General features: G+C 60.8%; 114 protein-coding genes, 2 tRNA genes and 1 riboswitch (2 of these 117 cut by a window edge). Of the genes, 67 read left to right on the top strand and 49 right to left on the bottom strand.

What is annotated here, in order from left to right:
- The 5 genes in view from RA29_RS03235 to RA29_RS03215 are tightly spaced (at most 11 nt apart) and all read left to right on the top strand, a layout consistent with a single transcriptional unit that may run on beyond the window.
- Positions 1–131, top strand: the 3' portion of a protein-coding gene (locus RA29_RS03235) for a cupin domain-containing protein (protein ID WP_039682874.1). The gene continues 835 nt to the left of window position 1, outside the view; only the last 131 of its 966 coding nucleotides appear in the window; the start codon falls outside the window, past its left edge; the stop codon is at positions 129–131.
- Positions 119–730 carry a class I SAM-dependent methyltransferase gene (locus RA29_RS03230; protein ID WP_052249442.1) on the top strand — a complete coding sequence of 204 codons (612 nt, stop codon included), beginning with the start codon at positions 119–121 and terminating at the stop codon, positions 728–730. Before RA29_RS03235 ends, RA29_RS03230 begins: the two co-directional genes overlap by 13 nt.
- An 11-nt stretch (positions 731–741) precedes the next feature.
- Entirely contained in the window at positions 742–1,866 is a 1,125-nt protein-coding gene (locus RA29_RS03225) for a cobalamin-independent methionine synthase II family protein (RefSeq protein ID WP_039682870.1), read from the top strand.
- 3 nt (positions 1,867–1,869) lie between these two features.
- Positions 1,870–2,562, top strand: coding sequence for an RraA family protein (locus RA29_RS03220; protein ID WP_039682868.1), 693 nt, complete (start codon positions 1,870–1,872; stop codon positions 2,560–2,562).
- Positions 2,559–3,083, top strand: a complete 525-nt coding sequence (locus RA29_RS03215) for a CIA30 family protein (RefSeq protein ID WP_342666378.1) — start codon at positions 2,559–2,561, stop codon at positions 3,081–3,083. Before RA29_RS03220 ends, RA29_RS03215 begins: the two co-directional genes overlap by 4 nt.
- Here RA29_RS03215 and RA29_RS03210 read toward each other — a convergent pair.
- The 9 genes from RA29_RS03210 to RA29_RS03170 all read right to left on the bottom strand — a co-directional run bounded on the left by RA29_RS03210 (position 3,080) and on the right by RA29_RS03170 (position 12,553).
- A complete protein-coding gene (locus RA29_RS03210; RefSeq protein WP_039682867.1) occupies positions 3,080–4,312 on the bottom strand; it encodes a mandelate racemase/muconate lactonizing enzyme family protein in 1,233 nt (410 codons plus the stop codon). The two genes, RA29_RS03215 and RA29_RS03210, sit on opposite strands and share 4 nt — an antisense overlap.
- Positions 4,313–4,384: 72 nt before the next feature.
- Entirely contained in the window at positions 4,385–5,476 is a 1,092-nt protein-coding gene (locus RA29_RS03205; protein WP_039683883.1) for a Zn-dependent alcohol dehydrogenase, read from the bottom strand.
- Between the two features lie 74 nt (positions 5,477–5,550).
- Positions 5,551–6,780, bottom strand: coding sequence for a tetracycline resistance MFS efflux pump (locus RA29_RS03200; protein ID WP_039682866.1), 1,230 nt, complete (start codon positions 6,778–6,780; stop codon positions 5,551–5,553).
- The gene (locus RA29_RS03195) at positions 6,777–8,099 is read right to left on the bottom strand and encodes a lyase family protein (protein WP_039682864.1); all 1,323 of its coding nucleotides are present in this window, start codon (positions 8,097–8,099) and stop codon (positions 6,777–6,779) included. Before RA29_RS03195 ends, RA29_RS03200 begins: the two co-directional genes overlap by 4 nt.
- 3 nt (positions 8,100–8,102) lie before the next feature.
- A complete protein-coding gene (pcaD, locus tag RA29_RS03190) occupies positions 8,103–8,891 on the bottom strand; it encodes a 3-oxoadipate enol-lactonase (protein ID WP_039682862.1) in 789 nt (262 codons plus the stop codon).
- Between the two features lie 5 nt (positions 8,892–8,896).
- Positions 8,897–10,087 carry an endonuclease/exonuclease/phosphatase family protein gene (locus tag RA29_RS03185; RefSeq protein WP_039682860.1) on the bottom strand — a complete coding sequence of 397 codons (1,191 nt, stop codon included), beginning with the start codon at positions 10,085–10,087 and terminating at the stop codon, positions 8,897–8,899.
- A complete protein-coding gene (locus RA29_RS03180) occupies positions 10,084–11,055 on the bottom strand; it encodes a threonine/serine dehydratase (RefSeq protein ID WP_039682858.1) in 972 nt (323 codons plus the stop codon). The genes RA29_RS03185 and RA29_RS03180 overlap by 4 nt, the downstream gene beginning before the upstream one ends.
- Complete coding sequence (locus RA29_RS03175) at positions 11,052–11,870, bottom strand: alpha/beta hydrolase (protein ID WP_039682856.1); 819 nt, start codon at positions 11,868–11,870, stop codon at positions 11,052–11,054. Before RA29_RS03175 ends, RA29_RS03180 begins: the two co-directional genes overlap by 4 nt.
- A complete protein-coding gene (locus RA29_RS03170; protein WP_039682855.1) occupies positions 11,867–12,553 on the bottom strand; it encodes a haloacid dehalogenase type II in 687 nt (228 codons plus the stop codon). The genes RA29_RS03175 and RA29_RS03170 overlap by 4 nt, the downstream gene beginning before the upstream one ends.
- A gap of 133 nt (positions 12,554–12,686) precedes the next feature.
- Here RA29_RS03170 and RA29_RS03165 point away from each other — a divergent pair, with 133 nt between their 5' ends.
- The gene (locus RA29_RS03165) at positions 12,687–13,121 is read left to right on the top strand and encodes a peptidylprolyl isomerase (RefSeq protein WP_039682853.1); all 435 of its coding nucleotides are present in this window, start codon (positions 12,687–12,689) and stop codon (positions 13,119–13,121) included.
- A 45-nt stretch (positions 13,122–13,166) separates the two neighbouring features.
- Here the strand turns inward: RA29_RS03165 and RA29_RS03160 are convergent, their stop codons facing one another.
- The 4 genes from RA29_RS03160 to fabA all read right to left on the bottom strand — a co-directional run bounded on the left by RA29_RS03160 (position 13,167) and on the right by fabA (position 16,322).
- Positions 13,167–13,538 (bottom strand): hypothetical protein, encoded by a 372-nt coding sequence (locus tag RA29_RS03160; RefSeq protein WP_039682850.1) that lies wholly within the window; start codon positions 13,536–13,538, stop codon positions 13,167–13,169.
- Between the two features lie 210 nt (positions 13,539–13,748).
- Positions 13,749–14,540, bottom strand: a complete 792-nt coding sequence (locus RA29_RS03155) for an enoyl-ACP reductase (protein WP_039682848.1) — start codon at positions 14,538–14,540, stop codon at positions 13,749–13,751.
- A 9-nt stretch (positions 14,541–14,549) separates the two neighbouring features.
- Positions 14,550–15,779 carry a beta-ketoacyl-ACP synthase I gene (gene fabB / locus RA29_RS03150; RefSeq protein ID WP_039682847.1) on the bottom strand — a complete coding sequence of 410 codons (1,230 nt, stop codon included), beginning with the start codon at positions 15,777–15,779 and terminating at the stop codon, positions 14,550–14,552.
- 33 nt (positions 15,780–15,812) lie between these two features.
- A complete protein-coding gene (gene fabA / locus RA29_RS03145) occupies positions 15,813–16,322 on the bottom strand; it encodes a bifunctional 3-hydroxydecanoyl-ACP dehydratase/trans-2-decenoyl-ACP isomerase (protein WP_039682846.1) in 510 nt (169 codons plus the stop codon).
- Between the two features lie 131 nt (positions 16,323–16,453).
- On the opposite strand from fabA, the gene RA29_RS03140 reads away from it, so the two are divergent.
- The 3 genes from RA29_RS03140 (at position 16,454) to RA29_RS03130 (ending at position 18,560) form a co-directional block, all read left to right on the top strand.
- The gene (locus RA29_RS03140; RefSeq protein WP_039682844.1) at positions 16,454–17,239 is read left to right on the top strand and encodes a 2OG-Fe(II) oxygenase; all 786 of its coding nucleotides are present in this window, start codon (positions 16,454–16,456) and stop codon (positions 17,237–17,239) included.
- 83 nt (positions 17,240–17,322) lie between these two features.
- A complete protein-coding gene (irrA, locus tag RA29_RS03135) occupies positions 17,323–17,742 on the top strand; it encodes an iron response transcriptional regulator IrrA (RefSeq protein WP_039682842.1) in 420 nt (139 codons plus the stop codon).
- An 80-nt stretch (positions 17,743–17,822) separates the two neighbouring features.
- Positions 17,823–18,560, top strand: a complete 738-nt coding sequence (locus RA29_RS03130; protein WP_152612910.1) for a methyl-accepting chemotaxis protein — start codon at positions 17,823–17,825, stop codon at positions 18,558–18,560.
- 45 nt (positions 18,561–18,605) lie between these two features.
- Here the strand turns inward: RA29_RS03130 and RA29_RS03125 are convergent, their stop codons facing one another.
- Entirely contained in the window at positions 18,606–19,472 is an 867-nt protein-coding gene (locus tag RA29_RS03125; protein WP_039682838.1) for a glycosyltransferase family 2 protein, read from the bottom strand.
- Between the two features lie 117 nt (positions 19,473–19,589).
- Between RA29_RS03125 and miaB the strand changes: the two genes are divergently transcribed.
- From miaB to RA29_RS03080, 9 genes are all read left to right on the top strand, one after another.
- Positions 19,590–20,912 carry a tRNA (N6-isopentenyl adenosine(37)-C2)-methylthiotransferase MiaB gene (gene miaB / locus RA29_RS03120; protein ID WP_039682836.1) on the top strand — a complete coding sequence of 441 codons (1,323 nt, stop codon included), beginning with the start codon at positions 19,590–19,592 and terminating at the stop codon, positions 20,910–20,912.
- A 278-nt stretch (positions 20,913–21,190) separates the two neighbouring features.
- Complete coding sequence (locus RA29_RS03115) at positions 21,191–21,712, top strand: OmpA family protein (protein WP_052249493.1); 522 nt, start codon at positions 21,191–21,193, stop codon at positions 21,710–21,712.
- A gap of 10 nt (positions 21,713–21,722) precedes the next feature.
- On the top strand, positions 21,723–22,025 hold the full coding sequence (locus RA29_RS03110) for a hypothetical protein (RefSeq protein WP_052249441.1): 303 nt from the start codon (positions 21,723–21,725) through the stop codon (positions 22,023–22,025).
- A 145-nt stretch (positions 22,026–22,170) separates the two neighbouring features.
- The gene (locus RA29_RS03105) at positions 22,171–23,163 is read left to right on the top strand and encodes a PhoH family protein (RefSeq protein ID WP_039682835.1); all 993 of its coding nucleotides are present in this window, start codon (positions 22,171–22,173) and stop codon (positions 23,161–23,163) included.
- 60 nt (positions 23,164–23,223) lie between these two features.
- Positions 23,224–23,718: an rRNA maturation RNase YbeY gene (ybeY, locus tag RA29_RS03100; RefSeq protein WP_193743478.1), complete on the top strand. Its 495-nt coding sequence runs from the start codon at positions 23,224–23,226 to the stop codon at positions 23,716–23,718.
- Positions 23,719–23,764: 46 nt separating this feature from the next.
- Positions 23,765–24,652, top strand: coding sequence for a hemolysin family protein (locus tag RA29_RS03095; RefSeq protein WP_039682831.1), 888 nt, complete (start codon positions 23,765–23,767; stop codon positions 24,650–24,652).
- Positions 24,649–26,166: an apolipoprotein N-acyltransferase gene (lnt, locus tag RA29_RS03090; protein ID WP_052249440.1), complete on the top strand. Its 1,518-nt coding sequence runs from the start codon at positions 24,649–24,651 to the stop codon at positions 26,164–26,166. The genes RA29_RS03095 and lnt overlap by 4 nt, the downstream gene beginning before the upstream one ends.
- Before the next feature lie 9 nt (positions 26,167–26,175).
- A riboswitch (SAM-SAH riboswitch) is annotated at positions 26,176–26,225 on the top strand.
- A 3-nt stretch (positions 26,226–26,228) separates the two neighbouring features.
- Positions 26,229–27,410, top strand: coding sequence for a methionine adenosyltransferase (metK, locus tag RA29_RS03085; RefSeq protein WP_039682829.1), 1,182 nt, complete (start codon positions 26,229–26,231; stop codon positions 27,408–27,410).
- Positions 27,411–27,528: 118 nt separating this feature from the next.
- Positions 27,529–28,125, top strand: coding sequence for a hypothetical protein (locus tag RA29_RS03080; protein ID WP_342666376.1), 597 nt, complete (start codon positions 27,529–27,531; stop codon positions 28,123–28,125).
- Positions 28,126–28,136: 11 nt separating this feature from the next.
- Here the strand turns inward: RA29_RS03080 and RA29_RS03075 are convergent, their stop codons facing one another.
- The 3 genes from RA29_RS03075 to RA29_RS03065 form a co-directional block, all read right to left on the bottom strand.
- Positions 28,137–28,670: a hypothetical protein gene (locus RA29_RS03075; protein ID WP_152612909.1), complete on the bottom strand. Its 534-nt coding sequence runs from the start codon at positions 28,668–28,670 to the stop codon at positions 28,137–28,139.
- A gap of 92 nt (positions 28,671–28,762) precedes the next feature.
- Entirely contained in the window at positions 28,763–29,083 is a 321-nt protein-coding gene (locus tag RA29_RS21715) for a MarR family transcriptional regulator (RefSeq protein WP_152612908.1), read from the bottom strand.
- Between the two features lie 144 nt (positions 29,084–29,227).
- Positions 29,228–29,845: a hypothetical protein gene (locus RA29_RS03065; protein WP_039682825.1), complete on the bottom strand. Its 618-nt coding sequence runs from the start codon at positions 29,843–29,845 to the stop codon at positions 29,228–29,230.
- A 417-nt stretch (positions 29,846–30,262) separates the two neighbouring features.
- Between RA29_RS03065 and rpsA the strand changes: the two genes are divergently transcribed.
- From rpsA to RA29_RS03020, 9 genes are all read left to right on the top strand, one after another.
- Complete coding sequence (gene rpsA / locus RA29_RS03060; protein ID WP_039682823.1) at positions 30,263–31,939, top strand: 30S ribosomal protein S1; 1,677 nt, start codon at positions 30,263–30,265, stop codon at positions 31,937–31,939.
- Between the two features lie 273 nt (positions 31,940–32,212).
- Entirely contained in the window at positions 32,213–32,497 is a 285-nt protein-coding gene (gene ihfB, locus RA29_RS03055) for an integration host factor subunit beta (RefSeq protein ID WP_039682822.1), read from the top strand.
- On the top strand, positions 32,497–32,847 hold the full coding sequence (locus tag RA29_RS03050) for a LapA family protein (protein WP_039682820.1): 351 nt from the start codon (positions 32,497–32,499) through the stop codon (positions 32,845–32,847). Before ihfB ends, RA29_RS03050 begins: the two co-directional genes overlap by 1 nt.
- A gap of 9 nt (positions 32,848–32,856) precedes the next feature.
- A complete protein-coding gene (locus RA29_RS03045) occupies positions 32,857–33,501 on the top strand; it encodes a phosphoribosylanthranilate isomerase (RefSeq protein WP_039682818.1) in 645 nt (214 codons plus the stop codon).
- Entirely contained in the window at positions 33,498–33,947 is a 450-nt protein-coding gene (locus RA29_RS03040) for a GNAT family N-acetyltransferase (protein WP_039682816.1), read from the top strand. Before RA29_RS03045 ends, RA29_RS03040 begins: the two co-directional genes overlap by 4 nt.
- Before the next feature lie 15 nt (positions 33,948–33,962).
- Positions 33,963–35,210, top strand: a complete 1,248-nt coding sequence (gene trpB / locus RA29_RS03035; RefSeq protein ID WP_039682815.1) for a tryptophan synthase subunit beta — start codon at positions 33,963–33,965, stop codon at positions 35,208–35,210.
- A gap of 227 nt (positions 35,211–35,437) precedes the next feature.
- Positions 35,438–35,677 carry a hypothetical protein gene (locus RA29_RS03030; protein WP_152612907.1) on the top strand — a complete coding sequence of 80 codons (240 nt, stop codon included), beginning with the start codon at positions 35,438–35,440 and terminating at the stop codon, positions 35,675–35,677.
- A 77-nt stretch (positions 35,678–35,754) separates the two neighbouring features.
- Positions 35,755–36,213: a hypothetical protein gene (locus tag RA29_RS03025; protein ID WP_193743451.1), complete on the top strand. Its 459-nt coding sequence runs from the start codon at positions 35,755–35,757 to the stop codon at positions 36,211–36,213.
- Positions 36,095–36,727, top strand: coding sequence for a helix-turn-helix transcriptional regulator (locus tag RA29_RS03020; protein WP_342666387.1), 633 nt, complete (start codon positions 36,095–36,097; stop codon positions 36,725–36,727). Before RA29_RS03025 ends, RA29_RS03020 begins: the two co-directional genes overlap by 119 nt.
- Here RA29_RS03020 and RA29_RS03015 read toward each other — a convergent pair.
- The 5 genes from RA29_RS03015 to RA29_RS02995 form a co-directional block, all read right to left on the bottom strand.
- Positions 36,724–37,092, bottom strand: a complete 369-nt coding sequence (locus RA29_RS03015) for a DUF2237 domain-containing protein (RefSeq protein ID WP_039682809.1) — start codon at positions 37,090–37,092, stop codon at positions 36,724–36,726. The two genes, RA29_RS03020 and RA29_RS03015, sit on opposite strands and share 4 nt — an antisense overlap.
- Before the next feature lie 3 nt (positions 37,093–37,095).
- Positions 37,096–38,262, bottom strand: a complete 1,167-nt coding sequence (locus tag RA29_RS03010) for a serine hydrolase (protein WP_039683870.1) — start codon at positions 38,260–38,262, stop codon at positions 37,096–37,098.
- Positions 38,263–38,316: 54 nt separating this feature from the next.
- Positions 38,317–39,351: a DUF2332 family protein gene (locus tag RA29_RS03005; protein WP_039682807.1), complete on the bottom strand. Its 1,035-nt coding sequence runs from the start codon at positions 39,349–39,351 to the stop codon at positions 38,317–38,319.
- Entirely contained in the window at positions 39,348–40,031 is a 684-nt protein-coding gene (gene pth, locus RA29_RS03000; protein ID WP_039682805.1) for an aminoacyl-tRNA hydrolase, read from the bottom strand. The genes RA29_RS03005 and pth overlap by 4 nt, the downstream gene beginning before the upstream one ends.
- A gap of 365 nt (positions 40,032–40,396) precedes the next feature.
- The gene (locus tag RA29_RS02995; RefSeq protein WP_039682803.1) at positions 40,397–41,038 is read right to left on the bottom strand and encodes a 50S ribosomal protein L25/general stress protein Ctc; all 642 of its coding nucleotides are present in this window, start codon (positions 41,036–41,038) and stop codon (positions 40,397–40,399) included.
- 148 nt (positions 41,039–41,186) lie between these two features.
- Between RA29_RS02995 and RA29_RS02990 the strand changes: the two genes are divergently transcribed.
- Entirely contained in the window at positions 41,187–42,359 is a 1,173-nt protein-coding gene (locus RA29_RS02990; RefSeq protein ID WP_039682801.1) for an MFS transporter, read from the top strand.
- 62 nt (positions 42,360–42,421) lie between these two features.
- On the opposite strand, the gene RA29_RS02985 is transcribed toward RA29_RS02990, so the two are convergent.
- Positions 42,422–43,585 (bottom strand): alpha-hydroxy acid oxidase, encoded by a 1,164-nt coding sequence (locus RA29_RS02985; RefSeq protein WP_039682800.1) that lies wholly within the window; start codon positions 43,583–43,585, stop codon positions 42,422–42,424.
- 158 nt (positions 43,586–43,743) lie between these two features.
- On the opposite strand from RA29_RS02985, the gene RA29_RS02980 reads away from it, so the two are divergent.
- The 5 genes from RA29_RS02980 (at position 43,744) to RA29_RS02960 (ending at position 48,223) form a co-directional block, all read left to right on the top strand.
- A complete protein-coding gene (locus RA29_RS02980; protein ID WP_039683868.1) occupies positions 43,744–44,889 on the top strand; it encodes a twin-arginine translocation pathway signal protein in 1,146 nt (381 codons plus the stop codon).
- Positions 44,882–45,328 (top strand): MarR family transcriptional regulator, encoded by a 447-nt coding sequence (locus RA29_RS02975; RefSeq protein WP_039682798.1) that lies wholly within the window; start codon positions 44,882–44,884, stop codon positions 45,326–45,328. Before RA29_RS02980 ends, RA29_RS02975 begins: the two co-directional genes overlap by 8 nt.
- 81 nt (positions 45,329–45,409) lie before the next feature.
- Complete coding sequence (gene trmB / locus RA29_RS02970; protein ID WP_082029410.1) at positions 45,410–46,108, top strand: tRNA (guanosine(46)-N7)-methyltransferase TrmB; 699 nt, start codon at positions 45,410–45,412, stop codon at positions 46,106–46,108.
- A gap of 136 nt (positions 46,109–46,244) precedes the next feature.
- Positions 46,245–47,594, top strand: a complete 1,350-nt coding sequence (gene aroA, locus RA29_RS02965; protein ID WP_052249437.1) for a 3-phosphoshikimate 1-carboxyvinyltransferase — start codon at positions 46,245–46,247, stop codon at positions 47,592–47,594.
- A gap of 8 nt (positions 47,595–47,602) precedes the next feature.
- Complete coding sequence (locus RA29_RS02960; RefSeq protein WP_039683866.1) at positions 47,603–48,223, top strand: d(CMP) kinase; 621 nt, start codon at positions 47,603–47,605, stop codon at positions 48,221–48,223.
- Here the strand turns inward: RA29_RS02960 and RA29_RS02955 are convergent.
- The 3 genes from RA29_RS02955 to RA29_RS02945 form a co-directional block, all read right to left on the bottom strand.
- Positions 48,220–48,654, bottom strand: coding sequence for a hypothetical protein (locus tag RA29_RS02955; protein ID WP_039682792.1), 435 nt, complete (start codon positions 48,652–48,654; stop codon positions 48,220–48,222). The two genes, RA29_RS02960 and RA29_RS02955, sit on opposite strands and share 4 nt — an antisense overlap.
- A 109-nt stretch (positions 48,655–48,763) precedes the next feature.
- The gene (gene trpA, locus RA29_RS02950) at positions 48,764–49,558 is read right to left on the bottom strand and encodes a tryptophan synthase subunit alpha (protein WP_039682791.1); all 795 of its coding nucleotides are present in this window, start codon (positions 49,556–49,558) and stop codon (positions 48,764–48,766) included.
- 61 nt (positions 49,559–49,619) lie between these two features.
- The gene (locus RA29_RS02945) at positions 49,620–50,105 is read right to left on the bottom strand and encodes an acyloxyacyl hydrolase (RefSeq protein ID WP_039682789.1); all 486 of its coding nucleotides are present in this window, start codon (positions 50,103–50,105) and stop codon (positions 49,620–49,622) included.
- Between the two features lie 192 nt (positions 50,106–50,297).
- Between RA29_RS02945 and ychF the strand changes: the two genes are divergently transcribed.
- The 9 genes from ychF (at position 50,298) to RA29_RS02895 (ending at position 61,657) form a co-directional block, all read left to right on the top strand.
- Positions 50,298–51,395 carry a redox-regulated ATPase YchF gene (gene ychF / locus RA29_RS02940; RefSeq protein ID WP_039683864.1) on the top strand — a complete coding sequence of 366 codons (1,098 nt, stop codon included), beginning with the start codon at positions 50,298–50,300 and terminating at the stop codon, positions 51,393–51,395.
- Between the two features lie 147 nt (positions 51,396–51,542).
- Positions 51,543–51,632, top strand: a tRNA-Ser gene (locus tag RA29_RS02935).
- A gap of 146 nt (positions 51,633–51,778) precedes the next feature.
- The gene (locus RA29_RS02930) at positions 51,779–52,945 is read left to right on the top strand and encodes a site-specific integrase (protein WP_039682787.1); all 1,167 of its coding nucleotides are present in this window, start codon (positions 51,779–51,781) and stop codon (positions 52,943–52,945) included.
- Positions 52,946–53,000: 55 nt separating this feature from the next.
- Positions 53,001–53,333, top strand: coding sequence for a hypothetical protein (locus RA29_RS02925; RefSeq protein ID WP_039682785.1), 333 nt, complete (start codon positions 53,001–53,003; stop codon positions 53,331–53,333).
- Between the two features lie 335 nt (positions 53,334–53,668).
- Positions 53,669–53,890 (top strand): helix-turn-helix transcriptional regulator, encoded by a 222-nt coding sequence (locus RA29_RS02920; RefSeq protein WP_039682783.1) that lies wholly within the window; start codon positions 53,669–53,671, stop codon positions 53,888–53,890.
- A 491-nt stretch (positions 53,891–54,381) separates the two neighbouring features.
- The gene (locus RA29_RS02910; protein ID WP_241462538.1) at positions 54,382–56,592 is read left to right on the top strand and encodes a DEAD/DEAH box helicase family protein; all 2,211 of its coding nucleotides are present in this window, start codon (positions 54,382–54,384) and stop codon (positions 56,590–56,592) included.
- Positions 56,592–58,070 carry a class I SAM-dependent DNA methyltransferase gene (locus tag RA29_RS02905; protein WP_039682779.1) on the top strand — a complete coding sequence of 493 codons (1,479 nt, stop codon included), beginning with the start codon at positions 56,592–56,594 and terminating at the stop codon, positions 58,068–58,070. The genes RA29_RS02910 and RA29_RS02905 overlap by 1 nt, the downstream gene beginning before the upstream one ends.
- Entirely contained in the window at positions 58,067–59,785 is a 1,719-nt protein-coding gene (locus RA29_RS02900; RefSeq protein WP_039682777.1) for a restriction endonuclease subunit S, read from the top strand. Before RA29_RS02905 ends, RA29_RS02900 begins: the two co-directional genes overlap by 4 nt.
- Positions 59,786–59,791: 6 nt before the next feature.
- Positions 59,792–61,657, top strand: coding sequence for an AAA family ATPase (locus RA29_RS02895; protein WP_039682775.1), 1,866 nt, complete (start codon positions 59,792–59,794; stop codon positions 61,655–61,657).
- Between the two features lie 257 nt (positions 61,658–61,914).
- Here the strand turns inward: RA29_RS02895 and RA29_RS02890 are convergent, their stop codons facing one another.
- Positions 61,915–64,935, bottom strand: a complete 3,021-nt coding sequence (locus RA29_RS02890) for a hypothetical protein (protein WP_052249436.1) — start codon at positions 64,933–64,935, stop codon at positions 61,915–61,917.
- Between the two features lie 318 nt (positions 64,936–65,253).
- Between RA29_RS02890 and RA29_RS02885 the strand changes: the two genes are divergently transcribed.
- Positions 65,254–65,751 carry a DNA starvation/stationary phase protection protein gene (locus RA29_RS02885; protein WP_039682773.1) on the top strand — a complete coding sequence of 166 codons (498 nt, stop codon included), beginning with the start codon at positions 65,254–65,256 and terminating at the stop codon, positions 65,749–65,751.
- 45 nt (positions 65,752–65,796) lie between these two features.
- On the opposite strand, the gene RA29_RS02880 is transcribed toward RA29_RS02885, so the two are convergent.
- Positions 65,797–66,612 (bottom strand): response regulator, encoded by an 816-nt coding sequence (locus RA29_RS02880; protein WP_039682771.1) that lies wholly within the window; start codon positions 66,610–66,612, stop codon positions 65,797–65,799.
- Positions 66,613–66,711: 99 nt separating this feature from the next.
- Between RA29_RS02880 and RA29_RS23130 the strand changes: the two genes are divergently transcribed.
- From RA29_RS23130 to RA29_RS02870, 3 genes are read left to right on the top strand one after another with little or no spacing between them, the layout of a single operon-like run.
- Positions 66,712–66,888 (top strand): NepR family anti-sigma factor, encoded by a 177-nt coding sequence (locus tag RA29_RS23130; protein WP_193743450.1) that lies wholly within the window; start codon positions 66,712–66,714, stop codon positions 66,886–66,888.
- Positions 66,878–67,426, top strand: coding sequence for an RNA polymerase sigma factor (locus tag RA29_RS02875; RefSeq protein WP_039682769.1), 549 nt, complete (start codon positions 66,878–66,880; stop codon positions 67,424–67,426). Before RA29_RS23130 ends, RA29_RS02875 begins: the two co-directional genes overlap by 11 nt.
- 3 nt (positions 67,427–67,429) lie before the next feature.
- Complete coding sequence (locus RA29_RS02870; RefSeq protein ID WP_052249435.1) at positions 67,430–69,190, top strand: sensor histidine kinase; 1,761 nt, start codon at positions 67,430–67,432, stop codon at positions 69,188–69,190.
- A gap of 11 nt (positions 69,191–69,201) precedes the next feature.
- On the opposite strand, the gene RA29_RS02865 is transcribed toward RA29_RS02870, so the two are convergent.
- Complete coding sequence (locus RA29_RS02865) at positions 69,202–69,852, bottom strand: Crp/Fnr family transcriptional regulator (protein WP_082029452.1); 651 nt, start codon at positions 69,850–69,852, stop codon at positions 69,202–69,204.
- 167 nt (positions 69,853–70,019) lie between these two features.
- On the opposite strand from RA29_RS02865, the gene RA29_RS02860 reads away from it, so the two are divergent.
- Positions 70,020–70,418, top strand: a complete 399-nt coding sequence (locus RA29_RS02860; protein ID WP_039682767.1) for a hypothetical protein — start codon at positions 70,020–70,022, stop codon at positions 70,416–70,418.
- 37 nt (positions 70,419–70,455) lie between these two features.
- On the opposite strand, the gene RA29_RS02855 is transcribed toward RA29_RS02860, so the two are convergent.
- Complete coding sequence (locus RA29_RS02855) at positions 70,456–70,638, bottom strand: hypothetical protein (protein ID WP_039682766.1); 183 nt, start codon at positions 70,636–70,638, stop codon at positions 70,456–70,458.
- Positions 70,639–70,846: 208 nt separating this feature from the next.
- On the opposite strand from RA29_RS02855, the gene RA29_RS02850 reads away from it, so the two are divergent.
- Positions 70,847–71,683 carry a formate/nitrite transporter family protein gene (locus RA29_RS02850; protein ID WP_039682764.1) on the top strand — a complete coding sequence of 279 codons (837 nt, stop codon included), beginning with the start codon at positions 70,847–70,849 and terminating at the stop codon, positions 71,681–71,683.
- 30 nt (positions 71,684–71,713) lie between these two features.
- Here RA29_RS02850 and RA29_RS23125 read toward each other — a convergent pair whose 3' ends face one another.
- Positions 71,714–71,857 carry a hypothetical protein gene (locus RA29_RS23125; RefSeq protein WP_193743449.1) on the bottom strand — a complete coding sequence of 48 codons (144 nt, stop codon included), beginning with the start codon at positions 71,855–71,857 and terminating at the stop codon, positions 71,714–71,716.
- A gap of 69 nt (positions 71,858–71,926) precedes the next feature.
- On the opposite strand from RA29_RS23125, the gene RA29_RS23380 reads away from it, so the two are divergent.
- The 15 genes from RA29_RS23380 to RA29_RS23120 all read left to right on the top strand — a co-directional run bounded on the left by RA29_RS23380 (position 71,927) and on the right by RA29_RS23120 (position 87,928).
- Positions 71,927–72,121, top strand: coding sequence for a hypothetical protein (locus RA29_RS23380; RefSeq protein WP_152612905.1), 195 nt, complete (start codon positions 71,927–71,929; stop codon positions 72,119–72,121).
- A gap of 109 nt (positions 72,122–72,230) precedes the next feature.
- The gene (locus RA29_RS02840) at positions 72,231–73,511 is read left to right on the top strand and encodes an extracellular solute-binding protein (protein WP_241462554.1); all 1,281 of its coding nucleotides are present in this window, start codon (positions 72,231–72,233) and stop codon (positions 73,509–73,511) included.
- A 102-nt stretch (positions 73,512–73,613) separates the two neighbouring features.
- Complete coding sequence (locus RA29_RS02835) at positions 73,614–74,561, top strand: sugar ABC transporter permease (RefSeq protein WP_039682758.1); 948 nt, start codon at positions 73,614–73,616, stop codon at positions 74,559–74,561.
- Between the two features lie 130 nt (positions 74,562–74,691).
- Positions 74,692–75,630 carry a carbohydrate ABC transporter permease gene (locus tag RA29_RS02830; RefSeq protein WP_039682756.1) on the top strand — a complete coding sequence of 313 codons (939 nt, stop codon included), beginning with the start codon at positions 74,692–74,694 and terminating at the stop codon, positions 75,628–75,630.
- 121 nt (positions 75,631–75,751) lie between these two features.
- Positions 75,752–75,946, top strand: coding sequence for a hypothetical protein (locus tag RA29_RS02825; protein ID WP_039682754.1), 195 nt, complete (start codon positions 75,752–75,754; stop codon positions 75,944–75,946).
- Positions 75,946–77,043: an ABC transporter ATP-binding protein gene (locus tag RA29_RS02820; protein WP_039682752.1), complete on the top strand. Its 1,098-nt coding sequence runs from the start codon at positions 75,946–75,948 to the stop codon at positions 77,041–77,043. Before RA29_RS02825 ends, RA29_RS02820 begins: the two co-directional genes overlap by 1 nt.
- Complete coding sequence (locus RA29_RS02815) at positions 77,036–78,034, top strand: ABC transporter ATP-binding protein (protein ID WP_039682750.1); 999 nt, start codon at positions 77,036–77,038, stop codon at positions 78,032–78,034. The genes RA29_RS02820 and RA29_RS02815 overlap by 8 nt, the downstream gene beginning before the upstream one ends.
- A 14-nt stretch (positions 78,035–78,048) precedes the next feature.
- Positions 78,049–79,671, top strand: a complete 1,623-nt coding sequence (locus RA29_RS02810; RefSeq protein WP_039682748.1) for a dihydroxyacetone kinase subunit DhaK — start codon at positions 78,049–78,051, stop codon at positions 79,669–79,671.
- A gap of 6 nt (positions 79,672–79,677) precedes the next feature.
- Positions 79,678–80,730 carry a LacI family DNA-binding transcriptional regulator gene (locus RA29_RS02805; RefSeq protein WP_206540133.1) on the top strand — a complete coding sequence of 351 codons (1,053 nt, stop codon included), beginning with the start codon at positions 79,678–79,680 and terminating at the stop codon, positions 80,728–80,730.
- A gap of 22 nt (positions 80,731–80,752) precedes the next feature.
- Positions 80,753–81,811 (top strand): sugar phosphate isomerase/epimerase, encoded by a 1,059-nt coding sequence (locus RA29_RS02800; RefSeq protein WP_039683854.1) that lies wholly within the window; start codon positions 80,753–80,755, stop codon positions 81,809–81,811.
- Positions 81,812–81,904: 93 nt separating this feature from the next.
- On the top strand, positions 81,905–83,035 hold the full coding sequence (locus RA29_RS02795) for a Gfo/Idh/MocA family oxidoreductase (protein ID WP_039682746.1): 1,131 nt from the start codon (positions 81,905–81,907) through the stop codon (positions 83,033–83,035).
- A gap of 63 nt (positions 83,036–83,098) precedes the next feature.
- Positions 83,099–83,172 (top strand) — tRNA-Gly (locus RA29_RS02790).
- A gap of 85 nt (positions 83,173–83,257) precedes the next feature.
- Positions 83,258–85,069, top strand: coding sequence for an ABC transporter transmembrane domain-containing protein (locus RA29_RS02785; protein WP_039682744.1), 1,812 nt, complete (start codon positions 83,258–83,260; stop codon positions 85,067–85,069).
- 163 nt (positions 85,070–85,232) lie between these two features.
- On the top strand, positions 85,233–87,131 hold the full coding sequence (locus RA29_RS02780; RefSeq protein WP_039682742.1) for an acyl-CoA synthetase: 1,899 nt from the start codon (positions 85,233–85,235) through the stop codon (positions 87,129–87,131).
- Positions 87,132–87,454: 323 nt separating this feature from the next.
- Positions 87,455–87,928 carry a thioredoxin family protein gene (locus RA29_RS23120; protein WP_039682740.1) on the top strand — a complete coding sequence of 158 codons (474 nt, stop codon included), beginning with the start codon at positions 87,455–87,457 and terminating at the stop codon, positions 87,926–87,928.
- 180 nt (positions 87,929–88,108) lie between these two features.
- On the opposite strand, the gene RA29_RS02770 is transcribed toward RA29_RS23120, so the two are convergent.
- The 8 genes from RA29_RS02770 to RA29_RS02735 form a co-directional block, all read right to left on the bottom strand.
- Positions 88,109–88,945: an alkaline phosphatase family protein gene (locus RA29_RS02770; RefSeq protein ID WP_039682738.1), complete on the bottom strand. Its 837-nt coding sequence runs from the start codon at positions 88,943–88,945 to the stop codon at positions 88,109–88,111.
- Positions 88,946–89,090: 145 nt separating this feature from the next.
- Positions 89,091–90,725, bottom strand: coding sequence for an ABC transporter ATP-binding protein (locus RA29_RS02765; protein WP_039682736.1), 1,635 nt, complete (start codon positions 90,723–90,725; stop codon positions 89,091–89,093).
- Positions 90,726–90,789: 64 nt separating this feature from the next.
- Positions 90,790–91,608, bottom strand: coding sequence for an ABC transporter permease (locus tag RA29_RS02760; protein ID WP_039682734.1), 819 nt, complete (start codon positions 91,606–91,608; stop codon positions 90,790–90,792).
- Between the two features lie 15 nt (positions 91,609–91,623).
- Positions 91,624–92,067 carry a hypothetical protein gene (locus tag RA29_RS02755; RefSeq protein ID WP_193743448.1) on the bottom strand — a complete coding sequence of 148 codons (444 nt, stop codon included), beginning with the start codon at positions 92,065–92,067 and terminating at the stop codon, positions 91,624–91,626.
- Positions 92,064–93,020 (bottom strand): ABC transporter permease, encoded by a 957-nt coding sequence (locus RA29_RS02750; protein WP_039682731.1) that lies wholly within the window; start codon positions 93,018–93,020, stop codon positions 92,064–92,066. The genes RA29_RS02755 and RA29_RS02750 overlap by 4 nt, the downstream gene beginning before the upstream one ends.
- A 97-nt stretch (positions 93,021–93,117) precedes the next feature.
- On the bottom strand, positions 93,118–94,710 hold the full coding sequence (locus tag RA29_RS02745) for an ABC transporter substrate-binding protein (protein WP_039683852.1): 1,593 nt from the start codon (positions 94,708–94,710) through the stop codon (positions 93,118–93,120).
- 132 nt (positions 94,711–94,842) lie between these two features.
- Positions 94,843–96,795, bottom strand: a complete 1,953-nt coding sequence (locus RA29_RS02740; protein ID WP_039682729.1) for a CocE/NonD family hydrolase — start codon at positions 96,793–96,795, stop codon at positions 94,843–94,845.
- 303 nt (positions 96,796–97,098) lie between these two features.
- Positions 97,099–98,199, bottom strand: coding sequence for a DUF4147 domain-containing protein (locus RA29_RS02735; protein WP_039682727.1), 1,101 nt, complete (start codon positions 98,197–98,199; stop codon positions 97,099–97,101).
- Positions 98,200–98,420: 221 nt separating this feature from the next.
- Between RA29_RS02735 and RA29_RS02730 the strand changes: the two genes are divergently transcribed.
- The 4 genes from RA29_RS02730 (at position 98,421) to RA29_RS02715 (ending at position 106,556) form a co-directional block, all read left to right on the top strand.
- Positions 98,421–101,669: an Ig-like domain-containing protein gene (locus RA29_RS02730; RefSeq protein WP_039682725.1), complete on the top strand. Its 3,249-nt coding sequence runs from the start codon at positions 98,421–98,423 to the stop codon at positions 101,667–101,669.
- A gap of 140 nt (positions 101,670–101,809) precedes the next feature.
- Positions 101,810–103,147: a TolC family protein gene (locus RA29_RS02725; RefSeq protein WP_052249434.1), complete on the top strand. Its 1,338-nt coding sequence runs from the start codon at positions 101,810–101,812 to the stop codon at positions 103,145–103,147.
- Complete coding sequence (locus RA29_RS02720; RefSeq protein WP_052249433.1) at positions 103,144–105,378, top strand: ATP-binding cassette domain-containing protein; 2,235 nt, start codon at positions 103,144–103,146, stop codon at positions 105,376–105,378. Before RA29_RS02725 ends, RA29_RS02720 begins: the two co-directional genes overlap by 4 nt.
- Positions 105,375–106,556, top strand: coding sequence for an HlyD family type I secretion periplasmic adaptor subunit (locus tag RA29_RS02715; protein ID WP_039682722.1), 1,182 nt, complete (start codon positions 105,375–105,377; stop codon positions 106,554–106,556). Before RA29_RS02720 ends, RA29_RS02715 begins: the two co-directional genes overlap by 4 nt.
- Before the next feature lie 26 nt (positions 106,557–106,582).
- Here RA29_RS02715 and RA29_RS02710 read toward each other — a convergent pair whose 3' ends face one another.
- The 10 genes from RA29_RS02710 to RA29_RS02665 form a co-directional block, all read right to left on the bottom strand.
- Entirely contained in the window at positions 106,583–107,107 is a 525-nt protein-coding gene (locus tag RA29_RS02710; RefSeq protein ID WP_039682720.1) for an AAA family ATPase, read from the bottom strand.
- Positions 107,108–107,181: 74 nt separating this feature from the next.
- Positions 107,182–107,628 carry a D-aminoacyl-tRNA deacylase gene (dtd, locus tag RA29_RS02705; RefSeq protein WP_039682718.1) on the bottom strand — a complete coding sequence of 149 codons (447 nt, stop codon included), beginning with the start codon at positions 107,626–107,628 and terminating at the stop codon, positions 107,182–107,184.
- Positions 107,625–108,296 (bottom strand): nitroreductase, encoded by a 672-nt coding sequence (locus RA29_RS02700; protein WP_039682716.1) that lies wholly within the window; start codon positions 108,294–108,296, stop codon positions 107,625–107,627. The genes dtd and RA29_RS02700 overlap by 4 nt, the downstream gene beginning before the upstream one ends.
- The gene (locus RA29_RS02695; protein ID WP_039682714.1) at positions 108,296–109,414 is read right to left on the bottom strand and encodes a TFIIB-type zinc finger domain-containing protein; all 1,119 of its coding nucleotides are present in this window, start codon (positions 109,412–109,414) and stop codon (positions 108,296–108,298) included. Before RA29_RS02695 ends, RA29_RS02700 begins: the two co-directional genes overlap by 1 nt.
- Entirely contained in the window at positions 109,411–109,830 is a 420-nt protein-coding gene (locus tag RA29_RS02690; protein WP_039682712.1) for a hypothetical protein, read from the bottom strand. Before RA29_RS02690 ends, RA29_RS02695 begins: the two co-directional genes overlap by 4 nt.
- Before the next feature lie 326 nt (positions 109,831–110,156).
- Positions 110,157–111,131, bottom strand: a complete 975-nt coding sequence (locus RA29_RS02685) for a DUF4440 domain-containing protein (RefSeq protein WP_206540132.1) — start codon at positions 111,129–111,131, stop codon at positions 110,157–110,159.
- Positions 111,128–111,346 (bottom strand): hypothetical protein, encoded by a 219-nt coding sequence (locus tag RA29_RS02680; protein ID WP_039682710.1) that lies wholly within the window; start codon positions 111,344–111,346, stop codon positions 111,128–111,130. The genes RA29_RS02685 and RA29_RS02680 overlap by 4 nt, the downstream gene beginning before the upstream one ends.
- Positions 111,347–111,540: 194 nt before the next feature.
- A complete protein-coding gene (locus RA29_RS02675; protein ID WP_039682708.1) occupies positions 111,541–112,650 on the bottom strand; it encodes an SPFH domain-containing protein in 1,110 nt (369 codons plus the stop codon).
- A gap of 24 nt (positions 112,651–112,674) precedes the next feature.
- On the bottom strand, positions 112,675–113,610 hold the full coding sequence (locus tag RA29_RS02670) for a DUF2927 domain-containing protein (protein ID WP_039682706.1): 936 nt from the start codon (positions 113,608–113,610) through the stop codon (positions 112,675–112,677).
- Positions 113,611–113,650: 40 nt separating this feature from the next.
- On the bottom strand, positions 113,651–114,183 hold the 3' end of the coding sequence (locus tag RA29_RS02665) for a toxic anion resistance protein (RefSeq protein WP_039682705.1). 664 nt of this gene lie beyond the right edge of the window; 533 of the gene's 1,197 nt are visible here — the last part of the coding sequence; the start codon falls outside the window, past its right edge; it ends in the stop codon at positions 113,651–113,653.

Here is a 114,183-nt window from a genome sequence, read left to right as displayed (position 1 = left end):
TGGCGCCCGGTGACACGATGAGCGTGCCGGAGAACTTGGCCCATAGCGCCGTGCCGTCGATGACGGGCGAGGCGGCGCTCTATCACGTGGTGGGCACGGATGATCCGGCGGGGCCGACGTGGGCAGGGTGAGCGCCGATCCCGAAGACATCCAGGGCGTCTATGACCGGCAGGCGGCGGTTTACGACGCTCGCCGGTCCCGTGCGTTGTTCGAGGCGCGGTGGTTGGCGCGGTTTGCGGTGGCCTTGCCCGGCGGGGCACGGGTGCTGGATCTGGGCTGCGGTACGGGCGATCCGATTGCGCGGTGGTTCATGGCTGAGGGGTTTTCCGTTACCGGTGTCGATTTTTCGGAGCCGATGCTGGCGATTGCGCGGGAACGGTGGCCGGAGGGCGACTGGCGGCAGGCGGATATGCGGGTGCTTGATCTGGGCGAGACCTTTGACGGCATCATTGCCTGGAACAGCTTTTTTCACCTGACGGCAGAGGCGCAGCGCGACTGTATCTCGCGTATGGCCGCGCATCTGGAACCCGGTGGCAGTTTGATGCTGACCGTTGGGCCAAGCGCAGGTGAGGCTGAGGGCACCGTTGGCGATGAGGCGGTCTATCACGCCTCGCTCTCGCCCGCGGGCTATGCCACATGTCTTGAAGAGAATGGCTTGCGCCTGACCGGGTTTCTGGCCGAAGACCCCGATGCGAACCAGCATACCGTGCTGATGGCGCGCAAAGACTGAAGGAGACCACCATGCCTGTCACAACCACCCATGTCGGGTCCTTGCCCCGGACGCAAAAGGTCGTCGATTTCATCTTTGCCCGCGAGCGGGAGGAGCCGTTTGAGCAGGCTGATTTCGATGCGGCGATGGCCGAGGCGGTGGACGACACGGTGGCCAAGCAGGTGGCGGCGGGTGTTGATATCGTCAGCGATGGCGAGACGTCGAAGATCAGTTATGCGACCTATGTCAAGGACCGCTATACCGGGTTTTCCGGCGACAGCCCGCGCAATGCGCCTGCTGATCTGAAGCAGTTTCCCAGCTTTCTCAAGCGCTTGGCCGAGGGTGGCGGCACCCCGCAATACGCCCGGCCCATGTGTACGGGTGAGGTGACGTCCAAGGGGCAGGGCGAGTTGGAGAAGGACATTGCGAACCTCAAGGCAGCGATGGCCAAGCATGGGGTTGAGCGCGGGTTTATGAATGCAGCCTCGCCCGGTGTGATTTCGCTGTTTTTGCAGAATGACTTTTATCCGACGCGCGACGCCTATCTGGCCGCCCTCGCCGATGCGATGAAGGCGGAGTATGAGACGATCGTGGGGGCTGGGCTGGATTTGCAGCTGGATTGCCCCGATTTGGCCCTGTCGCGGCACATGTTGTTCAACGACCTGAGCGATGCGGAGTTTGTAAAGATCGCGGATGCCCATGTGGAGGCGCTGAACCATGCGCTGGCGGATGTGCCTGCGGAGAAGGTACGGGTGCATATCTGCTGGGGCAATTACGAGGGGCCGCATGTGTGTGATGTGCCCATGGACACGGTCTTTCCCACGCTGATGGCGACCAAGGCGCGCTATGTTCTGTTCGAGACGTCGAACCCGCGTCATGCGCATGAGTGGACGGTGTTTCGGAACCGCAAAGCGGAGATACCGGATGACAAGGTGCTGGTGCCGGGCGTGGTCGATACCACCACGAACTTTGTCGAGCATCCGGAGGTCGTGCGGCAGCGGATCGAGCGGTTTACGGAGATTGTGGGTGCGGATCGGGTGATTGCGGGGAGCGATTGTGGGTTTGGCACTTTTGCGGGCTTCGGGTCAGTCGATCCGGAAATTGCCTATGCCAAGCTGAATGCCCTGTCCGAGGGTGCCGCGATGGTGAAGGGCTGAGTTATGGAGGACGCACTGCATGATCTGCTGAGGTCGGTGGATACGCCGACGGTCTGCAATGCCATTGAGGTCGCGCAGGGCAAGCGGGGGTTCAACGCCTTCACCCGTGGCACGATGCTGGCGTCGGACCCGGATGGGGTGATGGTGGGCTATGCGCGCACGGCCCGGATCCGGGCGCTGGCCCCGCCCACGGAGCCGCCCGAGGTGATCAAGGCGCGGCGGATGGCTTACTACAAGTACATGTCCGAAGGCGCGCGTCCGGCGGTCTGCGTGGTGCAGGATCTGGATGTGCCAAATGCTATTGGCGCCTATTGGGGTGAGGTGAACACGAATATTCACAAGGCATTTGGGCTGGCGGGAACGCTGACCGACGGGGTGATGCGCGACCTTGGCGATCTGGCAGAGGGGTACCCGGTGGTTGCTGGCTCTATCGGGCCGAGTCATGGGTTTGTGCATGTGGTGGATTATGACCAGCAGGTGCGTATCCATGGCCTCGACATCCGGCCCGGCGATCTGGTGCATGCGGACCGGCATGGGGCCGTGGTGATCCCGAAGGATGTGGTGGCTGGACTTACCGACGCCATCGCGACGCTGATGCGGTCGGAGAAGATCGTGTTTGATGCGGTCAAGGGCAAGCGGATCGGATTTGAGGAGTTCGAAGCGGTCTGGGCCGTATTCGAGGCGGCGCGGACGTGATCCGCTGGGCAATCGCCTTTGCCCTGCTATGTTCGCCGGTCATGGCGGATGATTTGGAACTTAGCCCCGACTGGGAATACGTGGCTGACACGGTGATGGGTGGTGTGTCTTCGGGGCAGGCCACGTTTGAGGTCGTTAAGGGGCGGGAGGCTGTGCGGCTGACCGGGCTCGTGTCGCTGGAGAACAATGGTGGCTTTGTGCAGATCGCTTTTGATCTGGCGGGCGGCGCTGTGTTCGATGCGAGCGGCTATGCCGGTGTGGCGCTGGATGTGCTGGGCAATGGCGAGACCTATGATCTGCGCCTGCGCACCGATGCGCTTACGCGGCCTTGGCAGTCGTTCCGGTCCGAGTTTGTGGCGCTCGATGAATGGACGACGCTCCGCATTCCCTTCACTGCTTTTGAGGCGCATCGTACCGATGTGTCGTTCGACCCGAGCCGGTTGCGACGGATCGGTATTCTCGCCATCGGGCGCGAGATGCAGGCGGACATTGCCGTGTCCGGTGTGCGGTTCTACCGCTAATCGCGCGGAGCGGGCGCGCCGCCCTCGAAGTTGTTGCCGCGTTCGTAGTCGCAGGGGGCCTCCTGCATCTGCAGGTGCAGGCCGTCGCCGGTATACGGGTGGGCGCGGGCCAGATCTTCGTCAACGTCGATGCCAAGGCCGGGGATCTCGGGGGGCGTGATGAAGCCGCGCTCGACCCGGATGCTGCCCTTGATCAGTTGGTCGTGGAAGGGCGTTTCGATGGTTTCGCACATCAATAGGTTCGGGATAGAGGCGGCGAGGTGGATGTTGGCGGCCCATTCCACGGGGCCTGCATAGAGGTGGGGGGCCATCTGGGCGTTGTAGACCTCGGCCATGGCGGCGACCTTTTTCATCTCCCATATGCCGCCTGCACGACCGAGGGCCGGTTGCAGGATCGTGGCGGCTCCGCTGCGCAGGATGGGGGCGAATTCTGCCTTGGTCGTGAGGCGCTCGCCGGTGGCGATGGGGATGCGCACGGCGCGGGCGACCTTGGCCATTTCCTCGACCGCGTCTGGGGGGATCGGTTCCTCGAACCAGAGCGGGGCATAGGGTTCGAGCGCCTGCCCGAGACGGATGGCGCCTGCGGTGGTGAACTGGCCGTGGGTGCCAAAGAGCAGGTCGGCGCGGTCGGCGACGGCCTCGCGGATGGCCTTGCAGAAGTCCACCGACATGGAGATGTCGCGCATTCCCGGCATGTGCCCGCCGCGCATCGTGTAGGGACCCGCGGGGTCGAATTTGACGGCGGTGTAGCCGCGGTCGACGCAATCGAGTGCTGCCTCAGCCGCCAGAACGGGCGAGGTCCAGAAGGCGTCGAGCCCGTGATGGGGTAGGGGGTAGAGGTAGGTGTAGGCGCGGATGCGGTCGTTCATCTTGCCGCCCAGAAGCGCCCAGACGGGGCGGTTACGCGCCTTGCCAAGGATGTCCCAGCAGGCAATTTCCAGCCCCGAAAAGGCGCCCATGACTGTCAGGTCCGGGCGTTGGGTGAAGCCGGAGGAATAAGCGCGGCGGAACATCAATTCGATGTTTTCGGGGTTTTCGGCAGCCATGTGGCGGGAGAACACATCCTCGATCACGGCCCGCATCGCGTCCGGCCCGACGGAGGAAGCGTAGCATTCGCCCCAACCGGTGATGCCGTCATCTGTCGTCAGCTTCACGAGAATCCAGTAGCGCCCGCCCCAACCTGGTGCCGGGGGGGCCGTAATGATGATATCGAGGTCCTTGAGCTTCATCCTTCAGTCCCTCTTCCCTGTTTCAAAAAAATCCCGGGGGTGAGGCCATAGGCCGAGGGGGCTGGCCCCCTTCTACCTCTCAAACAGGATCACGTTCCGCCGTGCCGTGCCGGACTTGGTGTCCGCGATAGCCTCGTTGATCTGTTCCAGCGACCAGCGGCCTGAAATCAGGCTGTCGAGTTGTAAGCGCCCCTGCTGGTAGAGGTCTACCATCCACGGAATGTCGCGTTGGATCACCACGTCGCCCATCTTTGACCCGAGCATGCCCTGACCAATCGCGGCGAGGATGACCGGTTCGTACTCTGCCGTTGCACCGGAATGTGGCATGCCAACCATGACGACCTTGCCGCCGCGGCCCATATATTTCGGCGCTTGTTCATAGGCGGGGATCGCGCCGACGGTGACGATCACGGCTTCTGCCCCCTTGCCGCCCAATGCCTTGTAGCTGGCACGCCAGGGCGACTTTTGCGTGGCAAGCACGCCGTGGGTTGCGCCAAAGGCCTTGGCGTCTTCCAGCTTTTCCTCGGTCATGTCGACGGCGACGATGCGGCGGGCGCCTGCGATGCGCGCGCCCTGGATGGCGTTCAGCCCCACACCGCCCGCGCCGATGACGACCACATCCTGTCCTGCGCGCAGACCGGCGGCGTTGACCACCGCGCCCACGCCCGTGATGACGCCACAGGCGATCAGGCTCGCGGCCTCTTTTGAGATGTCGCCGGGGATTTTGACAAGCTGCTTCTGGTCCACGACCACTTTCTCGGCGAACGCGCCACAGGCCATGGCCTGATGCAATTTGCCGTCCTCAGCCGTACGGATCGGTCCGGCGTCGCCATCATAGGGCGTTTCGCAGATTGTGGGTTTGCCGCTGGCGCAGGAGGGGCAGGTGCCGCAGGCGCGGATCAGGGTGACGACGACGCTGTCGCCCTCGGCCAGTCCGACGACGCCGGGGCCTACAGCGCTGACCACGCCCGCCGCTTCGTGCCCGTAAACAGCAGGCAGGCTGCCGCCCCAGGCCCCTTCGGCGTAAGAGATGTCGGAGTGACAGACTGCGACCGCATCCAGCGTCACCTCGACCTCGCCCATCTCGGGCGCGCGGATCAGGATGTCTTCGACCACGAGGGGCGCTCCGAAATCGTGGCACACGGCGGCTTTGATGGTTTGCATATCCGTCCCTTCGTCTGTCGTTGCCGTGACGGTGGCGCAGCGGCTCCGCGCAAGCAAGTCGGAAAACGACCTGATCAGGGCGCTGTTGAACCGCGGACGCCGGGTGACGGTCGTGGTCGGGCGCTGCGCATGAACACCATGAGTGCCACCGCAATCAGGACCGCCGCCAGCAAAAAGGGCGCGCCGGGCAGGTAGATCCCGTTTGCCGGTTCCGTGAACCTGTAGAACACGAAGGTCATCAGCATCGGTGACACGATCATGGCAAGGGCGGCGATGGAGACGAGCGCGCCTTGCAACTCGCCCTGTTCGTCATCACCGACTGCTTTGGACATGATCCCCTGGAGTGCCGGTGTGATGACGGCGGGCAGGGCGGCCAGCGGTGTTAGGATCAGGAGCCACGTGCCCGAACTGACGAACCCGATCAGCAGGAATACCGCCACGTCCGCGACATGGCCGTAGATGACGGCCCCCCGTTCGCCCATCAGTCGCAGCATGGGCCGGATCAGCCCACCTTGTACCACGGCCATTGAGATCCCAAACAGGCTGAGCGACAGGCCGACCATGCCGGGCGACCAGTCGAACCGCTCTGCCGTGTAATAGGCCCAGATGGCCGGGTAGACCGTGAAGGCGACCTGGTAGATGAAAAAGACCAGAAGGAGTGGGCCGAGGCCGGGCAGCTTTGCCAGGTGCCGGAAGAGGCCGAACGGGTTGGCACGTCGCCACGCAAAGGGGCGGCGGATGCGGTCATCGACCGTTTCCTTGAGCACGAGGTAGCCGAAGACCGCGTTCGTCGCTGCAAGGCCCGCCGCTGCGTAGAAGGGCGCACGGGTGCCGTATTCGGCCAGAAAGCCGCCCAAGGCGGGGCCTAACACGAAGCCGAGACCAAAGGCCGCGCCGATCAGGCCGAAATTCGCGGCCTTGTCTTCTGGTTTCGAGATGTCGGCCATGTAGGCGTTGGCTGTTGATTGGGTGGCTGCGGTAATCCCGCCCACGACCCGGCCCAGCAGCAGGAGCCAGATGGTGCCTGCGACGGCCATGACGAGGTAGTCAACGGCCAATACGACGAGCGACAGGAGGAGGACGGGGCGGCGCCCGTAACGGTCCGACAGCGCGCCGAGCAGTGGGCCAAAGAGGAACTGCATTGCCGCAAAGGTGGTGGCGAGGACACCACCCCACAGAGCTGCCGTACCGAGACCTGCGCCCTGAACCTCCTGTATCAGGTCGGGCATCACCGGCACGATCAGCCCGATGCCCATGGCGTCGATCATCACCGTTAGCAGGATGAAGACGACCGGCAGCTTCACAGGGAGGACACCCGCGCGGCAAAGCGGCGCGCCTGATCGGGTGCGGCGCCCATCTGCGCCTTTGGATCGAATAGATCTGCCGGCAGGTCGGGATGGGCTGCGCGCGCCACGGCTTCGAGCGATGTGCCTTGTGCGGTGGCGTCGGCGATCAGCGTTTTGGTCGCTGTTTGGGCGTCTGGGCGCGGCATATTTGCAGCGAGCGCAAAGCTCAGCGCTTCGGCGTGGACACTGCCCAGACCGTCGAACTTCGCCGCCATCGCGTCAGTGTCGGGGCGCCACTGCGCCACGAGGTTTTCTGTTATCTGCAGCGCGGCGGCGCAGGACAGGGCGATCTGCGGCAGCACCATCCATTCAGTGAACCACGCAGCACCGTCGCGCTGGTGCTGGTGGCTTGCGGAGGCGTGCAGGCTCGCCGTTAGTCCGGTCATCTGAAGCCCAAGAGCGGCGAGCGCTGATGGTCCCACCGGGTTCTGCTTTTGTGGCATGGTGGACGAGGACCCGGCACCGGACAGCACCAGTTCGGCGCTGTCCGTGGCAGTCAGGGCCACGGCTGTTTGACCCAGACCCGCGAGCGTCGCCACGATGCGCGCCATCCAGTCCGCGACGCGCAGGATGGGTCCGCGGTCGGTGTGCCAACTGCGGCCCGGGTCGCCCAACTTCAAGGCGTCGGCCAGTTTCGCGCGTGTCTCACTGGCGTGTGGTCCCAGTGCAGATGCGGTGCCTGCCGCGCCGCTCAGGGAGACCCAGAGGGCGGCTGTTTTCACTGTTTCGAGGTCATCAAGCGCATCCGCCAGTGGTTGTCCCCATTGGGCCAGAACGGCTCCCCAGCTTGTCGGCGTTGCGTGCTGGCCGTAGGTGCGGGCGACCATGGGGGTGTCTGCATGGGCGTCGGCTTGCGTGCCGAGGTGTTGCAGCAAGCTGCGCAGCATCGCCTCTTGCGCGGCCAGCGTCTGGCGCAGGCGCAGCATCAGCGCAGTGTCGATGATGTCCTGGCTTGTGGCGCCCCAATGGGCGTATTGGGCGTGTTCCGGGGCCTCCATCGCTTTGCGGAACTCGGACACGAGGGCGGGGACACTGACCCCGTTCTGGCCGGTGGCGTCGGCGAGGCCGCCGGGGTCGATCTGTACCTCCAGCGAAGAGCGGTGGATGAAGGCGGCGCTGATTTCGGGGATCACGCCCTGCGCGCCTTGCACCTTGGCAAGCGCCCCTTCGACCAGCAGCATGGCGCGCACTTCGGCGCTGTCGGTCCAGAGGCGGCCCACGTCGCCTGTTGGGAACAGCTTGGCGTAGAGCGCTGATGAAAACACCGAAGCTGCCATGGATCAGATATGTCCTGTTGCACGCATAAAGTCGGTCAGGACGCGGGCGTATTCTTCGGGCTGTTCGACGCAAGGAAGGTGGCCTGCCTTGCGGATTAGGTGGAACTGGCTGCCGGGGATCAGGCCCGCCGTTTCGCGCACGAGGTCGGGCGGGGTTGAGCCATCTTCGGAGCCCGCAATGCCCAGCGTGGGCAGGCGCAGCGTCGCGGTAGTGGAGAAGAAATCGGTGCCTGAGATGGCGGCGGAGCAGCCTGCGTATCCTTCATCTTCTTGCCGGGTGAGCATGTTGCGCCACAGCTCCAACTCGACCCCTTTGTGGAAGTCGCGCGAGAACCAACGGTCCATGACGGCATCCGCCAGTTTTTCGATGCCGCCTGTGTTCACATCTTGGATGCGGTCGGCCCACATCTCTTTCGTGCCGATCTTGGCGCCGGTGTTCGACAGGACCATAGCGCGCATCAGGTCCAGCCGTTTCACGGCAAGGCCCTGGGCGATCATGCCGCCGATGGAGAGGCCGACGAACATCACATCCTTGAAGCCAAGCATGTCCATCAGCGCCTCGCAATCGCTGACGAGCGCGCCCATGGAATAGGGGGCGGGCGGGCAGGTCGACAGGCCATGGCCCCGCTTGTCAAACCGCAGGATGCGCAGGCCGTCGGGCAGCAAAGGCAGGATCGGATCCCAGAGCCGCATGTCGGTGCCGAGCGAGTTGACGAAGACGACAGGCGCACCGTCGTCCGGTCCGTCAATCCGGTAGTGCAGGCGAACGTCGCCCAGGTCGGTCATGTGCATTGTCGTTAATCCTTCAGTCGCATATGCGCGATGATCTGCCCGTGATCCGAGGCCAGCTTGTTGTACGGTGCCTCGGCATGGCTGCCATCGGTGAGATGATCGTTGAGCACGCTGAAATAGTCCATCTGTCCTATGCTTTCCGGTGCGTCAGCCAGGAAGTGGCGGGACATATAGATCTGGTCGATGCTTTCATACACGCCGCCGAACGCGGCCGTATAGACCATGTCGCGGGTGGATTTGCGGATGAACTGCTTTTCTGCCGAATGCAGGCGGACCGCTTCTATGGTTTCGCGGATTTGGGCGTCTTCGTCTTCCGAATAGCGGTCGCGGGGTGTTTCGCCGTCGTGGCGCAGCATCCAGGCGTAGTTTTTGAACGGGACCTCTCCGCTGATGATTTCGGAGCTGACGGCGTGTTCGCCATCGTTGAAGTCGCCCATTGCGATGACCGGGTGGCCCGCCTGTAATTCGGCGACAATCGCGCGGCGCAGAACCCACGCTTCGGCCATGCGGCGTAGAGAGGCCCGCAATCCCCCGAGTGCGCGACCCACGGGATCGTAGCTCGTGAGGTCAACCTCGGGCGGGAAGTCTGCGCCGTCGGGCCGGACGAATTCGCCCAGTTTCGATTTGAGGTGACAGTTGAACACGGTGATCACGTGTCCGCCGATGGGCACGCGCACCTTCAGGATGGGTCGGCTGAGGCGGGTCAGGCGAAAGCTGCCGCCGCCGTCCGGACCCATTGGGCCGAAATCGATGTCGACGGGGGTGGCCAGGTCCTGAATGATCTCGGGTTCTCCCACGAAACCGAAGCGCGACAGGATCGCGACCCCGGGTCGCCTTTGACCCGGCCCGCCGTCGTTCACGTTGGGTGCAACTGCCAGCGCGGCATCGGTATAGGGGCGGTAGGCCAGCTTGCGGAAGATCGCCTTGCGCCGGTAGCGTTTGTTAGGACCGGGAATGTGTTGAGCGTTGTCCGCCATCCCTTCGGCATCCGCGGCGTCGATCACGGCGCGCAGGGCGCCTTCTTCGAAAATCTCCTGAAAACCGACGATGTCGGCGTCCATCGTTTGCATCTGTTCCGACAGCCAGTCGACTTTCCAGGCGTATTCCTCGGGCGTGTAGGATTGGAAGCGGTAGTATTCCTGATCGGGGCCGATCAGGTTTTTGACGTTGAAACTGGCGATGGTGAAGTCGGTCATGCAAGTGTGTCCAATGCGCGTTGGAAAATATCGTGGTCCACGTTGCCGCCCGAAATCGTGACGACCACGTCATCCCCTTCAATCTGATCCTGCCGACATAATGCGGCAGCAAGGGCCACCGCACCGCCGGGTTCGGCCACGAGTTTGAGCCGGAGAAACGCCTGCGCCATGGCGTAAAGCGCTTCGTCTTCGCTGACCACCAGACCGGGGCCGCAGAGCCGGTGCAGGATGGGAAAGGTCAGATCGCCGGGCTGGGGCGTGATGATGGCGTCGCAGATGTTGCCGGAGACTGCGGTGTTGCGTTCGATGGTGCCGGAACGGAGAGAGCGGGTCACGTCGTCGAACCCCTCGGGCTCCGCCGGGCGGACGCGCAGGCCCGGTGCTTCGGCCTCGAGCGCGAGGGCGATGCCGCTGGTGAAGCCGCCCCCGCCACAGCAGACGATGACGTCTGCGGCAACGACGCCTACGGCGGCCGCCTGTTCCGCGATTTCGAGGCCGGTGGTGCCCTGACCGGCGATCACCTGTGGTTCATCAAAGGGTTTGACCAGCGTTAGGCCGCGGTCTTCGGCCAGTTGCGCGCCGATGGCGTCGCGGTCGCCGGAGCCGCGTTCGTATAGGACGACTTCGGCCCCGAGTGCCTTGGTGTTCTCGATCTTCAGGCTGGGTGCGTCGCTGGGCATCACGATGACAGCAGGCACGCCGTGCATTTGTGCGGCCAATGCGACACCTTGAGCGTGATTGCCGCTGGAAAAGGCGATGACGCCTGCGCTGCGTGTGGCGTCGTCCAGTGCCGAGAGGGCCGAGAGCGCGCCGCGGAACTTGAAGCTGCCGGTGTGTTGCAGGCATTCCGGCTTGATCCACACCCGACGGCCCGCGATGTCGTCGAGGAAGGGCGAGTTCAGGAGCGGTGTGGTGCACGTGTGCCCGTTAAGCCGGGTGGCTGCGGCCCGGATCATGTCGATATTCATGTCATCTGCTCCATCCAGGTGCGTGTTGCGCGCAGCGCTTCGGGTTCGTCAAGGAAAGGGACGTGCCCGCGGTCCGGCACCTCGGCATAGATCATATCGGGGCGGCGATCCTGCATCTTTTGGGCGATCCCGGCGCTGAGCAGGTCGGAGCCCGCGCCGCGGATCAGGGCGAGCGGTTTGCCTGCAAGCGCGTCGAAGAAGGGCCATAGGTCTGGAAGCTCACCACCTGCTTCGACCGCGTCACGCAGGTGTGGATCGTAGGTGATGTCGAGGCCGTCATGCGTTTCAATGAAATGAGTCCGCGCCTCTTGCATCCAGCGTTCGGTTGGCACGTCATCGAACCCTTTGAGGACATGGGGTAAGGCAGCCGCGGCTTCGGCGTGGCTGCGTGCAGCGGGGCGTTTGCCGAGATAGGTCATGATTCCGCTCAACCCTGCGGGATCGAGTTCGGGGCCGACGTCGTTCAGCGCCGCGCCAAGAAGTCGGTCGGGTGCCGCAGCGGCGAGGCCCATCGCGTTCAGCCCGCCGCGCGAGGTGCCAAGTATGGCGACCGATGCAAGTGACAGGTGGTCCATCAGCTCCATCACGTCGCGGATTTCGATGGGCAGGGTATAGTTCTGCCAGTTCTGGTCCCATTGCGACTGCCCGCGCCCGCGATAGTCCATCTTGATCAAACGGCAGGGGGGTAGGTGCGGGGTCACGTATTGGAAGTCTTGGGTCGTGCGTGTCAGGCCGGGCAGGCAGAGGAGGGGAAGGCCCTGGCCCTCATCCTCAAAATAGAGGGTGAGGCCATCTGATGTTTGGAAGGTGCTCATGCGGTGGCAAGCTCCGGGATGGATGTGAGGTCGGACAGCATGTGTGAGGGCGTCCAGGGCAGGCGGTCCATGGGCTCGCCTGCGCGGTTAACCCAGGCTGTGGTGAAGCCGTAGCCGGCGGCACCGGCGGCATCCCAGCCGTTGGAGGAGACGAATAGCACCTCGTCCCGTGCGCAGCCAAAGCGCTGGCCGACGAGGTCGTAGACCCGGCTGTCCGGTTTGAAGATGCCGACGCTCTCGACCGATAGGCAGTCGTCCAGAACGTTTCCGATACCGGCAGATTGGACGGCCCCGTTCAGCATATCGGGCGAGCCGTTGGATAGGATGGCCGTGTTCAGGCCTGCGTCCCTTAGGGCGTGTAGCATTGTCGGCACTTCCGGATAGGCTTGCAATTCCCAATAGAGAGCCAAGAGGCGTTCGCGCAGGGCCGCGTTTCCGTCCAGCCCGCTGCGCTCAAGCGCCCAGTCGAGGCCGTCTTGGGTCACCTGCCAGAAATCCGTGTGTGCATTGGTGATGGCGCGCAGCCATGTGTATTGAAGCTGTTTCAGTCGCCAGTGTTCGGCCACCGTGGGCCATGTGTCGGCCAGTTGGGGAAAATCGGGCTCGGACGCGGCAATGCGCGCAGCCGCCGCCACGTCGAAGAGGGTGCCATAGGCATCGAAGATACAGGTGGTGATGGGCATGGCGCTCTCCTTTGCGGGCAGAGTTGCACGCGGCGTCAGGGACGAAAAGGGGCGAGGTGGGGTTTACCCTACTCACGCGGACAGGCAGGGTGTGGCATCTGTCGGGCAGACAAGAACGATTGGGAGACGGATCATGGCGGCAATCAAGGACGGCGACACCGTGCGCATCCACTATACTGGGACTTTGCTGGATGGCACCGTATTTGACAGCTCGGACGGGCGCGATCCTTTGGAGTTCGTCGTGGGCTCGGGCCAGATCATACCCGGTCTCGATGTTGCCTTGCCCGGCATGACCGAGGGCGAGAAGAAAAAGGTAAGCATTCCCTGCGATCAGGCGTATGGCCCTATCAACCCGGCACTGCGTCAAGGTGTGCCGAAGGATGCGATCCCGGATGACATTCAGCTTGAAGTGGGCCTGCAATTGCAGATGCAGACGCCGCAAGGCCAGCCCATGCCGGTGACCGTTGTCGAAGTTGGTGCGGAGGAGGTCACGCTGGACGCGAACCATCCGCTGGCTGGCAAAGACCTGATTTTCGACTTTGAGGTGGTGTCGATCAACGCTGGCTGACGCGCGTTCACGCTGGCGCGGAACGACGCCCCACCCACCGTCCCTTTATCCGCCCGGTGGCAGGGTTCTTAAGGTTTGCGCGACGTCGTTGGCCTGCGCCTGCACGTCAATCTGCTGCGTATTGGTGGGGTATGTTGCACCAAGGCGGCGCACGGGCACGGCGTCAGTCGGCATGCGCCGCACATGAACGTCTTGCGGTGCCTCAAACCCGCTTTGCTGCTGCGTGCGCGGAGGCACGTCGTGGGCCATCGCAACCACATCCTCGACCACGCTGGGGTTCATGCGCAGAAGCAGCAGCAGGCCCATACCCGTAAGGGAAAAGACCAGACGTCGTAGCCAATTCGACCGACGCAGGCGCGCGGCGCGCCGCTCGAGGATGCGGGCATGGTGTGCCGGGTCTTTGGCTTTCGCAAACATGGTAGAAGCCTATGTGATGAAATTGGCAATTTTGGGGCGCGTGCGCGCAGTGTGCATGCGTAAAGGTTGAGCATTGGTTAAGAGCGCCGCGCGGAGGGCGCGCACGGGGATCGTCGGCACGTTGCCGTTACTCATATGGTTTGAACGTGAATGCGCAGATATTCCGTCGCGTAGTGCAAGACACGTGCGCCCGATGAGCCACGTTGATGCCTACAGGTGATCCTGCTGCGGCATGCCCAGCACGTGAAAACCGCCGTCCACGCGGACAACCTCACCCGTGGTGCAGGCACCTGCATCCGAGCAGAGGTAAACCGCCGTGCCGCCAACAGCCTCCAGCGTTGCGTTCGAGCGCATCGGGGCGTTCTGGTCGGTGTGCTTGTACGTCTTGCGTGCGCCTGCGATGGCGGAGCCTGCGAGCGTTTTCATCGGGCCGGGCGAGATGGCGTTCACGCGGATGCCCTCGGGGCCTAGATCGTTGGCGAGGTAGCGGGTGGCTGATTCCAGCGCCGCCTTGGCCACGCCCATGACGTTGTAGTTCGGCACAACGCGGTTTGACCCCAGATAGGTGAGCGTTAGCAGCGTGCCGCCGTTCTCGACCATCATGGGGTGCGCGCGGCGCGCGACCTCGACAAAAGAGTAGGCGGAGATTTCCATCGAGTGCTTGAAGTTCGCCCGGCTAGTGTTCAGGAACCGGCCTGTCAGTTCGGACTTGTCGGAATAGGCGATGGCGTGCACGAGGAAGTCGATGGTGTCCCAGCGGGCCTGCAGCGCCTCAAAGGCCGCATCAAGCGATGCGTCATCGGTCACGTCCACGTCCACCATGAAGTCAGACCCGACGCTGGCGGCCAGAGGCTCCAATCGCTTGCCGAACGCTTCGCCCTGATAGGTGAAGGCCAGCTCGGCCCCCGCCTCGTGCATCGCCTTGGCGATGCCCCAGGCGATCGAGCGGTCGTTGGCAACGCCCATCACAAGGCCGCGTTTTCCTGTCAGCAATCCTGTCATGGCGAAATACTACCCGTGAAATTTCGAAAGGATCATGGATCCGTTGGTGCCGCCGAAGCCGAAGGAGTTTGTCATCACCGAATCGAGACCCGCGTCGGGCCGCATTTCCGTTGCGATCTCGGAAGCGTTCAGACCGGGATCGAGGGTTTCGACGTTGATCGACGGTGTGATGAAATCGTTGTCGAGCATCAGGAGGCTGAAAATCGCTTCAAGCGCACCGGCGGCGCCTTGGGCGTGGCCCGTCATCGACTTGGTGGAGCTGACGGGCGGGGTGCTGCCCTCGCCAAAGACGCGGCGGACGGCTTCGATTTCGCCCACGTCGCCGACGGGGGTCGAGGTGCCGTGTGCGTTGATGTAGTCCACGCTACGCCCGTCGGGCAGGGTTTGCAGGGCCAGCCGCATGGCGCGTTCGCCGCCTTCACCCGAGGGCGCCACCATGTCGTGGCCGTCCGAAGTGGCGGCATATCCTGTCACTTCGGCGTAGATCTTGGCGCCGCGTGCTTTGGCGTGCTCCAGTTCTTCCAGAACGACGATGCCGCCGCCGCCGGAGATCACGAACCCGTCGCGGTCCGCATCAAAGGCCCGGCTGGCCCGCGCGGGGGTGTCGTTGTATTTCGAGGACATCGCGCCCATGGCGTCAAAGAGGCAGGAGAGGGTCCAGTCCAGTTCTTCTCCGCCGCCGGCAAACATCACGTCCTGTTTGCCCAGCATGATTTGTTCTGCCGCATTGCCGATGCAGTGCAGCGATGTCGAGCAGGCGCTGGTGATGGAATAGTTTATACCCTTGATCTTGAACCCGGTGGCGAGGTTGGCGCTGATCGTCGACGACATGCATTTTGGCACCGCGAAGGGGCCGATGCGCTTGGTTGCGCCGGTTTTCAGAACGGTCTGGTGCGCGGTCAGCATGGCGGAGGTTGAGGGTCCACCGGACCCGGCGACGAGGCCGGTGCGCGGGTTCACGATGTCAGCTTCCTCCAGCCCTGCATCCGCGATGGCTTGCGTCATAGCGATATGGGCGTACGCCGCTCCTGGTCCCATGAACCGCAGCGCGCGCTTGTCTACATGTTCTTTGACGTCCAGCTTGAGCGTTCCGGCGATCTGGCTGCGAAAGCCGTGTTCGGCCATCTCTTCGCTGGCGACGATTCCCGAGGTGCCGGATTTGAGGGAGGCGAGCACCTCTTCGGCGTTATTGCCGATGGACGACACGATTCCCAAACCGGTGACAACAACACGGCGCATGATCAGGGTCCTTTCTGGCCTCGGTCCGACAGGTCAGCTTTCTGACAGAGCGACTTTCATGTCCTTGACCTGATAGATCACTTCGCCGTCAGCTTCCACCCGCCCGTCGGCCACACCCATGGTCAGGCGGCGAGTCTGGATCGCTTTGGTGAAATCTACATAGTAGGTCAGCATCTTGCGGTCGGGCCGGACCATGCCGGTCAGCTTCACCTCGCCCACGCCCAGGGCATAACCGCGCCCCTGCCAGCCGCGCCAGCCGAGATTGAAGCCGGTGAGCTGCCACAGACCGTCGAGGCCGAGGCAGCCGGGCATGATCGGGTTGCCGGGGAAGTGGCAGTCGAAGAACCACAGATCCGGGGCGATGTCGAATTCGGCGACCACATGTCCCTTGCCATGTTCACCGCTGTCGCCAGAGATGTCGGTAATCCGGTCCATCATCAGCATGGGCGGTTCGGGCAGTTGCGCGTTGCCGGGCCCAAACAGCTCACCGCGGGCGCATTTCAACAGGTCGTCTTTGTCAAAACGGGTGGGGTAGTCTGCCATTGGGGCCTCGTATTGGTCGCGCGTGTGGTCCCGTTTACAGGGTTTTGCCCCTCTAGCACCGCCTGGGCGAAGGGTGCAAGGGCAGCGGGCGCGGCTTGCCAGGTTGTGATTGCTGGGGCACGGTCGGGCGCATGGACCATATTATCGATCTTGATCGCTATCCCCTTCACATGCCCCACAGTGCCGATTGGGAGGCGTTGGTGGCGCAGTGCAAAGCGGGGCTTGCGCGCGACGGGCTGTTCAACCTGCCGGGGTTCATGCAGCCGACCGCTCTGGCTGACGTGCTGGAGCACGTACATCCACGTATGGAGACGGAGAGCTTTCACCATCGCCGCGCCCACAACATCTATTTCAAGGATGCGGTTGAGGGGTTGGCGCCCGACGATCCCGCGCTGAAGAAAGTCGAAACCGCCAACCACACATTGTGCCACGACCAGATGCGGGGCACGGCGCTGGATCATTTGTATCTGTGGCCTGAGTTCGCGACATTTCTGGCGGCGGTCATGGACAAGCCGCAGCTTTTCACGATGGACGATGCTCTTGCCGGGCTGAACGTCCTGGAGTACCGCCCGGGCGAGGCGTTGAACTGGCATTTCGATCGCTCGATTTTCACCACCACACTGTTGTTGCAGGAGGCGAGCGCGGGTGGGCATTTCGAATATGTCAAGGATTTGCGCAGCGAAGATGACCCCAACCATGCGGGCATTGCAGACCTGCTTGAGGGCCGGATCGCCCCCACCACGCTGATCCAATCCGCGGGGACGTTGAATGTGTTTTTGGGCCTCAATACAGCGCATCGCGTATCAACTGTGGGGCCGGGGACCTCTCGCATTGTCGCGGTTCTGTCACACTACGACTCGCCCGGTCGGGCCTTTACGGCAGAAGAACAAATGGGCTTTTTCGGGCGTGTGGCATAATGCGCACCCCCTCTAGGGGCCGTTTTGCGATTGAATTGCAAAACGATGGCCCTTTATATGTAGAGTAACGCCACGAGGACGGTATGACCCAAACGCAGCAAGAGACAGGTATCAAATGGCTGGCAGGTGCAGGACTGCGCCCGACACGTCAGCGTGTGACACTGGCCACGTTGCTGATCGGCGATGGGCAGCACCGACATGTGACGGCCGAAAGCCTTTTTGAATCGGCAAAGTCACAGGGCGAGGCCGTATCGCTGGCAACGGTCTACAACACGTTGCGCGCGTTCTGCGATGCCGGGCTGATGCAGGAGGTCACGGTGGATGGATCGAAAAGCTATTTCGATACCAACACGCACGACCACCCGCATTTCTTCTGGGAAGACGACGCGAAGCTGACGGATGCGCCGTCTGACGAGTTGGTGATTGCGCAACTGCCAGATGCCCCCGAAGGCGCTGAAATCGCATCTGTGGACGTGGTCATTCGGCTGCGCCGCAAGCCGTAGTGCGGCGCGACGCGGTCCTTTACTGACAGCTAAGACATTTCGGGTATCGCGTAAGGCATCCTGCCTGACGGAGCCCCGTGTTGTTTGATGACGATTGTCACGATCCTGCCGCGTCCGATGCCCCGCTGACGCGCCTTTTGCAGCTGCAGTGTCGCGCGCTGGCCGCCGTACCGGACGAGTTTCGTGCAGTCGGGACGTGGCTGAACTACGATTGCGCGCTGCTGCCACATCTCGACAGCGAAGAGGATCGCGCACGTATCCTGGAGGATATGCAGCTTGCGCGCGTGAACCTGATGCGCGTGATGCAGTATTTCGATGTGTCAGCGGAGATTCCGGGATACCACACTGATGCGCTGACCTGGTTTCGAGACTGCCTGGGCCGGGCGCCACAAAAAAGCGATCCGTTCCGTGTCACGGCCAATATGCTGTTTGAGTTGCATGACAAGGTGCAGAGTGACCCTGTGGCGGCGAAGGCGATGCACCGGGACGTATCTCAATACATTCTCATGCAATTTGCGCCCGAGTTCATGTCTTTGATGAAACTCCTCAAGGCTGAAGAGGAGGCACAGGAACAGGTTCGCATCCAATATGCAGAGAGGATGCGGGCAAAGGCGGATGCTGCCATTGCGGACATCAAGTCGGTCAGTAAGATGGTCCGCCTCATCTCGCTCAACGCATCGGTTGAGGCCGCACGTGCGGGGGAGGCGGGGCGTGCATTCGGTGTGATCGCGTCGGAGGTCAAGGCAATGTCGGAATCCATCCAGACCTCTGCCAGCACGGTGACCGCAACTGTCCGGGATTTGACGGACAGGATTTAGCAGGCTGGGCGCTGCCCTTTCAGGCGAGCCCCTGTGGCGTCTTTGTCAGAACCATTGCCCGGGTTCCATCAGGCCAAGGTCCAACAATTGCCGTGAGTGCCACTCAAAGGCTGCCGAATTGTGCCACTTGAAGGTTTCGATGTCGTAAGTGCTGCCCGGGTTCAGCTTGAGCGCCTTTGCCGTCCTGAACGAACAGACGGCCGCGGTCAGATTGTGGTGCCATTGGCAGGCATAGGTGTTGTATTCTTCGTCGTTAAAGGTGTGATCCTCGCGCAGCTTGAGACCCGGCTTGGTCTTGAACAGCGAGATTCTGTCGATCTTGCGCCGCGTCTCGGGCACATGTTCTTCGAACCGCCAGCGCAGACCACCGAAAAAGTCCAGTTGCCGGTCTTTCGGATGGCCATCCGATCCTTTCCTTGCAAGCGCGTAGTATCCGGACCGATCCAGATGCGCGCGGTCAAGCGACACCGCGTTGGGGCAGTCCCACAGGTCGTCGGCATAGAGGTCGACGACGTAAGTGAGCATGGCATCACGCCGCTCTTCCGTATGAAAGGCGAGCATTTCGCCCACGGTGCGCGTTTCGCAGAAGGGGTGAAACAGGAACTCTGCATTGTAGCAGTAGAACATCCACGTGCCTGCGGGGACCGCCTTGATCATTGCGTTCACCGCTGTTTGCAGCGCACCCGGTGCGGAAGTGTCAAAATCTATCCGCTGCACGGCTTCAGCCAGGTCTCGCGCGAGGGCGAACCGTTTCGGCATGAAAACAACGACATGCTTGAACCCGGCCTGCTGGTGATGCCGCAACGTGGTGTCCAGTTCCACGTCATCCTCGGCCACAATCACGGCCACTGGCCCTTTGCTGGGAACCGCATCCCGGTCGGCGAGAAATCTTTTCAGACTGTCGAACTGCATGGCCTGGTCCTTGTGGCGCCCGTGACGTCAAATTTCCGTTAATCGGCGGCGCATTGCAAGACGCCCGAGGGGCTGGTAAGCGACGCACTCCATCCGCACAATCCGGGATCCAGGCCCATGACGACGCCCAAGAAGCTCTTTATCAAGACCTATGGCTGTCAGATGAACGTCTATGACAGCGAACGCATGGCCGAAGCGCTGGGCGGGCAGGGCTATGTCGAAACGCAGACACCTGATGACGCGGACATGATCCTGCTGAACACCTGTCATATTCGGGAAAAGGCGGCGGAGAAGATCTATTCCGAACTGGGCCGCTACAAGGGGCTGAAGGCCGACAAGCCGGATCTCAAGATCGGCGTGGCCGGGTGCGTGGCGCAGGCCGAGGGTCAAGAGATCATGCGCCGCCAGCCGATGGTTGATCTGGTCGTCGGCCCGCAAAGCTATCACCGCCTGCCCGAGATGGAGGCCAAGACCCGCGCCGGGGAGAAGGCGCTCGACACAGACTTCCCGGAAGAGGACAAGTTCGAGAAGCTAAAGAGCCGTCCCAAGGCGCAGCGCGGGCCTACTGCTTTTTTGACTGTGCAGGAAGGTTGCGACAAATTCTGTGCGTTTTGCGTTGTGCCCTACACACGGGGCGCTGAAGTGAGCCGCCCGGTCGACCGCATCCTGACGGAAGCGCGTGATCTGGTTGAACGTGGCGTGCGGGAAATCACGCTGCTCGGGCAGAACGTGAACGCCTATCATGGTGCCGGACCTGACGGGTCTGAGTATACGCTGGCCAAGCTGATCTGGGACCTAGACAAGGTCGATGGGCTGGAGCGCATCCGCTTCACCACCAGCCACCCCAACGACATGACCGATGATTTGATCGAAGCGCATGGCACCTGTTCGAAGCTGATGCCGTATCTGCACCTGCCGGTACAGTCTGGCAGCGACCGCATCCTCAAGCGTATGAACCGCAGCCACACCGCAGACAGCTACTTGCGCCTGATCGAGCGCATCCGTGCCGCGCGGCCTGACATTCTGATGTCAGGCGACTTTATCGTGGGCTTCCCGGAAGAGACGGAAGAGGATTTTCAGGCTACGCTCGATCTGGTGGAAGAGGTGAACTACGGCTACGCCTACAGCTTCAAGTATTCCACCCGTCCCGGCACCCCGGCGGCAGAGCGGCCGCAGGTCGATCCGGCTCAGGCCGATGACCGGCTGCAACGGCTTCAGGCATTGATCACCCGACAGCAACGCGACATCCAGAACAGTATGGTAGGTCGCACCGTCAGCGTACTGTTTGAAAAGCCGGGGCGCCTGCCCGGTCAAATGGGTGGCAAAAGCGAATACCTGCACGCGGTGCACGTGGCAGATGCCCCGGTCAGCGTTGGCGAGATCGCTCAGGTGAGAATCGTTGACGCTGCGGCAAACTCGCTGGCGGGTGTGATTGACTGAACTCCAAAGGTTGCCGCCATTTTCAACAGAAAAGGCTCGGATCAGTTGTAAGTCTGACCTTTTCCGGCACAATATCTGGTAAAAGCGGGTTCACAGATCGTTAATTTTTTCCTAGGCTTTGCAGCAGTGTAGCAAGGGTCCGTCTGGTTTCAGGCTTGTTGGTGATCCTTGTGGGGGACCAACAAAAAAGGGACAGGGCTGTGGCGAAATTCTTTTCGAAAACAGTTGATAGGCTTCTGACCACCGCGGCTGCCACCGCAGTGGCGTTGACGTCGCTGATGGTTGCGGATGTATCCGCGCAGACCTTCAGCACCGACACGCGATCGCAACAGGGCCGCGACAGAGGACAATACATTCCGACGATCTGGGTCGATCCGGATGGGTGCGAACACTGGGTCATGGACGACGGGGCAGAGGGCTATATGACCCCGCACGTCAACCGCAAAGGCATCCCGGTCTGCCGGCGCGGAAACCTGTGCGGTGTGATGAACACAGACCAATTCTTTAAGACCGACAGCTTCCGCATCCATGCTGCGGGCAAACAGCGCCTGAGCGAATTCTTCAGCAATTCCACTGCGCAGGCTTTTATCATTACGGGCCATACCGACAGCCGCGCGAGCGATGCGTATAACCTGCGCCTGTCGCTGAACCGTGCCAATGCAGTTGCCGCCGTTGCACAGCAATCGGGCGCGCGGATCGCGGATGTGCGTGGGTATGGCGAGCGACTGCCAGCACAACCCAACAACACGGCCAAAGGCATGGCAGCCAACCGCCGTGTCGAAATCATCTGCATTCAGTAAGGGACGTATCATGGCAAATTTGAAATTCGTCCCGCTCGTCATTGCTGGTTTGACACTTGCCGCCTGTGGCGACGGCCTACCACCGGACAAGACCGTGGACCGTGGCACCGACCGCAAGGACCTGAGCCAACTTCAGGCAGGCATCTGGGTCGATCCGAACGGTTGTGACCACTGGATCATCGACGATGGTGTCGAAGGCTATCTGTCGGCACGCCTGGACCCATTCGGCAAGCCGGTCTGTTCCGGTGTGGCCCAACCCACCTACACCGCAGGCGACTTCAAGGGCGGATCGCGGATCAACGATCCCAATTGATGTTTCGCATCACAACGCCAAAGGCCGGAGCGTATCGTGCGCTCCGGCCTTTTTTGTTTCAATTGCATGAAATCCACGGCGCGCCCGTTGCACCCACAGGCCGAACTTGCGACGCTCGGCTTAACAAAGACTCAAGGAGCAGCATTTGACCCTAGACCAACCAGCCCAGGAACTGGTCCTGGAATTTCCCGACAACCGTCTGCTGATCGACCTCTGCGGTCCCTATGACAGCCATCTGACGGCCATCGAATCCGCGCTGGAAGTGCAGATCGTGCGACGAGGAAATGTACTGGCCGTCATGGGAGAGGATGCGGCGCAAAAGCGGGCGGGCGAGGTGTTGAACGCGCTCTACCTGCGGCTTGAAACCGGCAAGGATGTCGAGCCCGCGGATGTGGACCGCGAGTTGCGCATGGGTAATTCGGCCGAAGGCACAGGGAGCCGCCAGGGCGACCAGCTGGAGATGCCTGTTGGAAACCGGATCGAGATCAAGACACGCAAGAAGCTGGTCGAGCCGCGCACCGATGCCCAAAAGGCCTATGTCCAGGCGCTGTTCGACAACGAAATGGCCTTTGGCATCGGACCTGCAGGAACGGGAAAAACCTATCTCGCCGTCGCTGTGGGCGTCTCGATGTTCATTTCGGGCCATGTGGATCGGATCATCCTCTGCCGCCCCGCGGTTGAGGCAGGCGAAAGGCTGGGTTTCCTGCCCGGCACGCAGGAGGAAAAGGTCGATCCCTACATGCAGCCGCTCTATGACGCGCTGAACGACTTTCTGCCGGGCAAGCAACTGGCCAAGCTGAAAGAGGAAAAGACGATCGAGATCGCGCCGCTTGCCTTTATGCGCGGCCGCACGCTGAGCCGTGCTTTCGTGGTGCTGGACGAAGCGCAGAACGCGACCACCATGCAGATGAAGATGTTTCTGACCCGGCTTGGAGAAGGCTCGCGCATGGTCATCACCGGTGACCGCACCCAGATCGACCTGCCGCGCGGCGTTGCCTCTGGTCTTTGGGATGCAGAACGGCTGCTCAAGTCAATCCCCAACATCAGCTTCAATTATTTCACGTCCAAGGATGTGGTGCGCCACCCGCTTGTGGCTGCAATCATCGAAGCCTATGAGGCGGATGCGGAGAGCGCTTAGTCTCTTCCCTGTTTCAAAAAAATCCCGGGGGTCCGGGGGCTGGCCCCCGGTTTGTGACGCCTGCAACACGACATAGACATCCTGATCGAAGATGCGCGCTGGCAAGAGGCCGGTCTCGACACGCTGGCCCACCGTACCATTGCTGCCACATTGGAAGATCGCGGCATTCCTGCCGCATCTGTGTCGCTGCTTGCCTGCGATGATGCACGGATCGCGGTGCTCAATGCGGACTTCCGTGACAAACCAATGCCGACCAACGTGTTAAGCTGGCCCGAAGAGGATTTGTCGCCCGAAGATGCCGGGCACCCACCGGACGCGCCGCAACCCGGACCGGATGGCACAATCAGTCTTGGCGACATTGCCATCGCTTACGATACATGCGCGCGGGAAGCGGTCGATCAGGGCAAGCCGTTTGAGGCACATGTGACCCATTTGCTTGTTCACGGAACGTTACACTTGCTGGGCTATGACCATATTCGTGACCCTGACGCCACGCGGATGGAGGCGTTGGAAATCGAAATACTTGGCAAACTGGGCCTGCCTGACCCATATTAGGCGCTGTTATGGGGCTTTGCCCCAATTGTGACTTGGATAGGAGCCAATGGGCGATACCGACGGATCGTCTGACGCGGCGCAGCGCGCGCAGTCAGACACTGACATGACCGAACCTTCGAAAAGCGGTGGTTTTCTCGCGCGCGTGATTGGCGCGCTCAGCCCCAATGACAGCGATGAGGCGTCATCTGACGCACCGCCCGTTCGCCCACAGTCTCATGGCATGATCAACCTGCGCCGGTTGCGGGTAGAGGACGTCGCTGTACCCAAGGCGGACATCACTGCCGTGGCCGATACTATGTCGCTCGACGAATTGGTGCAGGTGTTCAAGGACAGCGGCTATACCCGCTTGCCTGTCTTTGAGGGCACGCTTGATACGCCCATCGGCTTTGCCCACCTCAAGGACGTGGCACTGCAGCACGGTTTCAACGGTGGGGCGGCCAACTACGACCTGCGCGCGCGCCTGCGTCCGCTGCTCTTTGTGCCGCCATCAATGACCATCGGTGTTTTGCTGACCAAGATGCAGACGGAACGTCGGCACATGGCGCTGGTGATTGACGAATATGGCGGTGTTGACGGCCTTGTCACCATCGAGGACCTGATCGAACAGGTCATTGGTGAGATCGAGGATGAGCACGATGTCGACGAAGGTGTGCTTTTCACTCGTGAAAAGACCGGCTGCTATCTCGCCCTCGCCAAGACCCCGCTCAAGGAATTCGAGGCCGAGATCGGTGTCTCTCTGACCACCCACGACGATGTGGATGAAGAAGAGATCGACACGCTTGGCGGGCTGGTCTTCATGCTGGCCGGGCGCGTGCCCGCGCGGGGTGAGGTCGTCCTGCACCCTGATGGCCCGCAATTTGAGGTGATTGACGCCGACCCCCGTCGCATCAAGCGGATGCGCGTCCGGTTGAGCGGGCCGGAACCCGCAGAATGAGACATCCGGGTGCCCGGATCGCGCAGGGTCCGCTTTGGGCACAGGCCGTGTTGGCGGTGCTGGCAGGCGCGTCAGGCGCATTGGCACATGCGCCATTCGACAACGCAATTGCCATTTTGATCCCACTCATTGCTGCGTTTGGCCTGTTGTCTATTGCGCGCTCAACAGCCGCGGCCGGATTGCTGGGCGTCGCTCTCGGCACCGGATACTTCGGGGCGACCCTCACCTGGATCCTCGAACCCTTTCAGGTCGATGCAGCGACAACGGGATGGATGGCGCCCTTCGCGCTTGTGCTTTTGTCCGTTGGGCTTGGTCTGTTTTGGGGCGCCGCGCTCGCCTTTGCCCGATGGGCCGGGGCGCGTGCTTGGGTTCTGGCCCTTGCGCTGACAGGCACCGAGATGCTGCGCGCCTATGTGCTGACCGGTTTTCCATGGGCCACACCGCCTCAGGCGCTTGTGGGCGGGCTTGCAGGGCAGGTGCTGGCGTGGGGTGGTCCACATGGGACGATGCTGCTGCTCATGGGGGCGGCAGCCCTCGCGTGGACGATGTCACGGCAGTGGGCCAAGGCTGCCCTTATTGTCGCGCTTGCCATGCTGTTGGATGTGATCCCATTGCCGATGTCCGACAGCCCGTTGACGGATAAAACGGTGCGGCTGGTGCAGCCCAACGCGCCCCAGCATGAAAAGTGGGATCCCGCACGCATTCCGGTCTTTATCGACCGCCAGATCGAGTACACTGCGGACGGTGCCGTGCCGGACCTCGTCGTCTGGCCGGAGACGGCGCTGCCCTATCTCTTGGAGCACGCGCAACCGGCCTTTGACGTGATTGCGGATGCCGCCCGCGGCGCGCCCGTTGTACTGGGCATCCAGCGCAGCGAGGCGGGCCGGTACTTCAACAGCCTTGTTGTACTGGACGCGACCGGGCAGGTGGCACAGACCTATGACAAGCACCATCTGGTGCCATTCGGTGAGTATATGCCCTTGCCCGGGCTCTTTCGCAGCCTGGGCATTCAGTCGCTCGCGGACCGTGTAGATGGCGGGTACACAGCCGGGCCTGGACCGCTTCTTCTGGACATGGGGCCCCTTGGCTCTGCTTTGCCGCTCATCTGCTATGAGGCCGTCTTTGCGCATGGTGTCGGGGCAACGTCCGAGCGTCCTGATTTCCTGATGCAACTGACAAATGATGCGTGGTTCGGGATGCGCTCAGGGCCGCAACAACACCTTGCGCAGGCGCAGATGCGAGCCATTGAACAGGGGCTGCCTCTGATCCGGTCCGCCAACACCGGGATCTCGGCTGTCATTGATCCAAAGGGGCGGATCACTGCGGCACTCGCCCTGAATGAGGCAGGATATGTGGATGCACAGCTGCCTGCCCCCGGTGCACCAACACTCTACAGCCAGACCGGAGATCTGCCGTGGGTTCTGTTTGTTTTGCTGGGTCTGATCGGCGCCGTGTTGCACCGCGCACGGACACGCCGCGCGCAGGCCATTGACGCCCCCGCGCCCGAAGCGTAAGCGGTTCCCGACGCGCCACAACGGCTTCCTGACGTGGCGCGGATAAACCTAATGGAGCGCTCATGTCCCGCAAGAACTACACTTTCACCTCGGAATCCGTTTCCGAGGGCCACCCGGATAAAGTCTGCGACCGCATCTCCGATGCGGTGCTTGATGCGTTGATCGCGGAAGAGCCCGAAGCCCGCGTCGCCTGCGAGACATTTGCCACCACAAATCGCGTCGTCATCGGCGGTGAGGTGGGCCTGAGCGATCAGGACAAGTTGCAGGACTACATGGGCAAGATCGACGAGATCACGCGCGCCTGCATCAAGGACATCGGATACGAGCAGGACAAGTTCCACCACGCCACCTGCGAGATCACGAACCTGCTGCATGAACAGTCCGCCCACATCGCGCAGGGCGTTGACGCAGCCGGGGACAAGGATGAAGGGGCAGGGGATCAGGGCATCATGTTTGGTTTTGCGACCAACGAGACGCCTGAACTGATGCCTGCACCCATTCACTATGCGCATGCCATCCTGCGCCGTCTGGCAGAAGTGCGCAAAGATGGGACAGAGCCCACGCTTGGCCCTGACGCCAAGTCGCAGCTTTCGGTGATCTACCGCGACGGCAAGCCGGTGGGTGTCAGCTCGCTCGTGCTGTCGACACAACATCTGGACGAGACGCTGAGCAGCGAAGACATCCGCGCCATCGTTGCCCCCTACATCGAAGAGGTTCTGCCGGAGGGCTGGCTGACCGCCGACACGGAATGGCACGTGAACCCGACGGGCAAGTTCGTGATCGGTGGACCTGACGGGGATGCCGGTCTGACCGGGCGCAAGATCATTGTCGATACTTATGGCGGCGCAGCCCCGCACGGGGGCGGCGCGTTCTCAGGCAAAGACCCGACCAAGGTGGACCGGTCGGCGGCCTATGCGGCTCGCTATCTGGCCAAAAACGTCGTGGCTGCCGGGCTCGCGGACAAGTGCACCATTCAGTTGTCCTACGCCATTGGTGTGTCAAAGCCGCTGTCGATCTATTGCGACACCTTTGGCACAGGTCAGGTTCAGGACGCGGCGATCGAGAATGCCGTGGCAGAGGCCATGGATCTGACGCCCCGCGGCATTCGCGAGCATCTGGCCCTGAACAAGCCAATCTATCAGCGCACCGCAGCCTATGGCCACTTTGGCCGCGCGCCCGATGCTGACGGCGGGTTCAGCTGGGAGCGCACGGACCTGGCGGACGCATTGAAGTCTGCCGTCTGACACACCGTTGCAGGTGCGTCTTTGGACGCGCCTGTTTCAATCGATCACCAAACGGTGCTTGGTATTTGAGCCATTGCTGGCCTAGCCTTTGTCTATCCAAAGATGAAAGGCGTCCGACGTGGCTGTTTTCCGTACGACATGTGTTGCATCCGTTCTCTTCGCTCTGGCCGCTCTTGGCCCTGTCCACGCCCAGACATCTGGCAACGGTTCAGAGGCCGAGGTTCTGCCTGAGGCCGATGCATTGCCCGAGGCGCCGCTCGAGCCGCCTATGACGCTTTTGCGGATGGCTGAAATCATCCGCGCGATTGACCCCGCAGCGCAACCTGCTGGAAACGCGATTCAGTTCACCATCGAAGACATCCCGATCATCGTAATTGCGGACCCGGTTGCGGACCGTATGAGAGCGATGGTGCCGATCCGCTCTGCCGACGGCCTGGATACTTCGGAACTGATGCGGCTGATGCAGGCCAATTTCGACAGTGCCTTGGATGCGCGCTATGCCGTGGCGCAAGGACGGCTCTGGGGTGTGTTCATTCATCCGCTCAGCTCGCTTGAAAAGGATCAGCTTCTGTCGGCTTTCGTGCAGACCATCAACGTGGCGCGCACTTATGGCCAAAGCTATTCCGGCGGCGCCACCGTCTTTGGCGGCGGCGACAGCAACGGGATCTATCAGGAGCTGCTGAAAGAGCTTCAGGAACTCGGCGAAGAAATCTGATACTTTGGCTGCTAGCGCGTCGTGCGCATGTACCGGAACAGTCCCATCAGAAGCGCGAGGACAAGCAACAGGCCCAGCATGTCACCGATCATGTACTTGAACATGCTCAGGATGAAGTCGTCATGCGGGATATTGCGATGACGTATGACGTGGACCAGCACCGAGATCATGACTGACGCCGCAGCGCCGCCCGCAATCATTGTGCGCCAGGCCCGGCCTGCCGTTACATTGCGGCGATCTTCGCGGGTTGCCCAGTCGAGCGTTGCAAAGATTGCTGGCGCGGTTCCGTAACTTGCCAACCAGGTGATGTAGGTCACAATAGTGTCGAACGGCATCCCAACCCAAAAGATGTTTCCGACGACGATGCCGGGCGCTAAGTAAATCAGACAGCGCCATCCTTCGAAAAAGGCAGAGATAACTTTGATGCCAAAGGGCAGATAGAACAGCGTTGCTAGGGTGGGCAGCATCGGCATGAACAGCCGCTGCCCCTCCATGATCAGTTCCCACGTGACGAAATAGGCGACGATGATAGCGCCGCTGTGCAAACCAATCTTTAAAAATACATCACTGTTCAGCCGAGCTGATGTGTTCAGGGATTTTGACAAGCGAAATGCTTTTTTGTTTGGGCGTCAGCTCCTTAAAACTGACCTGACGCGCGATCCGAGAGCCGGTAAAGCCCCATGGGAAACCCTTCGCATCGTTCGATCAATCCCCGTTTGATCAATTGTTTGAGAGTTCTGTGAAAAGTCGGTTGTGAGATTTCCTTGACGATCGGGTTGGCGCGCACGACGTCGGTCGAACACATTCCATCGTCGGACTTGCTGTCCTTGATACATGCACAAAAAGCTAAGACGATGTCGCGTTCGTTGCGCGACAGCTCGTGCATGCCGAAGTCTTTCTCCATCTCTTCGAGCAAAGCGCGAAGTTGTGCGATCTGCCCTAACAGTTTTGTATCCACGGTACACCCAACCTGCAGTGCTTTTGGCGCACCGCTTTTCACTGTTACTACTGTTTTTCAGTCATTCTGACAACATAAGCTCGGCGGAAAAGCGCTTTTGCTTACGTCTGGTAGTCAAATTTCATGCACAGCGTTGCATCTGCGCTATGATGCGCGGAAGAAGGCGTTCGTAACCGCAAAGTGCAGCGCAACAGACATTTCATACTCGGACGCGGGCAGTCGTACGCTCGCATCTGAAAAGTCGGGGTTTTCCCGGTGCATAACACATGTTCGCGAGAACGACTGTGACATGGTCAAAACGGCAAGCCCGCGGCTGGTCTGCCGCAGTTCGGAGAGCTGAATGAAAGTGTTCGCGACATTCGGGATTGCGTCGAGATCCAGCGCCAGCATGATGTCGGCGCCGTCGCAGCACCCAGCCAGTTGGAATGCCGATGCGACGTCGTTCAGCTGCGTGAGGGAGTTCATGCGGTCTGCCAGCGCATTCATCGTCGGCCGGGCAGTCGATTCGTCGTCGCAGATAAGAAACACATCACGCGCCCAGAGGTCACCGCTTTCTATGAGCGTACTGGCCCCGTCAGCGGTTTCGGGATGTTGGGTGCCGGAATTAAGAGTGCCGTCGATCCGCGTTGGAAAGGCGACAACATTATTTGAGCGTGCTCTGGTTTTAAGTCGACCAACGGTCTGGTTGGCGGGCACAATCTCGGCATCGCTCACGTGCAGTTCTGAAGCACGTGCTTCGTAGTCAGCGTCGTAATGATCCATCTTCTTCCCCAAGACAGTCTAAATGAAAACCCCAGATCGCAGATGTTTAAAATTTGCGTTTATTTGTAGAACTTCTTGTGGGGCTTATACTCTAAGGTATAGTCATAATGACTATGTTTCCGGATTGTCAATCAATCCGTAGGGCTTCTGCTGTCACAATTTCGATCAAAACCAAGGTTCAATGTTCCTGCACATTCACTAAGGCGATGGCGCCCAGCTTGCGACATTGGTGAAGCTGGACTATACCGCGCGCGTTGCTGCGTCGTGATGATTCACGGCCATTGAAGGGTCCCGACTGGTCGGTGACCCTTGATGTGTTGGGAAACGGCGCTGCGACCAAAGGCTCAAACCCAGCAAGACCGGCGGAGACAACCGCTCGGCCCGAAAAACTGAACATAGTTAGGAAACCGACGCCACATGGCTGATAAAATGATGGAGGAATTCGAAGCCCTCCTGCAAGAAAGCTTCGAAATGGACACACCCGAAGAAGGGTCAGTTGTCAAAGGTAAGGTCCTCGCCATCGAGGCAGGCCAAGCCATCATCGACGTAGGCTACAAGATGGAAGGCCGCGTCGAGCTCAAAGAATTCGCAAATCCCGGTGAAGCGCCCGAAATCTCTGTCGGAGACGAGGTCGAAGTGTACCTGCGCGCGGCCGAGAACGCCCGTGGCGAAGCCGTCATCTCGCGCGAGATGGCCCGCCGTGAAGAAGCCTGGGATCGCCTGGAAAAAGCATATGCCGACGACGCCCGCGTCGAAGGCGCCATATTTGGCCGCGTTAAGGGTGGTTTCACCGTCGACCTCGGCGGTGCCGTGGCCTTCCTGCCCGGTAGCCAAGTTGACGTCCGCCCCGTGCGTGACGCTGGCCCGCTGATGGGTCTGAAGCAGCCCTTCCAGATCCTCAAGATGGACCGCCGTCGTGGCAACATCGTTGTGTCGCGTCGCGCGATCCTCGAAGAATCCCGCGCCGAACAGCGCGCCGAGGTGATCGGCAACCTGTCCGAAGGTCAGAATGTCGACGGTGTCGTCAAGAACATCACCGAATACGGTGCGTTTGTTGACCTGGGCGGCGTTGACGGCCTGCTCCACGTCACCGACATGGCATGGCGCCGCGTGAACCACCCGTCCGAGATCCTCACCATCGGTGAGACGATCAAGGTGCAGGTCATCAAGATCAACAAGGAAACCCACCGCATTTCGCTGGGCATGAAGCAGCTGCAAGAAGATCCCTGGGATCTGGTGGCCGCCAAGTACCCGCTGGAAAGCACGCACACAGGCCGCGTCACGAACATCACCGACTACGGTGCGTTCGTCGAACTGGAGCCGGGTGTCGAGGGTCTCGTTCACGTGTCCGAAATGTCTTGGACCAAGAAGAACGTGCACCCCGGCAAAATCGTGTCCACCTCGCAAGAGGTTGAGGTCATGGTTCTGGAAATCGACGGTGCCAAGCGCCGCGTGTCCCTGGGCCTCAAGCAGACCATGCGCAACCCGTGGGAAGTGTTTGCAGAAACGCATCCCGAGGGCACAGAGGTCGAAGGCGAAGTCAAGAACATCACCGAATTCGGTCTGTTTGTTGGCCTCGAAGGCGACATCGACGGCATGGTTCACCTGTCCGACCTGTCATGGGACCAGCGTGGCGAGGAAGCCATTCAGGACTACCGGAAGGGTGACATGGTCCACGCGGTTGTGTCCGAAGTGGACGTTGAGAAAGAGCGCATCTCGCTCTCGATCAAGGCGGTTGGTGGCGACAAGTTTGCCGAAGCCGTGGGCGGCGTGAAGCGCGGCTCGATCGTGACCGTCGAAGTGACAGCCATCGAAGATGGCGGTGTCGAAGTGGAATATGAAGGCATGAAATCCTTCATCCGCCGCTCCGATCTGTCGCGTGACCGTGCCGAACAGCGCCCCGAGCGTTTCTCGGTCGGTGACAAGGTGGACGTCCGCATCACCAACATCGACAACAAGACCCGCCGTCTGGGTGTGTCGATCAAGGCGCGCGAGATCGCCGAAGAGAAAGAGGCCGTGGAACAGTACGGTTCGTCCGACTCCGGTGCATCGCTCGGCGATATCCTGGGCGCCGCGCTCAAGGGCGACGACTAAGCCTTACGCACATGAGTGTTTTCGAAGGGGCCCTGCGGGGCCCCTTTTTCTATGTCAGATTCGGTGTTCGAATCGCGTCTGATACAGGTGGTGCACGATGCTGCATATCCCATGCAGGCCCCGAACTGCCGTCCAAAAACTGCTCACGTCCCTGCGCAAAAGGCAAAAAAAGCCTGCACGCGCAAATACGGGCTATTCCCGAAAGGCGCGTTTGTTCCTATACTTACAGGACGACAAAATATAAAAAGTCCGAGTCTCTCGGGAGGGAACAAGATGATCCGGTCAGAGTTGATCCAAAAGATCGCAGACGAAAATCCACACCTCTACCAAAGAGACGTTGAGCGGATCGTGAACACCATCTTCGACGAAGTGACCAACGCAATGGCACGCGGCGACCGGGTCGAGTTGCGCGGCTTCGGCGCGTTTTCGGTCAAGAAGCGTGACGCACGGACGGGGCGTAACCCTCGCACCGGTGAAACGGTTGACGTCGAAGAAAAGCATGTGCCCTTCTTCAAGACCGGAAAGCTCTTGCGTGATCGTCTGAACGGGAAAGCCTGATGCGCTACATTCGCTATGCCTGCATTGCCATCTTTGCCGTGGCGCTGATTGCCGTCGCCCTGGCCAATCGCGGCATGGTGACGTTGAAGCTGTTGCCGGATGAGATCGCCGGTCTTTTTGCGGTGGCCCCGACCATCGAACTCCCGCTTTTCGTCGTGATCTTTGGCGGCATCATTGCTGGCTTGCTGGTTGGTTTTGTCTGGGAATGGATGCGCGAACACACAATCCGGGCCGAGAATGCGCGCAACGCGCGCGACAAGCGCAGGCTTGAGCGTGAGGTCAAACGCCTCAAGACCGAAAAGCACGAGGGCAAGGACGAGGTGCTGGCGCTCCTGGACGAAGCCAGCTAATCCAAGCCCATGTCTGACGTTTCAGTCAAAATCTGCGGCCTGGGACGCCCCGAACACGTGGCCGCAGCAGTTGAGGCGGGCGCGAAGTACATCGGTTTTGTGTTTTTCCCGAAGTCCCCGCGCAACATCAGCGTCGCAGATGCACGCGCGCTCGCATTGGACGTGCCTCCCGGTGTCGCCAAGGTGGCGTTGGTCGTGAACGCTGATGATAAGTTTCTGGACGAGCTGGTCGCCCAAGTCCCGCTCGACATGTTGCAATTGCACGGGGCCGAGACGCCCGAACGAGTGGCCGAAATTAAGGCGCGCTATGGCTTGCCGGTGATGAAGGCGGTGGGCGTTGCAGACGCTGACGATCTGCCTGCGCTCGACGCATATATTCGTGTGGCAGACCAGATCCTTGTCGATGCGAAACCGCCCAAGAACGCAGATCTGCCGGGCGGCAATGGCCTAACCTTCGACTGGCGTCTGATCTCGGGACGGCGCTGGCCCGTGCCCTGGATGCTCGCCGGGGGCCTGACGGCCGAGAACGTGGCCGAAGCGGTTGCCCTGACCGGTGCCCGTCAGGTGGACATCAGTTCGGGAGTTGAGGCTGCACCGGGTGAAAAGGACGCAAACCTGATCCGCGCCTTTATGGCGGCGGCACAGGGCGCATGAGCGTCACCTTTCGCAACGCGACAGAGGCTGACGTTCCCGCTATCCTCTCACTTCTGATGGACGACAAGCTGGGCGCAACCCGCGAAAGCACCCAAGCTGATGCCTATCTGCCGACGTTCAGGGAGATTGAGGCAGACCCAAACAACACCGTCATCGTCGGTGAACTGGCGGGTGACGTTATTGCCACATACCACCTGACATTCATCGCGGGCCTGTCCCTGAGCGCCACACGCCGTGCACAGATCGAAGGCGTGCGCGTGGCCAGCCATCTGCGCGGGCAAAGCATTGGCGAAGCCATGTTTGCCGATGCCGAAAAGCGGTCGCGCGCCGCCTGTTGCAAGCTGATGCAACTCACGATGAACAAAGGTCGCACCGACAGTGCGCGGTTCTATGAGCGGCTTGGCTTTACCCCTTCTCACATCGGGTATAAACGCGATCTGACCTGAACGCGGGAGGCGACGATGGCCAACGATCTTTTCAATTCCTTTATGACCGGCCCCGATGAAAACGGGCGCTTTGGCGACTTTGGCGGGCGGTTCGTATCCGAGACCTTGATGCCGCTGATCCTGTCGCTGGAAGAGGAATACGAAAAGGCCAAGACCGACGACAGCTTCTGGGCCGAGATGGACCATTTGTGGAAACACTATGTCGGGCGTCCGAGCCCGCTCTACTTCGCGGAGCGCCTGACCGAGCATCTTGGCGGCGCCAAGATCTATATGAAGCGCGACGAGCTGAACCACACCGGTGCGCACAAGATCAACAACGTGCTGGGCCAGATCATCCTGGCGCGGCGCATGGGTAAGACCCGGATCATCGCTGAGACCGGGGCAGGGCAGCACGGGGTCGCCACGGCAACGGTCTGTGCGAAATTCGGTCTGAAATGCGTGGTCTACATGGGCGCGCATGACGTCGAGCGTCAGGCCCCCAACGTGTTCCGCATGAAGCTGCTGGGCGCGGAGGTGATCCCGGTCACCTCAGGTCGCGGCACGCTTAAGGACGCGATGAACGATGCGCTGCGCGACTGGGTGACCAACGTGCGCGACACGTTCTATTGCATCGGCACAGTGGCCGGGCCGCACCCGTACCCCGCCATGGTCCGCGACTTCCAAAGCATCATCGGCAAGGAAGTCCGCGAGCAGATGACCGAGGCCGAGGGCCGTTTCCCCGACACGGTGATCGCCGCCATCGGTGGCGGGTCCAATGCGATGGGCCTGTTCTATCCCTTCCTCGATGACAAAGAGGTCGCGATCATTGGTGTCGAAGCGGGTGGGAAGGGTGTGAATGCCAAGATGGAGCATTGCGCGTCCCTCACTGGCGGCCGCCCCGGCGTGCTGCACGGCAACCGCACTTATCTTCTGCAAGACGATGACGGCCAGATCCTCGAAGGCTTCTCAATCTCTGCCGGTCTCGACTATCCGGGCATCGGACCGGAACACGCATGGCTGCATGATATTGGCCGGGCGGAATACGTCTCGATCACGGATGTGGAGGCGCTGGAGGCGTTCCAGCTTTGCTGCACGACCGAAGGGATCATTCCCGCGCTTGAGCCGTCCCATGCCCTCGCCCATGTGATGAAGATTGCGCCTACGCTGCCCTCTGATCACATCATCTGCATGAACATGTGTGGCCGTGGGGACAAGGACATTTTCACCGTCGCGCGGCATCTTGGCTTTGACATGTCAGGCCCCGAGGGGCGCAACGTAGAATAAAGCAATCGCAAAACACGCAAGCGAGGCGGGCTTTGGCCCGCCTTTTTTGTGGGCGCACCACTGCGGGTGCCTGCACCGTGGACCATAAACTCCGGTTTAGACCGTTTGGTCATGTGTTTACTCCGCGCAGATTAAACCCCTAGAGCATGGGCATCAGTGCACTTTTGTCCCTTTTCTGAGTGACGTCGCGGATTTCCGCCGTGATGCATACAAAGAAAGGATACGAGATGAAAAAGACAGTGACTCTGACGGCGATTGCAATGCTGATTGCTACAACGGGCGAGGCCGATACCGACGGTCGGTTCAAGTTCTCGGACTTGTTTGCAGGTGGTGGATGGTCCTCGCACTCGGATGACGAAGATGAGGATGTCCTGGGCGGGCAGGACGCGCGTGACGATGATCGGGGTGATGACGATGACCATGGAATTGATGACCGGGGCGGCGGCGACGCCGGTGAGGATGGCTAGGACGACGATGCAGACATCGACCCACCATATGTCCACCCGACAGCCGCTCCCCGAGTTTTGCGGGCGGGGTATATGATATGAAGACGTGGCTTTGTGCCTTTGCGCTGTCCTGTGCGCTCAGCTCTGCGAGTTTTGCTGGCCCGATTGAGGACAGCATTGTCCGGCAATTGCGCGAACAGGGCTTTTCGCAGATTGAGGTGCGCCGCACCCTTCTGGGACGGTCGCGGATCGTGGCGCGCAGCAGGGATCTGTATCGCGAGATTGTTGTCAGCCCGGTGACCGGTGAGATTTTGCGCGACTATTGGCGCGAACTGGACGGTGAGGGTCAGGGTACCCAGATTGTGAATCCAGGCCGGTCCGGTGGCGGCGACGCAGACCGCAATGGCGACAGCGACCGCGATGATGACGATCGTGATGATGACGACGACCGCGACGATGATGATGGCGATGATGACGGCGGCGACCACGACGGTGGCGATGACAACGGCGGCGATGACGGGGGGGATGACGGAGGCGACGATGGCGACGACGACTGAGGGTCGTGCTGCATTCAGAATATCGCGACACATGGTGATTTTTTCAGTTGTTCTATTGGTTCAAACGTTGTGTGCCGTGTTTTTTGTGTACGAAATTCTCATTACTTTGCTCGGCCTTCCCATTGCGCCGATCAATTGGCAGGTTCACGAACTTATTGAGATTGCCGCCGCCCTTGGTCTGATTATCGGGGTGGGGGTAGGGGCCTATATGCTGCGCGCCGCCATGCGACGGTCAGAGCATGTGGAAAGCCAGCTTCGGGCGGCATCCGGCGCCTTCATGGAGCTACTTGAGGACAAATTCACCCTGTGGGGCCTGACCCCGGCAGAACGGGACGTGGCGCTCTTTTCGATCAAGGGGTTCAGCACCCAGGACATTGCCGCAATGCGCGAGACGTCCGAGGGGACAGTCAAGGCGCAGACCAATGCGATTTACCGCAAGGCCGGCGTATCGGGCCGGCCCCAATTGCTGAGTTTGTTTATTGATGACCTGATGGATGGACCGTTACAGCACTAGGCCGCGTGCTGTTTCAGGACGTCGAGCGGGACAACATCCAAGGCCCGCAGATGCGTTGCAGACAAGCTGACCTTTGGCGCGCAGCCTTCCTCGTGTGCCTGCAGGAAGCGCGAGGCGCACAGACACCAACTGTCACCGGGTTTCAGCCCTTTGAAGCGGTATTCGGGCCGCGGTGTGCTCAGGTCGTTGCCCACGTACTTGGAGTAGGCGAGGAATTCGGCCGTCATAACTGCGCAAATCGTGTGGCTGCCCTGATCTGCGGCGCAGGTGTTGCAATGGCCGTCGCGGAAGAAGCCGGTGACCGGGTCCATGCCACAAACCTCAAGCGCAGTGCCCAGGACGTTGACGCTTTCATCGGGTTCCATGTTTTACTCCGTTGCGGCCACGATTTGGCGGAACATGTCGATATTCGAAGCACTTACGCCAGCCTCGCGAAACTTGCGATCCGCCGCAGTGGTGACAATCACGACACCCGCTTCTTTGTCGATATAGAGGTACTGACCGTAGATACCACGGCCCGTGAACTGCCCTTCGGACGCGCCGACGGGGATCCACCATTGATAGCCGTACCCGATCTTGCCTGGCCGTGTCGGTGCGCTTGGGCGGGTCGAGGCGGCGATCCAATCCGCAGGAACGATCTGCTGGCCCTGCCATGTGCCGTTTTGCAGGATCATCTGCCCGAACCGGGCATAGTCGCGGGTCGTGATGTTGAGCCCGCCAAGGACAAAGGCCACGCCGACACCGTCGGTGAGGTAGAGGGGCGCGCGCTCAAGTCCCAGCGGCCCGATCAGCTTTTCGGCCATCAGGTCCGGGATGTCACGGCCCGTGGCACCGCGTGCCACCATGCCGACCACATGCGTGTCGATTGAGGTGTATTGCCAGGTCTCGCCGGCTGACGCGAAGGTTTCTGTCAGGCCAGCGGCAAAGTTGTCCATCTTGCCGCCCAAGGCGATAATGCGGCCCATCCTGTTGATATCGCTGTTATAATCCAGGTAGTCCTCGTCAAATGTGATGCCGCTCGTCATCTGCAGAACGTTCCGAATGGTCGCCCCGTCATAGGCACCACCTGCAAGAGCGGGCGCATAGTCGGTGACAGGTGCGTCCAGCGATGTGATCGCACCCTCGTCCACAAGGATGCCGAACAAAGCCGACAGATAGCTTTTTGCGACGGACCAGCTGATGCGCAGGTCATTCGGTCCCGTTCCTTGGTAGTAAGCCTCATGCACGATCTGGCCGTCCTTGAGGACAAGGGTGGAGGTCACCGTGCGGGCGGTCACCCACTCGTCATACCCGGCGGGCATATCCAGCGCTGTGCCCATTGGCAGCGGACTGACAGGGGTGTCGCCCTTCGGGATTTCGCGATGCAGGAATGCGCCATCCATGTTCGAAAAGTTCGATACAATGCGGGTTTCATCGAACAAACTGTTCACTGCAAGCAGGCGTGTGATCTCTTCCCGTTTCCACAAACCGATCACAACTGCGGCTAATGCTAGAGCCAAAAGGCCCCGAAATATCCATTTTGCGACTTTTCGCATTTTCATCCTCACCTTGCGCGCTGCTATCCCCAGTCGGTTAATCAGCGCTAGGCATTATCCCGCCCAGTTGATCCATCGACCGTGAAAATCGGCGCGTCCAAGGTTGAGGGTGAGGTCGCCCGGCCACAAGCGCAAGGTTAACGCAGCGCCAACCGCGCCGGTCGTATCGCCATCGGTTTCCATCTGCATCCAGGCGAGGGGCGTCTCCGGTGTCGCCTTCGCTCCGGCGGCTTCAATCATGGCTGTGCCCCGCGCCTGTGCGTCTGCGGGGAAATACTGCCATGCGACCGTGTGCTGGATCATGTGCATATGACCCTCTGGCGCGGTTGCCAGACGCTGTTCCAGCCAGTCGATGGCATCCCCCTGGTCAACCTTGGCGGTCAGCACGGATGTGGCGGAGCGGGTCAGTTCGACCCGGTGCGGTTGGTCGGCCCAGAGATAGGACAGGAGCGCCATCCGGTCTTTTTTATCATGTAAATTCAGAGGATTGAGGTCCACACCCGATCTATCCACAACCTGTGGAGAACTCTTGGGCGGCACCAGGCCAGTCCACTCGGGGCTGAGCGTGAGCGCGGCATCCTCCGGCCCGAAGCGGTACGTGGGAGTTTCGAGCGCGAAGTGGTCCCACATCAGGTTCAACCCGCCGCTTGCGCCCAGTTCAGACAGGACGATGGGCCGGTCGAAATGCGACAGGGCGACATGCGCCATCGGGATCAGCGCCGCGCTGCGCCGGACCTCGTTGGTCTGTGGGGCGTTTCGGGTCCAGTCGAGAAAGAAATCTTCGTGTGTTTTCAATGCGTTCAGGACGGCGCTTTCAAGAGCTGTGTCGTCTGCCGTGTTGGGGGGGTAGGCATTGATCAGGTCAGCATCCTTGCCTTGCAGCACAAGCGCGTGTAGACCGCCGCCGATCCGGAGCGGAAGCGAATGCCCGGCAGGCCCGATATCCCCCTGATATTCCGCCATTTTTTGACCAAGTGCCGTGTCCGGATCCCAGCGGTCCGCGAGAATGCCGAGGACCCGCCCCATTAGGGGTGAGCCCATATGGGCACAGGTTTTGGATTGGTTCAAAAAGGCGTCACGTAAGGTCATGAAAATCGGTCCATCAGTTTCTGAATAGGCGAGCGGTTGTCCAGCTCGGGTGCGGCTTCGACTTCGGAAGCCTTTGTATTTTCTCCCTTTTTCTGAGTGTTGCTTGAACGGGGTGGGGCCACGCGGAGCGCGACGGCGTTCATAAACTTGGCCCCGTCACCCACGGCTAGATGGGGCGCGCCATCGGAACATCCGCGTATGACATCGTCGAGCCATGCCTCATCGGCTTTCGGAAAGTCGCGCAGGACATAGCCGGGGACCGCATCCTTGTGCCCCGGATGTCCAACGCCCAGCCGGACGCGCGCATAGTCGGCGCCGATATGGGCGTGGACCGAACGCAGGCCGTTGTGCCCGGCATGTCCGCCGCCGATCTTCCAGCGCACCTTGCCCGGTGCCAGGTCAATTTCGTCATGTAAAACAATGACATCCTCGGGTTCCAGCTTGTGAAATCGCATCGCGGCGCCGACGCTGTCGCCCGATTTGTTCATGTAGGTTTCGGGCTTCAGCAGGATCGCGCGGGTCGAGCCAAAGCGTCCTTCGGACACCGATCCCTGATGCTTGGACTTCCATGTCGGGAAGCCGTGATCGGCGGCAATGCGGTCCAGAACCATGAATCCGATATTGTGCCGGTTCCGCGCGTATTTCTGTCCGGGATTGCCCAGACCGACGATCAGTTTCATGGATGCCCTCGTGTCATGTTGCAGCGCAGCATAAAGGGCGGGCAGGGGCGGGTCCAGCAATGCGTAAACGCACCGTACGGTCGGAGCGTTCGGCCCGCGTGCGGTAAAACTACACATTTTTCAACGCAAACTGCGCGTTTTGGCCTCCGGAATCCCCTGCGATTCAGGCCCGATTTGCACAAACTGCACATTTTCGCCCGCAAATTGCGTGTTTTGGGTGGTGCGCGGCCGTTAAGATATTGAAAAGGGTTAACCTTTTCTCATGTCGCTTCAGAATTTGTTAGGAGCCGCGCAGGATATGCCGAAACGAAACAGGCCGCCCCGGATCGGAGCGGCCTGATCTTAACCCAAACAAAGTTGGGCGATTATTCTTCGCCAGCCGCTTCGGTGGCCTCTTCGCCCTCGGCGGCGCCTTCCTCGTTCTCGGACGAGCGCAGGCCCGACGGTGCGGTGATCGTCGCGATCACGAAGTCACGGTCGATGGTCGGCTTGGCGCCTGTTGGCAGCGTCACGGAAGAGATGGTGATGCTGTCGCCGACTTCCGCGCCGCTCACGTCGATGGTGATGCTTTCGGGAATGTCGCCAGCTGTCACGACCAGTTCCACCTCTGGGCGGACCAGCGACAACACGCCGCCTTTTTTTAGGCCGGGCGAGACGTCTTCGCCTTCCACTTCAACGCCGATGAACAGGTTGATCTTGGTAGTGCGGCGCAGGCGCATGAAATCCACGTGCGTGGGCAGGTCCTTGACCACGTCGCGCTGCACGTCGCGGCAGATGACGCGGACGTCCTCGTGGCCTTCGACTTTCATGTTGAACAGGGTCGACTTGAACCGACCGGCTTTCAGCATTTTGAACAGCTTGTTGAAGGGCAGATTGATCGGCAGCGGATCTGCGTCGCCACCAAAAACAATCCCTGGAACCATGCCGTCGCGGCGGGCCTGACGAGCGGCGCCCTTGCCTGTCCCCGTGCGTTCCAGGGCTTCGAGATCAGGAATCTCTCCAGCCATATGTATTCTCCAAAGTTAGGGCAGGGTGCCTCCAAGGCTGTCACCCCGCGTGAAGGCTGCGCTATAGACCGGTTTTGGGGCCGTGAAAAGACGCAAAATACGTGCGCGAGGGCTGGACGAGGTGAGGGCCCCGTGTCACCGCTGGGACATGAGACTTCTGGATGACATCATCGCCTCGCGCCGCGCCCTGATGGGCTTTGTTATCGTGGGCTTTGGCTGGGCTGCGTTTTCTGCCCAGATGCCGGTGATCAAGGGCCAGATCGGTGTGAGCGACGGGGCCTGGGGCACGTTGATTCTGATCGGGTCGACCGGCGCGATCATGGCGATGTGGCTGGCGCCGCTGCTGCACCGTCTGATTGGGCGGTGGGCGATGATTGCGGGGGCTGCGGTGATGGCGTCGGGCTTTGTGCTGGCGGGTGCAGCGCAGACGTCGCTGGTGATGGGCATTGCGCTGTTTCTGGCGGCGGGCGGGTCTGGGATCGCGGATGTGCTGGCCAATGCCGAGGTGAGCGAGGCCGAGGCCAGCACGGGCCGGTCGCTGATGAACCTGAACCACGGTTTGTTTTCGGTGTCCTATGCGCTGGCTGCTGTGGCCGTGGGTGTGGCACGTGAGGGCGGGTATGGGCCGGTCGCCATTTTTTCGGTGCTCATGCTGGCGGTGGCCATTCTCAGCCCCTGGCTGATCCTGCCGGTGCGGACGCTGACCGAGGAGGACACGCAGGATGCAAGCGGCATGCCGCGTCTTCTGGTTTGGGTTGGCGGTCTGGTTGTCCTGTCGGCCTTTCTGGGAGAGGCCGCGTCCGAGGGCTGGTCGGCGCTGCATGTGGAGCGGACGCTGGGCGGTGGCCCGGCTGAGGGGGCGATGGGCCCGGCGCTGCTGGCCACTGGCATGGCCGTGGGGCGTTTGGGCGGGCACATCTTTGGCGCAAGCTGGCCGCCCTTCCGGTTGATGGTTGTGGCGTCGTGCATTGCCGGTCTTGGGCTGGCGCTTGCCGGGATGGCGACAGGGCTGCCCATGGCCTATGCCGGGTTCCTGCTGGGTGGGCTTGGTGTGTCGGTCGTCGGCCCCTTGGCGCTGGGACTGGTGGGGCAGGCCGTGCGCCCGAAATACCGTCTTGCCGCGATCAGTCAGGCCGCGGCCCTTGGCTATGCAGCGTTTTTCCTCGGTCCCGTCATCATGGGCTTTGTCGCCGAAGGGTTCGGTCTCCGCGTCTCTTTCTACGTGGTCGCCGGCATCATGTTTGCGGTGGCAGCACTCCTCCTCCCGTCATGGGGACGGATGCTTGGCCGCCAACGCCCGCATATCCCTTCTTCTGGCTAAAAATACCTCGGGGTCTGGGGCAGAGCCCCAGCCGGTCGCCGCGGGGCCCCGCGGCGAAATCCCTATTGCCAACGCCCTTCAAATCCTTCGGGCACCAGCAGGTTATGCCGCCCGAGATTGGCGACGTTCGTTTCACCACACAGCGCCATTGTGGTGTCGAGTTCCTTGTGAATGACATTGAGCGCCTCGGTCACACCTTGCTGACCCATAGCGCCCAGACCGTAGACAAAAGCGCGGCCGATATAGGTGCCCTTGGCCCCCATGGCGAGCGCCTTGAGGACGTCCTGGCCCGAGCGGATGCCGCTGTCGAGATGCACTTCGACCTGATCGCCCACGGCGTCGAGGATCGAGGGCAGGGCGCGGATGGAGCTGAGCGCGCCGTCAAGCTGCCGCCCGCCGTGGTTCGACACGATGATGGCGTCGGCGCCGACCTTGAGCGCCATCTTGGCGTCGTCGGCATCGAGGATGCCCTTGAGGATGACCTTGCCGCCCCATTGCTCTTTCAGCTTGGCCACCTTTGACCAGTCGAGGGTCGGGTCGAATTGCTCTGCGGTCCAGGCCCCAAGCGATGATGCGTCGCTGATGCCATCCACGTGGCCCACGATGTTGCCGAACTCGCGGCGCTTGGCCGACAGCATCTCGATCCCCCAGGCCCATTTGGTGGCGAGGTTCGCTATGGTCTTGGCCGTGAGTTTTGGCGGGGCGGAGAGGCCGTTTTTCAGGTCCTTGTGCCGCTGGCCGAGGATCTGGAGGTCGAGCGTGATGACGAGGGCGGAGCAGTTTGCGTCCTTGGCCCGTTGGATCAGGCGGCTGACATAGTCCTGGTCTTTCATCGTGTAGAGCTGGAACCAGAAGGGGGCGTCGGTGAAGCCTGCGACATCCTCGATCGAGTTGATGGACATGGTCGATAGCGTGAAGGGGACGCCGAATTTCTCGGCCGCCCGTGCGGCCTTCATCTCGCCGTCGGCGTGCTGCATCCCGGTGAGGCCCACGGGGGCGAGGGCGACGGGCATGGCGACGTTCTGGCCGATCATCTGGGATTTGGTCGAGCGGCCCGACATGTCGACGGCCACGCGCTGGCGCAGGCGGATGTCATCGAAGTCCGAGGAATTGTCGCGGAAGGTCTGTTCCGTCCAGCTGCCGGATTCGCAGTAATCGTAGAACATGCGCGGCACGCGGCGCTCGTAGATGCGTTTGAGATCATCGATTGTGGTGATGACGGGCATGGCAAACTTCCGATATTGGTTATGTTTGCTTACCAATATGGGCTGTTTCGGGCAAGAGATGATCTGTCGAACGTCATAAAGTACGAAGTAGAACTTGTTTGATGCGATATCGTATTATATTGTTAGTGTAGTTCGAAATCGTACAAATGGAGCATCCGATGCCTTTCACTCGTCGCAAAACCCTCGCTCTGCTTGGGGGCGGTTCAATTCTGGCTGCGTCTGGTGCTGGCGCATATGCTGTCACCCGCATGCCACGGACGGCGCTGAAGCCCTGGGAAGCCGCTGGCACTTATGCCGAACCGCGCATGCGGGCGTTGTCCTATGCCATCCTCGCGCCCAACCCGCACAACCGTCAGCCGTGGCAGGTGGACTTGCGCACCGACGGTGAGGTGACCTTGCGCGTCGATACCGACCGGTTGCTGCCACACACGGATCCGTTCAGCCGTCAGATTGTCGTGGGGCTGGGCTGTTTTCTGGAGTTGATGGTGCTGGCCGCCGCAGAGGAGGGGATTGGGGTGGAACTGGATGTCTTTCCCGATGGGGAGGATGCCGCCGCGCTGGACAGTCGCCGCGTGGCCGTGGCGCGGTTCACGCCGGGGGCGGCGGCGCCTTCGCCGCTGTTTGATCACGTGATGGACCGGCGGTCTTTGAAAGAGCCATATGACACCGCGCAGCCCGTATCGCAGGAGGCGTTGGAGCGCATCGTTGCCCCAGTCATACATGGTTCGGGTGTCGCGGCGACCAATGATCCGGACCGCGTTACCACCTTGCGCCTGCTGACCGCCCGCGCGTTCGAGATCGAATTCGAAACGCCGCGCACCTACAAGGAAAGTGTTGATCTGTTCCGGATCGGGCATCGCGAAGTGGATGCGAACCCCGACGGGATCGACTTTTCCGGGCCGCAATTCGAAGCGTTGCGCCTGACCGGCCTGTTCAGCCGCGCGGCGGCGATGGACCCGGGCGGCATGTCGTACAAGCAGGGGTTGGAGATGGTGACGGCGACGGCGATGACCGGCATGGCCTATGTCTGGCTGACGACCGACGGCAACAGCCGCGCCGATCAGATCATCGCGGGGCGGGATTGGCTGCGCCTGAACCTTGCCACCACCGCGGCCGGGCTGGGGATGCAGCCCATGAGCCAGCCCTTGCAGGAATTCCCGGAAATGGCCGGCCTTTATGATGAGGCGCATGCGATGCTGGCGCCCGGCGGGCAAACCGTGCAAATGTTGGGCCGATTGGGATATGGCACAGCGGTGCCGCAGAGCCCGCGCTGGGGATTGGAAAGCAAGATCGTGCATGGATGACAGCGACCCGTCGGTCTTTTTCGAAGTATTCAACGAGATCGGCATCATCGAACAGTTGAGCCGCGCCATCCTGGAGGCGCGGCTGCCTCATGGGCTGATTGCGCCCCATTTTGGTGTGCTGAACCATCTGACCCGCGTGGGCGATGGGCGCACGCCGATGGAGATTGCGCGCGCCTTTCAGGTGCCCAAGACGACGATGACCCATACGCTGAAAGGGTTGGAGCAGCATGGGCTGGTCGAGATGCGTCCGAACCCGGACGATGGCCGGTCAAAGCGCGTGTGGCTGACGGACAAGGGGCGCGAGGTGCGTGCGGGCACCATTGCGGCCCTTGGCCCGGAGTTTGCGAAGCTCGCCGAGGATTTCGATATTGCCCGGCTGGTTGAGATACGGCCTGTGCTGACCGAGTTGCGTGAATATCTGGACGCGGCGCGGGATTGAGCGCGGCAGGGCGCAGGACACCTGTGCCTTACGGGTCCGTCCCCATTGCCCCTGTCAGCGCGCCGCGCTACACGGCGCGCCATGACCGAACGCCCCCATCGCAACTTCTATGGACGTCTCAAGGGCAAGACCCTGAAGGACAGTCAGAAACGCTATCTGGATGAAGATCTGGAGGCGCTGTCGCCGGGACCCGTGTCGTGGGAGGACAATCCTGCGCGCGATCCGCTGGATCTGGATGCGCTGTTCGGGGGCAAGCCTGTGTGGCTTGAGGTTGGCTTTGGCGGCGGTGAGCATCTGGTGCATCAGGCTGCCCAGAACCCAGATGTCGGGATCATTGGGGCGGAGCCTTATATCAACGGTGTCGCGATGCTTCTGGGAAAAATTCGGCGGGCTGGGGTGGAGAATCTGGCCGTGCATCCCGGCGATGCGCGGGATCTGATGGATGTGCTGCCCGAGGCGTCGATTGCGCGGGCCTTTCTGCTCTACCCCGATCCGTGGCCCAAGGCGCGGCACCATCGCCGCCGCTTTGTCACGCAGGAACATCTGGAGCCTTTGGCGCGTGTGATGCAGCCCGGGGCGATCTTTCGCGTGGCGACCGACATTCCCGATTATGTGCGTCAGACGCTGGAAGAGGTGCCGCAGGCGGGCTTTGAGTGGTTGGCCGAGCGTCCGACCGATTGGCGGGAGCCTTGGGGGGACTGGATCAGCACGCGCTATGAGCAGAAGGCGCTGCGCGAGGGGCGGGTGCCGCATTATCTGACGTTTCAGCGGGTTGGATAGGGATTTTGGGGGCTCTGCCCCCGCGCGTGCCGCGCTCCCCCGTGGTATTTTCGGTCAGAAGAAACATGTAGGCGGTCTGGACGAGGTCAGACGGGCGGGGTAGGTCTGCGCCGATTGAATTGATGCGAGCGCAAACATGTCCAGCCACGGTGATCCTATCCCAATGACGTCCTCCGCCTGTGGGCCGCTGAGCGGTGTGGCGGAGGTGCCGGGTGACAAGTCGATTTCGCATCGCTCGCTCATTCTGGGGGCCATGGCGGTGGGGGAGACCACCATCACCGGGTTGCTGGAAGGGCAGGATGTGCTGGACACCGGGAAGGCCATGCAGGCTTTTGGCGCTGAGGTGATCAACCATGGTGGTGGGTCCTGGTCGGTGCATGGTGTTGGCGTTGGTGGGTTTGCGGAGCCTGATCAGGTGATTGATTGCGGCAACTCCGGCACGGGTGTGCGTTTGATCATGGGCGCGATGGCGACCTCGCCCATTTCGGTGACGTTTACTGGCGATGCGAGCCTGAACGGGCGGCCCATGGCGCGGGTGACGGACCCGCTGGCGCTGTTTGGCTGTCAGGCGGTGGGCCGGGCCGGGGGGCGGTTGCCGATGACATTGGTGGGGGCTGCTGATCCGGTGCCGGTGCGCTACACCGTGCCGGTGCCGTCGGCGCAGGTGAAGTCTGCCGTCCTGCTGGCCGGGCTGAATGCGCCGGGTGAGACTGTTGTCATCGAGGAAGAGGCGACACGCGATCATACGGAGCGGATGCTGGCGGGGTTTGGCGCCGAGATTTCGACTGAGGTGACGGAGGAGGGGCGTGTCATCACGCTCAAAGGGCAGCCGGAACTTAAGCCGCAGCATATTGATGTGCCGCGCGATCCGTCCTCGGCCGCGTTTCCGGTGTGTGCGGCGCTGATCGTGCCCGGGTCGGATGTCCTGGTGCCCAATATCGGGTTGAACCCGACGCGGGCGGGGCTGTTCACCACGCTGCGCGAGATGGGGGCCGATCTGGTGTACGAGAATGAGCGCGAGGAAGGTGGGGAGCCTGTGGCTGACCTGCGCGCGCGGTTTTCCCCCGATCTGAAGGGGATCGAGGTGCCGGCCGAGCGTGCGGCGAGCATGATTGATGAATACCCTGTGCTGTCGGTTGTGGCGTCTTTTGCCAGCGGCGAGACCCATATGCCGGGGGTCAAGGAATTGCGCGTCAAGGAAAGTGACCGGATTGACGCTATGGCCGTTGGTTTGCGCGCGGCGGGTGTGACGGTCGAGGATGGGCCGGATTGGTGGACTGTCACGGGCCTTGGCCATGGGAATGTGCCGGGCGGCGTGACCTGCGCGAGCCATCTGGATCACCGGATTGCGATGTCGTTCCTTGTTATGGGGATGGCGACGCAGAAGCCGATGAGCGTGGATGATGGCGGGCCGATTGCGACCTCCTTCCCGATTTTCGAGGCGCTGATGGGGGGGCTGGGCGCCGACATTCAGCGCGGCGGGTGATGTCGGCGCTGGTGTTTACTGTTGCCATTGACGGGCCTGCGGCGGCGGGCAAGGGCACCATCGCGCGTGCTGTTGCAGCGCATTTCGGGTTTGCGCATCTGGATACCGGGCTTTTGTACCGTGCCGTTGGGGCGTTAACGCTGGACGGGGCCGATCCGGTGGCGGCGGCGCGGGCGCTGGACCCCAGTGCGCTGGAAGACGGGCGGTTGCGCACCGCAGAGGTGGCGCAGGCCGCGAGCCGGGTGGCGGTGATTGCGGACGTGCGGGCAGCGCTTTTGGACTTTCAGCGCGGCTTTGCCCGGCGGTCCGGCGGTGCGGTGCTGGATGGGCGCGACATTTGCACAGTCATTTATCCCGATGCCGAAGCGCAGTTGTTTGTGACGGCGAGCGCTGAAGTGCGTGCGGAGCGACGCTGGAAAGAGCTGCGGGAGAAGGGTGATGACCGCACGCTGGCCGAGGTGCTGGCGGATGTGCGGGCCCGTGATGCGCGCGATAGTCAGCGTGAGGCGGCGCCGATGCGCCCGGCGGATGGGGCGCTGTTGCTGGACACCTCGGAGATGTCGATTGCAGAGGCTGTGGACGCGGCCATCGCGCATGTGGAAGCGAAGGGCGGGATACCCCGCGCCTAGGTTTGCAGGGCGTTGTTCAGGTCGGTGGAATCGACAATCACATATGATGTGAAGTGGACCTTCCATGACCCGTCCGGCTGGCGCTTGATCAGCGAAAAGGCCGGGTAGGGTTCCTGAACCAGAATATCGCGGCTGATGAGGCGTGTTTCGTGGGTTGCGGCCACTTCGTCCGGGGACCGGAAGCTGGCGGACACGCAATGGCGTGCCATCATCGTCACTTGCTGTTTCATGAGATGCCCGTGCACGGCATCGAATGTCGTCCTCAGGCTGTCGCGCGATCTGATAACGTTTTGGCCGTTCACCGTCTCGACAGTGTAGGGGAGGCTGAAGCACGCTGCGAATGTCTCGAACGCGCCGGACAGGAGGGCGTCGCCCGTCTGTGCGAGCAGTGTTTCCGAAATATCGGATGGGGAGGCGGTGGTCTGAATCAAGGTATTTAGGTCTTCGGTCGTGGACCGAACATTGCCGCATTCAGACGAAAATTCAATAATTACATACGTTTCCCGTATAGAGGGAGCGATTTCGGCATAGACTTGCTGGCTATGCCGCGTGTGCGCCGTCGGCCAGGCTTTTCACGAATTCCAGAACGCTGTCGACGCTGTCGCCTGCGCCGATCTTGCTGACGATGGCGGAGCCGACCACGGCGCCGTCGGCAACGGAGGCAATGGCGCGCGACTTTTCGGGCGTGTTGACGCCGAAGCCTACGATGATGGGCAGATCGGTGGCGGACTTGATGCGCGCGACCTCGGGGCCGACATCGCCTGCCTCCGCCTCGGCCGCGCCTGTGATCCCTGTGATAGAGACGTAGTAGACAAAGCCGGAGGTGTTTTGCAGCACGCGGGGCAGGCGCTTGTCATCCGTGGTCGGCGTGGCGAGCCGGATGAAGTTGAGGCCCGCGGCTTGGGCCGGGATGCACAATTCGCTGTCTTCTTCGGGGGGCAGGTCGACGACGATCAGCCCGTCGATCCCGGCCTCTTTGGCCTGGGCCAGAAACGTGTCCACGCCGCGCGAATAGATCGGGTTGTAGTAGCCCATCAGCACGATGGGGGTCGTGTTGTCCGTTTCGCGGAACGCACGCGCCAGATCGAGCGTGCGGTCAAGGGTCATGCCTGCCTCAAGCGCCCGTTGGCCTGCGAGCTGGATGGTGGGCCCGTCGGCCATGGGGTCGGTGAAGGGCAGGCCCAGTTCGATCACGTCCACGCCAGCGCCCGGCAGACCCTTTACGATCTCAAGGGACGTGTCGTAGTCCGGGTCGCCTGCCATGATGTAAGACACGAAAGCCTTGCGGCCTTCGGCCTTGAGGGCGGCGAATTTGGCGTCGATCCGGGTTGTCATCCTGCTCTCCCTTAAGCGTTCCGCTGTCCCTGCCAAAGCGGTGCGGGAAAGGCAAGCGCCGTCAGAAGCGGAAATGGTACCTGATGTTGTAAACGTTCATGCCGGGGTTGTCGTCGGCCAGGCTCGCGTTCGATTTGTGCGAGATGGAGGCCGAGATCGCGTGGCCGTTGTCGAACTGATAGCCGACGCCCAATAGGGACCGTATTTCGAAGGACGAGCCAAGGTCATTGCCGGCTGTCCCTTCCTCGAAAAAGCCGGGCATGATGCTGTTGTCGATGAACCAGCCGCTTTGCCACTGCCAGCGCGACCAGATCCCGCCGCCGATAAAGGCGTCGCCTTCGCCCGTCAGGCTGACATTTGCGCCCCAGGCCACCGACAGGATGCGTTTTTGCACAAAGGGTGTGTGGCGGTATTCGAGGTCGATTGCTGCGCTGTCCTGACCCTGGTCCCCGAAATCGGTGGTGCCGAGGCCCAGGGTCCATTCCTGGGCCATTGCGCCTGCAGCGCCAAAGAGGAAAACGAATATCGCAATAAAAATGCGGGCCATGGTATTGATCCTGCGTCGTAACTTACTTGTCTGCACCGTATGGGTGCCAATTCGCGCACACTGCGCTACCTGCGGCTTTCACTTCAAACCCTTTCACGCTGCGGCCGTTCACTTTTTCGCCCACCTGTCACCGCCTTGCACCTGTTGGCCGTCCTGCTAGAAGCGGCGCAACCGCACAGAAGGATCGTTCCGATGGGTTTCAAGATGGGTATCGTGGGCCTGCCAAATGTCGGCAAGTCGACCCTGTTCAATGCGTTGACCAAGACCGCTGCCGCGCAGGCTGCAAACTTTCCGTTTTGTACGATTGAACCCAATGTGGGCGAGGTCGCCGTGCCTGATGCGCGGCTGGACAAGCTGGCGGCGATTGCGGCGTCCAAGCAGATCATCCCGACCCGGATGACCTTTGTCGACATCGCGGGGCTGGTCAAAGGCGCGTCCAAGGGGGAGGGGCTGGGCAACCAGTTTCTGGCCAACATTCGCGAGGTCGACGCCATCGCCCATGTGCTGCGCTGTTTCGAGGATGGCGACGTGACCCACGTCGAAGGTCGTGTGGACCCCGTCGCCGATGCCGAGACGATCGAGACCGAGTTGATGCTGGCCGACATCGAAAGCCTTGAAAAGCGTCTGCAAAACATCGTGCGTAAGGTGCGTGGGGGCGACAAGGAAGCGGTGCAGCAGGAGCGGCTGATGAAGCTGGCGTTGGCTGCGCTGGAAGACGGTCAGCCTGCCCGCGTGGTCGAGATTGATGACGAGGACGCCAAGGCCTGGGCGATGCTGCAGCTTTTGACGACCAAGCCTGTTCTGTACGTCTGCAATGTGGGTGAGGCCGAAGCCGCCGAGGGCAACGCGCATTCGGCCAAGGTGGCCGAGATGGCCGCGGCGCAGGGCAACAGCCACGTCGTGATTTCGGCCCAGATCGAGGAAGAGATCAGCCAGCTTGAGGACGATGAAGCCCAGATGTTCCTTGAGGAGATGGGGCTGTCGGAAGCGGGCCTCGACCGGTTGATCCGCGCGGGCTATGAGCTGCTGCATCTTGAGACATACTTTACCGTCGGCCCGAAAGAGGCGCGCGCCTGGACGATCAAGACGGGCACGTCTGCGCCCAAGGCCGCAGGTGTGATCCACGGGGACTTTGAAAAAGGGTTCATCCGGGCCGAGACCATCGCCTATGACGATTTTGTCACGTTGGGTGGCGAGCAGGCGGCCAAGGATGCCGGCAAGATGCGCGCCGAGGGAAAGGGGTACGTCGTCAAGGATGGTGATGTGATGCATTTCCTGTTCAACACCTGAGTGGCGCCAGATCATGCGCTGCGCGGTCGCGCTGCGGCGCGGACCGACGCATGTTCAGGTCATCATTGCGACAGCGGTAAGACCTGTTTTCGCTGTGATGACATTCCCGTCTTGCACGTCTGTGTCCACTTCGTTAGAGCGGTCAGCGGAGACGTGGCCGAGTGGTCGAAGGCGCTCCCCTGCTAAGGGAGTAGGCGGGAAACCGTCTCGAGGGTTCGAATCCCTTCGTCTCCGCCACCCACCACTTTTATGCAGTTACATTCGATGCTGTTAGGACCCTTATGGGGCTGTTTTTGTTGGTTTATCCGCATTCATTGTTGCCATTGAGTTTTCTTCGATTAGACTCGTTTCTATTCATTGCGTGGTAGAAAACGTGGTATTTTATGGCTGCTCTGAGCGGAAAGCTGACGAAGAATCTGGTGCGAACCCTCGGCCCCGGTCGCCATGGCGACGGGAGTGGGTTGTACCTTGTGGTCGATCCATCTGGTGCGCGTCGCTGGATCGTTCGCGTAACAGTTAAGGGCCAACGCAACCGCGAAGGCAAGCCGCTGCGGACGGACTTCGGCCTGGGCGGTGCGGATGTCGTGACTCTCAACGAAGCGCGAGACCGAGCCTTGGAGTATCGCCGCCTCGCAAAGCAGGGCATCAATCCACGCTACAACGGACGTCAGGAAATCCCTTGCTTCGAAGAGATCGCGCGTCAGGTCCACATCGAGCGCCTGCCGACATGGAAGAACCCCAAGCACGGCCAGCAATGGATTAACACGCTGTCCGAGTATGCTTTCCCCAAGATCGGGCGCTTGCCTGTATCGGAGGTCGGTCAGCCGGAGGTGCTGCAAGTCCTGCTCCCGGTCTGGACAGAGAAACACGAAACAGCCAAACGCCTCGCTCAGCGGATCAAAGCCGTGCTGGACGTGGCAAAGTCAAAGGGCTTCCGAGACGGCGAGAACCCCGTGACAACAATCCGCGACGCCCGTGTGCTGCCACAGGTCAAACAGAAGGTGCAGCACCACAAGGCAATGCACTGGAAAGACGTTCCAGAGTTCTACGCCAACCTGGCGACCAAAGACGCCATGGCAGCGAAGGCACTGATGTTCACGTGTCTGACAGCGAGCCTTACCAGTGAGGTTCTGCACGCACGCTGGGAAGAGTTTGATTTCGAAGAGAAGCTATGGACCGTTCTGGCTGAACGAATGAAGGCGGACGTGGAGCATCGCGTCCCGCTGACAGCGGAGATGTTGGCGATCATCGAGCCGCTCAAAGCTCTAAGATCAGAAGTCGTTTTCGAAGGTCAGAAGCGTCACAAACCTATGAGCAACATGGCAATGCTCATGCTTCTACGACGAATGAAAGTTGAGGGCATCACCGTGCATGGGTTCCGCTCTACGTTCCGCGACTGGGCAGCGGAACAACCCGGGGTGTCGCGAGAAGTTGCTGAGATCAGCCTGGCACACAAGGTCGGAACTGAAGTTGAACGAGCTTATGCGCGCTCAGACCTTTTGGATACGCGATGTGCCGCCTTTGGTGTATTCGCCTTACGCTGCGTTTGAGGCACCTGACCCCGTTGCGGAGACTCGAACCAGGCGGACCCGCAATGATCGGATCATGAGGCTTGAGCGTTTCATTCACGCAAAGCCAGAGGACAGCAACTTCTCGATCTGGGACTCGCTTCAGGCTCACATCACTGGCGCGCGAAAAAGCAAGGCGGCGAAGAAAGACTTCCTGCACGCGTTCCTTCAGTATCCAACCGATTTGGAGCTCAACAGCGACCGCGAGCGCCTCATGCTCCGCCAGGCCGTTGAGTTCATCAACCTGACATACGGCGGCAAGCTCCCGGCCATCTCTCGGGTCTCTCAGAACACCAGTTGCTGCATAATATCGACGTGCCCATTCGTTCACGTCCTCAATGCTGCCATACCGCAAGCTGTCATTTTCTAGCAGGTTAAGGTCTACCGGTTCGCCACGCACACGGACTTCGACCATGGTTCCGTCGCGTTTGATAGCCCAACCATAGAAAGACAACATGGCATTGAGTTTCGATAGAGCGACTTGACGCTTCAATCTCGCAAATACGTTGGTCCCGGGAAACTGCTTGATGGCGCACAGACGTGTGCGTGCAAGATCCCGAAGTTCTATGAACTGTCGGGATGTTTTCTCAATCTTGCCGTTTTGAAAGTGGTCAAACACCAGAAACACCCCGAATGCTGCCTTCCATCACAAAATGATACGATAAGTCCGTAGACGATAAAACATCTTTCTTGCCCCTAGGGAGGATGTCGAACCGATTTACAGTGCGGGATTTTGGCGAGAACCTCCGGGCAGCTCGCAAACAGCGAGGTTACTCACAGGAAAGCTTTGCCCATGCTGTTGACCTTGACCGGACCTACATTGGTGGAATCGAGCGGGGTGAGAGGAACCCCGGCCTGAAGACCGTCGTTCGGATCGCTGATGCACTGGAAATCGACGTAGCCGACCTATTCAGGTCAAATAGCTAGCGGCTTGTCTTCGACCTTACGATCAGTTCGAGATCATTTGCTTCGATAAGCGACAGGACTGTTTCCAGACGCACGCCTTGGTCACCACTTTCGACCTTGGAAACTGTTGCCTGTCTTACGTCCGCTTTTCCGGCGACTTCGGCTTGGGTCAGTGAGGCAGCCTTCCGAGCTCGGCCCAGTGCAATGCCAAGGTCTTGCGGGTTTGAAATCCGAATATCTATGGCTGTGTCTCCGCATCGAAGTTCCCTCTATGCAATATACGCTTTTGCGTATAATTGTATAGTGCAGTGGTAAGCAATTGATCGCATCAACACGCTGATGCTGTCTGCTAGGAGCCGATTTATACGATGTCTTTGTCGCCAGAGGAAAAAAAGAAGCTGAGCGAGTCAGACATTTGCGATCTATATATAACGCCATCGCTTAAACAGGCTGGTTGGGATCCGTTCACGCAAATCCGGCGAGAGGTCACTCTTACACCTGGGCCAATAATTGTGCGCGGCACACTGTCATCACGAAACAAGAAGAAGAAAAAATTCGCTGACTATGTTTTGTCCTGGGAGCCTTCGTTACCAGTGGCTGTTTTGGAAGCAAAGGACAACAATCACTCGGTTGGCCAGGGGATGCAGCAGGCCCTCGGGTACGCGGATATCATGAAAATCCCCACGGCATTCAGCTCAAATGGGGATGGCTTCGAACAACACAACAAGCATCCAAAGCACGGAGAAGATATCGAAACATCGCTTGAACTGGATGCATTCCCTGACCCTCAAACACTCTGGGATCGATACCGATCCTATCGCGGCATTGAGGACGATGAGCAGCAATTGCTGATGGAACCGTACCACGATGACGGCTCCGGTAAGGAGCCGCGATACTATCAGGCAGAAGCTATCAACCGAACGATCGAAGCGATCGCAAAGGGCGAAAAGCGTGTCCTACTAGTGATGGCAACGGGAACAGGGAAGACCTACACCACTTTTCAGATCATCTGGCGCCTGTGGAAGGCCGGGGCCGCGAAGCGAATTCTGTTCCTTGCAGACCGGAACATCTTGGTCGATCAGACCCTAGTCAACGATTTCAAACCGTTCGGCTCGGTCATGACCAAGATCGGAAATCGCAAGATCGATCCATCGTACGAAATCCACTTGGGACTTTACCAGTCGCTTACGGGCCGTGATGAAATCGACAAGACTTTCAAAACAGTGTCGCCTGACTTCTTTGATCTGATCGTCGTCGATGAGTGTCACCGTGGGAGCGCATCTGAGAATTCTGAGTGGCGGGAGATTTTGGCCTATTTCGATGGCGCGATACAGATTGGCCTTACCGCGACACCAAAAGAGACAAAGGACGTCTCAAGCAGCACATATTTTGGCGAGCCGGTTTATACCTACAGTTTGAAGCAGGGCATCGAGGACGGATTCCTAGCCCCGTATAAGGTCGTGAAGATCGATATCGACAAAGACGTCGAAGGGTGGACACCGCCTCCGGGCACCATCGATGACCTTGGTAATCCACTTGAGGAACGCCAGTACAACCAAAAGGACATGGATCGTATCCTGGTCCTCAATCAACGCACCAAGTTGGTTGCGGCTCGTGTAATGCAGCTGCTCAACGCCACCGATCCTTTCAGCAAGACCATCATATTCTGCGAAGACATCGACCATGCGGAACGCATGAGAAAAGCAATCGTCAATGCTGCTGGCCAGCTAGCTATCGACAATCCGCAATACGTGCGTCGGATCACCGGGGATACAAAAGAAGATGGCAAGGCGGACCTCGACAATTTCATCGACCCGGAAAGCAAGTTCCCAGTGATCGCAACTACGTCTGAGATGCTGACAACCGGAGTGGATGCAAAGACCTGTAAGTTGATTGTTCTCGACAAAACAATCACGTCCATGACCACGTTCAAGCAGATCATCGGTCGCGGAACGCGTGTAGATGAAGAGCATGGCAAATGGTACTTCACGATCATGGATTTCAAGAAGGCGACAGAGCTCTTCAATGATCCAGACTTCGATGGTGATGCCGTTGTGATCTACGAACCCGAAGACGACGATCCGCCTGAGCCGCCCGATCCACCAGAAGACCCCGAAGACGAGGGCGAAAATGATCCAGAAATACCGGGCTCGACCAAGCTGGTTGTCAGCGGCGTTGAGGTCCAGATCATCGCAGAGCGGGTCAGTTTCATCGGTCCGGATGGCGCACTTATCACCGAGTCTTACAAAGACTTCGCTCGAAAGCAGATTTTGACCGAGTTTGCTTCGTTGGATGATTTTATCCGGAAGTGGAACGATGCCGATAAGAAGGCTGCGATCATCCAGGAGCTGGAAGAGCATGGTATCCTGCTCGAAAACCTAGCCGAAGAAGTAGGCAAGGACTTCGGCGACTTCGATCTCCTCTGTCACATTGCGTATGACCAGCCGCCCCTTACACGCGCGGAGCGCGCCAACAACGTCAAAAAGCGCAACTACTTCACAAAGTACGGCGACGAGGCTCGGAAAGTCCTGTCCGCGCTCCTGGACAAGTATGCAGATGAAGGCGTGCGCACGATCGAAGACGCGCGCGTCTTGCGCCTTGATCCCTTCGATGAAATTGGAACCCCGGTCGAAATCATCCGCGATGTTTTCGGCGGGAAAGAACAATACGAACAAGCCGTTAGAGAGCTTGAACAACAAATTTACAAGCAGGCGGACGGCTAATGGGCGATCTCACAAGCATCATTAAAGCAATCCAAGACATCATGCGCAAAGACGTGGGTGTCGATGGTGATGCGCAGCGTATCGGTCAGATGGTTTGGATGTTCTTCTTGAAGATCCTCGACGATCGTGAGCAGGAACTCGAACTGATCGACGACGATTTTGTCTCGGCGCTTCCAGATCACCTACGTTGGCGCAACTGGGCGGGAAAGCGCGAAGGACTGACCGGCGAAGGGCTCTTCGATTTCGTACAGGACACGCTGTTCCCCAAGCTTAAGGCACCGGTGAAGGTTCAAGGCCCGCAGAGAGATCAGGCGCTGATCATCCAGCGAGTGTTCGAAAACGCCTATAACTACATGAAATCGGGCACACTTCTTCGCCAGGTCATCAACAAGATCAACGAGATCGACTTCAATAACCGCGAAGACTGGCACACTTTCGGCGGCATCTATGAGCAAATCCTGCGCGATCTGCAAAGCGCCGGCAACGCGGGTGAGTTTTACACGCCTCGCGCGGTTACGCGCTTCATCGTGAACCGTGTTGATCCAAAACTGGATGAGGTCGTCTTTGACCCTGCCTGTGGGACCGGCGGCTTCCTGACCTGCACGATTGACCACAAGAAAGACCACTACGCCAAGACGAGCAAAGAACGTCAGAGACTCGCCAAAACCATCCGAGGCGTCGAAAAGAAGCCGCTGCCCTACATGCTCTGCATGACCAACATGATCCTGCACGGGATCGATACGCCGTCCAGCATCCGCCTCGACAACACATTGGCCAAACCCTACCGCGACTACAGCGACAAAGATCGCGTTCACTGCATCATTAGCAACCCGCCGTTCGGTGGGATTGAGGAAGACGGGATCGAACAAAACTTCCCGTCCGGCCTGCGCACACGAGAGACGGCCGACCTGTTCATCGCGGTCATCATCAAGCTGCTCAAGAAACACGGCCGCGCCGCCGTTGTCCTACCCGATGGTTTCCTTTTCGGCGAAGGGACCAAGACGCGACTGAAAGAAATGCTTCTGTATGAGTGCAACCTCCACACCATCGTCCGCCTGCCCAACGGTGTCTTCAACCCCTACACGGGCATCAAGACCAACATCCTGTTCTTCACCAAGGGTGAGCCGACCAACGATGTCTGGTTCTATGAGCACCCTTATCCGGAGGGCGTGAAGAACTACAACAAATCCAAGCCCATGCAGTTTGCGGAGTTCCAGCCCGAGATCGACTGGTGGGGGGATGAGGCAGATGGTTTCAAAGCGCGGAAGGAAACCAAACAGGCCTGGAGGCGGAGTGTTGAGTACTTTGAACAGCGTGGTTTCAACTTTGACGACAAGAATCCTTTTGAAGAAGCGAAGAAAGACCTGAACCCCGATGATCTGTTGATCGATTATCGGGCTGCGCAGAACGACATTCAAAAGCTGCGCGATCAGTTGAAGTCGATCCTGTCTGATGCGTTGAACGGTAGCCGTTCATGACAGATGTGAACCAGCTCATCACCGACCATCTGTCTATCTGGACAGCGGCGACCGAAAAGAAATCCAGTGCAGGACGAGGCAATGGAGGCAGTGTCAGCCTCCATGGGATCAAGAAGCTTCGGGAGTTAATCCTGGAGCTGGCAGTGCGCGGCAAACTGGTCCCGCAGGATGATACCGATCTTCCTGCCGATGGATTGCTTGACCAGCTGCATTTTCAACAGACCCAGATGTATGCCAAGAGCCTCATCAAGAAGCCCAAACCCGTTGCCAAGATCGCTGCATCAGAACTTCCTTTCGAGCTTCCGCGTGGTTGGGCGTGGTGTCGCGTGTCTCAGCTTGGCCACGACTGGGGGCAGAAGGTTCCGGACAGCCAGTTCACATACATCGATGTCGGTTCAATCAACAAAGAGCTGGGCCTAGTTTCTGAGCCAACAGTCCTTGAGGCGAGCAAAGCGCCATCGAGAGCGCGCAAATTGGTTCGGAATGGAACCGTAATCTATTCCACAGTTCGCCCATATCTGCTCAATATTGCGGTTATCACAGAGACTTTTGAACCTGAGCCGATTGCGAGCACCGCCTTCGCTATCGTGCATCCATTCGACGGAGTTTCGGCCTCTTACCTGTATCGCTATTTCCGCTCACCGGCCTTTATATCCTATGTGGAAGGGTGTCAGACCGGCATCGCCTATCCGGCCATCAACGACAAACAGTTCTTCTCTGGCCTGGTGCCGCTCCCCCCAACCGAGGAACAACACCGCATCGTGGCCAAAGTGGATGAGCTGATGGCGCTGTGTGATGCGTTGGAGCGGCAGGCCGAGGACAGTCTCAAGGCGCACCAAACGCTCGTCGAAACCTGCCTCGCTACCCTCACCAACAGCCAATCCCCCGAAGAGCTCACCCAGAACTGGACCCGCATCGAAGCCCACTTCGACACGCTCTTCACGACTGAAGAGAGCGTTGAGGCTTTGCGCGATTGTGTGTGGTCACTTGCTGTAAGGGGAATGATGGGGAGTTGTGCCGCAGCCAGCTCTACAGATGGTTCAAACCATACGAACGATGCCGTGCCGAGCACCGCCATTAGAAAAATCCGCAAGCCTTTGCCGCTGCTTTCGGAAGAAGACGTCCCATTCGGCATTCCAGATGGTTGGGTTTGGCTTCGGGTTTGCGAGCTGTTTCAGGTAAGTAGCGGGACGTCATTCCCTGCGAAGGAAGAAATGGATAGTGGCGAGTACGCGTACATCAAAGTTGCAGATATGAATCTGCCTGAAAATCAATCGGAGATACGAACTTCGTCACGTTTTATTGACCCAGACATCAAGCAAAAGAAGAAGCTGATCCCCGCCAACAGCATTGTGTTTCCCAAGCGAGGTGGTGCTATAGCGACGAACAAGAAGCGATTTGTTCGAAGCGAAATCTTCGCTGACCTTAACATAATGGCTTTAACCGTACCCGCCGACATTTCTATCGATTACGTGATGATCTGGCTCAAAGGTATCGATCTTGCACGGCTCAACACCGGCACAAGTGTTCCGCAGATCAATCATCAAGACATCGATCCACTTCCATTTCCGCTGCCACCTAGACCGGAGCAGGACTTCATTGTCGCGAAAGTCCGGGCTCTGGAAGAGCTTTGCGATTTTTTAAAACAAAGGCTTTCTGCCCAAAACCGATTATCGACCAATTTAGCAGATGCCCTTGCAACTAAATTTCATTGAGAAAACATGCGTTTAAAATCTGTTTGGATCAGCAATTACAAGAACATCCGCGACCTCACGCTAACCTTCGACGGTGATAGCTTCCTCGACATTTTCGTCGGCAAGAACGGGACGGGTAAGTCCAATTTCTTCGAAGCTTTGGTGGAAATCTTCCGCCACATCTTCGACAGCCGGAACGAGCAAGACGACATACCGTTCAGTTACGAGGTGATCTACGAGATCGATGGTAAGGACACCACTATCCTGTTCCAAGAAGAGCTGTTCACCGTCAACGGCCGCGAGCAGAAGACTGTTGGACAAGCTCCGGTGCCAGACAACGTCCTGGTCTATTATTCCGGCCACAACCCGACGATCAACCAGACAGTCTCCCGCTACGAAAGGCGCTTCGCTGATCAGAGTAGAAGCTGGCAGGCCGACGCGGCGCGCAAATTCATTGGCATCAGGTCTGATTACAAGGAGCTATTGCTATCGGTCTTGCTAATGCAGGAAGAGGATTGCGTCGCCCGGCAGTATCTGTGTGAGAAGTTGCAAATCGACGTGGTACCTAAGCAGGCCTTCGAACTTAAGCTCAAGCGGCCGTCATTCGCATCAAGGGTGCAAGTTGATGTCGCAGTTGCTGAGACCTTTCTATGGGGAGCGGGGGGCGCAGTTCGAACCTTCCTTGACCGTCTGACAGATTGCATCGAGGGCGGCTTCACCTTTGGGTCGATCTACGACCGCGAAACCGATCAATATACGATCCCGATCGATCTTACCCGGTTCCAGAAAACCTTCGATGGTGTTTCCGCATCTGAGCTATTCCGTAGCTTTGATCAGCTCAAAGCTATCGACATGTTCGCGGGGCTGTCTGTGCCTCTGCGCCTGATGAACGGCGATGTCGCAAAGGTTGGTGATTTCAGCGATGGTCAATTCCAGTCGGTGTATATCTTCGCGATTTCGGAGCTGTTCAAAGACCGCAACTGCATAACGCTTTTGGATGAGCCAGACTCGTTTTTGCATCCTGAGTGGCAATTTGGCTTCCTTAAGCAGGTAGTGGACATCACCGGAACCGATGCAGCAAAGACCAATCATGTTTTGTTGAGCAGCCATAGCGCTTCTACGATTGCTAGGTCTCAAGAACCTGCAATCAGAATGTTCCAATTCGGCGAAAAGGGCGTAGACGTTGTTTCTAGAGACAAAGCGACCATTGTGAAGTCGCTGTCAGCAGGATTGATCACCTTTTCGGAGAAGGAGGCAAAACTCAGCATCTACGAGATTTTAGAGAACACAACGGATGCGGTGCTCTTCACAGAAGGCTTAAGTGATAAGATCATCCTGGATGCTGCAATTGAAAAGCTGTTCCCAAACCAAGACTTAGGTTTGGTTGTGCAGGGTGCGTTCGATCGGATTTTCTTGCGAAATCTCTTTTCAAGGGAGGAGCTTCGCAAGAGCTACAAAGGCCGAAGCATGTTTGCTCTCTTCGACTTTGACGAGGCATTTAACGACTGGGATGGCTTGAAAAAGTCCGAGATGGTTGAAGAAGATCCTCTCCGTGGACTCGGCAAGCGACTGAAGCACAAGTCTCACTGCGCGTTCTTGTTGCCTGTCCCGGACCACGCCGCCATCCGCAAGCAAGCGCTTAACGCTGATGGCGATCCCTTTAATGACGGTAGTGCCTGCGTCCCGATCGAGCTGCTTTTCTGCGATCCAGACAATCTGGGCGAACACTTCAAGACAAAGGAAGTGATGGGTGGAGGTGAGGTCATTCAGTTTGTGGGCGACAAGGTAGCATTTGCAAAGAAAGTATCGGCAGACCTTCCTGCAGCCGCCTTTGAGCGCTTCCGCCCAATGTTGGAATTTATGCGTGATGAGGCAGTCAAAGCGAAAGGCTGATTGGTCAAGGCGAGGTATTATTTGTGGTATATCGTCTTGGATAAGAAAAAATAAATAATAATAACAGTGTATTGGGGTTTTTGTAATGATCCCTTCGTCTCCGCCACTTTTTCCAGCAATTGCGTGTACAACGGATGGAAGCCGCTACAGACGTTGCGGCAATACTATTGGTTTTGCAAACGCGCACGGCGCACGGATGCGACGACCTGCTGGGACACCAGCCAAAACCATTTGGCCGGTGTCCGCTTTAGCTGCCTTTACTGCAACTGCGCGCTGTCGCTCTGGATCTTCAGTTTCCAGTCTTCGATCAGCGTACCTTTCGTCTTCAGACGGCTGGCCAGGTAGTAGAGCCGCTGGGTTGCCGGGCCATCGGGCGCCGTTTCGAAGCGCTGTTTGAGGTAGTAGGGCGGGATCGCCTGGGAGTAGAGCGTGGCCGAGATGGTGCCGCCACTGATGTCTACGCCGGAAGGCAGGGTGATCTTGTAGGTCAACTCGTCCTTGCCCGCCTTGACGCCCGCGTCATGTTCGGCGCGCCCTTCGGGCATCGTTGCTTTCATGAAGGCGGCGGTCACTTCCGAGTCCCCAAACCGCGCCTTGAACGCATCTGTGCCGGGCTCTGCCGCGCCCCACGGCAGCAGCCGGTTGTCCTTGGGGTGATAGACGCGGTGCACGAAGCTGGAGGTGAACTCCTTGTCCGCGTTTTGGGTCAACTCTTCGTAGATCTGGACCTGGGTTTCCTTGTCGATCAGGTCATGGTGGGGTTGGTAGAGCGCTTCGGTTGCACCCTCGGGCACGAAATCCAGGAACTCCGTTTTCAGGGGTTTGCCGTCCGGTCCGATGATGACGCCCGCGCCATTGGTGCAGCCGGAGCACCAGACCTGTTTGCCGCTCGCATCCGTCACCTTCACCTCGAGGAACGCGCGGCGGAAGCCCACGCCAGAAGGCAAGCGGTGCCCTGTCTTGTTGTCGACGGTGACCACGGCCTCGAGCACGGCGCCCGTAGCGGTCAGGCTTTCGATGGCGACATTTGCCGTTTCATCACGGGCCTGCAGGGCCATCGTTTCCAGCGACAGGGCCGCGCCGTTGGTGGCATAGGTCATCGGGTCTTTGGGGCCCAGGCCCATCTCTTCGTCGAATTGCGACAGCATCTCGACCATGAAGGCGTTGAGGCCCACGAAATTGTGCCGCTTGTAGTCGTCGCGGAAGGGCACATCTAATTCCTCATGGGGCAGGGCGTTGGGCACTTCGGGCAGGTTCGTGTCCTGAATGGTCGCGATCTGCGTGGTCAGGCTGTCGATCTTAATCCTGCCATCCAGCGTCTCGAAATTGCTTTTCATGTGGCAGTCCTGGCAGGACTGGGCCGTGCCTGCGTCCGCGAACTGGCTGTTCTGCCATTCAAGGAACGTGGCCTGTTCGATCGAGTGCTGGAACTTCACGAGGGGCTCGCGATAGGTCACGTCAAACTCGTCCTTGAGGAAGTCGACAGCGTTCTGGGCCGCCTGGTTCAAGACCGCCTGTTCCTTGGCCGAGAAGCCGGGCAAGGGCTTGTCCGTCGCCCAGTCCACGTTCGGCAGGTTGATGGTGTGGCAGGCGCCGCACATCTCGCTTTCGGTTATGTAGTCGTCGTGGACGGGGGTGATGCCCATGGCGTTCTGCATCGGTTTTTGGCGCACATCCGGGAACGGTCCGATCAACTCGTTGGCGGGGTTGGTTCGGAATACGCCGGTCGTGCCGTTCATCAGATAGGTGTCGAGCGTGTTGTAGTCCGGCTGCCCTTCGGCCCGCTGTGGTGGCGCGATGTGGTGGCAGACGGCGCAGGAGATCCCCTCGCGGGCGAGGTTGCCGTATTCGTGGTAGTCATAGGTGCCTTCGGCGATCTGCTTCTCTTTCTCGGCTTTGGTGAGCGGATCGTGCAGCAGGGTGTAGGCCACCTTGAACGTGTTGCCGTCCAGGCCGCTGTCCGGGTTGTCGTGCGCGTCGATCTCAAGCTGACGTTGGCCCATCGCGCCGTGGCAGGACAGGCAGGTGGTGCCCAGGTTCTCCGACAGATCATCGATGCCCGCGGCCTCCAGCAGGGCAAATTCGGATTCGAGTTGCGCATAGAAAATCGGGTCACGCCCGGCCAGTCCCATGGGCGACCAGCGCCATTCGCCATATTCCGAGATGTTGAACCCGTCGCCATAGGCCGGGCCGTCCTTGATGAACATGCTGACGCCCGAGGGTGCGCCCCCCAGGCCGCCGTGGCAGCCCACGCAATTGTCCGAGGTCAGGAAATGCTGGGTGTCGTTGGGGCGCGCAGGCACGTGGTCCAGCCACTCGCTGGGCAGGGTTTGCAGATTGGCGCGCGTGATGTCGACGCCGCCGGTGCCGGGGAACATGTCGGTAAACGCCTTGTTCTGCTCGACCGGAGAGGCTTTGGCCGCAGCGATGTGGGCTGCGCGCATGGCTGCGGGGTCGTGCGGGTCATTCACATAGGACTTGATCATCTCCTCAAGGCTCGCGCCAAAGGCGGGCTTCTGCGCCATGGGTAGGTCGCGCCAGCTTTCGTCCACGCGGTAGATCACCGGCTCGCCCGGATACCCTTCGATGTTTTCGAGCGCGGAAAAGATCAGCTCTTCGGCTGCGGAGGCATGGCAGCGCATGCACATGCCGTCGCCACCTGCACCCAATGGCGGGCTGTAGGGGGCTTCGAACGTGTCAATCACGGGCTTGCGCGCCTTCATGTCGTCGGCATTCGCGAAATAGACCGAAGCAAAGAACCAGCCGCCATGGGACAGGGCGCTGTCCTTGACCATGACGGTCCAGTTCAGCGCGCCTTCGGTGTAGGCGTAGTGGGCCATCTCCTTGGCGACCTTTTCGGGGTCATTCGGGTATTTGGCGACAAGGCTGGCGTGGTATTCGTTGTACCGGGCCGATGGCGGGTTCACCATTTCCTTGACCACGATGGCACCGTCAGCGATGTCGCCGGTCCGTCCGGCTTCAAGCCACGCCATGATCTCGGGGGAGTAGTACATGCGCACAGCCGGGTGGATGCCGAAGCTCATGTTGAAGACAAACGGCCCGGTATCGCGCCAGCTTTTGTCCCGTTTCCAGCCCAGCCCCACATATTCTCGCTTCGCGATCCACGGAAACAGCACGTTTTCATAGTCGATCAGGGGCAGGGTGCTGGGCAATGGCAGGTCGGCCCCTTTGCCCTTGTGCGACGCATCGTCGGCCAGGGCAGGTTGGGTGACAAAGGCGAAAATGAAAAACAGGCTGGCGAGAAAGCTGGCGCGCATCGAATGGGTCTCCGGCGTTATGTATCGGCAGAATGCCACCTAAACGAGAATTTGTATACGCAAACTTTCGCCTATATCGCGAAAATCGGGTCTATTTCCGGGTTTTTCAGGGTCGAACCCTTGATCTGAGGCTTGTGCGCCCTAACGCGAAACTTGGGTGCGGTAGCCTTGCAGTACCGCACCCCGAGATTGGCCCTGAGACCGTATTCAGAGCAGTATAAGACCCTGGCTCGGCGCGCAGGAATTCGCCGAAAATGGGGAACTCTTGCCGATCTCTCCGGTTGTTTACCCAACGCAACCCATTAAACGGAGGTCACTATGGCTGACGCACTCAAAGTTGTTCCTTCAAGCGACGATGTCTCGACCGGTGTGCGCGACACCGAAGCGGTCGCAACCGGGCTGTCGGATGTTCTGGCGGACACCTATTGTCTGGTGTTCAAGACACATGCCTATCACTGGAACGTGGAAGGGCCGCTGTTCTACTCGGTCCACAACCTGACCGAAGAGCATTACAGCAACATGTTCGAAGCGGCGGACGAACTGGCCGAACGTATTCGCGCCTTGGGCGAGTTGGCACCGTCCGCATTGAAAGATGTGGTGAGCCGTTCGCGGATCGAGGATCCCAAAGGCCCGATGTCGACCGCCCAGATGGTCGATGATCTGGCGGCTGATCACGAGCGGTTGGCGCATCGGCTGCACGCGCTGGCCGAGCTTGCCGTAAGCAACAAGGACATTGTGACCGAGGATTTGGCGACAGAGCGGTCCGCGTTCCACGAACAGGCCGCGTGGATGCTGCGCGCAATTGCGAAAAGCTAATGTGGAAAAGACCCCGCCGGAACCGTCCGGCGGGGTCAAATCACGTCAGGCGTTCAAAGTCTCAGTCGACGAAAAGAACATCGCCTGGCTGACAGCCGACTTTACTTGCGCCTCGGTGTAGGGCTTTGAAATCAGGAAGGCCGGTTCCGGCCCTTTCCCGGTCAAAAGCCGTTCCGGGAAGGCGGTGATGAAAATCACGGGCCGATCACCTTGCGCTGCAAGGATGTCGTTCACCGCATCGATGCCGCTGGAATTGTCGGCAAGTTGAATGTCGGACAGGATCAGATCGGCCTGTTCTTCCTTGGCCAGTTGCACGGCGCGGTCGCGGGTCCGGGCGATGCCGGTGACCCGGTGCCCCATGTCGGCCACGATGGATTCCAGATCCATCGAAATAATAGCCTCGTCTTCGATGATCATGACCCGGCCCGAAACATGCTGACCCATTTCAGCATAGGCGATGTCGATCAGTTCCTGCGCCTCTTCTGGTGGCACGTTCATGACACAGGCCACGTCGGATGCGGAGAAATCCTCGACCGTGTGCAACAGAAGCGCTTCGCGCGTGTTCGGGGTCAGCTTGGACAGGTGATCACGGGCCTTGCGGGCGATCCCGGACACATCCGTGTCGTCGCCAAAAACGGCGCCGGAGGTTGTCCAGATGGCGTGGAAACTGCGGAACAGGGCGACTTTTGCGTCAGGGCCGTTCTGATACTGGTCGGGATCGGACAGGATCGCCTCCAGCGTGGCGATGGCATAGGTGTCGCCTGTGTCCTGACTGCCTGTCAGCGCGCGCGCATAGCGGCGCAGGTAAGGAAGATTGGCGCCCACATCGTTTGCAAGCTGCTCCCTTGTGTCGTTGTTCATTTTCTTTGCCTTTTTTCGACCTAGTCTTGGAACCATACGTGCAGTGGTGCGTATTGGTTCCGTCACACGTTAAGAAAATTGAGCGAGAAGTCAGACCCGATGACACGGCAGACCCGCAAGACCGAAATCGATGCAGAGATTGACGCGAACCTCAAACGCGCCTTCGACAATCTGGCAAACGAGCCTGTGCCGGACCGCTTTACGGACCTTTTGAACCAGTTGCGGACGGGCGGCGCGACGGACGCGTCTCAGAAGGAGGCGCAGAATGACGACTGACCCTCGCGACGAGTTGGTCGAGCATCTGGGCGCACTGCGTGCCTTTGCGCTCAGCCTGTGTAGAAACGCGGCCACCGCCGATGATCTGGTGCAGGAGGCACTGATCAAGGCCTGGACGAATATCGACAAGTTCGAAGCCGGCTCAAACATGCGTGCGTGGCTCTTTACCATTCTGCGCAACACCTATTACTCACTCCACCGCAAGCGCAAACGCGAGGTCGAGGATGTGGACGGCGCCTATGCCGACACGCTGGCGCAAAAGCCGGATCATGACGGTCGTCTTGCCATGCGCGACTTCGGCGCGGCCTTTGACCAGTTGAACGACGAGCAGCGCGAAGCGCTTGTTTTGGTCGGCGCGGGCGGCTTTTCTTACGAGGAAGCGGCCGAGACCTGCGGTGTCGCCGTCGGTACGATCAAAAGCCGCGTGAACCGTGGCCGCGCGCGTCTTGCCGAGCTGATGGCGTTGGACGACCCGGACGATATCGAACTGACAGACAGCGTGACGGTGGGGATCGTGTCGGCGCAAAGCGTGGCCTAAACCTTGACGAAAGAGACGTTGACCCGCGGGCTGTTTGTCCGTCTGGCAGGGCTGATGACCCTGGCGCTGTTCCCGTTGGGCGCTATTGCCCTGTGGCAAACCAACGAAGTCGTCAGCGCTACCGTCAGGTTGTCAGAAGAGATCGTGTTGTCCGAGACGGAACGGGCGGCAGCCTCGGAACGCCGCTTGCTCGAGCGGGGACGGGGGGCCGCCGAGGGGTTGGCCGCCCTGCTGGGGCCGGTTGCCGACGATGCGGCACAATGTTCTGACATGATGTCGCGTTTTGTCAGCCGTCAGGACACGTTCGTCTTTGCCGGCTTCATTGGGCGCAATGGCCTGATGGACTGCACGTCAAACGGCACCACCTTCGACTTTGCCGAAGACGCCAGTTTCGCGCGCGCTCTGGAACAGGAAGGGCAGATCTTTGAGGTGAACCTGTCGGGCGTTGCAACAGGCGAATCCGTTGTCATCATCAGCAACCCGGTCAAGATCGAGGGCCGGTTCGCCGGTTTCGTGTCCCTGTCCGTGCCACACTCGGCCGCAAACCCGGCGACATCCGCAGCAGTCTTGCAAGACGAACAGCGGTTCGATCACGTCACCATAAACCGGGCAGGGCGTATCCTGTTCTCAACCAGCGAGCTGTCTTCTGCCGGGCGCCTTTTGCCCGCGGATATCGACCCGACCGCCCTGCTTGACCGCAACGGCGAGACGTTCCTTGCAGAAGGTATCGACGGTCGCGAACGGCTCTTTGCCATATCGTCCATCGTCCCGAACGAGGTGGTCGTGGTTGGGTCCTGGTCCACGGGCCGCCGGACGGTTGCCGGGGTCAGTACCACACCGGTGTGGATCCCGCTGCTATTCCCGATCCTGATGTGGTGCGCGGGCCTCGCCGTCGCCTTTTTGGGCCTGCACCGGCTGGTCATCCGCCACATCTATACCCTGCGCCGCTCCATGCGGCAGTTTGCGCTGGGCGAGCGTGACGACCCGGAGGTCGCCTTTGACGATCCACCATCGGAGTTCGAAGTGCTTGAGACATCGTACAACCGCATGGTTCAGGCCCTGATCCGCGCCGAACGGCGGGCCGAAGAAGACCTGGAAGAAAAGACCATCCTTCTGCGTGAGATACATCACCGGGTTAAAAACAACCTCCAGCTCATCGCATCCATCATGAACATGCACGCACGCGCGGCCAAAACGCCCGAGACACGGGCGCTGCTCTCGCAATTGCAGCAACGGGTGCGTGGGTTGGCAACAGTGCACCAGACACTCAACGCCGATTCCGACGAATCCAGTATCGAGGCACGCAGCCTCATCCTGCGGCTGACCAGGGAGTTGGCCCCGATCGCAGACGGGCTGAAACGCAAGATCCGCACGACCACCGATGTGACACAAATCCAGCTGGGACAGGATCAGGCGGTTGCCCTGTCCATGCTGGCGGCCGAGGCGTTGACCAATGCGGTCAAATACATTGGCGCGCCACCGGGAGAAACACTTACGCTCGATGTGTCCTTGCAGCGCGACGGCGACACCCACCTGATCTTTGAGATCGTCAATTCCGTCGGCGCATCGTCGGACGAAGCGGCGGCGATGATGGACAGCAGCGGGATCGGAACGCGCCTGATGCGTGCGTTCGTGGCGCAACTCGACGGGGAAGAACGCCGCAGCGAAACGGACACGCATTTCCACTACAGCGTTACGTTTCCCGTGGCCAACATCATGCCCGAACTGCCAAAACCGTGGATGCAGAAGCAAGAGGCCGGATAGCATTGCGCCATTCAGATCAACGGGCGCGGTTGCACGTTATCGGGGTCGATACCTGACAAGTCAGTCAGTTTCTCTTCGTCCATAATGCGCAGGGTTCCGTTCGTCCAATGGGCGATCTTACGATCCTTGAGCTTCGCCAACGTCTTGTTGGTATGCACAAGCGACAACCCCAGCGCATCTGCAAGGTCTTGCTGCCGGAAGGGCAGGGGACAGGTGTCGCCCTTGTTCAGATCAAGCGCGCAGGCGCGGCGATAAAAGCGGTGCAGGCTCCACGCAATTTTCTCAAGTGCGCCCCGCTGTCCAACGGTGGTGAGCGCGTCGCCAAGGAAATGCTCCTCCACCGCTGCGATATGGGTCAGGGCATAGGCACGCTCGGGCTGGTTCTGGAACAACTCGAACACTCGGTTGCGGTTGAACACACACAGCCGCATGGGCGTGGTCGCTTCGACCGAATGACACATTGCATCCAGGATACCTGCCTGTAGCCCGATGAAGTCGCCGGGCATGACAAAGCCGATCACCTGGCGGCGCCCATCTTCCAATGTCTTGTAACGTATCCCCATACCCGACAGGACAGTAAACAACTGTGCCGCGCGCGCACCTTCCATGAAAAGCTGCGTGCCCGTGTCCGCAACCATTTCGCCGGTTTTAAAGCGTTTCATGAACGTCACTTCTTCCGACTTGAAGGGCAGGAACCCCTCCTTGCGGCGCAACGGACATTTGTCACAACTGATTGTCGAAATATCACCTTGGTATGTCACAGTTTATTGCTCCTCTGAGCGGGCGCATGGAAGTAGGGGGTCCAACAAGAAAAAAAGAGCAACGCCGCATGACATCGCGCAACCAATCCGATCACGCCTCTGCCGTGGTCATCACGTCCAATTTCGTTGAAGCCGAAGACATTACAGACGCCCTGCACCGCTTCGGCTTTGATGATGTCACTCACTTCCGTTCGGTCGAACACGCCACCACCTACTTTGAGGATGGCGTGCCGATGCCCGCATTTGCATTGATGTCGATCCAGGGTTCGGATGATGTCGCTGACGCGCTCTGTAAAAGGTTGCGCGCTGCGGGGTGTCGTCAGGTGCTGATCAACGGCGATCCAGACCGCGCCGTCAGCATGGGTGCGTCGTTTCTGCAGCGTCCATATTCGAACGTCGAACTTGATCGCTGCATTGCCGATGTGATGCGGGGCGCTGCGCCCCTCGATGGCGCTGAAAGCGCATGACCGGCATCACATGCGGATCATAACCTGACACGACTGTTCACGATCCCTGCGGCTCGATCATTTGGGCGTCGTCTTCAACAAACGCCGCATCGTCGTCCATGCTGGAATACACGTTCGCGATGAAAAACAGGGCTGCAGCCACGACAACGGTGCCGATCCCGACCAGTACGAACCAGTGCTTGCGTGTTTGCGTTTCTACATTTGTGTCAGGTGCCGACATAAATCGTCTCCTTGTTATTCGGTGTCGGTGGATAAACGCGCAGGAACCGGCAGAGTTCCGCGCAACATGTGTCAGATGACGTGGGATGACCCGCATCTCGCACCACGCGGCGGGTCGGGCAGGGCGGTGAGCGGCGACAATCCGCGCCTTGGGAACCAAAGCAAATGATCGGCGTTTTTCCTCAAATCAATTGATCCAGGACATCCATATGACGCAGGTTCCGTCCTCTCCGCTGGTTGAAGAAAAGGTCGAGGAGGAGGCGGTCACAGAAGCTTCAGGACTGTCGCCGCGTCTTATCTTTGAAACGATCCGTCGGCATGGCGACGAAGAGTTGAAGCGCCCGACCAAGACCTTGTTCTGGTCGGGTATCGCTGCGGGCATATTGATCAGTTTCTCGGTGTTGGGCGAAGCCTATCTTCGGGCGTATCTTCCCGACACGGATTGGCGGTTCATTGTCGAAAACCTGGGCTATTCGCTGGGGTTTCTGCTGGTCATCCTTGGCCGGATGCAGCTTTTTACGGAAAACACCATCACCACGGTTGTGCCTGCCGTGATTGACCCATGCCGGTCCGTGTTCGCGCGCGTGGCCAAGCTGTGGGCCATCGTTCTGCTGTCCAACATCATCGGCGCATTCATCATCGCAAGCTTTCTGGTCTACACCCCGGTCTTCACGCCCGAGTTGCTGGGCGTTGTCACCGACCTGAGCAAACACGCGACAGGTTTTCCCCCGGTCGAAGGGTTCGTGCGCGGTATTCCGGCGGGCGTTTTGATTGCAGCTATTGTCTGGATGCTCCCATCTGCCCAGAACAATGAGGTCTTGCTGATCATCATCTTCACATGGCTGATTGCGCTGGGCGATTTCACTCACATCATCGCTGGTTCTGTCGAGATGGCGGTGCTGGCGGTTCAGGGCCTGATCACCGCGCCGCAAGCGATCTTTGGGTTCTTTCTGCCGGTCCTTATCGGCAACGTCATTGGCGGAACGGCCGTGTTCACCATGATGACCTACGCCCAGATCCGTCCCGAGATCGACGGGGACGTATAAAACAGAGCGCCCGGGGGCGCCCTGCATTTCTTACGCGTCTTTGGCGAGGCTGGATTTCTCCGCATCCGGATCATCCATCCGCTCTTCCGTGCGTCGCTTGCTCAAATATGCCCAAACCAGAACCAGACCAAATGTCAGCGCAGGCAGGACAACGATAAGTGCTTCAATCGTCATGTCTTGTCCTTTCATGTTGCGTAGCTGGCCAACGTGTGCCCGCTTGGTCCGTTCCTTCGATCTGGCCCGATGGTGCAATCCGTCGCAGGTGAAAACGGATCTGAAAATCTGCCGACCATCGGCGCCAAAACCGCAAACATCGCTGATCTGCGTGGAGAAAACAGTCGAGGCGGCTTTAAGTGGAGCGCAAATAAAAATATTATATTTCAGATGCTTGACTGTATTTCCGCTAAAAATGATGAACGCACCTCAAAATCTCGTTGACATGATGTACGTCCCTCAAATAGCGTTTCCCTAAGGTTACCGCCCAAGCGGGACCGATAGGGAGGATCATATGAAAAAAATGACTTCAGCCGCCTTAGGTGCGGCCCTGATGACGTCTGTCAGCGTGCCAACCATGGCCATGGCAGATGATTTGACACTGTGCTGGGCCGCCTGGGACCCGGCCAACGCATTGGTTGAACTCAGCAAGGAGTTCGAGGCTCAATCCGGCCACACCATGAATTTCGAATTCATCCCATGGCCCAACTTCGCCGACCGGATGCTGAACGAGCTGAACTCCGGCGGCAAGCTCTGCGACCTGCTGATCGGCGATAGCCAGTGGATCGGCGGCGGCGCTGAAAACGGCCACTACGTCAAGCTGAACGACTTCTTCGACGCCGAAGGGATCAGCATGGACGACTTCGCACCCGCGACCGTCTACGCCTACTCCACATGGCCCAAGGGCACGCCGAACTACTATGCGCTGCCCGCCATGGGCGACGCCAACGGCTGGTTCTACCGCGCCGACTGGTTCGCCGACGCCGACATCCAGGCCGCCTACAAGGAAGCCACCGGCGAAGACCTGCGCGAACCGCAAAGCCAGCGCGAAATGCTGCAAATTGCCCAGTTCTTCCAGGGCCGCGAGATTGACGGCAAAACCGTCTACGGCGCGTCCATTTTCACCGAACGTGGCTCCGAAGGGATCACCATGGGTGTGACCTCGGCGCTCTACCCATGGGGCTTCAAATATGAAAACACCCCTGGCTCTTACGATATGGAAGGGGCGGTGAACTCAGCTGAAGCGGTCGAAGCGCTGGAATTCTACAAAGAGTTCTACGAAACTGCGACGCCACCGGGTTACACTAACTCCTACATGGGCGAGTCGCTTGATGCGTTCAAATCGGGCCAGGTCGCCATGGCGATGAACTGGTTCGCGTTCTTCCCCGGCCTCTACGCCGACCCGGATACCGGCGGGGACAAGATCGACTTCTTCGTGAACCCACCCCAAAACCAAGCCGGCTCGACCTTGGGCGGGCAGGGGATCAGTGTTGTCGCCTATTCCGATAAGCAGGATGCAGCCCTTGAGTACATCAAGTGGTTCGCCAACCCCGAGGTGCAGGCCAAGTGGTGGGAGCTGGGCGGCTACTCGGCCCACAACGCGGTCCTGAACGATCCGGGCTTCAAGGACAGCGCACCCTTCGCCGGTGACTTCCTCGAGGCGATGAACGACGTGCAGGACTTCTGGCAGGAACCGACTTATGCCGAACTGCTGCTCGCCATGCAAAAGCGCATCCACGATTACGTGGTCGCCGATCAAGGCACGGCACAGGAAGCTCTCGACAAGCTGATCGAGGACTGGACCGAAGTCTTTGAGGACGAAGGTAAACTCTAAGTCCTCCTCCCCGGGGTGGGCAGCACTGCCCACCCCACCTCCGACCGAACCGACCCTTTGTAGGGTGGGCACTCTGCCCACCTCACGAGAAAGCTGTGCCAGATGACAGACACCGTCGCCAACCGCGCCGCCAAGGCCACGCCCCAGCGCGTCGCGCGCAAGATCAAGGGACTGAGCGACCGCGCGATCGCGTGGATCTTCGTCGCCCCCACGATCTTCCTGCTGCTGGCCATCAACATCTTCCCGCTGATCTGGACGATCCAGCTCAGCTTCACCAACTACCGCGCCAACCGGCTGAACCGCGAACCTGAATTCATCGGCCTGCGCAATTACGAGCGTATCCTCACGGACAGCGACATCTGGCTGAACATGCAGGCCACCGCACATTTCCTGTTCTGGACCATCGCGCTGCAGGTGCTGATCGGCTTCACGCTGGCCTGGCTGATCAACAAGAAATTCAAGGGCAACGACCTCTGGACCACGATCATCGTGCTGCCGATGATGCTGTCGCCCGCGGTGGTCGGGAACTTCTGGAAATTCCTCTACCAACCGCAAATCGGGCTCTTCAACTACATCGTCGCCTTCTTCACGGGCAAGGACCCCAGCAGTTTCGAAATGCTCGGCTCGGTGCAATTGGCCCCCTGGTCCATCGTCATCGTGGACACCTGGATGTGGACCCCCTTCGTGATGCTCATCTGCCTCGCCGGACTCCGCTCCATCCCCGACTACATTTATGAGGCGGCAGAGGTCGACCGCGCCTCCAAGCTCCGCCAATTCTTCACGATCACCATCCCGATGGTGCTGCCCTTCCTCATGCTGGCGGTCCTGTTCCGAGGCATTGAGAACTTCAAGATGTTCGACCTCGTCGTCCAACTCACCGGCGGCGGTCCCGGCTCAACCACGGAACTCACCTCGATCAACCTCAAGCGCGAAGCGTTCGAGAAATGGCGCACCGGCTATGCATCCGCCTATGCCATCATCCTCTTCGTGACGGTGTTTGGCCTAGCCAGCATCTACGTCAAAGCCCTCAACAAGGTGAAGGAGCGCTGATGATACAGTCCCTTCAAACTTTGGCGATCCAAACGATCTCATGCGCAACGCGGCGCGACTGCGCCATGCCCGACNNGTCGGGCATGGCGCAGTCGCACCGGCCCAACCGTCTCGTACAAAGGCTGATCACATGAGCGCCTATTCCGTCACCGAACCCAGCACGCGGTCGAAATGGTTCGCCGGATCGCTGGTCATCCTCTACGCGCTGATCACAATGATCCCGCTCGCGTGGATCATGCTCACCGGCTTCAAATCGCCGTCCGATGCGATCAGCTACCCACCCAAGGTCGTGTTCGAGCCCACGCTCGAAGGGTATGTGAACCTCTTCACCACCCGCACACGGCAAACACAGGAATTCCTCGACGCCAACCCGCCGCAAAACTGGGCGGACGAGATCGTGCGCGAATATGACATGGTCATCGTCGGCCCGTCGAAATTCGGCGAACGCTTCCTGAACTCGGTCATCATCGGCTTCGGCTCGACCTTCCTGTCGGTTTTCTTGGGCACACTTGCCGCCTACGCCTTCTCTCGCTTCAAGATACCCCTGGCCGACGACCTGCTGTTCTTCATCCTTTCAACGAGGATGATGCCCCCCATCGCCGTCGCAATCCCCATCTTTCTCATGTACCGCAACCTCGGCCTGTCAGACACACATCTGGGCATGATCCTGCTTTACACGGCTGTGAACATCTCGCTCGCCGTCTGGCTGCTCAAGGGGTTCATCGACGAAATCCCCCGCGAGTATGAAGAGGCAGCGCTGATCGATGGCTACACGCGGTTTCAGGCGTTCTACAAAGTGGTGCTGCCCCAGGCCGCCACCGGCATCGCCTCCACCGCCATCTTCTGCCTGATCTTCGCCTGGAACGAATACGCCTTCGCGGTGCTTCTGACCTCGGCCACGGCCCAGACAGCACCGCCCTTCATCCCGACCATCATCGGCGTCGGCGGCCTCGACTGGCCGGCGGTCGCGGCAGGGGCCACGATCTTCCTGCTGCCGGTGATGATCTTCACCATCCTGCTGCGCAAACACCTGCTGCGGGGCATCACTTTCGGAGCCGTGCGCAAATGATCCGTCTATGTTCAACTACAACATCTTGGTGCACCGGGGGGGTGCCTGGGGGGTGCACAGGGGGTGTACGGATGGTGTACGGATGTCACCCCCCTCGTTTCAGGCAATCGGAGGGCACGCCATGCGCACATTCCTGACCGGCCTCATGCGCCTGCGCCGCGGCCCGTGGGAGATGCTGGCCACCATCATCATCGCCCTCGGGGTCTTCATGCTGATGCAACCTTTCGTGCTCTGGGCCTTCACCTATTCCTTCATCACGACACTGGTGGGCACCGTCATGTTCATCATCGTCAGCCACTTCCCGGAAGGTGAATAATGGCCGAGATTGTCATCAAAAACGTCCGCAAGGAATTCGGCGATTTCGTCGCTGTGAAGAAGTCGAGCTTCACCATCGAAGACGGTGAATTCTTTATGCTTTTGGGCCCCTCAGGCTGTGGCAAAACCACCACGCTGCGCATGATTGCAGGGCTGGAATTGCCCACGAGCGGAGAGATCTATCTCGACGGTGAAGAGATCGGCCAACGTCCTCCCTCCGAACGCGATATTGCCTTTGTTTTCCAGATGTTCGCGCTCTATCCTCACATGAACGTCTACAAGAACTTGAGCTATCCGCTGGTCAGCCAGGGCATGCCCCGCGCCCAAGTTCGCGCCAAGGTGGACGAGGTCGCCACGATCCTCGGGATCAAGGACATCCTCAAGAAACCCGTCGGTGGCCTGTCCGGCGGCGACCGCCAGCGCGTCGCCCTCGGCCGCGCCATCGTCCGAGAACCCAAGGCCTTCATGATGGACGAACCTTTGGGCGCGCTCGACGCCGAATTTCGCGAACACATGGCCGAAGAACTCCGCGCCCTGCACGACCGTATGGGGGCTACCACTGTCTACGTCACCCACGACCAGCTTGAGGCCATGCAGATGGGCGACAAGATCGTCGTGATGAACAATGCGGTGGTCGAACAGTTCGGCAAACCGCAGGACATCTACGACATGCCCGCCACCATGTTCGTGGCCGACTTCATCGGCTCACCGTCCATGAACTTTTTGAATTTTCAGGGAAAAGTCGCGAAAGGCGAAGAGTTGGTCACCCTCGGTGACCAAACGATGAGCGTGCCAACCCTGCGCGAAGGCGCCTCCGGCGACCTCGTCTTCGGTGTGCGCCCAGAACATATCCGCCTCTCCGATGACGGCGACTATCGCGGCAAAATCCTCGCCACCGAATATCTCGGCACGACCCAGATCATCACGCTCGACACCCCCAACGGAGAGGTCAAGGCCCGCATCGCCTCCGACCAGCCCGCAACAGTGGGCGAGACGGTGGGACTCGGCTTCAACGCCAAGACCGTGACCCTGTTTGACAAGGCCACGGGCCGCGCCCTGCGCTCGGAACTGAACGAAGGAGTGCTCGCCCATGGCTGAAGTACAACTGACCGGCGTGTCCAAATCCTTCAAGGCGACGAAAGCCGTCATAGACATGGACCTGACCATCCCCGACGGCGCCTTTGTCGTCCTGCTCGGCCCCACTGGGGCAGGCAAGACCACGACCCTGCGCCTGATCGCGGGCCTGGAGAAACCGGACACCGGGGACATCCACATAGGCGGCACATCCGTGACCAATCTGACGCCCGCACAGCGCGACGTGGCGATGGTGTTCCAGCAGTATTCGCTCTACCCGCACATGTCCGTTCGGGACAATCTCGCCTTTCCTTTGCGCTCGCCCATCCTCAAGACGCCCGAGGATGAAATAGCCCGCAAAGTCAAAGAGGTGGCCGAGGTTCTTCACATCCCACACAAGCTCGACAACAAGGCAACAGAGCTGTCGGGGGGCGAGATGCAACGGGTGTCTATCGGGCGTGCCTTGGTGCGTGATCCGCAAGTTTATCTCATGGATGAACCGCTCAGTTCGCTCGACGCCAAGCTGCGCGCCGACCTCCGAGTGGAGTTAAAACGCATCCACGCAGAACTGGCCGCCACGCTGCTCTATGTCACCCACGACCAGATCGAAGCCATGACCATGGCCACCCATGTGGGCGTATTGGATGAAGGCCGTCTGGTACAGTTCGGCACCCCACGCGACATCTATGAAAACCCGCACACGGCTTATGTTGCAGCGCGTTTGGGCCAACCCCGGATCAACCTGCTGCCTGTTGGTCTGATGGGTGAGGATGCCCCCGCAGGCGCGCACCAGGTCGGCCTACGCCCCGAAAACATACGGCACGGCAAAGGGCGCGACGCGCAAGTGGTGCGGGTGGAACACCTCGGCGACCAGACCCGGCTGCACCTCAAAGTGGCTGACTACGACGTGATCACCCTGACCGATCCGCACACCACGCTCAAAGCCGGCGAAACCATCCAGATCGCCCCGGAAAACCCAGTCTTCTTCGACGCTTCCGGCGCGCGGATCACCTGAGAAAGGACAAGCACATGGCACAATTCGTCAATGCGAAAGAGGATCTGGTCAAAGAAGCCATCGACGGCCTTCTGGCCTGCTCGGGTGGCGCGCTGGCGCGGCTGGATGGCTATCCGCATATCAAGGTGGTCTATCGCACGGATTGGGCGCGCGACCGGGTTGCGTTGATCTCGGGCGGTGGATCGGGTCACGAACCGGCCCATGCAGGCTTTGTCGGTCCGGGCATGCTGACAGCGGCGGTCTGTGGCGAGGTCTTTGCCTCCCCCTCGGTCGAGGCTGTTCTGGCGGGTATCCTGGCCGTGACGGGTGAGGCGGGCTGCCTGCTGGTCGTCAAGAATTACACCGGCGACCGGCTCAACTTCGGCCTTGCCGCCGAACGGGCACGTGCGCTTGGCCGCAAGGTCGAAATGGTGGTGGTCGACGACGACATCGCGCTACCGGAACTGCCGCAGCCGCGCGGTGTGGCGGGCACGCTCTTTGTTCACAAGATCGCGGGCGCTATGGCCGAGGCGGGCAAGCCTCTGGAAGAGGTCGCCGACGCTGCCCGTCGTATCATCGCCAGCGTGGTCTCCATCGGCACCAGCCTTGATACATGCACCGTTCCTGGCTCACCCAAGGAAAACCGCATCCCGGCGGGCAAGGCCGAACTGGGGCTGGGCATTCACGGCGAACCGGGGGTGGAGCAGGTGGATTTCACCGGTGCGTCCCAAGCCATGAACACCGTGCTGGAAAAGCTGCGTGAGCACGCTGGGCAGGGACCTTGTGTCGCCCTCGTGAACAATCTCGGCTCGACCACACCGCTTGAGATGTCGGTGCTGAGCCACGGGCTTGCGCAATCCGGCATTGCTAGCCATGTGATCGGCCCTGCGCCGATGATGACATCGCTCGACATGCACGGGTTTTCCGTGTCCGTTTTGCCCGTGGCCGCCCATGACCTCGAAGCTCTGGCAGCACCTGTTCCGATGGCGGCATGGCCCGGCCTTCAGGGGATGGTCGATGTGCCGGTGACACCGCTTCCAGACGGCCTCACGCCCATCGAGCCCATCCCCTCTGCCAATGCGCAGACGCGGGACATCATCGCGCAGGTGGCCGATGCGCTCATTGCTGCCGAAGGAGACCTGAACGAACTTGACGCCAAGTCCGGCGACGGGGACACCGGTAGCACGCTCGCCACCGCAGCGCGCGCGCTGAAGGACCGATTGGATGCGATGCCGCTTGCTGATCTGACGCAGCTTTTCCCTGCCCTTGGCAACGAGTTGAGCCAGACGATGGGGGGCTCCTCAGGCGTGATCCTTGCCATCTATTTCAACGCGGCGGGCGATGCATGTGCAGGTGGCGCGCCAGTGCACAAGGCGCTGGCCGAAGGGTTGAAACGGGTCAGCGATGTGGGCGGGGCCAAGGTCGGGGACCGGACGATGATCGACGCGCTGGCACCCGCGTTGGACGCACTACCGGGGGGCATCGACGCCTCTGCCGCCGCCGCACGCGCAGGCGCGGACAGCACGGCGCAGATTCACCGTGCAAAGGCGGGCCGGGCGGCATATGTCCCGTCAGACAATCTCAAAGGGCACAACGACCCGGGGGCGGAAGCCGTGGCGCTGGTGTTCGAAGGACTGGCGCGCGCCATGAAAGAGTAGGCACGTTTGAACAAACAGGACACGAAGAGCGGCCTGAAACCGACCGTCAATGACATTGCTCGCGTGGCGGGTGTGTCGCTGGCGACGGTGGACCGTGTCCTGAACGCCCGCCCCGGCGTGCGCGCCGTGACCATCGAAAAGGTGAACAAGGCCATCGCCGAGTTGGGCTATATCCGCGACACGGCGGCGGCCAATCTCGCGCGCGGGCGCGTCTATAACATGTTGTTTATCCTGCCAGATACGGCGAATGAGTTCGTGGTGGCGCTGGATGCGCATGTGACCGAACAGGGCGCAAAGCTGCGCCACCAGCGGACCACGCTGGACACCGTCCGAGTGCCGCCCTTTGATCCGCAGGCCATTGTGCAGGCTCTGGACAGCGTGGATGCCACGCGCACGGACGGCGTGGCCGTATTCGGGCCGGAAACCCCGTCTGTTCGCGATGCGGTCAAGCGGGCACGGGCGCGCGGGATTGTGGTCGTGGCTCTGGTCGCGGACCTGCCCAGTTCGGATCGCGATCATTTCATCGGCGTGGACAACGTGGCCGCGGGCCGGACAGCCGCGCATCTCATGGGCCGCTTTGCCAAGCGGGGCGGGCGTGTGCTTGTCATCACCGGCTCGCGGCTCGCACGGGATCATCTGGAGCGGCGCAAGGGCTTTGATGCTGTCATGTCGGACCGTTTTCCGGAACTGGACGTGGTTGCCAGTATCGAGGGGCGGGACGATCCCGACCTGATCCGCAAGATGCTGCCCGAGGTCTTTGCATCCTATCCCGACCTCCGCGGTATTTACTCGTCCGCTGCGGGCAATCCCGGTCTGATCCAGTATCTCAGCGACAAACCGCATCCCGGCCTCGTGGTCATCGCGCATGAGTTGACGCCAACCTCGCGCACGGCCTTGGAGCAGGATGTGTTTGATGCAATCATCTCGCAGGACACCGGGCACCTTGTGCGCTCTGCCGTGCGGCTGATGAAGGCTACGGCAGATCGCCAGCCCATCGACCACACGCAGGAACGCATCCGCATCGACATCTATCTGAAGGAAAACATGCCGTCGCCATAGCGGCATGAAGGGAGGAGACATCATGAAAACCATCAAGGGCCCGGCGCTGTTCCTGGCGCAATTCGCGGGCGATGAGGCGCCGTTCAATTCGTGGGACGCCATCACCAAATGGGCGGCCGAGTGTGGCTACAAGGGCGTGCAGGTGCCCAGCTGGGACGACCGCCTGTTTGACGTGATGAAAGCGGCGGGTTCGCAGGATTATTGCGATGAATTTCTGGGTGTGGCGCGTGAGAACGGCGTTGAGGTGACCGAGCTTTCGACCCACCTGCAAGGTCAGCTTGTGGCGGTGCACCCGGCCTATGACAGTGCATTCGACGGCTTTGCAGCGGAAGAGGTGCGCGGCAATCCCAAGGCGCGGCAGGAATGGGCGGTGGAGCAGGTGAAGTATGCGCTGTCCGCCTCATCTCGCATGGGGATCAAGGCGCATGCGACCTTCTCTGGCGCTTTGGCGTGGCCGTACATCTACCCGTGGCCGCAACGCCCTGCGGGTCTGATCGAAACCGCCTTTGACGAATTGGCGGCGCGCTGGCGTCCGATTTTGGATCATGCCGAAGAGATGGGTGTCGATGTCTGCTATGAAATCCATCCGGGCGAAGACCTGCACGACGGTGTGACCTTCGAGATGTTCTTGGAACGCTTGGACAACCACCCGCGCTGTAACATGCTGTACGACCCCAGCCACTACGTGCTGCAATGCCTTGATTACCTTGATAATATCGACATCTACAAGGACCGCATCCGCATGTTCCACGTCAAGGATGCGGAGTTCAATCCGACCGGGCGGCAGGGCGTTTACTCGGGATATCAAAGCTGGGTGGACCGAGCGGGCCGGTTCCGCTCCCTCGGCGATGGGCAGGTCGATTTCGGGGCAGTGTTTTCGAAGATGGCCGCCAATGATTTCGATGGTTGGGCTGTGGTGGAATGGGAATGCTGTCTGAAGCACCCCGAAGACGGTGCGCGTGAGGGTGCGCAGTTCGTCAAGGATCACATCATTCGCGTGACCGAGCGGGCCTTTGACGACTTTGCCGATGGCGGAACGGATGAGGCGGCCAACCGCAAGATGTTGGGCATCGAGGGTTAGCGTTGGCGCTTTTGGTGGATCGGCCCTTCGGGGAGGATTTTTTGAAACAGGGAAGAGGGACGGTTGTGCACTCACGCCGACCGGGAGGATGAGATGAGCCGGATCAAATTGGGTATGGTGGGCGGCGGCAATGACGCCTTTATCGGGGCGGTGCACCGCATTGCGAGCCGTATTGATGATCGTTTTGAGTTGGTGGCGGGGGCGCTCAGCTCGACGCCTGAGAAGTCGCAGGCCAGTGGTGAGGCCCTTGGGCTGCCGCGCATCTATGACGATTTCAAGCAGATGGCGCAGCGTGAGGCGCGGCGGAAGGACGGCATTGATGCAGTCAGCATCGTGACGCCCAACCATGTACACTACGCGGCGGCGCGCGAGTTTTTGAAGCGTGGCATTCACGTGATTTGCGACAAGCCGCTGACATCGACCCTCGCGGATGCCAAGAAGCTGGTGAAGGCGGCGGAGGACAGCAATGCGCTGTTCATCCTGACCCATAACTACACGGGCTACCCCATGGTGCGGCAGGCGCGTGAGATGATTGCAAACGGCGATATCGGTGCCATTCGCGTGGTGCAGGTGGAGTATCCGCAGGACTGGCTCACGGTCGAGCAGGACTTCAAACAGGCCGAGTGGCGCACCGATCCTGCGCGGTCAGGTGCAGGTGGTTCAACGGGTGACATTGGAACGCACGCCTTTAATCTGGCTTGTTTTGTTACGGGGTTGGAGGTTGAGAGCCTCGCTGCCGACCTCACTGCCTTTGTTCCGGAGCGGCAGGTGGACGACAATGGCCACGTCATGCTGCGCTTTGAAGGCGGGGCCAAGGGGATGCTGTGGTGCAGCCAGGTGGCACCGGGCAATGAGAACGCGCTGCGCATTCGGGTCTATGGTGACAAAGGCGGTCTCGAATGGGCACAGGAAGACCCAAACTACCTATGGCATACGCCCTTTGGCGAGCCGAAGCGTCTGATCACGCGTAATGGGGCAGGGGCCGGCGACGCGGCGGCGCGTGTCTCGCGCATTCCGCCTGGCCATCCGGAGGGGTATCTGGAGGGCTTTGCCAATATCTACACCGAGGCGGCGGATGCGATCATGGCGACTAAGGCGGGGAAGGGCGTGCCTGCGGATGTGCTTTACCCGACCGTCCATGACGGGTTGAAGGGGGTGCAGTTCGTGTCGGCTTGCGTGAAATCCTCGGCCCGGAACGCGGCCTGGGTGAAACTGGACCACTGAACATATGGGCCAAGGGGCGGCTTGACCCGCCCCGGCCCTTGTCATATCTGAGGCGTCGGAGCTGCGGGCGTTGTGTAGTGGTAAGACCTTAGCCTTCCAAGCTAATGACGCGGGTTCGATTCCCGCCGCCCGCTCCAAACCTTTCCCATGCGCCGCCCTGTCCACTTGACCAGACTGCACTGGTACATGCATGTGCAGGCGTGAGTAGTTTCCGGAGACCGCATGGCCGACCAGACGACCGCCGCCGCACCGCCCAATCCAGGCACGGAAGAGCGCGAAAAATCCAAGAAAATCGGCGCGTTGCGCGCGCTTTGGCCTTTTGTTGTGCCGTATTGGAAGCTGATGTGCGCGGCCATCGCAGCCCTTGTATCGACGGCCATCGTGTCGCTAACGCTGCCCCTGGCCGTCCGCCGGGTGGTCGACAACTTCAATACCGAGCATTCGGAGATCCTTGATCTCTATTTCCTTGCTGCGATTGGCATCGCAGGTCTTTTGGCCATCGGGACAGCTGTTCGCTACATGCTGGTTACGCGGCTGGGGGAGCGGGTCGTGGCCGACATTCGCAAGGCCGTGTTCGACCGGGTCATCGGCATGTCGCCGAGTTTTTACGAAAACATCATGACGGGCGAAGTGCTGAGCCGGATCACCACCGACACCACGCTGATCTTGAGTGTGATCGGCTCATCCATCTCGATTGCGCTGCGTAACATGTTGATTTTTATTGGTGGTCTCGTCCTGATGCTGCTGACCTCCGCCAAGCTGACTGGGCTTGTTCTGTTGATCGTGCCCGCCGTTGTGGTGCCGATCCTTGTGCTGGGGCGGCGTTTGCGCGTGCTGAGCCGTGAGAACCAGGACTGGATTGCGGCGTCTTCAGGCAGCGCTTCGGAACAGTTGAGCGCGGTGCAGACGGTGCAGGCCTTTACTCATGAGGCGACAAGCCGGACGATGTTCTCGGACGTGACGGAACTGAGCTTTGGTGCGGCTCGTCGTCGGATCGCGGTGCGCGCACTGATGACGGCGATTGTGATTTTCCTGGTCTTTGTCGGCATCGTCGGCGTGCTGTGGATCGGCGCAAATGATGTGCGATCCGATGCGATGACGATGGGCGCGCTGATCCAGTTTGTGATCTATGCGGTCATGGTTGCTGGAGGCGTGGCTGCCCTGTCCGAGATCATCGGGGAATTGCAGCGCGCTGCCGGGGCGACAGAGCGTTTGGTTGAGTTGTTGCAGGTCGAGGATGCGGTGCAGGATGTGTCTGCGCCTGTGGCCGTACCCGCGCCGGTCAAGGGGCATATCCGGTTCGAGGATGTGCGCTTTGCCTATCCAGCGCGGCCTGGGATCAAGGCGTTGGATGGCGTGACGCTTGACATTCAGCCGGGTGAGACGGTGGCCTTTGTCGGCCCGTCGGGGGCCGGGAAAACCACGATTATTCAGATGCTTCTGCGCTTCTATGATCCGCAGGAGGGTCGAGTGTTGCTGGACGGTGTGGATGTGGCCGAGATGGCGCGTGAAGCATTCCGCCAAGAGATCGCACTGGTACCGCAGGACCCGATCATATTTGCCGCGTCGGCCGCGGAAAACATTGCCTTTGGCCGCCCTGGCGCCAGCCAGACAGAGATTGAGGCGGCGGCCAAAGCGGCGGCAGCCCACGACTTCATCAGTGCGCTGCCGGACGGCTATGACAGCCCGCTGGGCGAGCGCGGTGTGATGCTGTCGGGAGGGCAGAAGCAGCGTATCGCGATTGCCCGTGCGATCCTGCGCGACGCGCCTGTCCTGCTGCTGGACGAAGCGACCAGCGCGCTGGATGCCGAAAGCGAGCGCGCGGTGCAGGAGGCCGTCGATACGTTGGCGCAGGGTCGCACGACGCTGATCGTGGCGCACCGTCTGGCGACTGTGAAAATGGCGGACCGGATTGTCGTGCTGGATCAGGGCCGTATCGTCGCCCAAGGCCCGCATCACCAGCTTGTGGCCGAGGATGGCCTTTATGCCCGGCTCGCCCGTTTGCAGTTCACGGACGGCGTTGCTGCTGAATAGGCACCGCCTGATTTTGACCCAAGGTAACCCGTTCTGACGCCGCGTCCGACCGGGGCCTTTCCCCTTGCAATGCTTGAACATTGCGGCAATCCACCGCATCTTGTGAGGCGAGGGATCATTGCGCCGAAACAAATAAAGACATGGCGCTACAGGGAGGAAGACCATGACATATGCCGGGTTCGCGGACCGCGATGCCATTGAAAAAGAGATGCCGTGGGAGGAACGCGACGTCGCCAAAACCCTCTTTGGTATGCTCAGCGATACGGCCGAAAAATTCCCGAACCACAACGCTGTCAGCTTCCAGATTTTCTCTGATCCGAAGTCCAAGGCCGAAACGCTGACATGGACGCAGTTGCAGGGTCGGACCGCGCAATGTGCCAACATGTTACGGCAGCACGGCATCGGGCCGACAGATGTTGTGGCTTATGTCCTGCCCAACGCGACCGAGACCATCGTGGCCCTGCTGGGTGGCGCGACTGCCGGGATCGTGAACCCGATCAATCCGCTGCTCGACGCCGAACAGATTGGGGCCATCCTCCGCGAGACGGGGGCCAAGGTTCTTGTGACCCTGCGCGCCTTTCCCAAGACGGACGTGGCGCAGAAGATGTCCGAAGCCGTCAAGCTGGCGCCCAACGTCAAGACGGTGCTCGAGGTCGATCTGCTGGGCCATGTGTCAGGCCTCAAATCCTTCATCATCCCGCTGATCCGTCCGAAGATGGAGAAGGCGCCGGGTGTCACCTATCTGAACTTCAACGAGGAATGCGCCAAGCATCCGACCACCCTGCAATTCGAGGATGTGCAGGAGGACCGCGTCGCCTGTTACTTCCATACGGGCGGCACCACGGGCATGCCCAAGGTCGCGCAGCACAAGTATTCCGGCATGGTCTACAACGGCTGGGTCGGTGCGACCGTGCTGTTGACGGAAGAGGATAACATACTGGCACCATTGCCACTTTTCCACGTGATGGCGGCGCATGTGCTGCTGTTGGGGGCTGTGGCCTCGGGCGCGCACTGCATCTTCCCCACGCCGCAGGGCTACCGAGGCGAGGGCGTTTTTGACAATATCTGGAAGCTGACGGAGCGGTGGAAGATCACGTTTATCGCGTCGGTCCCCACCGCCATTGCGGCGATGATGCAGCGCGGGATTGATGCGGATATCAGCACGGTGAAGTCCACATTTTCGGGTTCCGCGCCGCTGCCGCAAGAGCTGTTCAAGCGCTATGAGAGTGCGGCTGGTGTGGACATTGTCGAAGGTTACGGCATGACCGAGGCGACCTGTCTGGTGTCGGGCAACCCTATCGACGGTGAGAAGAAAATCGGGTCCGTCGGGATCCCGTTCCCCTACACCGAAGTGAAGATCTACAAGGGCACGCCGGAGGGTCCGGTCGAGGCGGATGTGGACGAGATTGGTGAGATTTGTGTGAGCAATCCGGGCGTCTGGCCGGGCAATACGTATACCGAGGCGGATAAGAACAAGGACTTGTTCTACAACGAAAAATTCCTGCGCACGGGTGATCTGGGCCGCTTTGATGCGGATGGGTATTTGTGGATCACGGGCCGGGCCAAGGACCTGATCATTCGCGGTGGTCACAACATTGATCCGGCCGAGATCGAGGAGGCGCTGTTGGGCCATGAGGCCGTCGCCTTTGCTGGGGCCATCGGTCAGCCGGACAAGCATTCGGGTGAGGTGCCGTGCGCGTATGTCGAGCTTGTTGACGGGGCAAGTGTGACGCCGGACGAGTTGATCGCCTTCTGCAAGGAGCATGTGCACGAGCGGGCGGCGCAGCCTAAGCATATGACAATTATGGATGAATTGCCGAAAACCGCTGTTGGCAAGATCTTCAAGCCCGACCTGCGGAAAGAGGCGATTGCGCGTATCTACAACGCGGCGTTGGCTGAGGCGGGCTTGAAGGCGCAGGTGGTCACCGTGACCGATGACAAGACACGTGGGCTGGTGGCGCGGGTGGCTGCCAATGGCGAGAGCGAGACGGCGATCCAGACCGTGCTGGGCGATTTTGTCCGGCCCTGGGATATGGCGTCCGAGGCGATGGCGGCCGAGTAATCCTTAACGCACCGTGCGGTGCGCTGTGAGATCGGGAAAGGCGCGAAACTGCGAAGTTTGTCGCGCCTTTTGCGTGTTTTGGGCCTCGTGTTTTCCGGTGATTTCGGGGTGTTTTGGGCAAACTGCACATTTTGGGCCTGAAACTGCGTGTTTTCACCCGTCTGAGGCCGTTAACGACCCGTTCATATTTGGGTCTGCGTTAACCTTTGCTTTGGGGCGTTAACAGGTTGGTCATATTCGGCCCCGAATGACGGAGACGTGAGCGGTGTCTGGGCCCGTTTCGTTGTAGCGTCAGCGGGACATATTCCTGAACGAGAGACCCCATGCCCAAGTCGAAGAAACGTGTGAAGGCGACGGCGGCATCGCCTGAGACCTCTGCCAGTGTCCTGTCCCGCCGGTCGCTGCTGGGCGGTGGGGCCGCCGCCTCTGCCATGGTGCTGGGGGGCGGGTTCTGGGGTGTGAGTTCCTTCCGGACCTATGCGGCGGAGCATGACCTGACGCGGGTGGGTCAGGGCGATCCGGCCATTGTGCAGATCCATGATCCGCAATGCCCGACCTGCACCGCCTTGCAGAAACAGACGCGGCGGGCGCTGCGGGATTTTGACGATTGCGGGATGGCGTATCTGGTGGCGGATATCAACACGCCGGAGGGGGCAGCCTTTGCCCGCCGGTTCAATGCGCCGAATGTGACCTTGCTGCTGTTTGACGGGCAGGGGGCATTGCAGCGCCGGGTGCAGGGGATGCAGCAGGCGGCGGAGTTGGCGCAAGTGTTTGCGGCGCATAAGGCGGCGGTTTGATCTGAGAGCCGGGCACGGGGTCAAGCCGCAGGCGCCGTGCCAGTGGCGGCCCGTCCCGGCGGGCTGCCGCTACATCTCCGCTCGTGCGCAGCGGGACTGTCATAGGCAAATGACCACGATAAACTGCGTTGAAAGAGCGATGGGGCGGCACCCCACGGGCCGCCACTGGCACGGCTGCGGTCAGGCTAGAAACGGTTTGGCCTGCATCGTGTTGGGGACGTCGGCACCGAGGCGGTACAGGATCGTGGGCGCCAATTGCAACTGGTCGATGAAGGTGTTCGCGTCTGGTCCTGTCGCCTCTCCGAAATAGTAGAGCGCTGTTTCCTGCTGCAACGCGCCGCGCCCGCCGTGGTGGCCGCGGTCGTCCTGACCGTGATCCGCCGTTACGATCACCTCGTATCCCATGTCGCGCCAGCGCGGGATGAAAGGGGCCAGCATCTCGTCCATGACGAAACAGGCGTGGTCCATTTCCTGGCTTTCGTGGAAGAAGCGGTGTCCCATGCTGTCGAGCGTGCAGGTGTGCAGCATGCCGTAGGTCAGGTCGAACCGGGCGCAGAGATTGGTGAGCGTGCCGAAGAGGTCCACGTCGGACGGCGTCATCTGGTTGTTGGCCCCGTAGCCCGTCATCGTGTGGAAGCGGCCATGGTTGATCGTGTCGCTGTCTGGCTCGTCATATTCGATGTCACGGACAAAATCGAAGGGGTGGCGGTTAAAGAATTCCGACCAGAAGGAATGGGCGACGGCCCCTGTGGTGCCGCCGGCCTTGCGGACTTGGCCGAAGACGTCCGGGTGGGTGAGCCGGAAGACATTGCCATTGCCGGTGCAGCCGTGCTGGGCTGGTGTGACGCCGGTGTGGATGGAGGCATAGCAGGAGGCGGAGATGGAGGGGATGACGCTGCGGTGCGTCCATGTCCGGGCGTCGCCGCTGTCGACCCACCCTTCGAGATTTCCGAAGAGGCGGCGGAAGTTTCGGAGCGGGACCCCGTCGAGGATGATGAGCAGGAGTTTGTTGGTCATGGCAGGCCCCTTTCGTATCAGGGCACTGTAGGCAGGTGGATGTGTCGGGACAAAGACACGTTTGTGCAGGTCAGGTTGCGAAACTGGCGGGTTGGACGGGTCGGACGCGCTTTGCCCTTGGCAAAGACGCCCCGCCCACCGTCCCTTAGTTACCCGCGCTTTCCATTTTGCGGTTGGCGATCACCTCTTCGAGCCAGCCGAGTTTCATTTCAGGCACTGAACTGAGGAGAAGGTCGGTGTAGTCGTCATAGGGCGGCGTGAGCACTTCGGATTTGGTGCCATAGCGCTGGACCTTGCCCTGGTACATCACGGCGATGCTGTCGGAGATCGCTTTGACCGTCGCGAGGTCGTGGGTGATGAAGAGGTAGGCCACGTCCTCGGCCTTTTGCAGGTTCAGGAGCAGCTTGAGGATGCCGTCGGCAACCAGCGGGTCGAGGGCAGATGTGACCTCATCACAGATGATCAGTTTGGGTTTTGCAGCCAGCGCACGGGCGATGCAGACGCGCTGTTTTTGCCCGCCGGAAAGCTCGGCCGGGTAGCGGTCCTGGAAACCTTTGCCCAGTTCGATTTCGTCGAGGAGTTCCTGGATGCGGTTCTGTTTTTCGGCGCCCTTGAGGCCGAAGTAAAACTCGAGGGGGCGTCCGATGATCGTACCGACCGTCTGGCGCGGGTTCATGGCGGTGTCGGCCATCTGGTAGATCATTTGCAGCTCGCGCAGGTCTTCGATGCTGCGCGAGGGTTGATCGGGGCTGAGGGTGCGGCCCGCGAAGGTGATTTTGCCTGCCGTTGGGGGCAGGAGGCCTGTGATGACGCGGGCGAGGGTGGATTTGCCGGAGCCGCTTTCGCCGACGACCGCGAGTGTCTGGCCGGGACTGATGTCGACCGAGACGTTTTGCAGCACGTCGAAATTGACGCCTTTGTAGCGGGCGGTGATGTTTTCGACGCGCAAGACCGGCTCGGTCGGTTGCTTTTCCTCGTGCGTGATGGAGCGGACGGAGACGAGCGCCTTGGTGTACTCTTCTTGCGGTGCGTTGATGATCTGGTCGGTGGTGCCGTATTCGACCTTTTCCCCATGCCGCAGGACCATGATGTGGTCCGACACCTGGGCCACGACGGCGAGGTCATGTGTGATGTAGAGCGCGGCGACGCCAGTGTCGCGGATGGCGTCCTTGATTGCCTTCAGCACGTCGATTTGCGTGGTGACGTCGAGTGCTGTTGTCGGTTCGTCGAAGACCACGAGGTCGGGTTCGGGGCAGAGGGCGAGCGCTGTCATGCAGCGCTGGAGTTGGCCGCCGGAGACCTGGTGCGGGTAGCGGGTGCCGATGGTGTCGGGGTTGGGCAGGCCGAGTTTTGTGAAAAGCGCGATGGCGCGTTTCTGGGCCTGGGATTTGGTGAATTTGCCCTGGCCCACGGCGGCCTCGATCACCTGTTCCATGATCTGCTTGGCCGGGTTGAAGGACGCGGCGGCGGATTGGGAGACATACGTGACCTCGGCCCCGCGCAGTTTGCGGATGTCTTTGAGGGAGGCCTGCCGTACGTCGCGGCCGTTCACCTCGACCGTGCCGCCGGTGAGTGTCACTCCGCCGCGCCCGTAGGCCATGGTGGCGAGGCCGATGGTGGATTTGCCTGCGCCGCTCTCGCCGATCAGGCCCAGCACCTTGCCCGGCTCGACGTCGAAGTCGACGCCGTGCACGATGTCGATGTCGTGCGGCTTTTCGCCCGGTGGGTAGATTGTGGCGCCGATTTTGAGGCCGCGGACTTTGAGGAGTGGTGTGGTCATGCTTGCGTATTCCCGGGGCGCTGCCCCGGACCCCGAGGTATTTTCAGCCAGAAGAAAGGAGGTGTCATCCGCGGCCCCCTTTGAGGGAGGTGGTGCGGTTGAGGATCCAGTCGGCGATGAGGTTCACGCTGATCGCGAGCGTGGCGATGGCGACGGCCGGGTAGAGGGCGGCGCCGATGCCGAAATTGATCCCTTCCTTGTTCTCTTTCACGATGCCGCCCCAGTCTGCGAGCGGCGGTTGGACGCCGATGCCGAGGAAGCTGAGTGTCGAGATGAAGAGCACCATGAAGATGAAGCGCAGGCCCATTTCGGCGACGAGCGGGGAAAGCGCGTTGGGCAGGATTTCGCGGAAGATGATCCAGCCGAGTTTTTCGCCCCTGAGCCGCGCCGCTTCGACGTAGTCCATGACGCTGATGTCCACCGCGACCGCGCGGGCGAGGCGGTAGACGCGGGTGCTGTCGAGGAGGCCCATGATGACGATGAGGGTGACGACTGTGGCCTCGATACTGCTGAGGATGACGAGGGCGAGGATCAGGGATGGGATCGACATAAAGAGGTCGACGAGGCGGGACATGACTTGGTCCACCCAGCCGCCGGAGACGGCCGCCAGGAAGCCGAGGACGGAGCCTGTGGTGAAGCTGAGGATCGTGGCGGCGGTGGCGATGAAGATCGTGGTTTGACCGCCGAAGATCATGCGGGTGAGCAGGTCGCGCCCGATCTGGTCGGTGCCGAGCCAGTGGGCGGCGGAGGACGGCTCCCACACGTCGCCCACGGTTTCAGCCATGCCGTAGGGGGCGATGAGCGGCGCGAAGAGCGCGGCGAGGAAGTAGGTGCCGGTGATCAGCAGGCCGATGGCGGCGGAGAGGGGGATGTTTTTTAGCATTTTTGACTTGCCGCGCTACAAATTGCCGACCATTGGAAGATGCTCGCTGAAAACGTGAACCACGTTGCCGTCTCGTGATGCCCAAGCGGCGCGCTCTACTTTTTGCAGCAGACCTAAGTAAGGGGTGGATTTTCTGGCCGCGTGAAATTGGCAATCTGGTTTTGGACACGCGGTCCTCAAGGACTCTTCGAATTGATAGAAAACGATTGGCGGCACGTTCAGTCCACTTGGGTGGTTCCATCGCCCGCCTTCCAGCGACATGACGTCAAAGCCGCGTTCCTCGAATTTCTCCATCAACTCTATGTTGGACGTGCCGACGAATTTGCGGTCCATGCCTTTGACCATTGACGTTTGAAGCCAAAAGAACACGGCAAGTGGTGCAGCTATGACAAGCAGCACAAGAATGCTCCGCCAGAGGCGAACAATTCGCGCAAAAGGAAGGCCCGTCTGAGACGTCATTTTGGGTGCCTCAACCTTGGGTTTGCTAGTATCGACACCACGTCAGCGACAATGTTCAGGATAATGTAGACAGCGGCGAAGATCACACCGCAGGCCAGAACAACCGGCACGTCCCGTTTCACCACGGCGTCTACAAGGTACTGCCCCATGCCGGGATAAGCGAAGACCACCTCGACCACGACGACACCCACCACGAGGTAGGCGAGGTTGATCATGACCACATTCACGATGGGCGCGATCGCGTTGGGGAAGGCGTGGCGGTAGATGACCTTGAACGTCGTCAGCCCCTTGAGTTCCGCCGTTTCGATATAGGCCGATTGCATCACGTTCAGGATCGCCGCCCGCGTCATGCGCATCATGTGCGCCAGCACCACCAGCGTCAGCACGGCCACGGGCAGCGAGATCGCGTGGAGTTGTTCCAAGAGCGTCATGCCGGGACTGATCGAGGCGAAGGAGGGCGCCCAGAAGAGTTGGACCGCGAAGAAGAAGACGAGGATGTAGGCGATCATGAATTCGGGCAGCGAGATCGAGGCGAGCGTGACGCCCGAGATCAGCTTGTCGGGCCAGCGGTTCTGGAACCGCACCGCGATGAGGCCCAGAAGGATCGCAAGGGGGACCGAGATGATCGCGGCCCAGAAGGCCAGGAACAGGGTTGCCCCCATCCTGCGGGAGACTTGATCGGCGATGGGCAGCTTGTTGGTGAGGGCCGTGCCCATGTCGCCCGTGACGATGCCGCCGAGCCATTCGACATAGCGGGTGAGGGCAGGGCGGTTCAGGCCCATTTCCTCGCGCAGGTTGGCGAGGTTTTCGGCGGTGGCGCCTTGGCCGAGGATGGCCTGGGCTGCGTCACCGGGCAGGATTTCGGTCAGGCCGAAGAGCAGGGCGGAGGCCGCCAGCAGAAGGATCAGGCCAAGGCCGAGGCGCTGCAGGACAAGTGTCAGGATGGGGTGCATGAATGGTCAGTTCTTGGGGGTGCGCCCATGGGCGCGACAATCTGTGAAGCCCAACGAAAAACCGCGCCCGGAGGGACCGGACGCGGTTTGAAGTGGTTTAGGCTTTCCAGGTGTACTTGCCGGTTTTCCAGTACATCTGCGGGCCGTTGGGGTTGGGTTCCCACCCCTGGACCTTGGCCGAGACTGCGTCCACGAAGTCGTTGAACATTGGCACCATCACGCCGCCCTCTTCGTTCATCATGCGGCCCATCTTGGAATAGATCTCTTTCCGCTTGGCTTCGTCGATCTCGGCACGGGCTTCGAGCAGCATGGCGTCGAATTCCGGGCGCTTCCAGCGGGTGTCGTTCCAGTCCGCCGTGGACAGGTAAGCGGTCGTGTACATCTGGTCCTGCACGGGGCGACCGCCCCAGTAGGAGGCGCAGAAGGGCTGCACGTTCCAGACCTCGGACCAGTAGCCGTCATTGGGTTCGCGCTTGATTTCCAGCGGGATGCCTGCGGCCTGGCAGGACTGCTGGAAGAGGGCTGCGGCATCCACTGCGCCGGGGAAGGCGCCGTCTGCGGTGCGCAGGATGATGGGCGAGCCGTCGTGGCCGGATTTCTTGTAGTGTTCCGCCGCTTTTTCCAGATCGAAGGTGCGCTGCGGGATCGTGTCGTCAAAGAGCGGGTAGGCCGCGTTGATCGGCATGTCGTTCCCGATAGAGCCGTAGCCTTGCAGGATTTTTTCGACCATTTCTTCGCGGTTGAGCGCGTGTTTCAGGGCGAGGCGTAGCTCATTTTCGTCGAAGGGGGCGGTGTCCACGTGCATGATAAAGACGTAGTGGCCGCGCCCTTGGGTGGACAGGACGTTGATGGTGGGTGCGCGGTCGAGCAGCTTGGCGATCTTGGGCTCGACCCGGTTGATTGCGTCCACCTGGCCTGATTGCAGGGCCGCGGTCCGGGCTGTCGCGTCGTTCAGGACGATCAGTTCCACCGCGTCGTAGTGGGCCACTTCGGTCTGGTCGCCACCCCAGTAGTCCGCCTTGCGCTTGAAGGTCATGCGCACGCCGGGTTCGTCCGTTTCCAGCGTATAGGGGCCGGTGCCGATGGCCGCTGCGGGGTCGTCAAAGCCGCCGCCCGGCTGGATGATCAGGTGGTAGTCGGCCATCAGGTAGGGCAGGTCGGCGTTGCCGACGCCCAGCGTCACTTCGAACACGTCGCCATCGGTGCGCATCGCTTCGATCCCCTGCACGATGCCGAGCGCGCCGGATTTTGAATCTTCGTTGGAGTGCCGTTCCATGGTTTTCAGCACGTCGTCCGCCGTGACCGCTGCGCCGTTCGAAAAGGTCACGCCGCTGCGGATCTTGAAACGCCAGACCGTGGCGTCGTCCGACCCTTCCCAGCTTTCGGCCACGAGCCCCTTGAGGCTGCCGTCTGCCACCAGCTCGACCAGCGGTTCGCCCCAGAGAAAGCCGCCCGCCAGCGGCACGTCGGAGGCCCATGTGGCCGGGTCCTGGCTGTTGGTGCTTTCGCCGCCTTGGATGCCCATCTTGAACGTCCCGCCCGCGACCGGTGTCGCCTTGGCCGGGGTGGCGAGCATGGAGGTTGCGACGGCGGCGGACACGCCAAGCGCCGCAGCGCGCGCCATGAAGTCGCGGCGCGTCATCGTGCCTGCCGCCACCTTGGCGGACAGGTGTTTCAATTCGTTAGACATCGGTTTCTCCCGGTTGGTCCCCTGCGCCTTCGGTGGCGCGTTTTTTTGATTACCCGGCCAGCGTACCCATTTGATGACACCCTTCAAGGGGGAATCCGGGGTGTGCACGGCTTCGTGGGTGGGTTGCCGCCGTCAGAGCAGGTCGCGGGCGATTTTGTCTGTGATGTCCTTGTGGTAGATCCGGGTGTCGTTCTCGAACGCCTCTATCGAGGCGCTGATGTGGAAATGGGTGGCGTCGGACCACATCGCACAGCGCGCTTCGGTGCGCAGGCGGGTGCCGTTGCGTTCCAGCTCGTCCGTCCAGTGGCAGGTGCCGCGCGCCGAGAGCGGGTTACCTGGGTGGATGTCCCAGCGTTCGCGAGCGACGGAGCCGGTGATGAGGCCGTGATCGAGGTCGCGGCGTTTGCCGAAGTCATCCTCTATCACCAGCGAGGTGACGCCGGTGACCATATCGGTTTCCTGGCGGCGGATGTGGGCTTCGGCACGGAGCTCTTCGGTTTGCCAGGGTGCGGCTGCGTCGGGCGGGGAGAAGGTCCAGTAGCCTGCTGTTGTCAGGGCGTCGATGCTGATGGAGCCGCTGTGGAGCGTGACCGTTGCCGCCTCTGGCGCGGGCCAGATCAGGGGCCAGTAGGCGGTCGAGACCGCGACGCGGATGCGGTGGCCTGCGGGCACGGTATAGGCGATGTGGTCAAGCGGCAGGTGGATCTCCTCGCGCTGGCCCGGCACGAGCGGATGGCCGAGATGCTTGGCGAGGTTCAAGACCCCATAGGTGATCCGGGTGGCGGCGCTATCGGGGTGGATGTGGTTCAGGCGTATGGCGATGTGGGCGACGGGTCGATCGGCACTGAGCGTCAGGCGGATGACGGGCGCGCCGGTGATGGACAGCTCGCTGTCGAGCGGCGCGCTGTCGAAGCAGGCGCTGAGCGCGTCGTCGCGCCGCTGGTCACCGGGCAATTCGGGGCCGAGCCAGATGGCGCAGTACTCCCCGGCATCGGCACCCGTGTCCTGGGGCGAGGCCACCGTGTGATGTAAGCTGCCTTGCTCCGGGGTGAGCCCGGTGTCGGTCAGAAACCACGTGCGCTGCTCGCTTTGCGGGTCGGCCAGCCAGCGCCCGGGTCGCTCGGTGTACCATGTTGCGGGGCGCACGCCGTCCATCAGGTAGCTGCGCAGGTCCGGGTCGTCCTCGACCCCGGTGTCGATCCCCTTCAGCCAGCGGTCCCACCAGCGCAGTGCCTCTTGCAGAAAGCCGATCCGGGGTTCGGGCACGGCGAAATGGGGGTACTTGTGGACCCAGGGGCCGAGGATGCCCTTTGCGCCGGGGATGTTTTTGACGATCTGGGGCACCGCGTTCTTGTAGGCGTCGCCCCAGCCGCCGATGGCGAGCACCTTGGCCTTGATCGTGTCGTAGCTTTCGCAGACGGAGCCGTGTTGCCAATAGGCGTCGCGGCTTTGGTGGCGGAGCCAGACCGAGGGCAGAAACGGTTCGTTCTCAAGCCGCTCCAACCACATCTCGCGCCAGTCGGGGCGCAGGGCGGGGTCAGGCGCGCGGGAGGAGTAGCTCCACATTGTCGCCCCCCAACCGAGGTTCTCGTTGAGCAGACAGCCGCCCTTGTAATGGATGTCATCTGCAAATCGGTCGACGGTTGAGCAGAGCGTGATGATCGCCTTGAGCGGGGCGGGGGCCATGGCAGCGACCTGCAGGCTGTTGAAGCCGCCCCAGCTGATGCCCATCATCCCCACGTTCCCATTGCACCAGGGCTGGGCTGCTGCCCAGGTGATCACCTGGGCCGCATCGTCGAGTTCCTGTTGGGTGTATTCATCCGCCATCAGCCCGTGGCTGTCGCCATTGCCGCGCATGTCGACGCGCAGGCAGGCATAGCCGCGCTGGGCGACATACGGGTGGGTCAGCGCATCACGGGCACAGGTGCCGTCGCGCTTTCGGTAGGGCAGGTATTCGAGGATGACCGGTACCGGATCGTCGCCGGCATCCACCGGACGCCACATGCGAGCAGAGAGGCGCGTGCCATCGCTGACGGTGATGCCCAGATCAGGGTGTTCTTCGATCTCACGGAGGGTGTTTGTCATGGGCGCACGGTGGGAGGCGTGCCACGCCCGTGTCAAGCCGGGGAGGAGGCGCTGCCCCCGCGCGTCCCGCGCCCCCCGAGGTATTTTCAGCCAGAAGAAAGGAAGTCTTAACCTCCTGTGTTCAACTTCGCCTCACGGTACAGGCGGAGGCGCCGATGACCGTGCCAGGAGAAAGGATTTCCTTTCTTCACAAGGGGAGGGCCTGGTGCCTTTCCCTTTTCTTCTGGCTGAAAATACCTCGGGGGAGGCCGCAGGCCGGGGGCAGAGCCCCCTGAAAAATGTCGTCGCGCAGCGGCCTTTGGATCACGCCTTGTGGGCGATAAGCAGGTCCATGACATTTGTGCCTGTGGGGCCGGTGACCACCAGGGCGTCATGGTCTTTCAGCCAGGGATAGGCATCTGCGCGGGCCAGCGCATCGGCACCACTGTCGTTCCAGGTTGTGCCGTCCACCAGCGCGCCTGCGGCATCTGTTGGCCCGTCGGTGCCGTCAGTTCCGGCCACGAGGATACGCAGCCCCGTCCTGCCTGCGATTTCACGGGCGAGGGCGAGGCCGAGGGCCATGTTGCGGCCGCCAAGGCCCGGATGTTCAGGCAGGTGGACGACCGGTTCGCCGCCGAAGATGTGCAGCCCCGGCTCTGCATCGCGCAACAGCGCACCGAGCTTCGGCGCAAGCTCTGCGACGTCGGCGTAGAGCGTTTCCTCATTTGTGAGCACCTCGACGGGCGAAGCGGCGGCGACGGCCGCGCGGGCAATGGCGTTGCTGGCGATGATCTGCGGATCGAATGTAAAGGGCGCGTCTGCGGGTGCATCCCCGATGCCGGAGCCGATGGTGGTAAGGCTGTCGCCCTCCACATCCGATAGAGCGAGTGTGGTCACGCGCTGCCCTTTGAACCGGGCCAGCAGCTTGCCCCCCTTGATCCGTGAGCGGGCTGTGCGGTGTGCGTTCATGTCCCCGATGGGCGTGCCGGAGGCCAGCAGCGCTTCGGTTTCTGCCCGCAGGTCATCGAGGTTCAGATCGCCCTCGGGCACTTCCGCCAGTGACGACGCCCCGCCAGAGACCAGCATCAGCAGGTGGCTGTCCGGCGGGCAGGCACTTACCGCGTCGATCAGGGCGCGTCCGGCGGCCAGGGAGGCATCATCCGGCACCGGATGGGCTGCTTCCATCACGTCGGCGTGGGCAGGCGCATGTTCCGCATGGTGGTACTTGGTCACAATCAGACAGGGCAGATCGGGCCATTGTTCCGCTGCTGCCCGTGCCATGGCCGTGGCCGCCTTGCCCACCGCTACGATACGGTGTGGTCTGGCAATTTTGCCAGTCTTCAGTGCGGTTTGGACGGCAGCGTATCCTTCGACCGCTTTGACACCTGCGTGCCAAAGCGCAAAGAGGTCGGGCGTATCGGGCATGTCAAAAACCTTGCTGTTGTTTTGATATGAGTCCGAATCAACACAATATCTACCCGGAATCCCTGCAAATTGTGACGTATGGGCAAAAAGACTCTAGCCCTAGAATCATGATTCGCGTATCACTGCCGATACAACAAGTGGTCAGCACGGCGAAACAAGGCCGGCGACGCGATTACCAGAAGGGTCCGCATTCAGCGGTCTGAGGCGAGAGTGGTGGTGTTATGAAGGCGATTGATTTCGTCGTCCGCAATAGTGCGGGCGCAGTTCAGCGTGGAGTCGTGCCAGTCGATGGCAATACGGCGGTGTCGCTGACGCAAGGACAGGAAATTTCATTTAATCTTCGGCAAATTGATTTGGCCGGTCAGCAGCGCAGCGGAGATGATTTGGCCGGTCAGCAGCGCAGCGGAGATGATTTGATCATCACGCTGGTGGACGGGCGGCAAATTACGCTTGAGAATTACTTCAATGATGTGGGTGAGGCCAATCGCCTGTTCATTTCGGCCGACGGCTATTTGAACGAGGTTGCTTTTGTCGAAACGACCGATGGCGAATTGTTTGCCCAATTCGGCCCGACGGAGCAGTGGGGCAAGTGGAGCCCGTCTGATGATCTGATCTATCTTGGCCGCACCGAGGTGGCCAGTGTTCCCGTCGCTGATGACGAGGAAGTGTCGATGCTGGGTGCTGCCCTGCTCGGCGGGTCCGGCCTGTTGGGCGGTGGTGCCGCTGCGGCGGCTGCGGTTGTTGGTGGTGCTGCACTGCTTGGTGGCGGCGGTGGTGGTGGCGGTACTGGCCCGGGCGGCACCGGTGGTGGTGGCGGTGGTGGTGGCGGTGGAAATCCGCCCCCGTACGTTCCTGCGGATCCGACCGTTGATAATGTCGGGACGTCCACCAATGTGGGTGGCGATGATACGTCAACGCATGTCGTGACCGTCACCGGCACCGGAGAGCCGGGTGACACGGTCGAAGTGACTGCTGGAGATCAAGTGGCCACCGTGACCATCGGTGACGATGGCATTTGGGGCGTGGACTTCGCGGGCGATACCTTCCCCGGCGATGGCACGGTCGAGACGGTTGCTGAATTTACCCATACTGGCGGCGGGTCCACGACGATCACCGGTCCGACATTCGTGATCGACACAACACCGCCCGAGGTCGAGATCACCCATGGGGTGGACTCGGTTGGGCATGTCGTCAACGGCGGCGAGCTATCTGGCGGCGTCACGTTGCAAGGCACGGGCGAGGCGGGTGCTGTGCTGGAGATCACCATTTCCGGTGTGACACGCACGGTTACTGTTGCCGACGACGGCACATGGGACGCCACCTGGCAGCCGGGCACTCTGGCTGACGGAGAGTATTCGACCGGTGTTACAGTTGTGGCCTCGGACAGCTTTGGCAACACGACGACGATCACCGACATGCTGGTTGTGGACACCGTGGCTGAAGTCACTGTTGAGACGGCAACCGTTGAAACGGACGGTATCATCAATGCTGACGAAGCGGCTGACGGTGTGATCCTGACAGGTACGGCGCAACCCGGTTCGACCGTCGAGGTGACCTTTGGCACTGTCGTTGGCACCGCCGTTGTCGATGCGTCCGGCAACTGGACCGCCACGTTCGCGGCGGCTGACATCCCGTCGGGTGAGACAACGGTGGCTGTGACCGCTGTGGCGACCGACGCCGCAGGCAACACGGCCACTGCCACGGGCGACGTCCGCGTCGATACGCTGGTGAACACGCTGGGCTACACATCGACCGCTGGCGGCGATGGCACGATCAACGCGGCCGAAGCGGCGTCCGGGCTTGTTGTGACAGGCGTGGTTGAGCAGGGATCGACCGTGTCCGTCGAATTGGCGGGTTTGACCACCAGCGCGGTCGTGGCCGCGGATGGCACATGGACGGCAACCTTTGCCCCCGGTGCCTTGCCGTCGGGTACATACACCTCGGACATGGTGGCGACGGCGACTGATGCCGCAGGCAACGTGTCGAGCGTCACCCAGTCGGTCAACGTGGACACGCAGGCGAACGCGCTCACGCTGGATGGTCCGGTCGAAGGTGATGACGTGATCAATGGGGCCGAGGCCAGCGATGGTGTCATCCTGTCCGGCACGTCCGATCCGGGCGCGGTCGTGGATGTCACGCTGCACGGTGTGACCCACCAGACCGTCACCGGCACCAACGGCACCTGGCAGGCGTTCTTTGCCGCGAGCGAGATCCCGGCGGGCACGTATGACGCCCAGATCAGCGCGACGACAACGGACGCGGCAGGCAACACCGCAACTGTCACCGATACGGTGCATGTGGACACGCGGGTCGACAACCTGTCGGTGGCCGCGGACGCCATCGAGGGTGACAACATCATCTCGGAAGCCGAGCGTTTGGATGGCACGGTTGTCACCGGCACGACGGAGCCTGGATCGACCGTGACGGTGACCATGGGCAGCCATACCGTCTCGGCCATCGTGGATCCGAATGGCAACTGGCAAGCGCCCTTTACCGCGGACCAGATCCCGCAGGGCGAATACACCACCGATGTGTCCGTTACGGCGACTGACCTTGCAGGCAATGTCGCGACGGTTTCGGATACGGTGCGGGTTGATACGCTGGTCAATGCGCTCAGCCTTAGCACTCCGATCGCGGGCGACGATGTCGTCAACGGCGCGGAGGCGCGGGAAGGCATCAATCTGGGTGGCATGGTCGAACCCGGTTCGACCGTGATGGTCGATTTCAACGGCACGGTCCTTGAGGCCACGGTCGATGCAGGCGGCACCTGGTCGCTGGATATTCCGCCCTCGGCCATTCCCGGCGGCGAATATGACGCCGCGATCACCGTGATGGCGACGGACGCTGTGGGCAATACGGATATGATCAGTGACATGGTCCGTATCGACACCGAGGCCCCGGACGGCCCTGTCATCGCAAGCTTCACGCGCGACACTGACGGAATCCGCGGAATCTCAACCGAGCAGAGCGATGGCGATCTGTCCGTGGCACAGGTCAATGCTGACGGGTCCGTCACTAACGTGGTGGCCAACCAGGTCGACATCGACGTGCTGGGTGAGACGAACTTCCAGTTCCAGACCGACGTGCCGGACGGCTCGCATCTGGTGGTAAGTTCCGAGGACGCAGCAGGCAACGCCATCGGCACCTATGTTGTGCTGGATGATGAGAGTGCCAATTCGACCGTTGATCTGGGCAACGCCAACTTGGGCAACTACCAGATCGAAGCGGTGGAGCTGCAATTTGCGGAAGAGGCCAGCCTGACCATCACCGAGGCGCAGCTTCTGGATCTGTCGGACGGCACGAACACCCTGACCATCCATGGCGGCAGCGACGACACTGTCACCATTGCGGGCGCCACGCGGACCGGGTCCACGACCGTGGATGGGCAAGGCTATGACGTCTACAGCCTGGGCACCGAGGGTACGGTCATTCTGGATGATGACATCAACGTGAACACGAACGTCGTCTAGGTCGCGAACATAAACAGATTTTCACTGGGCAAGAGCAACAAGAACAAAATCGAGCATTCTCCAGCAAGACAGAGGCGCGGACCGGACACCGCAACCGCGCCCACCTCCAAAAACGATAAAACCCGAAACGGGGCAGGACTATGGGGCAAGGTGGTATCAGGTACGCGGCGGCGTTCACCGCCGTCTCGCTGGCAGCGGGATGTATGGGGGACATGGGCGAGATGCCTTTCGTGTCGCGCTCCGACGCGGGGGTGGACGCGGAGGTTGTGGCCCCGTCCCAAGCGCCGCTGCGGGCGACGCCCACCACACATGACGAGACATTGAACGCCGAAAGCCCGGTCATTCAGGGCTTGTTGGCGCGCCGGTCTGTGCTGCCGTCGGGCAGCGCCTATGACCGCGTGGCGACAGCTGTTCTGGCGGCCAATGCGCGCGCCGCCGAGACCGAGTTGCGCGCCGCACGTCTGCGCGCCTCTGCCGCGTCGAAGAACTGGTTGCCGACGATCGGGCCGCGGGTATCCCTGAATTCGCTCGGTGACATCATCAGCCAGATCGTCGTTGAGCAGGTGATTTTCGACAATGGCCGCAAGAAGGGCGAGCGCGCCTTTGCCAAGGCGGATGTCGAGGTGGCCGCCGTTGCGCTGGCCGAGGATACGAATGCGCGGGTTGCGTCCGGGCTGGATCTGTATCTGACCGCTGCCGAAGCGCGCGAGAGCGCTGCTGTGCATCGCGCGACGCTGCGCGAGATGGAGCATTTCGAGTACATCATGTCCGAGCGTGTGCGCGGTGGTGTGTCGGACATGTCCGATCTGAACGTGATCCGCCAGAAGCTGGCCGAGATCCGCGCCGCCATTGCCGCGAGCGAAGAGGCGGAAGCGACGGCGATTTCCGAGTTGAACGCCATGTCGATCCAGCCCTTGGGCGATGTGCGCGGGCTTGAGACGCTGGCCGTGGGAGGCACTGCTGCGCAGCCATTGGCCGTGACGCGGGCCGAGGCCGAGAAGGAGCGCAGCATTGCGCAGGCCCAGATTGATCGCGCCAACCAGTTGCCCGGCATTACCGCCACGGCGACGGCGGGGGAAAACAGTGGGGCGGGTCTGACCGCTGGCGGTACCGGCATCGGCTTTGGCACCGCTGGGCGTCTGCGCGCCATTGAGGCCGCGCGCGAGGCGGCAGGTCGTCAGGTGGCGCAGGCCAATGAGGATGCGAACCGGACCTTGCGCCGGCTTGAGGGCCAGTCTGCCGCGACTGCCCGTCAGGCGGGTGAGGCGCGCGGGCTGACCGCGCAGGCCAAGACGAACCTTGATCTGTTTCAGGATCAATATCGCGCCGGGCAGCGGCAGGTCATGGACGTGGTGGGCGTCTATGAAACCTTTGCCGCGCGTCAGGTCGCTGAAGTGCTGCTGAAATACGAAGCGCTCCGCCTGCAGGTCGAACTGGCCCGCGTGCAGGGGGTGCTGGCGGACGGAGAGCAGATTTGACCGAGAAACGCCCCTTTACCCTGACCATCACCAACGGCAACCGGGCTCAGATCACGGCGGCCCCGGTCAAGGAGACGCCGAAGGCCGATAACGCCAATCATGAGGCGGACCGCTTGAGTGCCCGTGCCGATGTGGCCGTGGCCTATGCCGGTTTGCTTGGGGTGTCTGCGGCGGCATCCGACATGCTGACGAACCTGCGCCAGAATGCGCGCGAGGGGGCGAGTGACAAGGTCGAGGCGGGGACGCTGGCGGGCTGCCTGCGTGGCGCGGGGTTGCAGGCCCAGGTGATGTCCGCGCGCGCCCTGACGCCGGAGCACTGGCCCGCGCTGGCCTATATGACCAGCGGTCAGGTGGTGCTGGTCGTGGGGCAGGACCGCGATGATCTGATCATCTATGACAAGACCTGTCCCGACAATCGCGCCCATGTGCCGATGGCGGAGTTCATGCCGTTCTTTGCCGGTCTCCTGGTCAGGGCGGAGGCACCGCTGGAGCGGGTGGCGGAGGTGCACAAGACCTTTGCCGTGCGCAATCACTGGTTCTGGGGTCAGTTCCCGCGCTTTCGCAAGGCGCTGGCGGAGGTGGCGCTTGGGTCTTTTGTTGCGAACCTGCTGGCTGTGGCCGTGGCCCTGTTTTCCTTGCAGGTTTATGACCGTGTGATCCCGCATCAGTCGGAGGCGACGTTGTGGGTGCTGGCGGCTGGTGCCTGTCTGGCGCTGCTTCTGGAGGCGTTCATCAAAATCGCCCGTGCCCGTCTGATGGACGGGGCGGGGCGGCAGATTGAGCTGTCTGTCCTGACCCTGCTGATGCAGCGCGTGATGGGGATGCGGAGCGATCTGCGTGGGCAGTCGCCGTCCATGACATTCTCGGCCATGCGCGAGTTCGGGTCGGTGCGCGAGTTCTTTACCGCGTCGACCATTGGGACGATTGCGGACATTCCGTTTATCTTTGTGTTTCTGCTGTTGGTGGCGTCCATTGCGGGGCCTGTGGTGTGGGTGCTCATCCTTGGCGGGGTGCTGATGGTGGTGCCCGGTTTCTTCATGCAGCGCCGGATGCTGCGGTTGACGCAAGAGACGCAAGGGGCGTCCGCCAAGTCTTCGCGGTTGCTGCACGAGGCGATTTTTGAGCGTGATACGGTCAAGACGCAGCGCGCCGAGGACCGCGTGATGCGGTTGTGGCAGGAGTTGACGACGCTGAGCGCGATGAAGTCGTCGGAGCAGCGTCGGCTGGCGTCGGCCCTGACCTTCTGGAGCCAGGGCATGCAGCAGATGACTTACGTGGCTGCGGTGATCGCGGGGACGTATTTGGTCTTTGCCGGGCAGTTTACCGTCGGGTCGATCATTGCGGTGGGTATTCTGTCGTCGCGGACTCTGGCACCGCTCACGCAGTTGGCGGGCACGATGGCGCGCTGGGGCAATGTGAAGGCGGCTTTGGACGGTCTCGATGCTATTGCTGATGCGCCGCAGGATGTGGATGAAAGCCGGACCTATCTGCGCCGCGATGCGCTGAACGGGCATTTCGAGCTGCGTGAGGTGCAGTTTCAATACGAGGATGACGGCGCGCCGACGCTGGACCTGCCCGGCGTGCAGATCATGCCGGGGCAGCGTGTGGCCGTGCTGGGGTCGAACGGGGCGGGCAAGTCGTCTCTGCTCAAGTTATTGTCGGGGGTTTATGCGCCGACCAAGGGGCGGGTGCTGATTGATGGCACTGACATGGCGCAGATCGAGCCGCGCGACCTGCGGCGGCTGATTGGCTATCTGGGGCAGGATGTGCGCCTGTTTTCGGGCACGCTGCGGGACAACCTGAACCTGACTTTGCTGGAACGGGATGATGATCGTCTCTATGCCGCGCTGGATTTTGCGGGGCTGGGGCCATTTGTGAAAGGGCACCACAAGGGGTTGGATCTGGAAATTCTGGATGGCGGGCAGGGTCTGAGCATCGGACAACGCCAGTCCATTGGCTGGGCGCGGCTGTGGTTGCAGGATCCGGCGGTCTGCCTGCTGGATGAGCCGACGGCAGCGTTGGACCAGACGCTGGAAAACACGCTGGTCAGTCGGCTGGAGACGTGGATGGAGGGCCGGACGGCCATCATCGCGACACACCGCGTGCCGATCCTGTCGCTGACGAACCGCACGCTGATCCTGCAGAACGGGCGTATGACCATCGACGGCCCGCGGGATGAGGTGCTGAGCCATATCGGCAAGACCGTCCCGCTGAAAGGCAAGATCGCATGAGCATCGCGCACACCAATCTGAGCGGGCAGCTTGAAGGTGACATGCGCGGCCCGTCGCTGGTCGTGTGGCTGAGCGCCGGGGCGGTGCTGGTCTTTGTCCTGTGGGCCGCGTTTGCATGGGTGGACGAGATTGTGCGTGGTTCGGGTGAGATGATCTCTTCGTCCCGGCCGCAGATCATTCAGAACCTTGAGGGCGGTATTCTGGCCGAACTGGCTGTGGCCGAGGGCGACGTTGTCGAACAGGGCGATGTGTTGGCGCGGTTGCAGGGGACGCAGTTTCAGTCCCAGGCCGATGATCTGCAGGACCAGATCGCGGCACTGGCCGTACGGCAGTTGCGGCTTGAGGCGGAATTGGCGGGTCAGTTTGACTTTGCCGTGCCGGGCGCGCTGGAACAGCAGATGCCGGGGCTGGTGGCGTCGGAGCGGGCGCTGCTGAATGCGCGGCAAACCGATTTTCTGAGCCGTCGCGAGGGCGCGCAGCGGGTGTTGGATCAGGCTGTGAAGGAACGTACGCTGCTTGAGGATTTGCTGGAGCGCAACATCGTCGCGCTGATCGAGGTGACGCGGGCGCGCAAGGCCCATGCTGATGCGCGGATCAAGCTGGATGAGATCATGACGCAGACCGAGTTGGAGCGGGCGCAGGCCTATTCCGACACGCTCAAGGAGCTGGGCACGCTGCGCCAGACCTACAAGGCGGCGCAGGACCAGTTGAACCGGACGGTGCTGGTCAGCCCCATGCGCGGGATCGTGAACAATCTGAGTGTCACGACCATTGGTGGAGTGGTGCGGCCCGGTGAAGAGATCTTGCAGATCATCCCGCTTGATGAGGAGTTGTTTGTCGAGGCCCGCGTGGCGCCCAAGGACATCGCCAATGTGCTGCCGGGGCAGGAGGCGAGCGTGAAGCTGAGCGCCTATGACTACACGATCTATGGGGCGCTGAAGGGCGAGGTAAAGCTGATCTCGGCCGATACGTTCAAGGACGAGCGCAAGCCTGACAGCGAGGCGCATTACAAGGTGACGGTGCGGGTGGACATGTCGGCCCTGACGGAGCGGCAGCGGTCTATTTCCATTCGGCCAGGGATGCAGGCGGAGGTGGAGTTGCACACCGGGTCAAAGACGGTGCTGCAGTATCTGATGAAGCCGCTTTACAAGTCACGTGAGGCGTTTCGGGAGCCTTAGGGTTAGGGGCGGCCTAGGGCCCGGACCTACAAAGTTGTGGAGTGCAGGTTTGCCATTCCATCGGCTATTGTGGCCACACATCTTTCGATGGACACTGCGTTGGTATCCAAAGTCACTCGATCCTGTTCCCACGCTTCAAATGCGCGATTGCTTACCTGCTGCCAGTCAGGAACATTGAGGCCCTCAATGTCATTTTCGCGCTTCTCTACCCGATCCCGGTGAACGGTCTCATCAGAGCATATGACCTCAACGTTCAATAGATGCGCACCGCAAGCGGCGGCGGTTTCGGACCATAATTGTCTCGTTACTGCAATTGGGTTCACCGTATCCACAATCACATCAAAGCCAAGAAAGAGATTGTCTTTGGCGATAGACGCCAGTGCTAGGTAGCCTGCGTCTTCTGCTGAATGAATGCTTAGAACGCTGTTCTTCATCGCAACTTCCACGGAATCTACGCGAAGGTGAAAAGCTTTGACACGCGGCGCGAGGGCTTTGGCCAAGGTGGTTTTGCCCACTCCGGGAAGGCCTGATAGGGAAACTAAAACTGGCATGTCATAATCTAACACTGCCTGATTTAGAGGACCATGGCGATGTCGGTAATGTCCGCACAGCAGACGTGTCCGGTCTAGTCGGTCTGTGTATCCAGCCAAATAGTGACCGGGCCGTCATTCGTGAGGCCGACGGACATGTCTGCACCGAATTTACCGGTTTCCGTCTCAACCCCCAAGTCAAGCAATTCTTGGGCGAACTGCAGGTACAGCGCCTCGGCCTCGTCCGGTTTGGCCGCACCGGAAAATCCCGGCCTGTTGCCGCGGGAAGTGTCTGCCGCCAGTGTGAATTGGCTTACCACAAGCGCACTGCCGCCGGTTTGCAGGATCGACAGGTTCATCTTGCCTGCATCGTCCTTGAACAGCCGCAGCTTGGACACCTTCTTGGCGAGCGTCTTGGCCGTGTCAGACGTGTCGCCGGGCATGGCACAGACGAGAATCAGGAGGCCCGGACCGCATTGGCCGACCACTGCGCCCTCGACGGTCACCGACGCCTCGCTCACCCTTTGCAGAAGTGCTCTCATTCCTTCCACTCCATGACGTCTGTGACATGCGCGCGGTCTGTGCGGAAGCTGTTTGCTGGGTGGTCCATGTCGGCATAGCCGAGGGAGATGGCGCAGAGGATGTTGCGGTCTTCCGCGATGGTGAAGTGATCCCGCACGAATGGGGCTTGGGCGGCGATGGCGGCTTGGGGGATTGTGGCGATGCCAAGCGCTTGCGCGGCGAGGCAGAAGGCGGAGACAAAGCCGCCTGTGTCCATGGCGCCGTAGGGGCCCAGAACTTTGGGACTGGTGATGATTGCCACGTGGGGTGCGCCGAAGAGGCGGTAGTTTTCCATCATCTGCTGAGCGGAGGCGGCGCGGTCGCCTTTTTCGATGCCCACCGCGTCGTACAGTTGGAAGCCGCAGGCGCGGCGGCGCATCCCGTAGATGCCGGGGTAGCCTTCGGGCCAGGGCATGTCCGGGGCTGGTGGTGTGGTTCGGGCTGCAGCGTAGAGCGCGTCGCGGAAGCGGTCGGTTTCGGCCCCGGCGGTGACGATCACCTGCCACGGCTGGGCGTTGCACCAGCTTGGCACTTTTTGCGCGGTTGCGATGATCCGTTCGATGTCGGCGCGTGGTACGGGATCGCCGCGGAAGGCGCGGCAGGAGAAGCGGGCGGATAGGACTGCGTCGAGGTTGTCGAAGTCGGTCATTACTGGGCTGCCGCCACAAGGCCGATACCTGCGGCTACGATCAGGCCGAGGATCACGGCGATGGCGATCTTGATCGTGGACCACGGCCGTTCGCCCTGCACCCGGCCAGTGCGTCCGTTCACAACAAAGCGGTAGGTCTCGCCCCGGTACTTGTAGGCGGCGAGCCAGACGGGCAGCAGCACGTGTTTGAAGGTGATCGCCCCCAGTGTGGTGTCGATCGAATGGATGCGCTGGCGGTCGCCGCCGATGTCGAATTTGACGTCGCGGGCAATGACGCGGTCCATCTTGGCGCGGGCTTCCTCGAAACCCTCTTCCAACTCGACTGCATAGCCTTCGGCGCGGAAGCCTGCCAGGAATTCGGGGGCGTAGGGCTCCATTTCGCTCAGGTCCCAGGGCTCCAGCGCGTCGGTGAAGCGTTTGGGCAGGGACTTGGAGGCCAGCACCAGCACATCGTCGAAGAAGCGGGCGACCTTGCCGCGGGCGGGGCGCCAGCGCACTTTGGCCACCTGCACCTGCTGGCGCTTGCCGTCCCGCATGACGGTTTTTGTCTCGTAGTAAACGGTGCCGCGTTCGCCTGAGTAGCTGCTGTGGGTGTCGGCATCAAAGGTCCAGTAGGGGACATAGATGCCCTGCATCGCGCGGCCCTTGCGGGCGTAGTCCTGCAGGCCGTTTGGGGCAAACCACAGGCTGCCGAGCCAGTTGGTCATGGCGTCCCGTGCCTCGCCTTCCGTTAGGGCGAAAGGTAAGACGCCGCGCGGTTTGATGTGCCGATGCGCGCCGGTGTCTGTGACGACGGGTGTAGCGCAGAACGGGCATTCGGTGGCGTGGAGGGTGGCGTCGAATTCCACTTGCGCCGCGCAGTTGGGGCAGGTCGAGACGCGGGTTTCCTCGATCTCTGCACTGGGCAGGTCGGCGGTGAGGGCGGCGCGGTAGTCTAGCTCTGCGATGGGGGCGACAGCGCGGGGGGCGTCGGTGTCCATGGGGGCCGTGTTGCCGCAATGGTCACAGACAAGGAGCCCCGCACGCGGGTCAAAGCGGAAGTCGGCCCCGCAATTGTCGCAGGGAAAGCGGTGATCGGCTTGGGTGGCCGTCGTGGTCTGGTCGGGAAGATCGGTCATAGGATGGAGTGCATCGCCTTTGGCGTGATTCGGCGTAAGGCCCCGTCGCCAAGTGCCGTGTGTCGCCAGAGGTGGAAGATCGCGTGCAAGGACGAGGCGGCGATGAGGTAGAGGTAGAGATCGACAAGCGTCGGACCGCCCCAGCGCCCGCCGAGCATATACCAGGCGGTGAGGGCGGCGACGAGGCCAAGCGCCGCGTACATGCCACGGCTGAGCCACGGGTGGGCGGTGCGTAACGCGCCTTCGAGTTTGGGGCCCGGTCCGTTCATTAACCCTTGGATGATGGCGATGGCGCACATGCCAATCCCTGTCAGCACAAAGGCCCATGCAATGGCGGGGATCGGCCCGCCTGCTACCAGCAGGATCAGAAGAACGAAATTCGCCCAGTGCAGGGCAATGGTGGCTTTGCGGCGCATTGTGGTTCCTGTCTCTCTGACCGAGCGTAATGGCGTTGGCTTACAATGGCTATATGCAAGCGCTGTGTCGCACCAGTTTGCATGTGGGATGAGCGAAGACACCGACCCGCGGTTGTTCACCAGGTTCCGGCACTACAGACAGCGCTGGTCAATGGACGGCACGGGCAGCGACGACAATGGTGCGAACTGCATTCAAACGGAATGCCGGTCACGCCTTACTATTGGTCGGTAGAGGCCGTGCGGGACGAAGCGGGCTTTTACTGCGTTTGCGCGCCAGTCGGATTTCTCTTCAATAGGACCTGAGGCTTCGTTGCAAATGCCGCCAGCTAAACATCACGCCGGTCTGCGCTCAAGAGTATGCGCACGAGGGCGGGTTGCGCGCGTACACCGGTTTTGTCGTAGATACGTTGCAAATGCGTCTTCGCCGTATTCGTGCTGATATCCATCGCATCGGCGGCAGCCGCAAGGTCGCTACCCGCCACAAGGTGATGGGCGAGTTTTTGTTGCGCTTCCGACAACTGGTATACTTCGCCTGCCGTGTTGAGTTGTGTCTTAAGTCGTTCACGATCATCAAACGTAATCAACAGCTTGCCGTCCCGCAGAAGCACCCAGCAGATATGCGCCAACCCCGCATCATCCTGTCCTAGCGGCACGGAGCGGATTACGGCCTCTTCACCGACGCACGGTGTGTGCCGGGTTCTGATTGTGGCAACCCAGGTGACGGCCTCTTGGAGATGCAAAAGCGCGTCCTCACCTCTTGCCCAAATCCTGTTTGCTTTCAAATACAGCAGGGGATGGTCAGGGAGCCGATCCTGCGCTGACGTGTTCATCTCAAGGACGCGCCCCTCGCTATCCACTTGGATCATCGGGCTTTGCGTCGATGTCGTGCGAATTTGAGTGCTGACAAGGCACGAAATTTTCCACGCGCCATCTACCTTCTGAAGGATCTTGAGCTCGTGATATTGGCCGGGAATGTCTTTTGGAATGCTCGGCGCATCCCCGATCTGGTCGTAGCTCACCCAAGCCATGTCCGACCCGATCACGATGGAATAGTTCTCGCGTTGAAACCTCCTTGGCAATTGCCACGGCTGTGCCTGGGCGAAAATGCCCCGCATCTGGTCTCTCACAGCAGGACCTTTGGTGACGGTCACACCGCTTCCGACATGCGTTTGAATGCGTTGAATCTCATCCGCATCATGCCAGCAGCTTTGCCAAGCTTCATAGTCATGTCGCAGATAAGCGTCGGTCTCCGCCTCGACGGCGGCAAGGATGGCCGCACGGTCGTCATCTTGCTTTGTCATTCGGGGGTCGGCTTCCATAGGGTGCGCAGCCTCTTTGGGGAAACACGGGCAAAAACAGACAGGAAGAGTGTAAATCCAGCCGACACCACCTCGACCATCATTGCGACATGCCTGCCAGCTGCCAGCTCCTGATAGTATTGTTCTTCGTCAGCGGGATCGAAACGTTTTTCCTTGGTCTGCGAGACCAAAACTATTCCGATGGCTTGTAAATCCATGCCTGCTCTCCTTCGCGACGGGCGATGAAAAGCGTATAGGGCAATGACAGGCGCTGGGTTGTCATTCAGGTGTATGACAAGGCGCGCAATTCCGAACAAACCATCGTCGGAAGCTGTAATTGGCTGCCTGGCGGGAACACTTGAGCGTGGGCTCAACGCTCACATTTGTTGTCCAGCGCCGCTACCGGCACCGATCAGATCCCCGGTGGAGGAGGTGGCGGCAGGATTGTGAAAAGCTGGGCCAGTTCAGTGACATCCTCGGCTTTCATCCAGCCGTCCTGACCAGCCGTCCAGACATAGCTTTCGCGGCTAAGTTCCCCGGCCTGTGCCATGCGGCCAAGCTGGGCCTTTGAGAACGGGCCCTTGGTTTCGCCGTTTTCGGCCACGTGCCAGACATGTTCGACGGGTGGGGGCGGTGGTGTAGCACCGCCACGCGCAGGTTGCGCGCCCCAGGGGCCGGAGTTTGCGGCCTGCTGGCCCATTTGCAGGCCCATCGCTGCGCCCAGTCCGGCCTGCATCGCATCTGATGCTCCGCCGCCCTCGCGCCCGAGCGCTTCTGCTGCCTGGAACTGCATGTACTCGTTCAAGTTTCCGATCACGCCCATGGAAGACCGCTTGTCCATCACCTCTTCGACCGCGGGGGGAAGTGAGATGTTTTCGATGTAAAGCTCGGGCAAGGTCAGGCCGTATTCGGCGATTTGGGCGCTGATTTCCTTGGCCACAAGCTGGCCCAATTCGCGGGTGTTGGCGGCCATGTCCATGACCGGGATGCCCGACTTGGCGAGGCTGCGCGACATCTCCTGCACGATGATGTTGCGGATCTGATAGCTGATCTCGTCCATCGTAAACTCGCCATCGGTACCGACGATTTCGACCAGGAAACGGGCGGGATCGGCCACCTTGACGGAATAAGTGCCGAAGGCGCGCAGGCGAACGGGGCCGAATTCCGGGTCGCGGCAGATGATCGGGTTCTTCGTGCCCCATTTCAGGTCGTTGAAGCGGGTGGTGTTGACGAAATAGACCTCGGACTTGAACGGGCTTTTGAAGCCGTGATCCCAGTGCTGGAGCGTCGTCATGATGGGCATGTTGTTGGTCTCAAGCATATAGAGACCGGGGGTGAAGACGTCGGCCAGCTGTCCTTCGTGGACGAAGACGGCGGCCTGACCCTCGCGGACGGTCAGCTTGGCGCCGTACTTGATTTCGTGGCCGTGACGCTCGAACCGCCAAACCATGGTGTCGCGGCTGTCGTCCACCCAATGGATGACGTCGATGAACTGGCCGGAGAGGAAGTCGAAAATGCTCATGCTGAGCCTCCTTTGGTCTGGTCGTCAGGATGGGCCGGTGCTTGTGGCTTCGGCGGCAAGGGTGCGGACGATGGGTTTGGCCTCTGCCAATCCGATGCCGGGGCGCAGACGTTTGTCATAGAGCATCCCCAGCAGCTTCACGTCGTGGCCGGTGAGTAGGGCGAACTCGTCGTCATCGTTGAAGATCGAGGGGCGCGCGTCGGGGCTGTCATTGGCAAGGCCGAGGCCTTGCGCCAGTTCTTCGTGAATGCAGGACAGGCGCAAGAGGTCGGGATTTTCGGCGCGGATCACGGCAACAGCAGCCGTGTAGGTCGAGCGCTCGGGGCCACTGGCATAAGCGGCAACGGCGCAATACGCGTCGCCCGGCAGGTTGCGCACGGGGGCCAGATTGGTGCGGTTTACACCGGGCAGGCCGGGGGCGCGTGCGTTCAACGTCGCGGCGCGGTCGTCTTCGGACACGAAGAACACGAGGAAATTCGGGTTGTCGGACACGGAAATCGGGTGCCCGGTGGCCTGCGCCAGCCGGCGGGCGTAGGCGATCACGTCATTGGTGTCGCGCGTGCGCTGGCTGGGTGGCACGGATGGGCCAAACTCGATCCCGATGCGCACGGGGGCCGTCCAGCGGCGCAGGGCGCTCGCTGATCCGGGCCGCACACCGGGGGCTGCGTATTCGTTGAAGAACACGATCTCTTCAAAGTTGCGGGCCAGCATGTCGGAGGTGAAGGGCGTGTCCGGCCCACCCCCATCCTGCCTCAAGAGGCCCGAGGTCAGCTGACTGGATTGCACCTGTGCAAGATATGAACGCAGCGCGGCGCTTTCCTGGCTGGTGGCCTGAATGTCAGGCACCTGTGGCGGGGCGAGCCCAGCGGGCCGCACCTTGGGCGTCAGCACCGGTTCCACCGGCTCGAACATCTCGCACGCGCCAAGCAGCGCAAGGGCAGCGAGGCCGCCCCATGCCATGATCCCGCGCTTTATCCGTGCCCCGAACATAGGTCTGTCGTCAGTTCGGAACCGACGTGCCAGCGGTGTCGCCCACACCATCCTTGCGCGCCTTGGCCGACGCCAGTGTGTCGCGCAGGTCGGCTTCCATCTTCTTGAGTTCTTCTTCGGCAGCGGCGCGCTTGGCCTTGCCTTCATCCGCGATCTGAAGGCTTTCTTCGATAGTGCCGATCAGATCGGCGTTGGCCTGTTTGACCGCTTCGATGTCAAACACGCCGCGCTCCATCTCGGTCCGGATCGCCTTGTTGCTTTCGCGCAGGTTGGCGGCGTTGGCGGTGAGCAACTCGTTCGTCAGGTCATTAGCGTCACGGACGGCAGCTGCGGCTTCGGCGCTGCGCTGGATGGTGACAGCCTGCGCCAGCTGGGTTTCCCAAAGCGGGACTGTGTTGACGAGGGTTGAGTTGATCTTGGTAACGAGGCTCTTGTCGTTTTCCTGCACCAGCCGGATCGAGGGCAGGGATTGCATGGTCACCTGACGGGTCAGTTTCAGGTCGTGTACCCGCCGCTCCAGATCATCGCGGGCGGCGCGCAGGT

The organism is Tateyamaria sp. ANG-S1 (assembly GCF_000814025.1).
GTDB lineage: Bacteria > Pseudomonadota > Alphaproteobacteria > Rhodobacterales > Rhodobacteraceae > Tateyamaria.
This window is presented reverse-complemented; position numbering and strand designations above follow the sequence as displayed.

Coding starts and splice junctions, on each gene's coding strand:
- RA29_RS02900 (WP_039682777.1), top strand. CDS start 58,067: ATGACAGATGTGAACCAGCTCATCACCGACCATCTGTCTATCTGGACA.
- RA29_RS02850 (WP_039682764.1), top strand. CDS start 70,847: ATGACGCAGGTTCCGTCCTCTCCGCTGGTTGAAGAAAAGGTCGAGGAG.
- metK (WP_039682829.1), top strand. CDS start 26,229: ATGTCCCGCAAGAACTACACTTTCACCTCGGAATCCGTTTCCGAGGGC.
- RA29_RS02865 (WP_082029452.1), bottom strand. CDS start 69,852: ATGAAACGCTTTAAAACCGGCGAAATGGTTGCGGACACGGGCACGCAG.
- RA29_RS02835 (WP_039682758.1), top strand. CDS start 73,614: ATGACAGACACCGTCGCCAACCGCGCCGCCAAGGCCACGCCCCAGCGC.
- RA29_RS02765 (WP_039682736.1), bottom strand. CDS start 90,725: ATGACCACACCACTCCTCAAAGTCCGCGGCCTCAAAATCGGCGCCACA.
- lnt (WP_052249440.1), top strand. CDS start 24,649: ATGAGACATCCGGGTGCCCGGATCGCGCAGGGTCCGCTTTGGGCACAG.
- RA29_RS03155 (WP_039682848.1), bottom strand. CDS start 14,540: ATGACAGGATTGCTGACAGGAAAACGCGGCCTTGTGATGGGCGTTGCC.
- RA29_RS02840 (WP_241462554.1), top strand. CDS start 72,231: ATGACGTCTGTCAGCGTGCCAACCATGGCCATGGCAGATGATTTGACA.
- RA29_RS02735 (WP_039682727.1), bottom strand. CDS start 98,199: ATGCCCGATACGCCCGACCTCTTTGCGCTTTGGCACGCAGGTGTCAAA.
- dtd (WP_039682718.1), bottom strand. CDS start 107,628: ATGAGAGCACTTCTGCAAAGGGTGAGCGAGGCGTCGGTGACCGTCGAG.
- RA29_RS23130 (WP_193743450.1), top strand. CDS start 66,712: ATGACACGGCAGACCCGCAAGACCGAAATCGATGCAGAGATTGACGCG.
- RA29_RS03115 (WP_052249493.1), top strand. CDS start 21,191: ATGGTTGCGGATGTATCCGCGCAGACCTTCAGCACCGACACGCGATCG.
- RA29_RS03210 (WP_039682867.1), bottom strand. CDS start 4,312: ATGAAGCTCAAGGACCTCGATATCATCATTACGGCCCCCCCGGCACCA.
- pth (WP_039682805.1), bottom strand. CDS start 40,031: ATGAAACTGATCGTCGGTCTGGGCAATCCCGGACAGAAATACGCGCGG.
- RA29_RS03050 (WP_039682820.1), top strand. CDS start 32,497: ATGCGCTACATTCGCTATGCCTGCATTGCCATCTTTGCCGTGGCGCTG.
- ihfB (WP_039682822.1), top strand. CDS start 32,213: ATGATCCGGTCAGAGTTGATCCAAAAGATCGCAGACGAAAATCCACAC.
- RA29_RS02920 (WP_039682783.1), top strand. CDS start 53,669: ATGTCGAACCGATTTACAGTGCGGGATTTTGGCGAGAACCTCCGGGCA.
- RA29_RS02880 (WP_039682771.1), bottom strand. CDS start 66,612: ATGAACAACGACACAAGGGAGCAGCTTGCAAACGATGTGGGCGCCAAT.
- RA29_RS02825 (WP_039682754.1), top strand. CDS start 75,752: ATGCGCACATTCCTGACCGGCCTCATGCGCCTGCGCCGCGGCCCGTGG.
- RA29_RS02890 (WP_052249436.1), bottom strand. CDS start 64,935: ATGCGCGCCAGCTTTCTCGCCAGCCTGTTTTTCATTTTCGCCTTTGTC.
- RA29_RS02895 (WP_039682775.1), top strand. CDS start 59,792: ATGCGTTTAAAATCTGTTTGGATCAGCAATTACAAGAACATCCGCGAC.
- RA29_RS02795 (WP_039682746.1), top strand. CDS start 81,905: ATGAGCCGGATCAAATTGGGTATGGTGGGCGGCGGCAATGACGCCTTT.
- RA29_RS03140 (WP_039682844.1), top strand. CDS start 16,454: ATGGACCATATTATCGATCTTGATCGCTATCCCCTTCACATGCCCCAC.
- fabB (WP_039682847.1), bottom strand. CDS start 15,779: ATGCGCCGTGTTGTTGTCACCGGTTTGGGAATCGTGTCGTCCATCGGC.
- RA29_RS03045 (WP_039682818.1), top strand. CDS start 32,857: ATGTCTGACGTTTCAGTCAAAATCTGCGGCCTGGGACGCCCCGAACAC.
- RA29_RS02860 (WP_039682767.1), top strand. CDS start 70,020: ATGACATCGCGCAACCAATCCGATCACGCCTCTGCCGTGGTCATCACG.
- RA29_RS02855 (WP_039682766.1), bottom strand. CDS start 70,638: ATGTCGGCACCTGACACAAATGTAGAAACGCAAACACGCAAGCACTGG.
- RA29_RS03175 (WP_039682856.1), bottom strand. CDS start 11,870: ATGAGCACCTTCCAAACATCAGATGGCCTCACCCTCTATTTTGAGGAT.
- RA29_RS02885 (WP_039682773.1), top strand. CDS start 65,254: ATGGCTGACGCACTCAAAGTTGTTCCTTCAAGCGACGATGTCTCGACC.
- RA29_RS02715 (WP_039682722.1), top strand. CDS start 105,375: ATGAGCATCGCGCACACCAATCTGAGCGGGCAGCTTGAAGGTGACATG.
- RA29_RS03005 (WP_039682807.1), bottom strand. CDS start 39,351: ATGACCTTACGTGACGCCTTTTTGAACCAATCCAAAACCTGTGCCCAT.
- RA29_RS03065 (WP_039682825.1), bottom strand. CDS start 29,845: ATGGATCATTACGACGCTGACTACGAAGCACGTGCTTCAGAACTGCAC.
- RA29_RS23120 (WP_039682740.1), top strand. CDS start 87,455: ATGCCCAAGTCGAAGAAACGTGTGAAGGCGACGGCGGCATCGCCTGAG.
- RA29_RS02815 (WP_039682750.1), top strand. CDS start 77,036: ATGGCTGAAGTACAACTGACCGGCGTGTCCAAATCCTTCAAGGCGACG.
- RA29_RS02980 (WP_039683868.1), top strand. CDS start 43,744: ATGCCTTTCACTCGTCGCAAAACCCTCGCTCTGCTTGGGGGCGGTTCA.
- fabA (WP_039682846.1), bottom strand. CDS start 16,322: ATGGCAGACTACCCCACCCGTTTTGACAAAGACGACCTGTTGAAATGC.
- rpsA (WP_039682823.1), top strand. CDS start 30,263: ATGGCTGATAAAATGATGGAGGAATTCGAAGCCCTCCTGCAAGAAAGC.
- RA29_RS02830 (WP_039682756.1), top strand. CDS start 74,692: ATGAGCGCCTATTCCGTCACCGAACCCAGCACGCGGTCGAAATGGTTC.
- RA29_RS03195 (WP_039682864.1), bottom strand. CDS start 8,099: ATGGCAGCTTCGGTGTTTTCATCAGCGCTCTACGCCAAGCTGTTCCCA.
- RA29_RS02710 (WP_039682720.1), bottom strand. CDS start 107,107: ATGCCAGTTTTAGTTTCCCTATCAGGCCTTCCCGGAGTGGGCAAAACC.
- trpB (WP_039682815.1), top strand. CDS start 33,963: ATGGCCAACGATCTTTTCAATTCCTTTATGACCGGCCCCGATGAAAAC.
- trpA (WP_039682791.1), bottom strand. CDS start 49,558: ATGACAACCCGGATCGACGCCAAATTCGCCGCCCTCAAGGCCGAAGGC.
- RA29_RS03185 (WP_039682860.1), bottom strand. CDS start 10,087: ATGACCGACTTCACCATCGCCAGTTTCAACGTCAAAAACCTGATCGGC.
- RA29_RS03125 (WP_039682838.1), bottom strand. CDS start 19,472: ATGCAGTTCGACAGTCTGAAAAGATTTCTCGCCGACCGGGATGCGGTT.
- ychF (WP_039683864.1), top strand. CDS start 50,298: ATGGGTTTCAAGATGGGTATCGTGGGCCTGCCAAATGTCGGCAAGTCG.
- irrA (WP_039682842.1), top strand. CDS start 17,323: ATGACCCAAACGCAGCAAGAGACAGGTATCAAATGGCTGGCAGGTGCA.
- RA29_RS02780 (WP_039682742.1), top strand. CDS start 85,233: ATGACATATGCCGGGTTCGCGGACCGCGATGCCATTGAAAAAGAGATG.
- RA29_RS02680 (WP_039682710.1), bottom strand. CDS start 111,346: ATGGATTTACAAGCCATCGGAATAGTTTTGGTCTCGCAGACCAAGGAA.
- aroA (WP_052249437.1), top strand. CDS start 46,245: ATGTCCAGCCACGGTGATCCTATCCCAATGACGTCCTCCGCCTGTGGG.
- RA29_RS03170 (WP_039682855.1), bottom strand. CDS start 12,553: ATGCCCATCACCACCTGTATCTTCGATGCCTATGGCACCCTCTTCGAC.
- RA29_RS02875 (WP_039682769.1), top strand. CDS start 66,878: ATGACGACTGACCCTCGCGACGAGTTGGTCGAGCATCTGGGCGCACTG.
- RA29_RS23125 (WP_193743449.1), bottom strand. CDS start 71,857: ATGACGATTGAAGCACTTATCGTTGTCCTGCCTGCGCTGACATTTGGT.
- RA29_RS03180 (WP_039682858.1), bottom strand. CDS start 11,055: ATGAATATCGACATGATCCGGGCCGCAGCCACCCGGCTTAACGGGCAC.
- RA29_RS03220 (WP_039682868.1), top strand. CDS start 1,870: ATGGAGGACGCACTGCATGATCTGCTGAGGTCGGTGGATACGCCGACG.
- RA29_RS23380 (WP_152612905.1), top strand. CDS start 71,927: ATGGTGCAATCCGTCGCAGGTGAAAACGGATCTGAAAATCTGCCGACC.
- pcaD (WP_039682862.1), bottom strand. CDS start 8,891: ATGCACATGACCGACCTGGGCGACGTTCGCCTGCACTACCGGATTGAC.
- RA29_RS03015 (WP_039682809.1), bottom strand. CDS start 37,092: ATGGAACCCGATGAAAGCGTCAACGTCCTGGGCACTGCGCTTGAGGTT.
- RA29_RS02925 (WP_039682785.1), top strand. CDS start 53,001: ATGAGGCTTGAGCGTTTCATTCACGCAAAGCCAGAGGACAGCAACTTC.
- RA29_RS02685 (WP_206540132.1), bottom strand. CDS start 111,131: ATGACAAAGCAAGATGACGACCGTGCGGCCATCCTTGCCGCCGTCGAG.
- RA29_RS02670 (WP_039682706.1), bottom strand. CDS start 113,610: ATGGCATGGGGCGGCCTCGCTGCCCTTGCGCTGCTTGGCGCGTGCGAG.
- RA29_RS02750 (WP_039682731.1), bottom strand. CDS start 93,020: ATGCACCCCATCCTGACACTTGTCCTGCAGCGCCTCGGCCTTGGCCTG.
- RA29_RS03030 (WP_152612907.1), top strand. CDS start 35,438: ATGAAAAAGACAGTGACTCTGACGGCGATTGCAATGCTGATTGCTACA.
- RA29_RS02690 (WP_039682712.1), bottom strand. CDS start 109,830: ATGCGCCGCAAAGCCACCATTGCCCTGCACTGGGCGAATTTCGTTCTT.
- RA29_RS02945 (WP_039682789.1), bottom strand. CDS start 50,105: ATGGCCCGCATTTTTATTGCGATATTCGTTTTCCTCTTTGGCGCTGCA.
- RA29_RS02810 (WP_039682748.1), top strand. CDS start 78,049: ATGGCACAATTCGTCAATGCGAAAGAGGATCTGGTCAAAGAAGCCATC.
- RA29_RS02800 (WP_039683854.1), top strand. CDS start 80,753: ATGAAAACCATCAAGGGCCCGGCGCTGTTCCTGGCGCAATTCGCGGGC.
- RA29_RS02975 (WP_039682798.1), top strand. CDS start 44,882: ATGGATGACAGCGACCCGTCGGTCTTTTTCGAAGTATTCAACGAGATC.
- RA29_RS03225 (WP_039682870.1), top strand. CDS start 742: ATGCCTGTCACAACCACCCATGTCGGGTCCTTGCCCCGGACGCAAAAG.
- miaB (WP_039682836.1), top strand. CDS start 19,590: ATGACGACGCCCAAGAAGCTCTTTATCAAGACCTATGGCTGTCAGATG.
- RA29_RS03010 (WP_039683870.1), bottom strand. CDS start 38,262: ATGCGAAAAGTCGCAAAATGGATATTTCGGGGCCTTTTGGCTCTAGCA.
- RA29_RS02770 (WP_039682738.1), bottom strand. CDS start 88,945: ATGACCAACAAACTCCTGCTCATCATCCTCGACGGGGTCCCGCTCCGA.
- RA29_RS02740 (WP_039682729.1), bottom strand. CDS start 96,795: ATGACAAACACCCTCCGTGAGATCGAAGAACACCCTGATCTGGGCATC.
- RA29_RS02675 (WP_039682708.1), bottom strand. CDS start 112,650: ATGAGCATTTTCGACTTCCTCTCCGGCCAGTTCATCGACGTCATCCAT.
- RA29_RS03165 (WP_039682853.1), top strand. CDS start 12,687: ATGGCGGCAATCAAGGACGGCGACACCGTGCGCATCCACTATACTGGG.
- RA29_RS02990 (WP_039682801.1), top strand. CDS start 41,187: ATGAGACTTCTGGATGACATCATCGCCTCGCGCCGCGCCCTGATGGGC.
- RA29_RS02695 (WP_039682714.1), bottom strand. CDS start 109,414: ATGACCGATCTTCCCGACCAGACCACGACGGCCACCCAAGCCGATCAC.
- RA29_RS02820 (WP_039682752.1), top strand. CDS start 75,946: ATGGCCGAGATTGTCATCAAAAACGTCCGCAAGGAATTCGGCGATTTC.
- RA29_RS03160 (WP_039682850.1), bottom strand. CDS start 13,538: ATGTTTGCGAAAGCCAAAGACCCGGCACACCATGCCCGCATCCTCGAG.
- RA29_RS03095 (WP_039682831.1), top strand. CDS start 23,765: ATGGGCGATACCGACGGATCGTCTGACGCGGCGCAGCGCGCGCAGTCA.
- RA29_RS02785 (WP_039682744.1), top strand. CDS start 83,258: ATGGCCGACCAGACGACCGCCGCCGCACCGCCCAATCCAGGCACGGAA.
- RA29_RS02930 (WP_039682787.1), top strand. CDS start 51,779: ATGGCTGCTCTGAGCGGAAAGCTGACGAAGAATCTGGTGCGAACCCTC.
- RA29_RS02730 (WP_039682725.1), top strand. CDS start 98,421: ATGAAGGCGATTGATTTCGTCGTCCGCAATAGTGCGGGCGCAGTTCAG.
- RA29_RS03205 (WP_039683883.1), bottom strand. CDS start 5,476: ATGCAAACCATCAAAGCCGCCGTGTGCCACGATTTCGGAGCGCCCCTC.
- RA29_RS02725 (WP_052249434.1), top strand. CDS start 101,810: ATGGGGCAAGGTGGTATCAGGTACGCGGCGGCGTTCACCGCCGTCTCG.
- RA29_RS02995 (WP_039682803.1), bottom strand. CDS start 41,038: ATGGCTGGAGAGATTCCTGATCTCGAAGCCCTGGAACGCACGGGGACA.
- RA29_RS02760 (WP_039682734.1), bottom strand. CDS start 91,608: ATGCTAAAAAACATCCCCCTCTCCGCCGCCATCGGCCTGCTGATCACC.
- RA29_RS02745 (WP_039683852.1), bottom strand. CDS start 94,710: ATGTCTAACGAATTGAAACACCTGTCCGCCAAGGTGGCGGCAGGCACG.
- RA29_RS03020 (WP_342666387.1), top strand. CDS start 36,095: ATGACGACGACCGCGACGATGATGATGGCGATGATGACGGCGGCGACC.
- RA29_RS02985 (WP_039682800.1), bottom strand. CDS start 43,585: ATGCCCGTCATCACCACAATCGATGATCTCAAACGCATCTACGAGCGC.
- RA29_RS02755 (WP_193743448.1), bottom strand. CDS start 92,067: ATGACGTCTCAGACGGGCCTTCCTTTTGCGCGAATTGTTCGCCTCTGG.
- trmB (WP_082029410.1), top strand. CDS start 45,410: ATGACCGAACGCCCCCATCGCAACTTCTATGGACGTCTCAAGGGCAAG.
- RA29_RS03040 (WP_039682816.1), top strand. CDS start 33,498: ATGAGCGTCACCTTTCGCAACGCGACAGAGGCTGACGTTCCCGCTATC.
- RA29_RS03025 (WP_193743451.1), top strand. CDS start 35,755: ATGAAGACGTGGCTTTGTGCCTTTGCGCTGTCCTGTGCGCTCAGCTCT.
- RA29_RS02700 (WP_039682716.1), bottom strand. CDS start 108,296: ATGACCGACTTCGACAACCTCGACGCAGTCCTATCCGCCCGCTTCTCC.
- RA29_RS03110 (WP_052249441.1), top strand. CDS start 21,723: ATGGCAAATTTGAAATTCGTCCCGCTCGTCATTGCTGGTTTGACACTT.
- RA29_RS02905 (WP_039682779.1), top strand. CDS start 56,592: ATGGGCGATCTCACAAGCATCATTAAAGCAATCCAAGACATCATGCGC.